General features: G+C 51.1%; 111 protein-coding genes and 5 pseudogenes (2 of these 116 cut by a window edge). 59 read left to right on the top strand and 57 right to left on the bottom strand.

The annotated features are described in order from the left end of the window. Both AC5JPW_RS25870 and ydfZ read left to right on the top strand, forming a co-directional pair. Positions 1–316, top strand: the 3' portion of a protein-coding gene (locus tag AC5JPW_RS25870; protein WP_494244383.1) for a GntR family transcriptional regulator. The gene continues 371 nt to the left of window position 1, outside the view; the window shows 316 of its 687 coding nt (coding positions 372–687); its start codon lies beyond the left edge, outside the window; the stop codon is at positions 314–316. A 174-nt stretch (positions 317–490) separates the two neighbouring features. Then, entirely contained in the window at positions 491–694 is a 204-nt protein-coding gene (gene ydfZ / locus AC5JPW_RS25865; protein WP_494244381.1) for a putative selenium delivery protein YdfZ, read from the top strand. Positions 695–729: 35 nt separating this feature from the next. Here ydfZ and AC5JPW_RS25860 read toward each other — a convergent pair whose 3' ends face one another. From AC5JPW_RS25860 to AC5JPW_RS25840, 5 genes are all read right to left on the bottom strand, one after another. Next, a complete protein-coding gene (locus tag AC5JPW_RS25860) occupies positions 730–2193 on the bottom strand; it encodes a mannitol dehydrogenase family protein (protein ID WP_494244379.1) in 1464 nt (487 codons plus the stop codon). 174 nt (positions 2194–2367) lie between these two features. Further along, complete coding sequence (locus tag AC5JPW_RS25855) at positions 2368–3744, bottom strand: MFS transporter (protein ID WP_494244377.1); 1377 nt, start codon at positions 3742–3744, stop codon at positions 2368–2370. Between the two features lie 57 nt (positions 3745–3801). Beyond that, positions 3802–4818 carry a Zn-dependent oxidoreductase gene (locus AC5JPW_RS25850; protein ID WP_494244375.1) on the bottom strand — a complete coding sequence of 339 codons (1017 nt, stop codon included), beginning with the start codon at positions 4816–4818 and terminating at the stop codon, positions 3802–3804. Between the two features lie 14 nt (positions 4819–4832). Beyond that, a complete protein-coding gene (gene rspA, locus AC5JPW_RS25845) occupies positions 4833–6047 on the bottom strand; it encodes a starvation-sensing protein RspA (RefSeq protein WP_494244374.1) in 1215 nt (404 codons plus the stop codon). Between the two features lie 112 nt (positions 6048–6159). Continuing rightward, positions 6160–6489 (bottom strand): YnfA family protein, encoded by a 330-nt coding sequence (locus AC5JPW_RS25840; RefSeq protein WP_494244373.1) that lies wholly within the window; start codon positions 6487–6489, stop codon positions 6160–6162. Between the two features lie 146 nt (positions 6490–6635). On the opposite strand from AC5JPW_RS25840, the gene AC5JPW_RS25835 reads away from it, so the two are divergent. Next, positions 6636–6977 carry a DUF1283 family protein gene (locus AC5JPW_RS25835; RefSeq protein WP_494244371.1) on the top strand — a complete coding sequence of 114 codons (342 nt, stop codon included), beginning with the start codon at positions 6636–6638 and terminating at the stop codon, positions 6975–6977. 64 nt (positions 6978–7041) lie between these two features. Beyond that, positions 7042–7602, top strand: a complete 561-nt coding sequence (gene speG, locus AC5JPW_RS25830) for a spermidine N1-acetyltransferase (RefSeq protein WP_494244370.1) — start codon at positions 7042–7044, stop codon at positions 7600–7602. Between the two features lie 17 nt (positions 7603–7619). Here speG and AC5JPW_RS25825 read toward each other — a convergent pair whose 3' ends face one another. Then, positions 7620–8318, bottom strand: a complete 699-nt coding sequence (locus AC5JPW_RS25825; RefSeq protein ID WP_494244368.1) for a YnfC family lipoprotein — start codon at positions 8316–8318, stop codon at positions 7620–7622. Between the two features lie 89 nt (positions 8319–8407). Next, positions 8408–9037 (bottom strand): LysE family translocator, encoded by a 630-nt coding sequence (locus AC5JPW_RS25820; RefSeq protein ID WP_494244453.1) that lies wholly within the window; start codon positions 9035–9037, stop codon positions 8408–8410. Between the two features lie 121 nt (positions 9038–9158). Here AC5JPW_RS25820 and AC5JPW_RS25815 point away from each other — a divergent pair, with 121 nt between their 5' ends. The 10 genes from AC5JPW_RS25815 (at position 9159) to osmV (ending at position 18880) form a co-directional block, all read left to right on the top strand. Further along, positions 9159–10049 carry a LysR substrate-binding domain-containing protein gene (locus AC5JPW_RS25815; RefSeq protein ID WP_494244366.1) on the top strand — a complete coding sequence of 297 codons (891 nt, stop codon included), beginning with the start codon at positions 9159–9161 and terminating at the stop codon, positions 10047–10049. A gap of 113 nt (positions 10050–10162) precedes the next feature. Further along, entirely contained in the window at positions 10163–10465 is a 303-nt protein-coding gene (locus AC5JPW_RS25810; protein WP_494244364.1) for a DUF1161 domain-containing protein, read from the top strand. A gap of 154 nt (positions 10466–10619) precedes the next feature. Beyond that, positions 10620–13058 (top strand): selenate/tellurate reductase subunit YnfE, encoded by a 2439-nt coding sequence (gene ynfE / locus AC5JPW_RS25805; RefSeq protein WP_494244362.1) that lies wholly within the window; start codon positions 10620–10622, stop codon positions 13056–13058. 10 nt (positions 13059–13068) lie between these two features. Then, the gene (locus tag AC5JPW_RS25800) at positions 13069–13686 is read left to right on the top strand and encodes a DMSO/selenate family reductase complex B subunit (protein ID WP_494244360.1); all 618 of its coding nucleotides are present in this window, start codon (positions 13069–13071) and stop codon (positions 13684–13686) included. 1 nt (position 13687) lies between these two features. After that, positions 13688–14545, top strand: a complete 858-nt coding sequence (locus AC5JPW_RS25795) for a dimethyl sulfoxide reductase anchor subunit family protein (RefSeq protein WP_494238985.1) — start codon at positions 13688–13690, stop codon at positions 14543–14545. Between the two features lie 18 nt (positions 14546–14563). Continuing rightward, a complete protein-coding gene (gene dmsD, locus AC5JPW_RS25790; RefSeq protein WP_494244358.1) occupies positions 14564–15178 on the top strand; it encodes a Tat proofreading chaperone DmsD in 615 nt (204 codons plus the stop codon). A gap of 262 nt (positions 15179–15440) precedes the next feature. Further along, positions 15441–16151, top strand: coding sequence for an osmoprotectant ABC transporter permease OsmY (gene osmY / locus AC5JPW_RS25785; protein ID WP_494244356.1), 711 nt, complete (start codon positions 15441–15443; stop codon positions 16149–16151). Between the two features lie 21 nt (positions 16152–16172). Further along, positions 16173–17075: an osmoprotectant ABC transporter substrate-binding protein OsmX gene (gene osmX, locus AC5JPW_RS25780; RefSeq protein ID WP_494244354.1), complete on the top strand. Its 903-nt coding sequence runs from the start codon at positions 16173–16175 to the stop codon at positions 17073–17075. 9 nt (positions 17076–17084) lie between these two features. Further along, positions 17085–17732, top strand: a complete 648-nt coding sequence (osmW, locus tag AC5JPW_RS25775; protein WP_494244352.1) for an osmoprotectant ABC transporter permease OsmW — start codon at positions 17085–17087, stop codon at positions 17730–17732. Further along, a complete protein-coding gene (gene osmV, locus AC5JPW_RS25770; RefSeq protein ID WP_494244351.1) occupies positions 17732–18880 on the top strand; it encodes an osmoprotectant ABC transporter ATP-binding protein OsmV in 1149 nt (382 codons plus the stop codon). Before osmW ends, osmV begins: the two co-directional genes overlap by 1 nt. Before the next feature lie 53 nt (positions 18881–18933). Here the strand turns inward: osmV and bioD are convergent, their stop codons facing one another. The 3 genes from bioD to AC5JPW_RS25755 all read right to left on the bottom strand — a co-directional run bounded on the left by bioD (position 18934) and on the right by AC5JPW_RS25755 (position 22002). Next, on the bottom strand, positions 18934–19629 hold the full coding sequence (gene bioD, locus AC5JPW_RS25765; RefSeq protein ID WP_494244349.1) for a dethiobiotin synthase: 696 nt from the start codon (positions 19627–19629) through the stop codon (positions 18934–18936). A gap of 125 nt (positions 19630–19754) precedes the next feature. After that, positions 19755–20975, bottom strand: a complete 1221-nt coding sequence (gene mlc / locus AC5JPW_RS25760; RefSeq protein ID WP_494244348.1) for a sugar metabolism global transcriptional regulator Mlc — start codon at positions 20973–20975, stop codon at positions 19755–19757. Between the two features lie 130 nt (positions 20976–21105). Further along, complete coding sequence (locus AC5JPW_RS25755) at positions 21106–22002, bottom strand: LysR family transcriptional regulator (protein ID WP_494244346.1); 897 nt, start codon at positions 22000–22002, stop codon at positions 21106–21108. A 108-nt stretch (positions 22003–22110) separates the two neighbouring features. On the opposite strand from AC5JPW_RS25755, the gene AC5JPW_RS25750 reads away from it, so the two are divergent. Continuing rightward, on the top strand, positions 22111–23361 hold the full coding sequence (locus tag AC5JPW_RS25750) for an MFS transporter (protein WP_494244344.1): 1251 nt from the start codon (positions 22111–22113) through the stop codon (positions 23359–23361). A 57-nt stretch (positions 23362–23418) separates the two neighbouring features. On the opposite strand, the gene AC5JPW_RS25745 is transcribed toward AC5JPW_RS25750, so the two are convergent. Next, positions 23419–23511 (bottom strand): KPN_01571 family protein, encoded by a 93-nt coding sequence (locus tag AC5JPW_RS25745; protein WP_494244342.1) that lies wholly within the window; start codon positions 23509–23511, stop codon positions 23419–23421. 224 nt (positions 23512–23735) lie between these two features. Between AC5JPW_RS25745 and AC5JPW_RS25740 the strand changes: the two genes are divergently transcribed. Continuing rightward, entirely contained in the window at positions 23736–24710 is a 975-nt protein-coding gene (locus AC5JPW_RS25740; RefSeq protein WP_494244340.1) for a UV damage endonuclease UvsE, read from the top strand. Positions 24711–24813: 103 nt separating this feature from the next. Next, complete coding sequence (locus AC5JPW_RS25735) at positions 24814–25332, top strand: phosphoribosyltransferase (protein ID WP_494244339.1); 519 nt, start codon at positions 24814–24816, stop codon at positions 25330–25332. 55 nt (positions 25333–25387) lie between these two features. Here AC5JPW_RS25735 and AC5JPW_RS25730 read toward each other — a convergent pair whose 3' ends face one another. After that, positions 25388–26395: a GlxA family transcriptional regulator gene (locus tag AC5JPW_RS25730; protein ID WP_494244451.1), complete on the bottom strand. Its 1008-nt coding sequence runs from the start codon at positions 26393–26395 to the stop codon at positions 25388–25390. 119 nt (positions 26396–26514) lie between these two features. Here AC5JPW_RS25730 and AC5JPW_RS25725 point away from each other — a divergent pair, with 119 nt between their 5' ends. The 5 genes from AC5JPW_RS25725 (at position 26515) to AC5JPW_RS25705 (ending at position 31929) form a co-directional block, all read left to right on the top strand. Then, entirely contained in the window at positions 26515–27300 is a 786-nt protein-coding gene (locus AC5JPW_RS25725) for an alpha/beta hydrolase (protein WP_494244337.1), read from the top strand. A 12-nt stretch (positions 27301–27312) separates the two neighbouring features. Then, positions 27313–27942, top strand: a complete 630-nt coding sequence (locus AC5JPW_RS25720; RefSeq protein ID WP_494244335.1) for an FMN-dependent NADH-azoreductase — start codon at positions 27313–27315, stop codon at positions 27940–27942. Between the two features lie 9 nt (positions 27943–27951). After that, the gene (locus AC5JPW_RS25715) at positions 27952–28260 is read left to right on the top strand and encodes a YciI family protein (protein ID WP_494244334.1); all 309 of its coding nucleotides are present in this window, start codon (positions 27952–27954) and stop codon (positions 28258–28260) included. 429 nt (positions 28261–28689) lie between these two features. Then, complete coding sequence (locus tag AC5JPW_RS25710) at positions 28690–30255, top strand: methyl-accepting chemotaxis protein (RefSeq protein WP_494244333.1); 1566 nt, start codon at positions 28690–28692, stop codon at positions 30253–30255. 186 nt (positions 30256–30441) lie between these two features. Next, on the top strand, positions 30442–31929 hold the full coding sequence (locus tag AC5JPW_RS25705; RefSeq protein WP_494244332.1) for a carboxypeptidase M32: 1488 nt from the start codon (positions 30442–30444) through the stop codon (positions 31927–31929). Between the two features lie 95 nt (positions 31930–32024). Here the strand turns inward: AC5JPW_RS25705 and AC5JPW_RS25700 are convergent, their stop codons facing one another. After that, complete coding sequence (locus AC5JPW_RS25700) at positions 32025–32627, bottom strand: helix-turn-helix domain-containing protein (protein WP_494244330.1); 603 nt, start codon at positions 32625–32627, stop codon at positions 32025–32027. A 43-nt stretch (positions 32628–32670) separates the two neighbouring features. Here AC5JPW_RS25700 and AC5JPW_RS25695 point away from each other — a divergent pair, with 43 nt between their 5' ends. From AC5JPW_RS25695 to AC5JPW_RS25680, 4 genes are all read left to right on the top strand, one after another. Beyond that, positions 32671–33366, top strand: a complete 696-nt coding sequence (locus AC5JPW_RS25695) for a B3/B4 domain-containing protein (protein ID WP_494244328.1) — start codon at positions 32671–32673, stop codon at positions 33364–33366. A gap of 138 nt (positions 33367–33504) precedes the next feature. After that, entirely contained in the window at positions 33505–33912 is a 408-nt protein-coding gene (gene asr / locus AC5JPW_RS25690) for an acid resistance repetitive basic protein Asr (RefSeq protein WP_494244327.1), read from the top strand. A 90-nt stretch (positions 33913–34002) separates the two neighbouring features. Next, positions 34003–34086, top strand: a complete 84-nt coding sequence (ydgU, locus tag AC5JPW_RS25685; protein ID WP_494244449.1) for a small membrane protein YdgU — start codon at positions 34003–34005, stop codon at positions 34084–34086. Positions 34087–34185: 99 nt separating this feature from the next. Beyond that, positions 34186–35004, top strand: coding sequence for a trypsin-like serine peptidase (locus AC5JPW_RS25680; RefSeq protein ID WP_494244325.1), 819 nt, complete (start codon positions 34186–34188; stop codon positions 35002–35004). A gap of 2 nt (positions 35005–35006) precedes the next feature. Here AC5JPW_RS25680 and AC5JPW_RS25675 read toward each other — a convergent pair whose 3' ends face one another. From AC5JPW_RS25675 to AC5JPW_RS25620, 12 genes are all read right to left on the bottom strand, one after another. Next, complete coding sequence (locus tag AC5JPW_RS25675) at positions 35007–37172, bottom strand: bifunctional diguanylate cyclase/phosphodiesterase (RefSeq protein ID WP_494244323.1); 2166 nt, start codon at positions 37170–37172, stop codon at positions 35007–35009. 108 nt (positions 37173–37280) lie between these two features. Further along, a complete protein-coding gene (mdtI, locus tag AC5JPW_RS25670) occupies positions 37281–37610 on the bottom strand; it encodes a multidrug/spermidine efflux SMR transporter subunit MdtI (protein WP_494244321.1) in 330 nt (109 codons plus the stop codon). Next, positions 37597–37959 carry a multidrug/spermidine efflux SMR transporter subunit MdtJ gene (gene mdtJ / locus AC5JPW_RS25665; protein WP_494244319.1) on the bottom strand — a complete coding sequence of 121 codons (363 nt, stop codon included), beginning with the start codon at positions 37957–37959 and terminating at the stop codon, positions 37597–37599. The genes mdtI and mdtJ overlap by 14 nt, the downstream gene beginning before the upstream one ends. Positions 37960–38052: 93 nt before the next feature. Beyond that, a complete protein-coding gene (locus AC5JPW_RS25660; protein ID WP_494244317.1) occupies positions 38053–38151 on the bottom strand; it encodes a protein YdgV in 99 nt (32 codons plus the stop codon). A 195-nt stretch (positions 38152–38346) separates the two neighbouring features. After that, positions 38347–39414, bottom strand: coding sequence for an AI-2E family transporter (locus tag AC5JPW_RS25655; RefSeq protein ID WP_494244315.1), 1068 nt, complete (start codon positions 39412–39414; stop codon positions 38347–38349). A 637-nt stretch (positions 39415–40051) separates the two neighbouring features. Further along, positions 40052–40813 carry an SDR family NAD(P)-dependent oxidoreductase gene (locus AC5JPW_RS25650; protein ID WP_494244313.1) on the bottom strand — a complete coding sequence of 254 codons (762 nt, stop codon included), beginning with the start codon at positions 40811–40813 and terminating at the stop codon, positions 40052–40054. Between the two features lie 3 nt (positions 40814–40816). Next, the gene (locus tag AC5JPW_RS25645; protein WP_494244312.1) at positions 40817–42604 is read right to left on the bottom strand and encodes an alkaline phosphatase family protein; all 1788 of its coding nucleotides are present in this window, start codon (positions 42602–42604) and stop codon (positions 40817–40819) included. A 14-nt stretch (positions 42605–42618) separates the two neighbouring features. After that, a complete protein-coding gene (locus AC5JPW_RS25640; protein ID WP_494244310.1) occupies positions 42619–43680 on the bottom strand; it encodes an ABC transporter ATP-binding protein in 1062 nt (353 codons plus the stop codon). 2 nt (positions 43681–43682) lie between these two features. Continuing rightward, on the bottom strand, positions 43683–44549 hold the full coding sequence (locus AC5JPW_RS25635; RefSeq protein ID WP_494244308.1) for a carbohydrate ABC transporter permease: 867 nt from the start codon (positions 44547–44549) through the stop codon (positions 43683–43685). Continuing rightward, complete coding sequence (locus AC5JPW_RS25630) at positions 44530–45432, bottom strand: carbohydrate ABC transporter permease (protein WP_494244306.1); 903 nt, start codon at positions 45430–45432, stop codon at positions 44530–44532. The genes AC5JPW_RS25635 and AC5JPW_RS25630 overlap by 20 nt, the downstream gene beginning before the upstream one ends. A gap of 10 nt (positions 45433–45442) precedes the next feature. Then, entirely contained in the window at positions 45443–46771 is a 1329-nt protein-coding gene (locus AC5JPW_RS25625) for an ABC transporter substrate-binding protein (protein WP_494244305.1), read from the bottom strand. Beyond that, positions 46758–47726, bottom strand: coding sequence for a TauD/TfdA dioxygenase family protein (locus AC5JPW_RS25620; RefSeq protein WP_494244304.1), 969 nt, complete (start codon positions 47724–47726; stop codon positions 46758–46760). The genes AC5JPW_RS25625 and AC5JPW_RS25620 overlap by 14 nt, the downstream gene beginning before the upstream one ends. Positions 47727–48250: 524 nt before the next feature. Here AC5JPW_RS25620 and AC5JPW_RS25615 point away from each other — a divergent pair. Continuing rightward, the gene (locus AC5JPW_RS25615; RefSeq protein WP_494244302.1) at positions 48251–48700 is read left to right on the top strand and encodes a hypothetical protein; all 450 of its coding nucleotides are present in this window, start codon (positions 48251–48253) and stop codon (positions 48698–48700) included. A 142-nt stretch (positions 48701–48842) separates the two neighbouring features. Here AC5JPW_RS25615 and AC5JPW_RS25610 read toward each other — a convergent pair whose 3' ends face one another. Continuing rightward, positions 48843–49004 carry a hypothetical protein gene (locus AC5JPW_RS25610; RefSeq protein WP_494244300.1) on the bottom strand — a complete coding sequence of 54 codons (162 nt, stop codon included), beginning with the start codon at positions 49002–49004 and terminating at the stop codon, positions 48843–48845. A 680-nt stretch (positions 49005–49684) separates the two neighbouring features. Here AC5JPW_RS25610 and AC5JPW_RS25605 point away from each other — a divergent pair. From AC5JPW_RS25605 to AC5JPW_RS25585, 5 genes and pseudogenes are all read left to right on the top strand, one after another. Next, positions 49685–51415 carry an anti-phage dCTP deaminase gene (locus AC5JPW_RS25605; RefSeq protein WP_494244298.1) on the top strand — a complete coding sequence of 577 codons (1731 nt, stop codon included), beginning with the start codon at positions 49685–49687 and terminating at the stop codon, positions 51413–51415. Between the two features lie 46 nt (positions 51416–51461). Next, positions 51462–51763: pseudogene (locus AC5JPW_RS25600) on the top strand (hypothetical protein); the annotation flags it as partial. Between the two features lie 499 nt (positions 51764–52262). After that, positions 52263–52715 carry a hypothetical protein gene (locus AC5JPW_RS25595; protein WP_494244296.1) on the top strand — a complete coding sequence of 151 codons (453 nt, stop codon included), beginning with the start codon at positions 52263–52265 and terminating at the stop codon, positions 52713–52715. A gap of 247 nt (positions 52716–52962) precedes the next feature. Then, positions 52963–54663 (top strand): ATP-dependent nuclease, encoded by a 1701-nt coding sequence (locus tag AC5JPW_RS25590; protein ID WP_494244295.1) that lies wholly within the window; start codon positions 52963–52965, stop codon positions 54661–54663. Continuing rightward, positions 54656–56290, top strand: coding sequence for a UvrD-helicase domain-containing protein (locus AC5JPW_RS25585; RefSeq protein ID WP_494244293.1), 1635 nt, complete (start codon positions 54656–54658; stop codon positions 56288–56290). Before AC5JPW_RS25590 ends, AC5JPW_RS25585 begins: the two co-directional genes overlap by 8 nt. Positions 56291–56439: 149 nt before the next feature. Here the strand turns inward: AC5JPW_RS25585 and AC5JPW_RS25580 are convergent, their stop codons facing one another. Continuing rightward, a complete protein-coding gene (locus tag AC5JPW_RS25580; RefSeq protein WP_494244292.1) occupies positions 56440–56892 on the bottom strand; it encodes a hypothetical protein in 453 nt (150 codons plus the stop codon). A 328-nt stretch (positions 56893–57220) separates the two neighbouring features. On the opposite strand from AC5JPW_RS25580, the gene AC5JPW_RS25575 reads away from it, so the two are divergent. Then, positions 57221–57571: a DUF1304 domain-containing protein gene (locus AC5JPW_RS25575; RefSeq protein ID WP_494244290.1), complete on the top strand. Its 351-nt coding sequence runs from the start codon at positions 57221–57223 to the stop codon at positions 57569–57571. A gap of 90 nt (positions 57572–57661) precedes the next feature. Here the strand turns inward: AC5JPW_RS25575 and AC5JPW_RS25570 are convergent, their stop codons facing one another. Both AC5JPW_RS25570 and AC5JPW_RS25565 read right to left on the bottom strand, forming a co-directional pair. After that, on the bottom strand, positions 57662–58684 hold the full coding sequence (locus tag AC5JPW_RS25570; protein WP_494244288.1) for a YiiG family protein: 1023 nt from the start codon (positions 58682–58684) through the stop codon (positions 57662–57664). A 79-nt stretch (positions 58685–58763) separates the two neighbouring features. Then, entirely contained in the window at positions 58764–60602 is a 1839-nt protein-coding gene (locus AC5JPW_RS25565) for a M48 family metallopeptidase (protein WP_494244287.1), read from the bottom strand. 521 nt (positions 60603–61123) lie between these two features. On the opposite strand from AC5JPW_RS25565, the gene AC5JPW_RS25560 reads away from it, so the two are divergent. Then, positions 61124–61759, top strand: coding sequence for a DcrB/PsbP domain-containing protein (locus tag AC5JPW_RS25560; RefSeq protein ID WP_494244286.1), 636 nt, complete (start codon positions 61124–61126; stop codon positions 61757–61759). Positions 61760–62063: 304 nt separating this feature from the next. Here the strand turns inward: AC5JPW_RS25560 and AC5JPW_RS25555 are convergent, their stop codons facing one another. Then, on the bottom strand, positions 62064–62315 hold the full coding sequence (locus AC5JPW_RS25555) for a hypothetical protein (protein WP_494244284.1): 252 nt from the start codon (positions 62313–62315) through the stop codon (positions 62064–62066). 353 nt (positions 62316–62668) lie between these two features. On the opposite strand from AC5JPW_RS25555, the gene AC5JPW_RS25550 reads away from it, so the two are divergent. Then, positions 62669–63292, top strand: a complete 624-nt coding sequence (locus AC5JPW_RS25550; RefSeq protein ID WP_494244282.1) for an NUDIX hydrolase — start codon at positions 62669–62671, stop codon at positions 63290–63292. A gap of 164 nt (positions 63293–63456) precedes the next feature. Here AC5JPW_RS25550 and AC5JPW_RS25545 read toward each other — a convergent pair whose 3' ends face one another. After that, a complete protein-coding gene (locus tag AC5JPW_RS25545; protein ID WP_494244280.1) occupies positions 63457–64002 on the bottom strand; it encodes a hypothetical protein in 546 nt (181 codons plus the stop codon). Positions 64003–64352: 350 nt separating this feature from the next. Between AC5JPW_RS25545 and AC5JPW_RS25540 the strand changes: the two genes are divergently transcribed. Further along, positions 64353–64976 (top strand): TetR/AcrR family transcriptional regulator, encoded by a 624-nt coding sequence (locus tag AC5JPW_RS25540; protein ID WP_494244278.1) that lies wholly within the window; start codon positions 64353–64355, stop codon positions 64974–64976. Between the two features lie 71 nt (positions 64977–65047). Here AC5JPW_RS25540 and AC5JPW_RS25535 read toward each other — a convergent pair whose 3' ends face one another. The 9 genes and pseudogenes from AC5JPW_RS25535 to AC5JPW_RS25495 all read right to left on the bottom strand — a co-directional run bounded on the left by AC5JPW_RS25535 (position 65048) and on the right by AC5JPW_RS25495 (position 74792). Beyond that, positions 65048–65653 (bottom strand): PqiC family protein, encoded by a 606-nt coding sequence (locus tag AC5JPW_RS25535; RefSeq protein ID WP_494244277.1) that lies wholly within the window; start codon positions 65651–65653, stop codon positions 65048–65050. Next, positions 65650–67286 (bottom strand): annotated as a pseudogene (locus AC5JPW_RS25530) (PqiB family protein). Before AC5JPW_RS25530 ends, AC5JPW_RS25535 begins: the two are co-directional and overlap by 4 nt. After that, positions 67283–67900 carry a paraquat-inducible protein A gene (locus tag AC5JPW_RS25525; RefSeq protein WP_494244448.1) on the bottom strand — a complete coding sequence of 206 codons (618 nt, stop codon included), beginning with the start codon at positions 67898–67900 and terminating at the stop codon, positions 67283–67285. Before AC5JPW_RS25525 ends, AC5JPW_RS25530 begins: the two are co-directional and overlap by 4 nt. After that, positions 67900–68523, bottom strand: coding sequence for a paraquat-inducible protein A (locus tag AC5JPW_RS25520; protein WP_494244276.1), 624 nt, complete (start codon positions 68521–68523; stop codon positions 67900–67902). Before AC5JPW_RS25520 ends, AC5JPW_RS25525 begins: the two co-directional genes overlap by 1 nt. Positions 68524–68608: 85 nt before the next feature. Then, positions 68609–69275 (bottom strand): annotated as a pseudogene (locus AC5JPW_RS25515) (DUF3313 domain-containing protein). A gap of 483 nt (positions 69276–69758) precedes the next feature. After that, complete coding sequence (locus AC5JPW_RS25510; protein WP_494244275.1) at positions 69759–69893, bottom strand: hypothetical protein; 135 nt, start codon at positions 69891–69893, stop codon at positions 69759–69761. After that, positions 69886–72997, bottom strand: a pseudogene (locus AC5JPW_RS25505) (efflux RND transporter permease subunit). The gene AC5JPW_RS25510 and the pseudogene AC5JPW_RS25505 overlap by 8 nt, the downstream one beginning before the upstream one ends. Then, positions 72994–74103: an efflux RND transporter periplasmic adaptor subunit gene (locus AC5JPW_RS25500; protein WP_494244274.1), complete on the bottom strand. Its 1110-nt coding sequence runs from the start codon at positions 74101–74103 to the stop codon at positions 72994–72996. The pseudogene AC5JPW_RS25505 and the gene AC5JPW_RS25500 overlap by 4 nt, the downstream one beginning before the upstream one ends. A 74-nt stretch (positions 74104–74177) precedes the next feature. After that, positions 74178–74792 (bottom strand): TetR/AcrR family transcriptional regulator, encoded by a 615-nt coding sequence (locus tag AC5JPW_RS25495; RefSeq protein WP_494244273.1) that lies wholly within the window; start codon positions 74790–74792, stop codon positions 74178–74180. A gap of 89 nt (positions 74793–74881) precedes the next feature. Here AC5JPW_RS25495 and AC5JPW_RS25490 point away from each other — a divergent pair, with 89 nt between their 5' ends. Continuing rightward, a complete protein-coding gene (locus tag AC5JPW_RS25490; protein ID WP_494244272.1) occupies positions 74882–76330 on the top strand; it encodes an efflux transporter outer membrane subunit in 1449 nt (482 codons plus the stop codon). Between the two features lie 24 nt (positions 76331–76354). Next, a complete protein-coding gene (locus AC5JPW_RS25485; RefSeq protein ID WP_494244271.1) occupies positions 76355–76858 on the top strand; it encodes an NAD(P)-binding domain-containing protein in 504 nt (167 codons plus the stop codon). A 273-nt stretch (positions 76859–77131) separates the two neighbouring features. Here the strand turns inward: AC5JPW_RS25485 and AC5JPW_RS25480 are convergent, their stop codons facing one another. Beyond that, complete coding sequence (locus tag AC5JPW_RS25480; RefSeq protein WP_494244269.1) at positions 77132–78124, bottom strand: threonine ammonia-lyase; 993 nt, start codon at positions 78122–78124, stop codon at positions 77132–77134. A gap of 51 nt (positions 78125–78175) precedes the next feature. Between AC5JPW_RS25480 and AC5JPW_RS25475 the strand changes: the two genes are divergently transcribed. From AC5JPW_RS25475 to AC5JPW_RS25460, 4 genes are all read left to right on the top strand, one after another. Beyond that, complete coding sequence (locus AC5JPW_RS25475) at positions 78176–78523, top strand: ArsR/SmtB family transcription factor (protein ID WP_494244268.1); 348 nt, start codon at positions 78176–78178, stop codon at positions 78521–78523. A gap of 143 nt (positions 78524–78666) precedes the next feature. Beyond that, positions 78667–79002, top strand: coding sequence for a nuclear transport factor 2 family protein (locus tag AC5JPW_RS25470; protein WP_494244267.1), 336 nt, complete (start codon positions 78667–78669; stop codon positions 79000–79002). 273 nt (positions 79003–79275) lie between these two features. After that, the gene (locus tag AC5JPW_RS25465; protein WP_494244266.1) at positions 79276–79746 is read left to right on the top strand and encodes a GNAT family N-acetyltransferase; all 471 of its coding nucleotides are present in this window, start codon (positions 79276–79278) and stop codon (positions 79744–79746) included. A gap of 384 nt (positions 79747–80130) precedes the next feature. Further along, positions 80131–81459, top strand: coding sequence for a glycoside hydrolase family 28 protein (locus AC5JPW_RS25460; protein WP_494244265.1), 1329 nt, complete (start codon positions 80131–80133; stop codon positions 81457–81459). 183 nt (positions 81460–81642) lie between these two features. Here the strand turns inward: AC5JPW_RS25460 and AC5JPW_RS25455 are convergent, their stop codons facing one another. Further along, on the bottom strand, positions 81643–81864 hold the full coding sequence (locus AC5JPW_RS25455) for a hypothetical protein (protein ID WP_494244264.1): 222 nt from the start codon (positions 81862–81864) through the stop codon (positions 81643–81645). 97 nt (positions 81865–81961) lie between these two features. Between AC5JPW_RS25455 and AC5JPW_RS25450 the strand changes: the two genes are divergently transcribed. The 3 genes from AC5JPW_RS25450 to AC5JPW_RS25440 all read left to right on the top strand — a co-directional run bounded on the left by AC5JPW_RS25450 (position 81962) and on the right by AC5JPW_RS25440 (position 84955). Then, positions 81962–82474: a GNAT family N-acetyltransferase gene (locus tag AC5JPW_RS25450; RefSeq protein WP_494244263.1), complete on the top strand. Its 513-nt coding sequence runs from the start codon at positions 81962–81964 to the stop codon at positions 82472–82474. 290 nt (positions 82475–82764) lie between these two features. After that, complete coding sequence (locus AC5JPW_RS25445; protein WP_494244261.1) at positions 82765–84288, top strand: AAA family ATPase; 1524 nt, start codon at positions 82765–82767, stop codon at positions 84286–84288. Further along, a complete protein-coding gene (locus AC5JPW_RS25440; RefSeq protein ID WP_494244259.1) occupies positions 84281–84955 on the top strand; it encodes an HNH endonuclease in 675 nt (224 codons plus the stop codon). The genes AC5JPW_RS25445 and AC5JPW_RS25440 overlap by 8 nt, the downstream gene beginning before the upstream one ends. Positions 84956–85291: 336 nt before the next feature. Here the strand turns inward: AC5JPW_RS25440 and AC5JPW_RS25435 are convergent, their stop codons facing one another. The 3 genes from AC5JPW_RS25435 to AC5JPW_RS25425 form a co-directional block, all read right to left on the bottom strand. After that, positions 85292–87325 carry an ATP-binding protein gene (locus AC5JPW_RS25435; protein ID WP_494244257.1) on the bottom strand — a complete coding sequence of 678 codons (2034 nt, stop codon included), beginning with the start codon at positions 87323–87325 and terminating at the stop codon, positions 85292–85294. Continuing rightward, positions 87322–88740 carry an SIR2 family protein gene (locus AC5JPW_RS25430; RefSeq protein WP_494244255.1) on the bottom strand — a complete coding sequence of 473 codons (1419 nt, stop codon included), beginning with the start codon at positions 88738–88740 and terminating at the stop codon, positions 87322–87324. Before AC5JPW_RS25430 ends, AC5JPW_RS25435 begins: the two co-directional genes overlap by 4 nt. A gap of 493 nt (positions 88741–89233) precedes the next feature. Next, positions 89234–90028 (bottom strand): AraC family transcriptional regulator, encoded by a 795-nt coding sequence (locus tag AC5JPW_RS25425; protein WP_494244253.1) that lies wholly within the window; start codon positions 90026–90028, stop codon positions 89234–89236. A gap of 209 nt (positions 90029–90237) precedes the next feature. On the opposite strand from AC5JPW_RS25425, the gene AC5JPW_RS25420 reads away from it, so the two are divergent. The 3 genes from AC5JPW_RS25420 to AC5JPW_RS25410 are packed head-to-tail and all read left to right on the top strand — an operon-like array spanning position 90238 to position 93208. Further along, positions 90238–92136: an FUSC family protein gene (locus tag AC5JPW_RS25420; RefSeq protein WP_494244446.1), complete on the top strand. Its 1899-nt coding sequence runs from the start codon at positions 90238–90240 to the stop codon at positions 92134–92136. Next, the gene (locus tag AC5JPW_RS25415) at positions 92133–92348 is read left to right on the top strand and encodes a DUF1656 domain-containing protein (RefSeq protein WP_494244251.1); all 216 of its coding nucleotides are present in this window, start codon (positions 92133–92135) and stop codon (positions 92346–92348) included. The genes AC5JPW_RS25420 and AC5JPW_RS25415 overlap by 4 nt, the downstream gene beginning before the upstream one ends. Next, entirely contained in the window at positions 92345–93208 is an 864-nt protein-coding gene (locus AC5JPW_RS25410; RefSeq protein WP_494244249.1) for an HlyD family secretion protein, read from the top strand. Before AC5JPW_RS25415 ends, AC5JPW_RS25410 begins: the two co-directional genes overlap by 4 nt. 107 nt (positions 93209–93315) lie before the next feature. On the opposite strand, the gene AC5JPW_RS25405 is transcribed toward AC5JPW_RS25410, so the two are convergent. Beyond that, positions 93316–93627: a putative quinol monooxygenase gene (locus AC5JPW_RS25405; RefSeq protein WP_494244247.1), complete on the bottom strand. Its 312-nt coding sequence runs from the start codon at positions 93625–93627 to the stop codon at positions 93316–93318. A 178-nt stretch (positions 93628–93805) separates the two neighbouring features. Here AC5JPW_RS25405 and AC5JPW_RS25400 point away from each other — a divergent pair, with 178 nt between their 5' ends. Together AC5JPW_RS25400 and AC5JPW_RS25395 are read left to right on the top strand one after the other, a co-directional pair. Then, positions 93806–94243: a GNAT family N-acetyltransferase gene (locus AC5JPW_RS25400; RefSeq protein ID WP_494244245.1), complete on the top strand. Its 438-nt coding sequence runs from the start codon at positions 93806–93808 to the stop codon at positions 94241–94243. 134 nt (positions 94244–94377) lie between these two features. After that, entirely contained in the window at positions 94378–94602 is a 225-nt protein-coding gene (locus AC5JPW_RS25395; protein ID WP_494244243.1) for a hypothetical protein, read from the top strand. Positions 94603–94674: 72 nt separating this feature from the next. Here the strand turns inward: AC5JPW_RS25395 and AC5JPW_RS25390 are convergent, their stop codons facing one another. Together AC5JPW_RS25390 and AC5JPW_RS25385 are read right to left on the bottom strand one after the other, a co-directional pair. Continuing rightward, on the bottom strand, positions 94675–95592 hold the full coding sequence (locus AC5JPW_RS25390) for a hypothetical protein (RefSeq protein ID WP_494244241.1): 918 nt from the start codon (positions 95590–95592) through the stop codon (positions 94675–94677). A 140-nt stretch (positions 95593–95732) separates the two neighbouring features. Further along, positions 95733–96623, bottom strand: a complete 891-nt coding sequence (locus AC5JPW_RS25385) for a LysR family transcriptional regulator (RefSeq protein ID WP_494244239.1) — start codon at positions 96621–96623, stop codon at positions 95733–95735. 261 nt (positions 96624–96884) lie between these two features. Between AC5JPW_RS25385 and AC5JPW_RS25380 the strand changes: the two are divergent. Further along, positions 96885–97943: pseudogene (locus tag AC5JPW_RS25380) on the top strand (alpha/beta hydrolase). A gap of 78 nt (positions 97944–98021) precedes the next feature. Then, positions 98022–99212, top strand: coding sequence for an MFS transporter (locus tag AC5JPW_RS25375; protein WP_494244237.1), 1191 nt, complete (start codon positions 98022–98024; stop codon positions 99210–99212). 136 nt (positions 99213–99348) lie between these two features. On the opposite strand, the gene AC5JPW_RS25370 is transcribed toward AC5JPW_RS25375, so the two are convergent. Continuing rightward, complete coding sequence (locus tag AC5JPW_RS25370) at positions 99349–100284, bottom strand: LysR family transcriptional regulator (RefSeq protein ID WP_494244236.1); 936 nt, start codon at positions 100282–100284, stop codon at positions 99349–99351. 95 nt (positions 100285–100379) lie between these two features. Between AC5JPW_RS25370 and AC5JPW_RS25365 the strand changes: the two genes are divergently transcribed. Next, positions 100380–100895, top strand: coding sequence for a DMT family transporter (locus tag AC5JPW_RS25365; RefSeq protein WP_494244234.1), 516 nt, complete (start codon positions 100380–100382; stop codon positions 100893–100895). Positions 100896–101098: 203 nt separating this feature from the next. On the opposite strand, the gene AC5JPW_RS25360 is transcribed toward AC5JPW_RS25365, so the two are convergent. After that, the gene (locus tag AC5JPW_RS25360) at positions 101099–101482 is read right to left on the bottom strand and encodes a winged helix-turn-helix transcriptional regulator (protein WP_494244232.1); all 384 of its coding nucleotides are present in this window, start codon (positions 101480–101482) and stop codon (positions 101099–101101) included. 112 nt (positions 101483–101594) lie between these two features. On the opposite strand from AC5JPW_RS25360, the gene AC5JPW_RS25355 reads away from it, so the two are divergent. Continuing rightward, positions 101595–102644, top strand: a complete 1050-nt coding sequence (locus AC5JPW_RS25355; RefSeq protein WP_494244231.1) for an NAD(P)-dependent alcohol dehydrogenase — start codon at positions 101595–101597, stop codon at positions 102642–102644. 235 nt (positions 102645–102879) lie between these two features. Continuing rightward, the gene (locus tag AC5JPW_RS25350; RefSeq protein ID WP_494244229.1) at positions 102880–103500 is read left to right on the top strand and encodes a histidine phosphatase family protein; all 621 of its coding nucleotides are present in this window, start codon (positions 102880–102882) and stop codon (positions 103498–103500) included. Positions 103501–103731: 231 nt separating this feature from the next. Here the strand turns inward: AC5JPW_RS25350 and AC5JPW_RS25345 are convergent, their stop codons facing one another. Beyond that, complete coding sequence (locus tag AC5JPW_RS25345; protein WP_494244227.1) at positions 103732–104178, bottom strand: VOC family protein; 447 nt, start codon at positions 104176–104178, stop codon at positions 103732–103734. Between the two features lie 361 nt (positions 104179–104539). On the opposite strand from AC5JPW_RS25345, the gene arsC reads away from it, so the two are divergent. Then, positions 104540–104965 (top strand): glutaredoxin-dependent arsenate reductase, encoded by a 426-nt coding sequence (gene arsC, locus AC5JPW_RS25340; protein ID WP_494244225.1) that lies wholly within the window; start codon positions 104540–104542, stop codon positions 104963–104965. Positions 104966–105124: 159 nt separating this feature from the next. Here the strand turns inward: arsC and AC5JPW_RS25335 are convergent, their stop codons facing one another. Then, complete coding sequence (locus AC5JPW_RS25335; protein ID WP_494244224.1) at positions 105125–105445, bottom strand: FlxA-like family protein; 321 nt, start codon at positions 105443–105445, stop codon at positions 105125–105127. 691 nt (positions 105446–106136) lie between these two features. On the opposite strand from AC5JPW_RS25335, the gene AC5JPW_RS25330 reads away from it, so the two are divergent. After that, on the top strand, positions 106137–106796 hold the full coding sequence (locus AC5JPW_RS25330) for a DUF1345 domain-containing protein (RefSeq protein ID WP_494244222.1): 660 nt from the start codon (positions 106137–106139) through the stop codon (positions 106794–106796). Positions 106797–106967: 171 nt separating this feature from the next. Further along, a complete protein-coding gene (locus AC5JPW_RS25325; RefSeq protein WP_494244220.1) occupies positions 106968–107438 on the top strand; it encodes a GNAT family N-acetyltransferase in 471 nt (156 codons plus the stop codon). A gap of 39 nt (positions 107439–107477) precedes the next feature. On the opposite strand, the gene AC5JPW_RS25320 is transcribed toward AC5JPW_RS25325, so the two are convergent. Genes AC5JPW_RS25320 through AC5JPW_RS25310 form a run of 3 tightly spaced genes read right to left on the bottom strand, consistent with a single transcriptional unit; the run spans position 107478 to position 111635 of the window. After that, positions 107478–108665, bottom strand: coding sequence for an MFS transporter (locus AC5JPW_RS25320; RefSeq protein ID WP_494244219.1), 1188 nt, complete (start codon positions 108663–108665; stop codon positions 107478–107480). Then, positions 108625–109665, bottom strand: a complete 1041-nt coding sequence (locus tag AC5JPW_RS25315; protein WP_494244217.1) for a methyltransferase domain-containing protein — start codon at positions 109663–109665, stop codon at positions 108625–108627. The genes AC5JPW_RS25320 and AC5JPW_RS25315 overlap by 41 nt, the downstream gene beginning before the upstream one ends. Beyond that, entirely contained in the window at positions 109662–111635 is a 1974-nt protein-coding gene (locus AC5JPW_RS25310; RefSeq protein ID WP_494244215.1) for a TonB-dependent receptor, read from the bottom strand. Before AC5JPW_RS25310 ends, AC5JPW_RS25315 begins: the two co-directional genes overlap by 4 nt. Positions 111636–111756: 121 nt before the next feature. On the opposite strand from AC5JPW_RS25310, the gene AC5JPW_RS25305 reads away from it, so the two are divergent. After that, positions 111757–112689 carry a helix-turn-helix domain-containing protein gene (locus tag AC5JPW_RS25305; RefSeq protein WP_494244213.1) on the top strand — a complete coding sequence of 311 codons (933 nt, stop codon included), beginning with the start codon at positions 111757–111759 and terminating at the stop codon, positions 112687–112689. A 137-nt stretch (positions 112690–112826) separates the two neighbouring features. Here the strand turns inward: AC5JPW_RS25305 and AC5JPW_RS25300 are convergent, their stop codons facing one another. Further along, entirely contained in the window at positions 112827–114116 is a 1290-nt protein-coding gene (locus AC5JPW_RS25300; RefSeq protein ID WP_494244211.1) for an efflux RND transporter periplasmic adaptor subunit, read from the bottom strand. After that, on the bottom strand, positions 114109–115343 hold the 3' portion of the coding sequence (locus tag AC5JPW_RS25295; RefSeq protein ID WP_494244209.1) for a TolC family protein. Its footprint extends 238 nt past the window's final position; 1235 of the gene's 1473 nt are visible here — the last part of the coding sequence; the start codon falls outside the window, past its right edge; the stop codon is at positions 114109–114111. Before AC5JPW_RS25295 ends, AC5JPW_RS25300 begins: the two co-directional genes overlap by 8 nt.

Genomic DNA, 115343 nt, shown 5'->3' with positions numbered 1-115343 from the left:
TGAGCGTAAACAACTTGATGACTTCTTCCAGCTTGACGATGAGTTTCACCAGAAACTGGCGTTAATTGCCGATTGCCAGCTCGCCTGGGACACCATCGAGAACATCAAAGCCACCATTGACCGTGTGCGCTACATGAGTCTCGACCACGTTTCACCACCGGAAATGTTGCTGCGCCAGCACAACGATATCTTCGTGGCGCTGGAGAAACGCGATGCGGATGCCGTAGAGAAAGCGATGACACAGCATTTGCAGGAAATCAGCGCTTCCGTGAAACTGATCAGCCAGGAAAATCGCGACTGGTTCAGCGAAGACTGACCCCTTTTTGCTCCTCTCCTTATTTGCAACGTCGTGCTGTTTTAACCCACTAAAAAGTGTGACGTTGATCAAAAACAAAAAATCATCTCAGCAAAAGCGTATTTATAAGGGCGTTCGCTTCGGGGACGCCTTCTGCCCCGGCATGTTTTGCGGATGATAAAAGGAGAAACCACCATGATGACTTATGATCGTAACCGTAATGCTATTACCACCGGCACCCGCGTCATGATTAATGGCACTGGCCGTACCGGCAAAATTGTTGCTATACACGCAAATGGCCTGAATGCAGGTCAGGTACGTCGCAGCAAAACGGTGGAAGTAGAAGGTTGTGAAGGCCAATTCGAACCCGTTGAACTGATTCGCCTCGGCCTGCACTAATGGTGAGAATGCCGCCAGATGGCGGCATTCATGACTCAGAACTTCGCGATGTACTGGGCAACCGTGGCTTTCGCCCCGTTGGCCAGCAAAGCCTGATAGGCAGCAAGCACCTGTTGAGCAAAAGTCGCATCCAGCGGCAATTCGGTACCAAAAATCGCCTCAATCCCCAACAGCGCTTTCACGCGTGCTTCGCCTTCTGCACTGCTGTTGACCGCTTGCTGAATGACAGCGAGCAGTGGATCGCTCACTTCAATTGCCTGTCCCTGTTCATCCACACCACCGACATAGCGCATCCAGCCTGCAATTCCCAGAGCCAGCAAATCAAATTCGTGATTGTGGACCAGATGCCAGCGCACGGAATCCAGCATGCGCTGTGGCAGTTTCTGGCTCCCGTCCATGGCAATCTGCCAGGTACGGTGGCGCAACGCCGTATTGCTGTAGCGAGCAATCAGCAAGTCCGCATAGTGAGCCAGATCGACGCCCTTCACTTTCAGGGTCGGAGCCTGTTCAGCCAGCATCAACGTGTGTGCGGCACGGCGATAATTGTCATCTTCCATGCACTCATTGATGTGCTGATATCCGGCAAGGTAGCCCAGATACGCGAGGAAAGAGTGGCTGCCGTTTAGCATACGCAGTTTCATCTCTTCGAACGGCACCACGTCTGCCACCAGCTCCGCACCGGCTTTTTCCCACTCCGGGCGACCGGCAACAAAGTTGTCTTCAATAACCCACTGACGGAACGGTTCACAGGCTACGCCAGCCGGGTCAAGTACGCCGGTAATCTGTTCGATTTTGTCCAGCGTATCCGCTGTCACGGCAGGCACAATACGGTCAACCATGGTTGACGGGAAGGTCACGTTTGCTTCGATCCAGTCAGCCAGTTCCGCGTTAACGGCGCGGGCAAAGGCACAAATGACATTACGCGTCACATGACCGTTTTCCGGCATGTTGTCGCAGGACATCACGGTGAACGGTGCAAGACCGGCGGCTTTTCGGCGCGCTAACGCTTCAACAATCACGCCAGCAGCCGATTTCGGCTGATGTGGGTTTTGCAGATCCGCTGCAATGAACGGCGTGTCGAGTACAAGTTGGCCAGTCGCCGGTGAGTGACCGTAACCTTTTTCGGTGATGGTCAGGGAAACAATCGCCACCTGCGGTTCACACATCGCTGCCAGCACCGTTTCCAGGCCATCAACCTGCGCATGCAGCGCGCGTGTTGCCACGCCCACCACGCGAGCGGTCCACGCATCCGCAGACATTTCTGCCACGGTGTAGAGGTTATCCTGCGCTTTCAGATCGGCGATTTGTTGTTCACCGCCAATCAGGTTGACCTCGCAGTAACCCCAGTCACTACCGTGTTCTGAAGCCAGAATATCGGCATACACGGACTGGTGCGCACGGTGAAATGCGCCAAAACCTAAATGGACAATGCGGGGAACCAGTTTGCTACGATCATAAGAGGGTAACGTGGCTTTCGCCGTTAACAGTCTGTTTTCCATGGAGAGACTCTTCTTATTAAATGAAACAGTGGTTCATTAGATTAATGACTGCCGCAAACCAGACTATGATTTGCGACAGCTTTTGCTGACTACACTAACTAGAATGGTAACTAAATGTTGCGTAATTCGCCCCTCAACGTGGATAGTCTTTCCACTTTGTTTTAGGGTCAGGAATTAGACAAAGTTACGTGAAGCAGAGGTGGAAACGGCGGGTTGTGGCTCAGCCGCATCTTCCAGTAGGTTCAAATCACGATCGCGCACTTCTGGCATCAGCAGTGCTGAGAGCAGGCCAATAACAGAGTAGCTAATCAGCATCACGACGATTGGCCACCATGACCCTGTCATGTTACAGAAGATACCGGCAAGGACAGGACCAAAGCCAACTGCCACCAGACCACCCGCTTCTTTCGAAATCGCCATACGGGTAAAGCGGTTACGCGAGCCAAACATCTCTGCCATGGTGATGTTTTCCAGTGCAAACAGCCCCAGTACCGCAAAGTTATGAATCACGATGATTGACAGCATGATGACACCCGGGCTGTAGCTCTTGTCGACGATAATCGACAGCATCGGGTACGCCAGAATGATGGCAGAGATGCACATGATGATGTACGGAATACGGCGACCAATCTTATCGGACAGCCAACCCAGGAACGGGATCGTCAGGAAGCCAATCACGGAGCTGATCATCAGCGCATCCGTTGGAATGCGTTTTTCAAACAGCAATGTCTGAACCAGGTAGCCTGCCAGGAAGGTCTGAATAAGACCCGAGTTGCCCGCCTGACCAAAACGCAGACCCGTTGCCAGCCAGAATGACTTGCTGGTGAACATCGCACCAAGACCTGCTTTTTCAGGTTGCGCTTTCGCCGGAGCATTCCCGCTTTCGTTAACCTGCTCGAACACCGGGCTCTCTTTCAGGTTCATACGCAGCCAGATAGCGAAGATCATCACCACGACGCTTGCCAGGAATGGCACACGCCAGCCCCACGCAATCAGCTCTTCACGGCTCAGTGCAAAGAACATCACCGCCCAGATAGCTGTCGCACTCAGGGTGCCGCAGTTGGTTCCCATCGCCACCAGCGAAGAGATGATCCCGCGCTTACCTTTCGGTGCATATTCAGCCAGCATAGTACCGGCACCGGAGATCTCGGCCCCCGCCCCCAGCCCTTGAACGATACGCAACGTCACCAACAGCACCGGTGCAAAAATACCGATCTGCGCATAGGTTGGCAGCACACCGATCAGGGTGGTACAGATGCCCATCATCGTAATCGTGATAAACAACACCTTCTTACGGCCAATTCTGTCACCCATTCTGCCGAAGAAGAAGGCACCGATAATACGGGCAATATAGCCCGCGCCGTAGGTCCCCATCGCGAGGATTAACGCCATCGCGGCGGATTGTTCAGGGAAGAAAATCTCATGGAAGACCAGCGCTGCCCCAAGGGAGTAGAGCTGGAAGTCCATAAACTCCAGCGCCGTACCCAACCAGCCGGATACGGCGGCCTTAACCAGATCAGAGGTCGTTCTTTCAGGTTTTACTTGCGTCATAATGGCTATCTCAAAAAGAGTAAGATGCGTACCGCGTAACCGCATTTTTCATTGTAATTAATTGAACGTCAGCAAGACCTTGCAGCACTTCCGCTGATCTTTTTCGAACAGTTCAATCGCGTCTGCGACATGTTGATAGTCAAATTTATGCGTCACTAACTTCGTCGGATCGATAAGGCCACGCTCCAGCCAGTCGATCACAACAGGAAACTTATTCGCGTTGAGTCGCGAGGAGAAAATTGAAAGTTCTTTTCCGGTGATTCCCTGCTGCACTATCTGACACGGGTCACTGGAGAAGCCCATGATGGCAATACGTGCTGCCGGAGAAGCCAGGGTAATTGCTTCCTGCAAAATAGACGGATGACAGGCCGCATCGACGATAATCGTCGGCTTGATGCCCTTCTCTTCCAGCACGGATTGCAGCGTCTGGTTGCTGTTGTTGATGACCCAATCAGCACCGCTACGCTCCGCCATCGCCAGGCGTTCGTCGATACGATCCGCCACGATGACTTGCTTCACCTTATAAACACCTTTCAGTGCCTGCAGTGTGACCAGCCCCATCGGACCCGCACCGAAAATCAACGCGATGTCGTTTTCCGTTGGGTTGACCTGACCGGTAACGTTGGCCGCGATGGTGAACGGCTCCACCATGACGGCATTTTCATCAGGAATAGAGGCCGGAATGACAAACGCATTACGCTCCGGGACGACGGCGTACTGGCTGAAGCCGCCATCACGGTGTACACCCAACACGACCAGTGAGGTGCAGACATTGGGTTTGCCGATGGAGCATGGATAGCAGTGGCCGCAACTGATTACCGGGTCAACAGAGACACGCTGGCCCAGACGCTCAGCGGAGACACCTTCTCCGACAGCATCAATCAGGCCATAAAACTCATGGCCAATAACGCGTGGGTATTTTGCAAACGGGTTATGCCCGCGGTAAATGTGGCTGTCTGAACCACAAATCCCGGCCAGTTGTACCTTCACACGCACTTCTCCGGTTGCCGGTTCAGGCAATGCACGTTCTTCAATCACTAGCTGATTCGGTTGTTGTATAACGACGCTTTTCATTATCTTCACCTCTGTTACCAGTTCCACAACGTGCCATCTTCCAGGCGAGCGACCGGCAGATATGCGGGGTCGTAGGGGTATTTTGCTGCCAGTTTTTCGTCAAACTCGATGCCCAACCCAGGCTTGTCACCCGGGTGCATATAGCCGTTATCAAAGCTCCAGCTGTGCGGGAAGACGTCAAGCATCTGCTCGGAGTAGCCCATGTATTCCTGTACACCAAAGTTTGGCACCCACAGGTCAAAATGCAGGGCCGCAGCGTGGCAAATTGGTGACAGGTCAGACGGACCGTGAGAGCCGGTACGCACCTGGTAGAGCGATGCAAAATCCGCAATACGGCGCATGCCGGTAATGCCGCCCGCGTGGGTGATGGTGGTGCGGATGTAGTCGATAAGCTGTTCTTCGATAAGCTGTTTGCAGTCCCAGATGCTATTGAAGACTTCGCCAACGGCGATTGGCGTAACGGTGTGCTGGCGAATCAGACGGAAGCACTCCTGATTCTCTGCCGGGGTCGGATCTTCCATCCAGAACAGACGGTAATCTTCGATGCTCTTACCAAAGCGCGCGGCTTCAATAGGCGTCAGACGGTGGTGCATATCGTGCAGCATATGTTCGTTGAAGCCGAACTGGTTACGTACCGCATCAAACAGTTTTGGCGTGAAGTCGAGGTATTTTTCAGTAGACCACAGCTGCTCTTCCGGCCACTGACCTTTGGTCGCAGGTTCGTATGCCAGGCCTTTGCCTTTTGACATCCCATAAGTGGTTTTCATGCCCGGTACGCCACACTGCACGCGAATGGCTTTAAAGCCCAGCTCTTTATGACGCGCATAATCTTCCAGCACATCATCAATGGTATGACCGGTGGTGTGGCAGTAAACCATCACCCCTTCGCGGGATGCGCCACCGAGCAACTGGTACAACGGCATGTTGGCGGCTTTGGCTTTGATGTCCCAGAGCGCCATATCGACAGCTGAGATGGCGGACATGGTGACCGGTCCACGACGCCAGTAAGCACCTTTATAGAAGAACTGCCAGATGTCCTCGATGCGATGCGCATCGCGACCAATCAGCTGCGGGCAGAGGTGATCTTTCAGATAGGACGCCACGGACAGCTCACGTCCGTTCAGGGTGGCGTCACCCAGGCCGACAATGCCATCATCGGTAGTGATTTTTAATGTGACAAAGTTACGACCCGGACAGGTCACAAAAACTTCGGCCCCTACGATCTTCATACGTTCATTCCTCACATCATGTGTCTTGATGCAGAGAATTTACGCAACAGCACTACTACCATACAAGTATGATGATCGAAAAAGATGCTTTCGATCACAAAAAATTAACGGTTCATCCGGTACGCCCCCAACCTGCAACAATGATTAACATACCGCACAGGGCAATGGCGGCCCCCAGCCAGTCATACAGGCTGAGCTTGACGCCATCGACTACGCGCAACCACAAGAGCGCGGTACAGACATAGACACCACCGTATGCCGCATAGACGCGGCCGCTGGCGGCAGGATGCAGCGTCAACAGCCAGACAAAGAGCGCCAGCGCAACGGCGGCAGGGATAAGCAGTAACGGTGTAGCACCCCGTTTAAGCCACAGCCAGGGTAAGAAACAGCCGATGATTTCACACAGGGCCGTGAGGAAAAAAAGGACGGTTGTTTTTAGCATTACAATTGTTTTTCATTAAGCACAGGTTGAACTATCTTAACGGATAATCCACTAATATTGGGACTTCCCGGCGGCTACCCTCGCCAGGGTCAATCAAGTACAATCGCTGCAAGGACGTTGTGTCACACTCAATGAAGGAAATCACCATGAATATTACACTGAGCAAACGCCTGTGCCTGACGGCAATGCTGACGCTGGGTGCGATGATGTATACCGCCAGTGCCTCCGCGAAAACGGATAAATTAATTATTGAATCCGGCGATAGCGCCCAGTCTCGCCAGCAGGCAGCAATGGAAAAAGAGCAGTGGGACGACACCCGTTCACTGCGCCACAAAGTGAATAAACGCGTGGAAAAGGAGTGGGATAAAACTGACGTTGCTTTCGATGCGCAGGATAACTGCCATAAGAGTGCGAACGTCAACGCCTACTGGGAATCCAACACCATGCGTTGCCTCGACCGCCGTACTGGTCGTCAGATTACACCTTAAGTTCTTGCCTGTCTGGGCGTCACCTGGCGCCCTGCTTTTTCGTTGTCCCCAAAAGGATTTCCCCATGACTGATACCTCACAGGTCAAACTCCGTCCGCTTGAGCGCGAGGATTTGCGCTTCGTCCACCAGCTTGATAACAACGCCAGCGTCATGCGTTACTGGTTTGAAGAGCCCTACGAGGCGTTTGTTGAACTCTCCGACCTCTACGACAAACATATTCACGATCAGAGTGAACGTCGGTTCGTCATTGAATGTGGCAACGAGAAAGCGGGTCTGGTTGAACTGGTGGAGATTAACCATGTACACCGGCGGGCAGAGTTCCAGATCATCATTTCACCGGAATATCAGGGAAAAGGTCTGGCTTCAAAAGCAGCCAGACTGGCGATGGATTACGGCTTTATGGTGCTTAATCTTTATAAGCTGTATCTGATTGTTGATAAAGAAAATGAGAAGGCAATCCATATTTACCGCAAGCTGGGCTTTATGGTGGAAGGCGAGCTGATTCATGAGTTCTTTATTAACGGCGAATACCGTAACACGATTCGAATGTGTATTTTCCAGCAACAATACCTGGCAGAACATAAACCGGCGGGCAGTACGCTACTAAAACCCACCGCGCAGTAACGCGGTGGGCAAGTGCATCAATAATATTCGATAGTATTTTTGATGCTGAATTTGTGTTCGACGGTCGGCGTCACGCTCTCATCCACGATAACCAAGTGACAGGCAACCGGGTTATCGTGTTTGTCGTAGTCGCAGGTCTGTTTAACGTTAGTCAGCGGTTTATCATTCAACACACTCACCGCCGTGTAATCCAGTTTTTTGCGAACATCCCGTGAAGGGGTGGAATTCACCGACAAATGCGCCTCTTTCGACGTGGTGGATTTACCCAACGGGTAACCTTCGCTGTCGTAACGGTAGGTCACTTCAACGTCTTTGCCCCGCGCGACGGAAATAAAGCCACGATCGTCCGTGTCCCACGTTAGCCCGGCACTGGGGTATTCCGCCAACTGACATTTCCCCTGCAGACGCAGACGCTTTTCCTGCGTCTCAGCATCGAGGTAATAGTTGGCGTTCAGCACCAGCTCCACGCCGGTATTGTTCTCCACATCGTGCAGCTCCAGCGTGTCAAAACAACCCTCTTTTGAGAGCGTCCCGCTGACACGTTTAGAGACTTCGCCCTTTTCATTAAGCAACGTCTGGCTGAAGTCTTTTACAGGGCCACGCAGCGGATCAAAATCAAATTCATTGGAAAAACTGGCCATCTCCGGCGTAAAGGATACGGGTCCCTTTTTGTCATCACATCCCGCGACAAGCGCGGCCAGTGCGATGAGTATCATTTTTTTATTCAACAGGTTCACCTAAGTTCGCATTGCGTTACGCTTATATTAGCAAAACCTTTAACAACTCTGGCAATGACAATTTTATTTCATTCGAAAAGAAGTGCCCTTGCCCCGTCCAGATTCCAGAAAATGCCCCCCGCTGCAATCATCAGTAAAATCAGTGCGGAACCCGCGGTAAAACGACGACTCTGCGCAACAGGCAGAAAACGTTTTACGGCCAGGATGTAGCCGGACATCACCACAAAATCAAACAGGATCCAGACCAGCGAGAGTGTGACAATGCTGGTGGTGAAGTCACGGCTGACGCTAATAAACTGCGGGAAAAAAGAGACAAAAAACAGGATGTCTTTCGGATTGGCTACGCCGGTGATGAAACCGCGTCTGAATCCGCCCAAGGTCACCGGGGCCGTTTGTGCAACGGTCGCAGCCTGACGCAAATGGAATAACGTCTGCAGCGCACCCCAACCGATAAACAACGAACCCGCAATCCCCAGTAAGGATAAATACCCTGCATTCATTGTGACAACGCCACTCAACATCATCACAGCGATAGCAATCAGTACCAGTGAAGCAAGGTTAGTACCGAGCGTCGTCAGAAAAGCTCTGCGGTAACCCGATACCGCAGCTGTGCCTGTCACCAGCATCACCACCGGTCCAGGCGTTATCAGCAGGGTTAAGACAGAAAGTACGTAGACACTCAAGAGCGCAACATTCAGGGTTTGCATAGGATCCTCCACAACGGTAATAGTGCGCAGAGTATGAAAAAAAGTCCCTTCGCTGAAAAACGAGTTAAACTGTCATTCATTGTGATTAAAACTCAATCTGAGCTTTACAGGAATGCAAGAGAACCTCCCCCATTTATATGCATTACGGGCTTTTTCCGTCGCGGCACAGCACAACTCCTTTAGCCAGGCCGCCCTAATACTCAATGTTACCCCCGGTGCCGTAAGTCGTCATATCCGCACACTTGAAGCCTGGTTTGGTTGTCAGCTTTTTGTACGTAATGGCCCTAAAGTGAACCTGACCGACGCAGGTAGCATGTTGGCGGGCGATCTACAGCAAGGTTTTTCTCAACTTGAGGCCGCTTGCCAGCAGCTGCGGAGCCATAATCAGCAACTTCGTCTGAAAGCCCCATCAACGCTTACCATGCGCTGGTTGCTCGATGTGATGGCGGGGTTTCGCGAGCAGCACACCACGCCTGAAATCAATATTTCCAGCGTCTGGATGGATATCGACAATGTGGATTTCACCAGGGAGCCGTTTGATTGCGCCATCCTGCTCGGTAGCGGCCAGTTCGGACCAGGTACACGCTGTCTGCATCTGTTTGATGAATGGCTGGTGCCGATTTGCGCTCCAGGGCTGCTTGCAAAAGCCCAGGACGACCTGGCGTCCTGCGAGCTCATTCACCCCTCTCGCGATCGACGCGACTGGCGACGCTGGCTTGCGGGAACAGGCTTACATCCGACACTCAGTCTCGCTGGCGGTAAAGTCTTCGATACGCTGGAGCAAGGCATGATGGCGGCGATGGGGGGGCACGGTGTGGCGATTGGCGATCTGTTATTAAGTCAGGCCGCACGTGAGCAACAGTTGTTGGTCATGCCCTTCCCTGAAACGATTAAAACAGGTGACGGTTATTACCTTGTCTGGCCGGTTGACTCAAAGAGGCAAAATAATATCGACAAACTCGCCCAGTTCTTATGTCTAAACGCCCCTCGTTGTATAAGTTAATATATAACGAAGCAACATTAACGAAGCGGCAAATGTTATTAATCTGAGATTTACCTCTACCTTACACATCACCTGCTACGCTTTTGACAGGTAAACGAAATAAGGAGATACCAATGAGATACTCACTCTGGTTTGGTGCCATTTTATTCACAATGTCAGCCTCAGCGCTTGCCGCGCCCGATTCATGTGAACGAGTAAAAAGTGATATACAACAGAAGATTATCAACAATGGCGTGCCCGAATCAGGCTTCACGCTGACCATTGACCCCAACGATCAAAACAGTGCATCTGATGCACAGGTAGTGGGACATTGCGCTAACGATGCGTGGAAAATTCTCTACACACGCAACGGAAATAATCAAAATCAGTCCAGTGAAATAGCCCAACCGGATAACAGCCAACCCGCATCACAATAATCTCATCTCCTTCTTAAAATAATGGGGATTACCCTTCTTATTGATCCCCATTAATATTTCTCTACTCCTAATTAAGTAGCATAAAGCCATAATTAGCCAGGCATTAGTCCCGGCACGTTATTACTTTTTGATATGACTTATAGTGGAGTGAGCTATGTCCAACGATGAACATACAGCTGGCATCAGCCGGCGAACGCTCGTCAAAAGTACCGCGCTGGGTTCTCTTGCGCTGGCAGCAAGCAGTTTTTCTCTTCCCTTTGGCATGCGTACGGCGGCGGCGTCCGTGCAAAATGCAATGCGTCCTGCTGATGATAAAGTAGTCTGGGGTGCCTGCTCCGTTAACTGCGGTAGCCGTTGTGCGCTAAGGTTCCATGTGAGTGATGACACCGTGACCTGGGTCGAAACGGATAACACCGGCGAGGACATCTATGGCAATCATCAGGTACGCGCCTGTCTGCGTGGTCGCTCCATTCGCCGTCGCATCAACCACCCGGACCGTCTTAACTATCCTATGAAGCGCGTCGGCAAACGCGGCGAAGGAAAGTTTGAACGCATCACCTGGGATGAAGCCCTCGATACCCTGGCCACCAGTCTGAAAAATACGGTGGCCAAATACGGTAATGAAGCGGTCTATATTAACTACTCTTCCGGTATTGTCGGCGGTAATATCACCCGCTCCTCACCGTCTGCGTCCATTATTGCGCGCCTGATGAGCCTTTACGGAGGCTTCCTCGGTCAGTATGGGACCTATAGCACCGCGCAAATTGCTTATGCCATGCCGTATACCTACGGTTCCAACGACGGTAACAGCACCTCCGATATAGAAAACACAAAACTGGTAGTGATGTTTGGTAATAACCCGGCAGAAACCCGCATGAGTGGCGGCGGCATCACTTACTTTCTTGAACAGGCACGTGAACGCTCTAATGCACGCATGATAGTCATCGACCCACGTTATACCGATACCGCAGCCGGGCGTGAAGATGAGTGGATCCCTATTCGTCCAGGTACGGACGCCGCACTGGTTGCCGGACTTGCCTGGGTACTGATTAACGAAAATCTGGTCGATCAGGCATTTCTCGACAATTACTGCGTAGGTTATGACGAGAAAACGCTGCCTGCGGATGCCCCGGCTAATGGCCATTACAAAGCCTATATTCTTGGTCAGGGCGATGATGGTATTGCTAAAACGCCGCAGTGGGCTTCTGCAATCACCGGTATTCCGGTCGATCGTATCATTAAACTGGCCCGTGAAATCGGCACCGCCAAACCAGCCTATATCTGCCAGGGCTGGGGTCCGCAACGCCAGGCCAACGGCGAGCAGGCGTCCCGTGCCATCGCTATGTTACCTATTCTAACGGGCAACGTTGGGATCAATGGCGGCAACAGTGGTGCGCGTGAATCGACTTACACCATCACCATTGAACGTATGCCGATACCGGAGAACCCGGTCAAAACCAAAATCTCCTGCTTTACCTGGACGGACGCCATTGTTCGTGGCCCTGAAATGACCGCTCTGCGCGATGGTGTGCAAGGGAAAGATAAGCTCGATGTGCCCATCAAGTTCTTGTGGAATTATGCGGGCAACACCATCACCAATCAGCATGGGGATATCAACCGCACCCACGACATTCTGCAGGACGAATCGAAGTGCGAAATGATTGTGGTCATTGAGAACTTTATGACCTCGTCGGCAAAATACGCTGATATCCTGCTGCCGGATCTCATGACCGTCGAGCAGGAAGACATTATTCCAAACGATTACGCCGGAAACATGGGCTACCTGATTTTCCTGCAACCCATCACCTCGCCGAAATTTGAACGCAAACCGATTTACTGGATAACCAGCGAAATCGCTCGCCGACTCGGGCCGGATATCTACCAGAAATTCACTGAAGGCCGCACCCAGGAAGAGTGGTTGCAGTATCTCTACGCCAAAATGCTGACCAAAGATCCACAATTACCCGCCTACGATGAACTCAAAAAGATGGGCATTTACAAGCGAAAAGACCCCAACGGGCACTTTGTTGCTTATAAGAAATTCCGCGATGACCCGGCGGCTAACCCGCTCAAAACACCGTCTGGCAAAATCGAAATCTACTCCAGCCGCCTGGCGAAAATTGCCAGCACCTGGGAGCTGCAAAAAGACGAAGTGATCAGTGCCCTGCCGGTCTATGCCTCCACCTTTGAAGGATGGGATGACCCGGCGCGCAGTACATTCCCACTACAGATGTATGGCTTCCACTACAAATCCCGCACTCACTCCAGCTACGGCAACATCGATGTGCTCGAAGCGGCCTGTCGCCAGGAAGTGTGGCTCAACCCGATTGATGCGAAAAAGCGTGGCATCGTAGATGGCGATATGGTGCGCGTGTTTAACGGCCGCGGTGAAGTACGCATTGCCGCTAAAGTCACGCCCCGCATCATGCCCGGCGTCAGCGCAATGGGCCAGGGGGCCTGGCACGATGCCAATATGACCGGCGATCGCATCGACCATGGTGGCTGCATGAACACGCTGACCACGCAACGCCCTTCGCCACTGGCAAAAGGCAACCCTCAGCACACCAATCTGGTTGAAATTGAGAAGGTTTAAGGAGTAGCCGATGACCACCCAATACGGATTTTTTATTGATTCCGCCCGCTGTACCGGCTGCAAAACCTGTGAGCTGGCCTGTAAAGATTACAAAGACTTAACCCCGGACGTCAGCTTTCGACGCATTTATGAATACGCAGGCGGAGACTGGCAGGAAGACAACGGCATCTGGCACCAGAATGTCTTTGCCTACTATCTGTCGATTGCCTGCAACCACTGCGAAGACCCGGCCTGCACCAAAGTCTGCCCCAGCGGCGCGATGCACAAACGCGAAGACGGCTTTGTGGTGGTGAACGAAGATATCTGCATCGGCTGCCGCTACTGTCACATGGCCTGCCCGTACGGTGCGCCACAGTACAATGCGCAAAAAGGCCACATGACCAAATGCGATGGCTGCTACAGCCGCGTCGCTGAGGGTCACAAACCCATCTGCGTCGAGTCCTGCCCACTGCGCGCGCTGGATTTCGGTCCGATTGACGAACTGCGTAAAAAACACGGAGAGCTGGCGGCCGTTGCGCCGCTTCCGGCTGCACGTTTCACCAAGCCGTGCATTGTGATTAAACCTAACGCCAACAGCCGCCCAACCGGGGATACCACCGGCTATCTGGCAAACCCGCGGGAGGTGTGAGATGGGTAACGGATGGCATGAATGGCCGCTGGTGTTGTTTACGGTGCTCGGGCAGTGCGTGGCGGGCGGGTTAATCGTGATGGGGCTGGCCTGGCTGGCGGCAAAAGATGACGCCGACAGCCAGCAGCGCATCACCCGCAGCATGTTCTTTCTTTGGGTGCTGATGGGCATCGGGTTTATCGCGTCGATGCTGCACCTGGGGTCCCCGATGCGCGCCTTCAACTCCCTGAACCGGGTGGGCGCTTCGGCGTTGAGTAATGAAATCGCCGCTGGTTCAGTCTTCTTCGCCGTGGGCGGTTTCTGGTGGCTGGTAACTCAGCTGGGCAAAATGCCGGCTACGCTGGGCAAACTCTGGCTGATGGTGAGCATGGTGCTGGGCGTGGTGTTTGTCTGGGCGATGACCCGGGTGTACCAGATTGACACGGTTCCGACCTGGCACTCGGCTTACACCACCGTCGGTTTCTTCCTGACGATGTTGCTCGGTGGTCCGCTGCTGGCGGCGCTGCTGCTGCGCGTTGCAAAAACGCCGTTTAACGGTGCGACCTTTGCCTCACTGAGCGTCGCCGCACTGCTGGCAAGCCTGGCGCTGGTCATGCTGCAGGCGATGAGCCTCAGCGCGGTACACAGTTCGGTGGTGCAGGCGAACGCACTGGTGCCGGATTACGGCAGTTTACAGGTCTGGCGAATGGTGCTGCTGGTCGCGGGCCTGGGCTGCTGGATTTGCCCACTGGCAATGCGCAAATCACCGCGCGTAACCAGCCTGCTTGCCGGTGTAACACTGGTGGTGGCCGGCGAACTGATTGGCCGTGGTCTGTTTTACGGATTGCATATGACGGTCGGCATGGCGGTCGCCGGTTAATTTACGCAAGGAGTGTGTATGTCAGAATCCTTATACCGCGATGATTTTGCCTTCAGCGCCAGGATCCTCGGTGCTCTGTTTTCTTTCCCCCCGGACAGCGAACAGGTCAAACCGATTGTTGATGCCTTTATCACGGGTGAATGGCAATTCCAGTGGCCGCTGGCGCAAGAGGTCTTAGCTCCTCTGGCCGAAGGCTTTATAACACCTTCTGACGAGTCGCTTGAAGCCGCCTGGCAACGGCTATTTATCGGGCCGTGGGCACTGCCTGCGCCGCCATGGGGATCGGTCTGGCTGGATAAAGAGAGCGTGTTGTTTGGCGACTCAACTCTGGCTTTACGCCAGTGGATGCGGGAAAACCAGATAGCCTGGGAAGCAAATCAGAACGTGCCGGAAGACCACTTTGGCACCTTATTGATGCTGGCCGCCTGGCTTGCCGAGAGCCGGAATACTGCCACCTGTGACGAGTTGCTGGCCTGGCACCTGCTGCCCTGGTCTGGCCGTTTTCTGGACGTCTTTATCCAGGAAGCGCAGCATCCGTTCTGGCAGTCGCTTGGTAAACTGGCACAGAAAACGCTGGTTGACTGGCAGGCCCGACTGGTAATGCCGGTGGCGCTTAAACCTCTCTATCGCTGAATTTATTCGGTATTCTAAAACGAGCATAGGTGACAACGTCACTTATGCCCGTTGCTTTTAAGACAATTCTTTACTTACCCCGCAAGCCGTTATGCCCACTGGCATCCGACAAATCATCAGCAAAATCCGCATCTTAAAAGATATCCCTAAAACTGGAATCCTTCCCAGGTGCTTGCTATAGCAAAAGGACCCTGCCGCACATGGCATAACAACACGCAACGGGTCGTTGCAATAACGCATGCACACAGGGAGACACACTGCAATGCACACTTCCGCACTCTCACGCGCCATACTTTTTGTCGCGGCTATCGCTGCCGTGCTGGCGCTTCTGGTCTGGGGTATTGGTCTCGAAACGATCAAAGCCCGTCAGGTTGATTTGGTCTATCTCGGGCAACAGCACCTGATTCTGGTGTTCAGCTCGATGTTCTTTGCCCTGCTCATCGGCATCCCCAGCGGGATTGCCTTAAGCCGCCCTGCTGCACGGGGCGTGGCTGAATACGTCATGCAAATCTTCAACGTGGGCAACACACTTCCACCGCTGGCAGTGCTGGCGCTGGCGATGGTGGTCATTGGCATTGGTGACACCCCGGCGATCATTGCCCTATTCCTTGCCTCACTGCTCCCCATCGTGCGTAACACCTACGCCGGTTTGTGTTCGGTTCCGGCATCAATGCTGGAAGCAGCGAACGGCATCGGGATGACCAAATGGCAGCGTCTGTATCAGGTGGAATTACCGAACGCGCTGCCGGTCATCCTCTCCGGTGTGCGCATCGCAACCGCCATCAACGTGGGTACTGCCCCACTGGCGTTCCTGATTGGTGCCAGCAGCTATGGTGAGCTGATCTTCCCGGGTATCTACCTTAATGACTTCCCAACCCTGATTCTGGGGGCCGCTGCCACCGCACTGTTTGCACTGATTCTGGACACCTTGCTGGCTGCGCTGGGTCGCTACCTGAGCCCGCACACCGCCTGAAAACAATAAAAAGGATACGTTATGACGCTATTTTCCCGCCTGTTGGGTGTACTGAGTGCCGCACTGGTCTTTACCGCCAGCGCGCAGGCCGCTCCACTAATTTTGGCGACGAAGAGTTTTACTGAGCAGCATATTTTGTCGGCTCTCACCGTGCAGTACCTGCAAAAGAAGGGCTTTCAGGTGCAGCCACAAACCAACATTGCGACGGTAATTTCCCGTAACGCGATGATCAACAAACAGATTGATATGACCTGGGAGTACACCGGCACATCCCTCATCATCTTTAACCATATCAAAGAGCGCATGACGCCGGAACAGTCTTACGAAACGGTAAAACGCCTGGATGCGAAGCACGGTCTGGTCTGGCTGAAACCGGCTGACATGAATAACACCTATGCGTTTGCGATGCAGCGTAAACGCGCGGAAGAAGAGCACATCAATACCATGTCGGACATGGTGGCGAAGATTGAACACATCCGCAAAACCGACCCGAAACACAACTGGCTACTGGGATTGGATCTGGAGTTCGCCGGGCGTAGCGACGGCATGAAACCCTTCCAGCAGGCCTATAATCTTGAGCTGGACAGACCGCAGATTCGCCAGATGGACCCAGGCCTTGTCTATAACGCCGTGCGTGATGGCTTTGTTGATGCCGGGCTGATCTACACCACTGATGGACGCATTAAAGGGTTCGACCTGAAGGTGCTCGAAGATGACAAGGGATTTTTCCCAAGTTACGCCGTCACGCCGGTGGTGCGCAAAGACACGCTGGAGGCCAATCCAGGTCTGGAGGAAGCGCTAAATACCCTCTCCAGCCAGCTTAACAATGACGTCATCATTAACCTCAACGCAAAAGTCGATATCGACCATCAAACGCCGCAGCAGGTGGCGCGAGATTTTCTGCGCGACAAGAAACTGCTGTAAGGAGAATTCATGGATACGATTCACTACATGATCGACAACTGGGGTTATCTGGCGACCCTGACGTTCCAGCATCTTTGGCTGGTGCTGCTCGCCGTAGGACTGGCGATCGTGATTGGTGTGCCACTGGGCATTCTGATTGTGCGTCACAAATGGCTAGCGACACCGGTTCTGGGGCTGGCAACGCTGGTGCTGACCATTCCGTCTATTGCGCTGTTCGGCCTGATGATCCCGCTGTTTTCACTGGTCGGCCAGGGTATTGGCGCTTTGCCCGCCATCACCGCCGTATTCCTTTACTCACTGCTGCCGATTGTGCGCAACACCCACACCGCCCTCGACAGCCTACCCCCCGGCCTGCGTGAAGCAGGACGCGGCATCGGTATGACTTTCTGGCAGCGCCTGCGCTGGGTGGAGATCCCGATGGCGCTGCCGGTGATTTTCGGCGGGATTCGTACCGCCGTAGTGATGAATATTGGCGTCATGGCCATTGCCGCCGTGATTGGCGCAGGCGGCCTGGGGCTGCTGTTACTGAACGGCATCGGCGGAAGTGACATTCGTATGTTGATTGCTGGTGCGTTGATGATTTGTTTGCTGGCCATCGTACTTGACTGGTTACTGCACCGTTTACAGGTGGTTCTGACACCGAAGGGGATTCGATAATGATTAAACTGGAAAATCTGACCAAACAATTTAACCAAAAAAACGGCCAGACAATGAAAGCCGTCGATAACGTCAATCTTAACGTGCCGGAAGGCGAAATGTGTGTGCTGTTGGGGCCATCAGGCTGCGGCAAAACCACCACGCTTAAGATGATCAACCGGCTGATCATGCCCAGCAGCGGTAAGATCCTGATTAACGATCAAGACACCAGCGAAATGGACATTGTCACCCTGCGTCGCAACATTGGTTATGTCATTCAGCAAATTGGCCTGTTTCCGAATATGACCATCGAAGAAAACATCACCGTCGTGCCACGCATGCTGGGCTGGGATAAAGCCAAATGCAAATCACGCGCCGAAGAACTTATGGACATGGTGGCGATGGATTCGAAGAAGTTTCTCCACCGTTACCCGCGTGAAATGTCCGGCGGGCAGCAGCAGCGTATAGGTGTGATTCGTGCGCTGGCGGCGGATCCGCCGGTACTGCTGATGGATGAACCTTTCGGTGCGGTCGACCCGATTAACCGTGAAGTTATCCAGAACCAGTTCCTGGAGATGCAGCGGACGCTGAAAAAGACCGTGATGCTGGTGAGCCATGATATCGATGAAGCGCTGAAACTGGGCGATCGCATCGCGGTGTTCCGACAGGGTCGTATTGTGCAGTGCGCCAGCCCGGATGAGTTATTAGCCAAACCGGCTAACGAATTTGTCGGCTCGTTTGTGGGTCAGGACCGCACGCTTAAACGCCTGTTGCTGGTATCTGCGGGCGATGTGACCGACAAGCAACCAACGATCACTGTGCGTGAATCCACCTCCGCCGCAGAAGCCTTCACCCTGATGGATGACAATGACATCCGCGCCATCACCGTCGTCGATGGCGAAGGGAAACCATTGGGCTTTGTGAAGCGTCGCGAAGCACGCAACGCGCAGAGCAGTTGTGCGGAACTTCTGCATCCGTTCCGTATCACCGGCAAAGCCGAAGATAACCTGCGTATTGTGCTGTCACGATTGTACGAAAGTAACACCAGTTGGATGCCCATTGTGGACGAAGGCGGACGTTACAACGGGGAGATTTCGCAGGACTATATTGCCGAATACTTAAGCTCTGGCCGAACCCGCCGGGTGCTTAATATTCATAGTGATGTGTGATAACGCGTGACGGGTATTCCCCTCCTCCCAAAAGGGTGAGGGGAAACAACCAATTACGCCAGAATCCGCTCCGCAACCAGCATCCCTTTCGCCATCGTCAGATTGATATACTGAGATAAGTCACGCTGTTCAGCGCGCGGAAGATACGGCAGTTCGCCCACCAGCGGTGCTGGCAGTTTGCGGCTCAGAACATTGATGATTTCGGCATAGTGCGCAAGACCCGGATTTATGCGGTTTGCGACCCAGCCAATCAGCGGCAGCCCATCGCTGGCAATCGCCTGAGCCGTTAACAGGGCGTGGTTGATACAACCCTCCTGAATGCCGACCACCATCACTACCGCCATTTGCTCCTGCACCACCCACTCAGAAAGCGGACGCAGATCGTTCATCAGGCTACGCCAGCCGCCGGTACCTTCGACCACCACATGGTCAACCCGATCGCATAAGTGCGCCAGGCCGTTGGACAGCAGGGTGTAGTTTATAGGAAAACTATGCGCGACACTGCTTTCATCTTCGCTCAGCGCAATAGGATTGACTGCGGAATACGGTAACTCTATGGAAGAAACGCTCTGCAGAACCATGGCATCTTTATTACGCAGGCCTTCAGGTGTCTCTTTACTCCCTTTAGCGACGGGTTTGTAACCCGCGACGGTCCTACCGCTGGCCGCCAGCGCCTGAAGCAGCGCGCGGGACACCACTGTCTTGCCGACAGAGGTATCTGTCCCTGTGACAAAGAAACGCTTAAGCATCGCTAACCCCACCGTTTTGCTACGAAAATATAAATCAGGAAAATAATTCAGTGGGGAAAGTCTACGTTAGCCGTAGATTGCTCAGCTTGAGATAGCGCAATTTTTAGTACAACAGTGAAAAAATGTTAACCCTGTAACAAACGGATAAGGAGTGAGCCGTTATACATCGCGTCTTTGACCAGCGCAGCTCCCGCCATAGTGCCCTGGTTGGTGAATTGCGTGCTTTCCACGGCGATATGCTTACTGTAAGCCGGGAGCGCCTGCTGGCGGATACAGTCTGCAATGGCGGGAAAGAGGATGTCTGCAGCTTTGCTCAGCGGCGAACCGATAAGGATTTTTTGTGGGTTGAATAAATTCACCATAATGGCGAGGATACGTCCGACATTCGCCCCCACACCGGCGATAATATCTTTTGCCAGCAGATCGCCCCGCTGGGCGGCATCACATAAGGATTCAACCGTCAGCGGCTGTTGATGCAACATCGAACTCATCGACTGGCTCATGCGCAGCTGTGCCAGCTCCAGCACGCTTTCCACGCTCGCAATCGTTTCCAGGCAACCGTGGTTGCCACAGTAGCAGCGCTTACCGTAAGGATCGACCTGCGTATGCCCAATTTCCACCAAGCTGCTGCTACCGGCATGGAGCAGTCGCCCATCAGTAATGACACCCGCACCCACGTTATGATCGATAACCACCTGAATCACATCGCGGGCACCACGTGAGGCGCCGAACAAGGCTTCTGCCATCGTCCAGGCGCTGATGTCATGCTGGACGTAAACCGGCACACCGGTGTGCTTTTCCAGCGCTTCACCCAGCGGCATGTCTTTCACGTCTTCATAAAACGGCATACGGTGCACAATGCCATTTTCAGTATCAATAATACCGGGCAGCGTGATGGCGATGGCCGTCAGACGTTCCAGCTTCTGGGTGTGGCGAGTAAAGAACGTATCAATATGGTCAATAATACGCGCCAACAAAGGAGTCTCATCGGAGAGCGGCAGTTCGCGCTTCTCCTCCACCACCAGCTTGCTGCTGAGATCGCGCAGGGAGAGATAAATCTCCCCCCGGCTGATACGTAAAGAGAGATAGTGCCAGGCTTCAGTCTCCACCATCAGCCCGACAGCCGGGCGTCCGCGGCTTCCAGGCTCCTGGATTTCGGTCTCCTGAACCAGGTGTGCTTCGAGCATTTCGCGCACAATCTTGGTAATACTGGCAGGCGCAAGTTGGGCCAGCCGTGAAAGATCGATACGCGATACCGGGCCAAGCTGATCAATAAGGCGGTACACCGCCCCCGCGTTGGTCTGCTTAATTTGATCAATATGACCAGGCTGACTATCAGCAACCACCTAAGACTCCCTTTATTTTTGAGCTCGAAATAAACTTTTCGATATGGTGAAGCACTTCAATACTCGCCGTCAAATATTTACGTAGCCTTGTGATTTACAGCACATTTTACAGGGTCAATCTGCGCATTTTTTACCCATTCACCGCCGCAATGAGTTTTTGTTTGAAACGCCGTGCCGCTGTTCCCTGTTCGCGGTGTTTTGCCCACACCAGCCACATTTCTGAAATCGCATCGTCTTCAATAATCGGAACCCAGCGAATTTCATTCAGTTGCACACGACGAAAAGACGCGGGCAGAATCGATACACCCAACCCGGCGGCCACCAGTCCGACAATGGTCATCGCTTCCCCCACCTCCTGGGTGATGGTTGGCGTCAGGTTATAGCGTCGCAACAGCCCCAGAATATCGTCATACAGCCCGGTGCCGACGTGCGGATCGAAAAAGACAAACGGCTCGCGCGCCAGCTCCACCAGCGACACGCCAGGCTTAGTCGCCAGAGGGTGATCGCGATGAATCATCGCCAGCAGAGGTTCACGCAGTATCACTTCCCAGGCCAGTGTGTCCGGCAGCAAGGTGTTACGCATTAACCCCAGTTCCAGTCCACCGTCATTGAGCGGTGCTATCTGTTCACGGGTGTTGATTTCCCGTGTCTGGATATGCACATCCGGGTATAACTGGCGAAAAGAAGAAAGGGTATCGGAAACGGCTTTGATAAAAGGCGCAGAGGAGGTAAAACCGATACGCAGCTCCCCTGTCTCTCCCTGGTGCAAGCGGACCGCACGAGCGGCAGCATCGTCCACCTGACTTAAAATCTGCCGACTGTCGGCCAGAAACTGCCTTCCGGCAGGCGTTAGCATCACGCTGCGGTTGGTACGGGCGAGCAATCTGGCTCCAATTTGCTGTTCGAGGATTTGAATTTGCTGACTTAACGGGGGCTGAGAAATATTCAGTCGTGCTGCTGCATGGCCAAAATGTAGCTCTTCAGCGACCGCAATAAAATAGCGCAAATGGCGGAGTTCAATATTCATATCTTAAACATATCAATTGAGACTATTAATATATTAGACAGAATATTTTGCCTTTCATACCCTTATTGTTATCCCCGTCTTATCGGGATACCCATTTAAGGACTTAAAGTGAGCCGTACATCAACCGTCGATACCCTCCCTGTCAGTGGTGCCGACGACACCGCCCCAGCATTACCGACCCAATACATTAAACGTGGTACTCCCCAATTCATGCGCGTCACCCTGGCGCTTTTCTCGGCCGGACTGGCAACCTTTGCCCTGCTCTACTGCGTACAGCCTATTCTGCCAGTGCTGTCGCAGGAATTTGGCGTCTCACCGGCCAACAGCAGTATTTCCCTGTCGATTTCCACCGCCATGCTGGCAATTGGTCTGCTCTTCACCGGTCCGCTTTCGGATGCCATCGGGCGCAAAAAAGTGATGGTGACAGCCCTGCTGCTGGCGTCCTGTTGTACGCTGCTGTCAACCATGATGACCAGTTGGCACGGCATACTGGTGATGCGTGCATTGTTAGGACTTTCACTGAGCGGGGTTGCGGCCGTCGGCATGACCTACTTAAGTGAAGAGATCCACCCAAGCTTCGTGGCCTTCTCCATGGGTCTCTATATCAGCGGAAACTCGATTGGTGGGATGAGCGGGCGACTGCTCAGCGGTGTCTTCACCGACTTCTTTAACTGGCGCATTGCCCTGGCGGTCATTGGCTGTTTCGCCCTTGCCTCGGCGTTGATGTTCTGGCGTATTCTTCCTGAATCACGCCATTTCCGCCCTTCTTCTCTTCGCCCACGCACGCTGATGATTAACTTCCGCCTGCACTGGCGGGATCGCGGTTTGCCGCTGCTGTTCCTCGAAGGTTTCCTTTTGATGGGATCGTTTGTCACCCTGTTCAACTACATCGGTTATCGCCTGATGGCGTCACCGTGGATGCTCTCCCAGGCCGTCGTGGGATTGCTGTCGGTGGCCTATCTGACCGGGACCTGGAGCTCACCGAAAGCCGGTGCCATGACGGCAAAATATGGGCGTGGTCCGGTGATGCTCGGTTCGATTGCCATTATGCTTACCGGTCTGTTACTGACGCTAATTCCCTCTTTGTGGGTCATCTTCGCAGGTATGCTGCTGTTCACTGCCGGGTTCTTCGCTTCACACTCGGTCGCCAGCAGCTGGATTGGCCCACGCGCACGCCGCGCCAAAGGTCAGGCGTCATCGCTGTATCTGTTCAGCTATTATCTCGGTTCGAGTATTGCGGGTACCCTGGGGGGCGTGTTCTGGCATAACTATGGCTGGAACGGTGTCGGCGGGTTTATTGCGCTGATGCTGGTGTTAGCACTTTTCGTGGGCAGTCATCTCCACCGCCGTTTGCGTTAAACGGTGTCAACGTGAGCCCCGTTACGGCGGGGTTGTTGTTGCTCCGGGCCTGACCGACTAGAACATCACGATTATCGAAGATGCACCAATCAACTCTCTGACTGCATCAAGCGCCATCAAAGCAAACATTACCCAGACAAATGGATTCATACATTACGCTGCGTGGTTGATTTGCGTTCTGAAGCTAAGACTTATTTATTATGGTTTGCAGAATCACTCTTCGCTATGAAGCCACACTAAATTGCGGGGATTATTGTTATTCTTCATAACAACGCTTCCAACCATTGAAGAAATCAATGCAGTAAGGATGTCTCAGCCTCCGTAGCCATCGCCAGCAACTGCTACACTCACTGGCGAAGAATAACGGGGGATACATGAAATTAGGCTTTGCATGTAAGTTTCTGGATGCGCAATTTAAACAACCTTTTCCTTTTAAATCGACAACCCGTACGCGCTTTCTTAGCCTCAATAGTGATGCAAGATCAACACTGTTGCAGACGCTGTCGATAACCAACCTGACGAACCTTCATCTCACTTTAGAGCAACTGACCACTCAACCACCCGCGCTGCGGATGATGCGTATCGGCAGTGATTTGCTGCCACTGTACACCGTGCCGGAAGCCACACCAGTGTATCAGGAATTGATGCTCGAGCTTGCTCCGCTTTTTGCCCGTTGCGGCGAGCTGGCACGCGCGCACAACATTCGACTGTCCTTCCATCCCGGTCAGTATTCCGTGCTGGCGTCTGACAACCCGCAGGTGGTGGAGCGTGCACTGGAAGATCTGGAGTATCACGCAACCTGTGCCCTGCTCATGGGATATGGTCGCTCGTTTCAGGACTTCAAAATCAACATTCATATGAATGGCAAAGCGGGATTCAGCGGGTTTAAGGACGCTTTTGACAGACTCACTCCCGAAGCAAGACTGATGCTGACGGTCGAGAATGATGAAATGTCCTGCTCGCTGGATGATGTTTTGCAGGCGCAATCCCTCTGCCCGATCGTGCTCGATATTCACCATCACTGGGTAAAAGAGAATGCGTTTATTCGGCCAGACGACCCACGGATTGCCTGCATAGTCGAATCCTGGCGCGGCGTGCGCCCGGTCATGCACTACTCAATCTCCCAGGAAGGGCTCATCCCGGTACAGGGTTTTCCGGATCAGAATGCATTGGGCGTGCCGAAAACCAAACTTCGGGCGCACTCTGACTTTTACTTTAATTCCACGCTTAATGACTGGGCGCTCTCTTTTACAGAATTCGACATCATGTGCGAAGTTAAAATGAAAAATATCGCCCGCGATGCGCTCTGGCACCATGCCCAGGCAAAAGCAGACCATGCTCATTTGTGATGAGTAATGTTAATTTATGATTATTTACCGTTGAACAGGATTGCCTTAATGCTCGATTATGATACTTTTGCGTCTCCTATGAGCCAATATTTCAGGAAACGGCATGAACAGAAAACCTGTCGGCGATATCATTCTCTCCACCGAAGCGATCGCCAGCGGCGTCAGCAAGGTTGCTACAGCAATCAATCACGATTTTACCGAAGCGGTGGTGATCACTGTCGTTCCGGGCGGCACACTCTTTACGGCAGACCTGACCCGACAGCTGAATTTTCCTATCCGGATGGATTACATCTCCTGCCCACACACGCCCGGCGACAGGCATAATCAGTCAGACATCGTCTACCACCACAACATCGATATCCACAATAAGCACGTCATCATCATCGATGATGCGATTGAATCCGGTGGCACAATGAAGCGCCTGGTTGAGTTTATTTCGCAGAATTATTCTCCGGCCTCGGTCTCCGTTGCCGTGCTGTTCGTCAAACCCGGTCGGGTGACCATTCCAGTGAAACAGTATTACGCGCTGGAAATGGAAAATGACGACCTGCTGATTGGCTACGGCATGCCGTGGGAAGGGAAATATCGCAATCTGCCTTTCGTTGCGCGACTGATAAAATAACAGTTGGCCCCTTTTAATTTTATGAAGTATTAAAAGGGGCCAACAAATATCATCCTTATTTTTCTCCTCCAGCACGGTTCCTGAGCCACTCTTTATAATTACCCGGTGACATTCCCATGATGGTGTTAAAAGCACGCCTGAACGCAGTCTCATCACTGTAACCGCACGCGTTCGCGACGTGATAAATCGTGATGCCGGGTTTTTCCAGCATCAATGTTGCAGTTTCAATACGCACACGGGTAATAAACGTTTTAGGGCTTTCATGAACAAGCTCAACCATTTTGCGATTGAGCGTTCGGGTTGTCATGTTTAGCGCTGCGGCGAGTTGTTCAACGGTTATCGACGGGTTCTGATAACGCACCAGATCTTCCGCTTTGATGAGCAAAGGGTGTCGGGAGTGACGAAAACCTGCTGGCGCATAGAGTTGTTGGGAGAGCGGTTGGCTGTCGGCCACGGCCATATCCGCCGTAAGTCTGGCGGTTTGCGGACCCACTCGCTCGCGCACTATATGGAGCACCAGATCAACCCAGGAAAGTGGCCCTCCGGTAGTCATCACATTATTATCTTCCACGAGTACCCTCCCCCATATCGGTTTTGCCCGCGGATAGCGTTCTGTGAAGGTGTGGTAGAGCCACCAGGTCGTGGCGCACTTTCGTCCATCCAGTAAACCTGCCTCAGCCAACACAAATCCGCCTGCACAGGCACCTGCAACGCAGGTTCCGTGTGACGCGTGCGCTTTGACCCATGCTGCGGCATCAGCAAGCGCTCCCCTGGCGACAGGAAACTTCTCCTCATCCAGGCGCATGCCGCTGGCGATGATCAGATCAAACGTCTCATTGTCCAGGAACGCTCCGTCACACTCGATACGCCTGCCCTGCGCATCAGGAACCGACTGACCATCATGACTTATCACCTGAACGTTAAAGAAAGGTTCAGACAGCATGCTTGTACCACTCTCGTCCGGGTTTTGCGCAATCACCTGGTTTGCCAGCCAGAACATATCTGACAATCCCGCGATGGCAGATTTCATACTCCCTGGCATAGCCAGCAGGGCAATGCGCATCATCTGTTCCTCCGTCATCATATTGTCCGATTTTGCATGATATACGTCATTAAAGACACTTCATACATCACACCGTCCTTCATACACTGCACAGCATCTCGCTTACAAAAGGTTATTCGATGCGCAATCTCTTTCATCACATGAAGCGAGCAGGCTTTTTGCTCTCCTGCTTGTCCGCGGCCGCTACCTTCAACCTGCATGCGCAGGTACTGCAACTGAAAAATATCGTTCTGGTGCACGGTGCGTTTGCCGATGGTTCAAGCTGGGCTGCCGTCACCGAGCGCCTGCAGTCAAAGGGCTACCACGTCACTGCTGTGCAAAACCCCCTGAGCTCACTCAATGACGACATCACAGCAACCCAACGCGTTCTTGAACGACAACAGGGTGATGTTCTGCTGGTCGGTCATTCATGGGCAGGGGCCGTGATTACGGAGGCCGGAAACACACCAAAAGTGAAGGGGCTGGTCTATCTTTCGGCGCTTGTGCCCGACAACGGGGAATCCGTGGCCGACCTGCTGCAGCGGCTTAACGCTCCCATGGAGGGCATGGCAGCAGATAAAAATGGGCTTATCTGGCTCGATGATGCGCAGGCCTTTCACCATGTGATGGCCAACGATCTGCCAGCATCACAAGCCCGGGTGTGGGCAGCAGCCCAACAACCTATCGCCGCACTGGCTTTCACACAAAAAGTCAGACATGCGGCATGGCATGACAAACCCGCCTGGTATCTGCTTACCGAGAACGACAACGCACTAAAACCGGCAACACAGGTGCGGATTGCAACGGAGATGGGCGCAAGGCTCTCACGCCTTCCCTCCAGTCATATGTCGATGCTCTCGCATCCCGATGACGTCGCTGCACTTATTGACAAGGCGGCACGCAGCATCAACACATCAAACCACTAAGGTACAACTGTGATGAAAATCCTCCATATAGACTCAAGCATTGCTCAGGAACGTTCCGTTACTCGTCAGCTGTCTCACGAAGTGGTAAGGCAAATGACGCAGACAGGTCGATATGAAAGTGTTGTGTATCGGGATGTTGTTAAAGATGAAATTCGGCACTTAACCGGCAATATTGCCGCCGGGTTCAGACCCGTTCCGGATGGGGCGTCGGCGGGAGAGGATCTGACACGTGAGCACCAGCTTTCTGACAAGCTAGTCGAAGAATTTCTGGCAAGCGACACCCTTATCATTGGTGCCCCAATGTATAACTTTTCTGTGTCGAGCCAGCTCAAAGCCTGGCTCGACAGGCTCGCGCAGCCGGGAAAAACCTTTCGGTACACGGCACAGGGACCGGTAGGCCTTGCTGGTGGCAAAACGATCATTGTTGTCTCTGCAAGAGGCGGTTTTTACGCCAATACGCCGCTCGTTGAGATGGATTTTCAGGAGCGCTACCTGCGCAACTTCTTCGCGTTTCTCGGCATTACTCACGTGGAATTTATTCGGGCGGAAGGCATCTCGAAAGGAGAAGAGGTCAAACAGCGCGAAATTGCAAGCGCCCTCGCCTCCATCCCACATATTCTCAATGATATTTACCCGTCGTAGGAGTTTATTATGCTGCATGCTGTTACTTTATATTATCTGTGCCCAGAGGAAACATTATCCACACAACTTGATGGGCATAAACAATGGCTCATTAATGGCTTTAATGCGGGGACGATCATTTTTGCAGGGCCGTTAGGTAGCGGAACCGGTGGTTATATCCTTTTTAACAGTGAGGATGTTGACAGCGTAACTAACTGGCTGGAGGAAGATCCCTTCGTAATACATAAAATGGTAAGCGTGAATGTGCTGACGATTCTTCCGGCTCTTCGCGCCACTGCGTTTCCAGCGCAATGGGCAGAGCACGCAAAAGCATTTTGACACACATTTCGTGATACCGTCCTGAAGTCAGTCCGGCTTCAGGACTGCCGATATCCGATACTCCGTTAGTATTAAATCGCCAGCCTATTTTTTCCAACCGAATGCGCTCAGTGACAATTCTCACTATTTTTTTTGAATTTAAGTAAAACACTTATCATGATGAGAATTTAAAGAGTAACCAGCTTAATAAAAGTAAATCAGTCATCTTGAATCATCTAAGCATTAATCAAGCAAAAAAATTGGTCAGAGAAGACATTATTTTGTGGGATCGATCAATATATTACAATTGATAGCCAAAACCTATCACAATTGAAATTAATTAAGTTTCCAACGATCAATCACTAATTGTTTACGCTCTCCTGCCGATACCAGATCAGTCGACAGATGCTATGCGCAGACAGTAATGATTCACTTTACTAAGGAATGGAAATGAAAAACAAAATTAACGATAAGGTTTCTGGATTAAGCATACGAAAAAAACTAATGATATCCTTTGGGATAATATTAGCGTTAATGTTAGTGATGTCTGCCAACTCTTTCTATCGCCTCAACGAAGCCAGGGATAAAATTTCTAAAATAGTGACAGAGGACTATCCTACCACCGCGATGGGTAATAACCTGATACGCGATGCCAACGCCTCTTCTATCGATCTTCTGAATATTTTGGTTGAAACCAGACCCGAAGAAATAGCCAGACTCAGGCAACAGATTGAAGGCAGAACAAGTAGAATCAATGCGTTATATGCAACAATAAATGAATCTGCGTCCGATGCTCAATCTCAAGCACTGCTCAGCAAAATAATAGCATTACGCCAGACATATATTCAGTCCCGAGGAAATGTACTCACAAAATTAGAATCCTCCCCTCAATCTGCCATTACTGAATATGTCTCAACCACCAAACCTGCAGAAGGAAAATATACCGAAGCAATAGATGCATTCATCGAATTACAACGTGATGAAATGCAAACATCCTATACTGACTTCTTGAGTGACTTCAGCGCAAGCCGACTGGTCATGTCAGGTCTTTTCGTACTCTGTCTGGTGATCGGTATAGTTCTGTCAATTATCATTTCTGGCGCCATTGTTTCCCCCCTCAATCAGGCCGTCGAAGCAGCAAGCCGTATCGCTAATGGCGACCTCGGTGTCGATATTAAAATAACCTCGCGAGATGAAACGGGCCTTCTTGCCCGCGCCATTCATAACATGCAAGAAGAGTTAAGAAGGATCGTAACGGATATTCGTTCTGGCGCAGAAAACATAGCCACTGGTGCAACGCAAATTATGTCAGGAACTCGTGATTTATCCGCCCGGACAGAGGAGCAAGCCAGTTCTATCGAAGAAACCGCCGCCTCCATGGAGCAAATAACCGCGACGGTAAAAAATACCAGCGACAATACCATCAATGCCGTACAACTTTCTGAAATGGCCAGTACTACCGCCAAAAATAACGGCAAACTGATGGCTTCGTTGACGCATGAAATTCAGAATATCAGTGGTTCGGCGGAGAAAATGTCGGACATTATCAACCTTATTGATTCCATTGCTTTCCAGACCAATATTCTCGCCTTAAATGCCGCCGTAGAAGCTGCACGAGCAGGAGAACATGGTCGTGGATTTGCGGTTGTGGCACAGGAAGTCCGTAATCTGGCACAAAAAACCACAACGTCTTCAAAAGATATTCGTGCGTTAATTCTCAATGCCAATGAACAAACCGTACGCGGACTTGCCATGGTGAAAGAAGTGAATAACCAAATGGATCAGATGGTCACTAACGTTGATAGCGTCACCCATATTTTAAAAGAGATTGAACAGGCCAGTAATGAACAGAGCGATGGTATTCAGCAAATCCATATTGCCATCGGCCAGATTGATACAACAACCCAGCAGAATGCGGCCCTCGTCGAAGAGTCGGTAGCGGCCTCATCCATGCTCAACGATCAAGCCAGCTCAATGAATCAGCTGGTCAGTGTGTTTCGTTTATCCGCCGTCTGATCGCTTAAAAAATCACGCATCCTGTGCCGACCGCCTGATACCCGCTTCCCTGAAGCGGGTATCAGGTGACACGGCCTGCCACCTTCCCGAGTCCCAGCGCCAGAGAGAAAGGGGGAATCACTCCAGTTTTTTGCTATCCTCCCTGACACGCAATTTCATTCACGCAACTCACGGAAGCTGGTACGCATGAAAAAAAATGAAAATTATGAATCCCTTACCCGCACATTCAGTCGTCTAAGTAAATTCTCCCACCTCTCCGCCATCGCCGGATGGGACATGTTCGCCATGATGCCCCCAGGCGGTAGCACCGCACGTGGTGAAGCCCTTGCCGAACTCGGCGTGTTACAACATCAGATCCTGACCGATAAGCGCGTCGGCGAGTGGCTGCACAATGCCCTGTCAGAAGATCTCAACGATGTGGAACAAGCCAATCTGCGCGAAATGACCCGCCATTATCAGCAGGCCGCGTTGCTGCCAGAAAGCCTGGTCGAAGCCAAATCACTGGCAGGAAGCAAGTGCGAGCACGCCTGGCGTAGCCAGCGTCCGGCGAATGACTGGGTAGGTTTTAGTGCCAACCTGAAAGAGGTGGTCAAGCTGAGCCGCCAGGAAGCGCATATTCGTGCAGAGGCCAAAGGCTGCTCACCTTATGACGCGCTGCTGGATATTTTCGAACCGGACATGACCAGCGCCAAGCTGGATGTGCTGTTTGCTGACCTGAAATCCTGGCTGCCGGATCTGCTGGCAAACGTGGTTGAGAAACAGTCTCGCGAGACGTTGATTGCCCCGCAGGGTCCCTTCCCGACCGCCACGCAGCGTGAGTTAGGGCTGGAGGCGATGACGCTGTTGGGCTTTGATTTTAACGCCGGACGACTGGACGTCAGTGCCCACCCGTTCTGCGGCGGTGTACCGGAAGATGTCCGCATCACCACCCGCTACGACGAAAACGAACTGCTCAGCGCCCTGTTTGGCGTGGTCCACGAAACCGGGCATGCCCGTTACGAGCAAAACCTGCCGCGCCAGTGGCTGGGTCAGCCGGTTTCGCATGCGCGTTCTACGGCGATTCACGAATCCCAGAGCCTCTTTTTTGAGATGCAGCTTGGGCGCAGCGATGCGTTCCTGAAACAGCTTCTGCCTGCCATTGTGCAGCGTTTTGGCGCGCAACCGGCGTTCGAAGAGAGCAACTTTATTGCCTGGAACCAGCGCGTGAAGCCGGGCTTTATCCGGGTGGATGCCGATGAAGTGAGTTACCCGGCACACGTGATTTTACGCTACGAGATTGAACGCGCGTTGATTGACGGCGATATCGACGTGGACGACATCCCGGGTCTGTGGAATGAGAAGATGCAAGCCTGGCTGGGCTTATCCACCGAGGGTAACTACCAGAACGGCTGTATGCAAGATATTCACTGGACCGACGGTGGCTTTGGTTACTTCCCGTCTTACACCCTGGGTGCGATGTACGCCGCACAGTTGTTCAATGCCGCCCGCACCGCCCTGCCGGGGCTGGATAACGCCGTCGCCAACGGAGATTTCTCCGCGCTGTTTGACTGGCTGCGTCAGAACATCTGGCAGCACGGCAGCCGCTTCTCTACCGCACAACTGATTGAGCAAGCCACCGGCGAAGCCCTGAACAGCCGCTACTTCCGTGATCATTTGACGAAGCGTTATTTGTAAGAGTACCCGGAGCCGCTCAGGCGGCTCGCTTTACTCCCTCGCCCCTTTTGGGGAGAGGGCCGGGGTGAGGAGAACACCCGCACCACTGCCCACCACTATTGCCCCCGCTCGCTCACCGTCATCACAAACACCACCTCACTTTCCCCGGCATTGCTGTAGCCGTGTGGCGCATCGGTCTTTGCCACCGCCGAACTGCCAGCCACAATCTGCCAGGCATCCTCATTCACCGTCAGCGTCAACACACCGGACATCACATACAAAAGCTCCGTCGTCCCCTCGGGATGACCGGGCGACGTAAACGTCTCCCCCGGCATCAACCGCCACTCCCACAGTTCCAGCATATCCGGGCCACTGGACCCCGCGAGCAACCGTGCGCTCCCGCCTTTGTCCCCTTGCCACAGTTCAGGAATCGCCTCGGCAGCAATCAGGTGAACCGGAGGCGCGCTGGCCACGTTGACAAAATCCGCCACCGAAACCCCCATCGCCGCCGCCAGACGGCACAACAGCGCAATACTCGGGTTCGCCCGACACCCTTCGATGTCCACCAGCATCCCTTTGCTGATCCCGGCACGGCGCGAAAGCTCATCCAGCGAGATTTTTTTCAGTTTACGGTAGAGCTTAATGCGCGCAGAAACCGCTTCATTAACGCTCTCCACGTCAGCGCCCGTCACGGTCGGTATATTGACTTTTTTGGTCATCGGTCGATATCATGAATTAAATTGGTCATTATAGGATTATCCCGTGTCTGCACTCTCACCGTCAATCAGCCCAGAGATTTATCACCTTGCCCCAGGATTTCGTGCGTTAAGCATTCAGGTTAAGGCAGCACCCATTACCCACGCGTCCGTGGGCGAAATAGCGCTTAAAGATGCCTGCACTGCGGTGCTGGCGGGCGAACCGCACTGGGCGCAGGCGCATCTCGATGCCTGGGCTGAGACTTTTAAAGCCTTCGGTGCGAAACCTAAACGCACGCCCTGTTCTGCCGAAGCCTTACGAAAACGGGTGCTGCGCGACGGGACAATGGCTGCGCTGGATCCGGTCGTCGACCTCTACAATGCCGTGAGTCTGCGTTATGCCATTCCGGTGGGAGGTGAAAACAGCGCGGCCTACCAGGGCTCGCCCCGGCTGGTCATCGCAGAAGGCACCGAAGCCTTCGACACGCTAAAAGAAGGTATGTCCACCGTGGAACATCCTGAGGCAGGTGAAGTGGTCTGGCGCGATGACGCCGGAGTGACCTGTCGGCGCTGGAACTGGCGTCAGGGTGTGCGCACACGCCTGAGTGCATCCGACGCAGACATGTGGTTTATTCTCGAAAGCCTGCCCGCCATGCCGCTCGATGAACTGTTTGCCGCCGGTTCCATGCTGACCGATGGCCTGCAAGCCATGATGCCGGGCGTCTCCTTCGACACGGCCTTATTGTGTGCAGAATCAGCGTAAAAGCCCCATTCCTCGCTTTGTACAATACGTTACACGCCGATACCAATGACTCACGGAAGCAATGTGTTTACAGGGATATAGTATTTTCAACGGCCCCGCAGTGGGGTTGAATGAAAAACCAAATTCGAGGATATCAGAATGAAAAAAGTATTAGCTCTGGTTGTTGCCGCTGCTATGGGTCTGTCTTCTGTTGCTTTCGCTGCTGATGCTGCTACCACTACGGCTGCTCCTGCTGCGACCACAACAACCACTACCGCTGCACCGGCTGCTAAAGCGCCAGTGAAAAAAGTTCACAAACATAAGAAAGCCGCAGTACAGAAAGCTCAGGCTGCTAAAGTGAAAAAACACCACAAAAAAGCTGCTGCTAAACCAGCTGTAGAGCAGAAGGCTCAGGCGGCTAAAACCACTAAGCACCACAAAAAACACGTGAAACACGCTGCTAAACCGGCTGTTGAACAGAAAGCTCAGGCGGCTAAAACCACCAAGCATCACAAAAAACACGTGAAACACACTGCAACTCAGCCGGCTGCACAGCCAGCTGCATAAGTGACCGCGTAGTACCTGCCTGTTGTTGAGGTAGAGTCTGACACCGGCGCTGAACCTTAGGGTGAAGCGCCGTTTTTCTCTGGAGGGCCTATGATGCGACGTTACCGTTTTGAGTTCATTCTGTCATTGCTGATCATCTGTGCGCTCATCGCCTTCCAGTTCTATCTTTCCTGATGTAGCACGCTGATTTTACTCCCACTTTCCTGCCGTCCCGTCTATAGTTAAGAACCAGGGTTTACTTTAAAAAAACATAATTACCCACCAGAGTGAGATATGCGAAAAACCGCTGTGCTATTACTGGGATCGATTTTTCTTTTCTCCGCTAACGGTCATGCTGATGATGGCAACGAAGACGCTATTAGTGCCCGGGATGTGAAAACCCTCTTTTTTGGGCAGGACGACAGGGTTCCTGTCTCTGCCCCTACGCGCTCCCCGTGGGACGCCATCGGACAACTGGAAACCGCGAGCGGTAATCTGTGTACCGCCACGCTGATCTCACCCCACCTGGCGCTGACTGCCGGGCACTGTCTTTTAACGCCGCCGCACGGCAAACCCGACAAAGCAGTAGCCCTGCGTTTTGTGTCGCAAAAAGGGAGCTGGCGTTATGAAATTCACGGCATTGAAGGCCGCGTGGATGCCTCTTTGGGTAAACGGCTGAAACCCGACGGTGACGGCTGGATTGTCCCTGCTTCTGCAGCATCCTGGGATTTTGGTCTGATTATTTTGCGTAATCCACCTTCCGGCATCACACCGCTGCCGATATTTGTGGGAGACAAAGATGCGCTGACCGAAGCCCTGAAAGTGGCACAACGCAAAGTGACGCAGTCGGGTTATCCGCTCGATCATCTGGAAACCTTGTACACCCACCACGACTGTCTGGTGACAGCTTGGGCGCAAAACAGTGTGCTCTCACACCAGTGCGACACGTTACCGGGCGACAGCGGTTCACCGTTAATGCTGAAAACGCCGGAAGGCTGGCAATTGATTGCGGTTCAGAGCTCGGCTCCGGCAGCAAAAGATCGCTGGCGCGCCGACAACCGTGCCATCTCGGTGACCGGTTTTCGTGACAAACTCGAAGCGCTGGCGAAATAATCTCACCCCTGCAGCTGCTGGTGGCGCATCTCCAGGATGTGTTCCAGCGGCATTGGCTCACTGAAGAAATATCCCTGAAGCTGGTCACATCCGGCAAGGCGTAGCAGCTTCACTTGTTTTTCATTTTCCACCCCTTCAGCCACCACTAACATTCCCAGAGCGCTCGCGATGCGGATCGTCCCGCTCACCAGTGCAGATGCCTGTTCATCGTCATCCACCAGCCCGGCCAGTGATTTGTCGATTTTGATGGTTTCAAAGTGGAAGCGGCGCAGGTAGCCAATGCTCGAATAACCGGTACCGAAATCATCCAGCGCGACCGCCGTACCCAGCGCTTTCAGGTTGGTAACGGCAGAGTGTGCACGCTCCGGATTTTCCAGCACATAGGTTTCGGTGACCTCCAGTTGCAGGCGGGCTGCCGGAAAACGGGTACTGTCAAGCGCACTGGCGACTTTGTCTTCAAACTCCGGATCGCGGAACTGCGCCGGGGAAATATTCACGGAGAGTTTGAGGTCGCTGAAAGGCTCCAGGTCGCTACAGGCACGGCGCAATACAAACTGCCCCAGCGCGTAAATCAGCCCACTGGTTTCGGCAATGGAAATAAATTCGTCGGGCTTCAGTTCCCCGCCAGGGCGGCGCGGCCAGCGTACCAGTGCTTCAACGCCAATCATCGCCAGGCTCCGGGCATCGACAATCGGCTGATACCAGACGTCGAACTCATCGCAGTCCAGACCACTACGAATGTCGTTCTCGATCATCAACTGCCGCTCACGCGCACTGTTCAGTTCGGCATCATAGTGAGTCACACGCCCCTTACCGGTACTTTTGGAATGGTACATAGCAATATCGGCACGACGGAACAGCTCTGAACTCGAGCTGGTCAGCAGGGTACCGCTCGCAATGCCGATGCTGGCGCCAATATGAATCGTCCGTTTGCTCACCTTAAGCGGGGCATTAAGGGCTTCCAGCGCTTTAGCCGCAAAATCGTCCGCCTTCTCTTCCGCCCAGGGGCCGCTGATGGTCATGGCAAACTCATCCCCGCCCATGCGGACCAGAGTGCCATCGGTGGGGACTTTTTCCTGCAATATCTGTGCAACGGTGACAATCAAACGGTCGCCGACGTCGTGTCCGTATATGTCGTTTACATCCTTAAAGCCATCAAGATCGATAAACACCACGCTGATGCGATTGGTGTCGCCCATCGCGCTTAAGTGGTCCAGCTTCTCAATTAATGCGCGACGGTTAGGTAATCGACTGAGCCAGTCGGTAAACGCAATCCGACGGGCAATTTTCTCCCCTTTTGCCAGTTTGTAGAGCCCGGCGCTGCTCAGCACGATAAACAGCAAAATCAGCCCCGAGGCTAACATGGCAATCTGGCGAATATTATCCGCTGCGGCGTTGGCCGCTTCTACACCAGGCAGGCGGGGATTCCAGTTCAGCCAACCCAGCACTTCCCCCGCCGAACTTTCAAGCGGTACGCTGGAGAGATCCGGTTTTTCAGGCGTGAAGGCCAGACCGGTTATCTGGAAGGTATCGCCTAAGTCAGTCAGGATTTGTCTGTTGAGATGGCGGGTGATAACCAGATAGCGACGCATCACTCCTATCCCTTGTAACTGACCAATCATGGGGCGAATAATGCTGATACCAACAAAGGCGACTCCGTCCCGCGTGCGGGTGATCCCAGCGTAAATCTCATTTTTTGTCTCCAGCCCGGTGGCATTATTTCGAATCAGCGCCTGCAGGCCGTTACCAAAAAAATCGAGCGACTGCTCATTAAAGGGATGGCTGCGAAATGATCCCCACAGCACCTTAAAGTTTTCATCCAGCACAAAGGTGCCGTCATACAGATTGTTGATTTTGAATCCGGCACCCCAGGTATTGTAGAGCCACTGGGTGTCCAGTTGGGGGCGATACACTTCACGCACCGCGTCATCCCAGACGGCATTATCCACCACCAGCGACTTTACCCGGTTTACCGAGGTCTGAATCGCCCCTTGTACTGATAAGGCCGTGCGGTGTTCGTCAATTTCATTGGCTTTGGTACTAATTAGATGCAAAGAGAGATACAACAGGGCAACGATAGAAATAATCAGTCCGATGCCCGCCATAAAAACCATGACGAACAGCGTTTTTGCGCGAGGAATATTACGCCAGCTAAACGGGTTCAACATTCACACCTCAAATCCTGGGCGGAAAAAAAGCATACGTTTTTGTTGGGGTTAGCTTAAGCGTAATACAGGAGAGAAAATTCGCTGCCCCTAATTCAGGCAGCGATCACATCACGCGAGCTTAATCAAAATCATGCCGAGGATTAACAGAATAACCCCTGCCCACCCCTTTTTATTCAACCGCTGACCAAACAGGATCCAGCCTGCGGCAAGGGTTGCGGCGATACCGAAACCGCCCCAGAGAGCGTAAGCGACTGACAAATCGATACCTTTTACAGCCTGTGACAGCGCACTAAATGCGGCCAGCACCGCCACCAGGGAGCCAAAACCATAGAGTTTATGGCGAAAACCAGCAGAAAATTTCAGTAAGATATTGGCGATAATTTCAAGAATAATCGCCAGCGCCAGCCAGGCGGCGTGAATCCATTCAAACTGTTGCATCGGCTCGCTCCTTTTTTGCCGCGTTTACACTGCGGGTGCCGGATTTAATCAGCACAATCCCGCAGACCAGCGTTGCCAGCCCGGCCACTTTTGTTGTTGTTAGCGTCTCACCAAAAAGGGTGACGCTGAAAAGGGTAATCAGCAGGATGCCAATCCCTTCCCACAGCGCATACGCCACGCCAAGAGCAATCTTTTTAACGGCAAAGGAAAGTAAAATATAGGAGACGGCGATCATCACCAGCATCAAAATAAACCCCGCGTTGCCGCCGGATTCGGTTGCCCATTTCATCGACAATGTGCCGGTAATTTCAGCCACAATGGCCAGTGCTAATAATATCCAGTAAAACATGGTTCTTCTCCTGCTCGAGAATAAATACAGCAAGACTTACCCGCGTGGGGAAGCCAAAAAATAAAAAGTAAAAATCAGGCAGAAAGCAGGAGACTACAGCGCGTTGCGCCAGTGTTGTTCACCGCACAGCAGGCAGGTAATGGAGAGTTGGAGGGAACGACCAGAAATATACGACCTGAACAGATTATCCATAAAATTACAATTTCCGCGCCTTGCTTCTCATCGTGGCGGAACGATTGTCCTCAGTAGTCAAACACGGCTCATTTTTACCATGCGTGCGATTTTACTCATATGCGATTTGCAATTCTTTACGCCAAAAACAAGCGCTTAGTCAGTTATTATGACTGGCCCCCTGCTTCACCAGAGGGCCATTAAGAATAAATCTGATTACTCTCCGGCTTTTTCTGCCATCGCCCTTTCTTCCGCCAGTAAATTCCAGGAAGAGATAAACAGGCCGGCAATCATGGGTCCCAGTACAAATCCGTTAATACCGAAAAATTGTAGCCCACCAAGCGTGGTGAGCAGGATTAAATAATCCGGCATGCGGGTGTCTTTCCCCACCAGTAACGGGCGCAGAATATTATCGGCCAGCCCAACTACAATCACGAAATAAAGCGTCAGCGCAATCGCCGTTCCCGTCTCACCCGTCGAGAAGAGAAAAATCACCGCTGGCACCCAGATGATGGCCGTGCCCACCGCCGGGATCAGCGACATAAAGGCCATCAGCGCCGCCCACAACAGGCTGCCGTTAAAGCCCGCAAACCAGAAGGCTGTGCCCCCCAGTCCGCCCTGTACAATCGCCACCACCAGGGTCCCTTTCACCGTCGCCCGAGAGACGCCGGCGAATTTATGGAACAGGCGACGTTTAATTTTATCTGTCAGTGGGATTGCGACAAATATTTTGCGTACCAGCTTTGAACCGTCTTTAAGTAAAAAGAACAGCAGGTAGACCATCATACAAAAGCCGATCGTCAGGCCGAGGGTATTCTTGCCGATAATCACTGCACTGCCCGCCAGATATCGCCCGGCCCCCAATGCCGCACCCGAGATTTTTTCGCGGATGGTGCTGACCGAATCAAAGTCGTTATCACGCAAATAACTTTTTGCCCAGTCTGGTAAATAACTGATGCCATCGCTTAATAATTGCGGCAGATCGGTGGTGTTACTTTGCAGGCGCTGATAGAGCGCATTTAATTCAACGATAAGTGATGAAATCACCACCATCAAGGGAATAAAGACAATCACGCAGATCAGTGCGACGGTGAGTAATGATGCCACGCCATCACGCCCACGGAGTAATACGCTCAGTTTAATGCGTAGCGGGTAAAAAATAAGCGCCAGGATTACCGCCCAAATTATGGCCGAATAATAAGGTTGAATCAGGGTGAAAAACCCTACGCTGACCAGTAGCAACAATACAATAAAAAAGAAATTATTCACTTTCAACGTCGTCATATTCGCCATCCATTGGTTAATCTGTTGATAAGTGTAGTGCGTATCTTATTGATTGTAAAAAGTATGCCTTCCCCCTCTCCCTCAAGGGAGAGGGTGCCGTCCGTGCCTGAATGAAGCTCGCTTTTCTCCCTCGCCCCTTTGGGGTGAGGGGAAACAGGCCGCACAATTCCACATGCTTTCCAGCAGCAAATTCATGTTTTCTGAAATGCAGTCACTCGCAGCGAGGGTTTTCTGGTCCGGCTGAAAATCGATGAGGCGTTGACGGCTGACCGGGGCCGTCCACATGGATGTGGACGGAGGGGATGGCCTGCAGGGACGCAGGCTCGGTCCCCGACCCGACAGTCAGACGGCATAAGACGAATGCACCGCGTCAGCGGCGATTTTCCCGGCCGGGAGCCTGGGTTGCAAGGGAGGCGGCGGCGAGCCTCCCTTGCACGTTCACGTGTGGAGGCGCTTCATGGGAGCATTGACACCGTAAGGTGAACGGAACAATACCGCTGAGCCACATATTCCCCCTCACCCTAACCCTAACCCTAACCCTAACCCTAACCCTAACCCTAACCCTAACCCTAACCCTAACCCTAACCCTCAGGGTGAGGGAACCGAGCGTGTAATCCCGCCTACAGTGACCGAACATCTACACCAACCTGATCCCCGCATCGACAAAAAACTGCGACCCCGTGGATCCACGGGCATCATCGGATGCCACAAACAGCGCCATCGCTGCCACATCGCGCCCTTCCAGCACAATATCCAGCGACTGCATCGCCGCAATCTCCTTGTCGGATTCCGGCGTACGCCACAGCGCATGCTGACGTGGCGTCGAAATCGCCCCCGGCACAATACAGTTCACCCGGATACCTGACGGCCCGAGTTCCCGCGCCAGCGTCTGGGTCAGCCCCACCACTGCCGCTTTCGATGTGGTGTAGCCCGCCATGCCGGGGCGACCTTTCATAAACGAGGTGGAACTGGTGAGGATGATCGCGCCGCCGTGACGTTCTTTCATCAGCGTCGCCACTGCCTGGCTAGCGAAGAACTGATGATCGAGATTCACCGCCAGACTCTCGCGCCAGCCCTCAGGCTCAATCGTCAGCGTGTCGGTGCGGTCATCACGGGCAGCGTTATTGATCAGCACATCAATGCCCCCTTCCTGCGAGGCAATCTCCGCAATAACTGCCCGCAGCGCAGCGATGTCGCGCAAATCCACGGTGTGAAAATGGCTCCCTGTCTCCTGCGCCACCGCAGATCCCGCCTGGGTATCGATATCGACAAAATGCACCCGGCTTGCCTGCTGGCTAAAGGCCCGCACCAGATCCGCGCCAATACCGCTCGCCCCGCCGGTAATCAGCACCACTTTGCCCTGCAAACTCCCGTAACGGGTATAACAATGATCGGTCATCTCTTACTCTCCGGACGCAAGCAACGCCTGCATTATAGTGCCGTCGAGGGTATCGCGTTTTACATCCAGCAGGTAAGCAATGGTGGCTCCGGCATCGGCCATGCGGTACGGGCCATACTTGTGGCGGTCGTGGTAATAGCCCTTGCGGATCCCCGCGCCCCAGGCCAGCAGCACCCCGTAATTAGAGGTGTGCGCCGTCTCCGCCGTTGGTTTTTGCGGACCGTGATTGGCTCCCGACGTAACCACCGGGCAGATGTCCTCCCCGGTGATGCTGGTTCCCCACACAAAACCGCTGTCGTAAGTAAAGAGCACATCGCCCGCCTCCTCGCCCCAGTAGCCCGCGCTGGCGGCGTCTTCTTTGCGCAGCGCCCAGGCCACGGCGTGACGCGTGTTGCCGTTATGGCTGATTGACCAGTTCCGCAGCAGGTGCAGCACCTTGTCCTGCACGCGACCATACTCCGCCTGCGGCACAATGCCGTGTGGCTCACGCCCCGCAAGGTTGATGTAGATTTCCAGCCCACCACGCTGATCCTTCAGCCAGACCTGGCTTTGATTGACCACCGGCAGCCCGGCTGCATCCAGCATAACCAGCCCGTGTTTTGCCAGATAGCGGTTCACGTCACACATAAAATGGTTCGGCACTGCCCCGTGATCGGAGGCCAGCAGCAGCGTGGTGTCGCTGTCCACACTATCAAGAATGCGCCCGATGGAGCGGTCCAGCACCTGGTAACACGCGCGGATCACCGCCTCATAGCGCGGGGCCTGTTCTGGGTCATAAAACGGTGAACTCGGGTCATATTGCCCAAGACACAGGTGGTGCGACTCATCAATCAGATGGTGCACCGCCGCCCACAACGCAAAGCCATGTTGATGGGTTAAGCGCACCGCACTTTCTGCCAGCCACAGCGACTGGTTTTCTGCATCCTGCAACGTCGAGGAAAGATACGCCTCATCCGGGGAGGCTTTTACCGCCCACTGGCTGTAAAACGGCCCGAGTTCATCGATAAGCGTCTTAGCCAGCTTTTCGTCAGAGGCAATGCGCTTTGGGTAAGTGACTTCGCTCTGAATCAGTTCAATATGCGGCGCCAGACTTGCCAGCCAGAAACGGACTTGCCCCCCTTCAGCAGCGCTACCGAGCGGCAGCCAGTCGCTCCACTGCCCCTGTTGCAGGGTGATGGATTCACCCGCTGCGCTCAGCGTCAGTGTCTCAACGTTAAGTGACAACGTCACGCCATCAGCATGCGCGGACTGGATTTTCAACCGGTAATCGCCCTGTTCACCTTCCACCAGCGGCTGCCACAGCCCTTTGTCGTGATAGGCCAGCGGCGATGAGGGTGGCCAGCCGAGCGTCTGCTGGCGCGTTTTCGGCGGCGCGTCGAAACGCACAGGGTCGGTGGTAAATATTGCAGGCGTGGCAAAGGTGTACGGACAGGGTTCCGCCGCCGACCAGTACGGCGACAGGGTGAAATGCGGTTCCGGTGAGGCCACGCTTTCCGGGAAGTGCACCAGGGCGGCTCGCAGCCCCTTCTCTTCAAGGCGATTTAACAACGCCTGCGTGCGTTCATAATCCGTGGGTTGCGCCTGCCCGCGCCAGGCGGTGCCCGGTGCCTGACCGGCAATAAAACTCGCCCAGTTCACATCGCCCCAGGCGGAGATATACGGCAGCAGCTCGGTCGCCGCCCCTTCGTTCAGCATCCGGCTGATGTGCAGCAACGCGCCCTCAGCGGCAAATTTCTGAATCAGCGGCATCATGAGTCCATCGACGCCAAACACAATCACTTTCCTGCTCATTCCATTCCTCAGTATTAATTCAGTCGTGCGCCGCTGTCGGCATCAAACAGGTGGGCATGGCGGACATCCGGGGCAATTTTAAGGGTTTCGCCCGGCTGGGTGGTCACGCGCTGGTGGAACAGCGTGGTCACCTTTTTCTGCCCGATGTTGAGCAAAATCTGGGTTTCCGACCCGGTCGGCTCCACCACGTTAACCTGCGCATCAATAGCGGAGCCCGGCGTCAGCACAAAGTGCTGCGGGCGCACGCCATAGAGCACCCGTTGCCCGACATCCAGCCCGGTGTGTTGTGCCACCGGCAGCGCAATGCCGTCATCGGTGAGCACCACGCCCTGCCTCTCCACTCGCCCGCTGAACAGGTTCATCGACGGCGAGCCAATAAAACTGGCGACAAAGGCGTTCGCCGGGCGGTCGTACAGCTCCAGCGGCGTGCCGACCTGCTCAATGTGCCCGTCGCGCAGCACCACGATGCGGTCGGCCATGGTCATGGCCTCGATCTGGTCGTGGGTGACGTAAATCATGGTGGTATTGAGCCGCTGGTGCAGCGCTTTGATTTCGGTGCGCAGTTCCACGCGCAGTTTGGCATCGAGGTTGGAGAGCGGTTCGTCGAACAGGAACAGGCGCGGATGGCGCAAGATCGCCCTGCCCATCGCCACGCGCTGGCGCTGCCCGCCGGAAAGCTGCGACGGTTTGCGCGCCAGCAGCGGCGTCAGCCCTAAGGTTTCTGCCGCCTGCTGCACCTGTTTGTCGATTTTCTCTTTCGCCACCCGCTGCATTTTGAGCGAGAAGCCGAGGTTCTCCGCCACCGTCATGTGCGGGTAGAGGGCGTAGTTCTGAAAGACCATCGCCATATTGCGATCCTGCGGTGAGAGATCGTTAATCACCTCGCCGTCGAGCACCAGTTCGCCGCCGTCGATGCTCTCCAGCCCAGCAATCATACGCAGCAGGGTGGATTTTCCGCAGCCGGACGGCCCCACCAGCGCAATAAACTCGCCGTGGTGAATGGTCAAATCGAGACCGGGAATGATGGTCTGCCCGTTAAAGGTCTTTGCGATGTTGCTTAATGTCAGGGTTGCCATGATTAATCCTTAAGTCCACCGGCGGTCAGGCCGTGTACCAGATAGCGGCGCACCAGCAGCGTAAAAGCCACTACCGGGAGCATCACCAGGGTGCCGCTGGCGGCGATTTTGCTCCACTCCCACCCTTCGTATTGCAGGAAGTTCACAATGGCGACCGGGGCCGTGATGGCGTTGGTGCGGGTGAGGATGAGCGCGTAGAAAAAGTCGTTCCACGAGAAGATGAAACAAAGAATGGCGGTCGCCGCGAGGCCGGGTTTCACCAGCGGTAACGACACGCGCCAGAAGCTGCCCCACAGCGAGCAACCGTCCATCCACGCCGCCTCTTCCAGCGCCACCGGCACGGCAGAGAAGAAGGTCTGCATCAGCCAGATAACTATCGCCAGGTTAAAGGTGAGATAGACAATTGCCAGACCGATTATCGTGTCCTGCAGGCCGAGCCAGCGAAAGGCGAGGAAGAACGGAATGGTAAAGGCGATGGGCGGTGCCATGCGGGTGACGAGGATCCACAGCGCCACGTAGCGACGGGCGCGAAAGCGCCAGCGGGTCAGCACCCAGGCAGCGGGCACGCCCAGCAGCAGCGAGAAGACCGTCGAAATCACGCTAACCATCAGGCTGTTGCCAAACGGCTGCAAAAAATTCCCGGCGATCAACTGGCGGTAGGCTTCCAGCGTCGGCGTAAAGAACAGCGTCAGTTCGAAGGCGTCCATCGACGGGCGCAACGACATAATCACCATCCACAAGAACGGGGCGAGGAACAGTATGAGCACCAGTAATGCCGCCAGCGTGCGCTTGCCTTTGAAGCGCCAGGTCTTACGCCGCACGGGGGCATACGCTGCCACCCTGCGTTCGTCAGTTTGTTGCACTGTCATCGTTCCACCCCGCACGGCCAATCAGCCAGCTTAAAATGAACACCCCGACCAGGATCACGACCGCAATGGCGCTGCCGTATCCCCACCAGGAGAAGTTGAAGGCCTGGATGAAGCCGTAATAGTTGGTGACTTCGGTGACCGACCCCGGCCCGCCGTCCGTGAGGATGTAGATCAGCGGAAAGGCTTTGAAGCTGTCGATCAGGCGAAAGAGGATGCACACCGCCAGCACCGGTTTAAGGTGCGGGAAGACGATGTAGCGGAAAATGTTAAACGACGATGCGCCGTCCAGACTCGCCGCTTCCCGCGGTTCGTTGGGCACCATTTGCAGCGCCGCCAGCACCATCAGCATGGTGAAAGGAAACCACTGCCAGACGTCCGCCACCACAATCGCCCACAGCGCTGTATCCGGGTTGGCAATCAGCGAATTGAGCGGAATATCAAAGCGCTCCAGCACCTGATGCAGCGGGCTGATGTCCGGCGTGTAGATGATTTTCCAGATCAGCGCGACGATGATCGGCGGCAGCACCATCGGGATCAGCAGCAGCGTGCGCACCCCGTTGAGCAGCCGCGACGGACCGTTCAGCAGCAGCGCCAGCAGCAGGCCAATCAGCACCTGGAACACCACGCTCACCACCGACAGCTTCACCTGAGTGACCAGCGAGTTGAGGAAGCGGTCGTCATGCAGCAACTGCTGGTAGTTCACCAGCGGGTTGCTGAAGGTGAAGGTTGCCGCCGGGTTGGTGAGGCTGAACGGCGTGAGGCTGGTTATCAGCAGTGCCGCCGCCGGGACCAGGGTTAGCAGCGTCAGCACGGCGAGCGACGGCGATAACCCCAGCAGCCAGGCGGTGCGCTGGCGGTGTCGCCAGCTTTTAGGTTGTGCCATCACATCCACCTTAAATTTTCGCGCCTGCGCGTTTCAGATCCGCAATCGTCCCGGCCTGCGCTTGCGCCATCGCCTCTTTCGCAGAAAGCTGCCCGGAGGCAATCAGCGCAATGGCCTTATTCAGTTGCTGATCCACCTGCGGATAGAACTCAACGGTGCGGTACTTCATGTAACCGCCCTTGCCTGCCTGGTCGATGGCATCAATGGACAACTGCGCCAGATCGACACCGTTGATAACCTGCTTACTGCGAAACACCTGCGAGTCGATGTCCGTGCGCCGCGTCGGCGAACCGTATCCGGCGGCCAGCGCTCGGGCGGTCATCTGTTTCGAAAGCGACCACTGAATAAAGGCCCAGGCTGCCTCTTTGTTTTTCGAACCGGCCGGAATTCCCAGCGCATGGGTTGCCATGCCAGGGAATGCCCCTTTCGGCCCGCTGACCATCGGCCCGAAGTGCGCCGTTTTCAGGGTGCGCGAGGTCTGCGCATTGCCAAGCTGCGCCAGATAGGTCTGGCTGGCATCGGAGAAGTTCACCTTGCCCTGTTTCAGCGCCTGCAACGACTGGTCTGCGGTATAGGTGATGCCACCGTTCGGGCCGAAATCGCGGATCAGGCGAGCAAAATAGTCCGCCGCCTGCACCGCTTCCGGGGTGTCGAGCGTTGGGAAGAGATCGTCCGGCGGCGTGCGGAACACGTTGCCGCCGAAGGCCTGCAGATAGGGAATAAAGGTCCAGCCATAGTGGTTGTCGGTTACATACCCGGCCACGCGCTCTTTCTTGTTCACCGCCTGCAACACCTTCACCAGGTCATCAGTGGTTTTCGGGAACTCCAGCCCGGCCTGCTGGATGAGGTCAAAGCGTGACGACCCCGCCAGCATGGCTTCCACCACGTAGGGAATGCCGTACAGCTTGCCGTCGCGCCCGGTTTCTGCCGCCAGGGTGGCGGGCAAAAAGTCCTGCAATCCCCAGTCGGCCGGGGTCAGGTTCGGATTGGTGATGTACTCATCGAGTGGCGTCAGCCAGCCTGCGTTGATCCAGCGACTGGTGTAGATAAAGGTGACGTTGACCACGTCATAGGCCGACCCGCGCGTCGACAGTTCGAGGTCAGCGCGCTGGTTGTAGACCGGGAACGCGGGGGTATCGAGCTGCACCTTTGCCCCGGTCAGCGCTTCAAACTCCGGCAGCCACTGGCGAATCAACTGCGGCCAGGCGGTGCTGAAGGTGGAGACGTTAAGCGTGACGCCGTCGTACTTGCGCGCCACGTTTGCGCCACGCGCGATGGCCGGGATCATGCTGTAGACCCCGAACGCCGCCATGGCTTTGAGTAAATCACGACGCTGCATAGTTCACTTCCCTGTCCTGGTTTTCAGTGCCGGAGCCGTTGGCGGCATCCTGCGGGCGGGCCACGGTGCGGCTGCGGCTGCCGTCAATGGCGACGGCCTGCTCACCTTCGATGGTGACGCGGCGCACGAGGCGCGGCTGGTCGCCGTAGTCGTTGACGGCGTAATGCTGGGTGCTGCGGTTATCCCATATCACCACGTCGTCCTGCTGCCAGTTCCAGCGCACGGTATTTTCGAGGCGGATAATGCGGTTTTGCAGTAATTCAAAAAGCTGAGCTGATTCGCGGCTGCTGAAGCCAACGATTTTTTTCACGAAGTGGCCGAGTAATAACGCCCGCTCGCCCGTGACCGGGTGAACATGCACCACCGGGTGTTCGGCTTCCCACACGGATGAGACGAAGACTTTTTGATGGTGATTAAGACGATGTTCTTCGGTGACAATACGTTCTGCCCCGTAGTCGTAGTTATTACTGTGAACCGCACGCAGCGAACCGACGAATTGTTTTAAGGATTCCGGCAGTTGTTCGTAGGCTAATACGGTATTGGCCCAGACGGTGTCGCCGCCATATTCCGGGATGGTGACGCCGCGCAGAATGGATATTTTCGGGAAGGCATCCACAAAGGTGACGTCGGTGTGCCAGGAGTCCGCCCTGCCACCACCTTTTGAGGCATCCAGTTCGAACAGTTTGGTGCCCGCAGGCGCTGGCACCGTGGGGTGCGCCACGATTTTGCCCAGACGCGCACCAAAGGCCTGATGGGCCTCATCCGTTAAATGACTCTGTTTGCGGAAGAATAAAACCTTATATTTTACGAGTGCATTTTCTATTTGCTGAATATGGTTATCATCGAGTTCCGCCGAGAGCGAAATATTGCGCACTTCTGCGCCGATGTTGCCCGCGACGGGGCGAATATCCAGTAAATCCGTATTGAGACGGGCAATGTTGCCTGATGCGGTCATGGTTGTTTTCCTTCAAAATTGTCCGGAAAACCACTCTAGTAATAAATCTGACGCGAATAAAAAGACTATTTGGTAATAAATATATTAAGCACTTTTGACTAAGCTAAGTTGAAAATTGGGATTACAAAGCAACGTGGTGGAATATGTTGTATTAGTAGCGCGATTAAGGCAATTGGTTTTTGATCGCGGTCAGATTATGGGGGGATTGTGTTGCGGGGGGATTAAATCGATTTACTGATTAGCGCGTATTTTAGTGCAGCGGATATATTAACCCGTCGCACAAGGTTATTAATGAATTTCGAATACGTTATATTTTTCGGGTATATAAATTAACGTTGTTTGCCGGGAAATGTAAAAGTGAAAGGTTGTTGCTTTGTGATTTTGCGAGCCTGCTTCCGGGAATGCGGCTTGTCACTCCATTGATATCATTGTATCTTTTCGCCGCGCCTGTAAAATCAGGCGCCGGGATTGGAACCCTGGACAAATCTTATCGGTGACATTAACTCTTACTCAAGGTTGCCAATATGATGACTGTTTCTTCAACCCATAGTTTATTAACCCTGCCCTTTAACCACGCCACCGATTTCACCGAACTGGCCGACAACTGCGAACGCTTTGTCGAAGTGCTGGTCGAGTCTGACGATCCCGCTGAAAAGCTCGCCCTTTGTGGTCGTCTGTCCGCTTGCCTCTCTATATTGAAACAGACGCTGTATGAACCTGTGCCAGAGCACCTGCGCGATTATTTGACGATTGATTCGTGGCCGACTCGCTTGCCGGAGTTTAACCCCGAGAGCGATGCGCTCTGCCGCTATTGCGAAGAACTCGCGCAGTTAACAATGCAAAACTCGCTGACCGATCAACAACGGAGAGTGTTTGAGGATCTGCTGTTTGAGCTGGTGGGGTATTTTAGCGACAGGTTGAAAGCACCGAGATGGATGAGGACGCCGGAGGGTGTGGTGGAGATTGAGGGGTAAATAGTTCAGGTAATTTGTCTACCCTATCGATGTAAGAACCAGGGGGATGATTTAGGTAGGCCGGGTAAGCGAAGCGCCACCCGGCATTTTTGCAGATTTGGTGAAGTCTGTTTCACCGGTTTGATACATGTTCATTTTTTATTTACGTTCTGTGCTCGCTTAAAAGCCTTTGGGCTTCCTCCAGTGAAATTCCATGCCCACATTCTATTTCGCGTTTGGCTACAAGTACCATTTGCAGTAAGGCGTCGACCTGATTTTCCATTTCGTCTTGTCTAGCTGGTAATTCTGGTGTTGATTCGCTCATGATTTCCCTTTCAATGATGACGGTAAGATACGTTCTGGGGCGATTTTAAAGCATATTATCCAGGCAGTACCAAGTGAAGTGATGTAACTATAAGTTTGCCTCGCTTACCAATTTGAACAATTAGATTATATGAACCAGACCAAGGTCGTTTGCTGAGACGTTTAGTTATTGATTCGATCAACTCGACTACGGGAGTTTAACCCCGAGAGTGATGCGCTCTGCTGCTATTGCGAAGAACTTGCGCAGTTAACAATGCAGAACTCGCTGACTGAATAGCAACGAAGAGTGTTTGAGGATCTGCTGTTTGAACTGGTGGGATATTTTAGCGACAGGCTGAAATCACCGGGATGGATGCGAACGATGGAGGGCGTGGTGGAGCTCAAGGGGGGAGATTGGGGTTTGCGAAATTGTAAGATGACAGATTTGGCCCTCTCATGGGGTCACGAGAGAGTTGCATCGACTTGATTAACTCACAGTCAGAAGTGGACCTAACGAATACCACGGCTCGAAAGTGCAGACATTGAAATCCTATGGTCTTCTTAAGGGATGCTTACGGCCAAGCATTCTCTACTTTTTATCTAGTAATTCACTTGAAAAAAATGTATTTTTGAGATAATTCTTAATTACTGGAAATGTAATCACATCAAAGACAATGTGTTATAACATACTGGATAAAGATAATGGCGGAACAAAAATTTATAAGTGAGCTTTTTCTCGAAAATAATCAATTTATTCTTGTCGGATTAACTGGAAGAACTGGTTCAGGCTGTACCACGACAGCAAACATATTGGAAAGCAAGGATATATCCTTCCCTGAGTTGAGTAGTTTAAACAATTTCTACGATGGGTTAGACACGAGACGTTATTCTATAGTCAAAAAATTCGCTGAAGAACATTGGGAAAATTTTTACTCTATAAAAGTTAGCGATCTAATTTCAATTTACTTGCTTCTTTTGCCCACAACAAAATTAATTAATTTCATACATTCTTGCGGAATAAAAACCTCCAACAAATCCATTTCACACTTGGTGAAAAATGGTGTTTTATCAAAAAGCTTATTAAAAATAAAATATATCAACATAATAAAACAACTATTAGATCATCAATCTGAGATTGATTTTTCTGATCAAAAAATTAAAAATTCATTCATTAGAATATTACAATTAGTTCGTAAGCTTACAAGAGATCTTAAATCTGAATTAAATGACATAGAGTCTGGATTATATGTGACAGTATATCAATCAGCCGGTAAGTCGATTAGAAGGATTGGTAAAGTTGACGCTGAATATGAAAGTAAAGGTTTTATACCAAGTTCCGTTTTTCATTTGCCAGAAACAATAAACAGAGTTATTAAAGTTATAAGAAAAGTAAAGAATGAACGAGCATATATAGTTATCGATGCCATAAGAAATCCTTACGAGGCCAAGTTTTTTAAAGATCGTTATGCAGCATTTCATTTAGTTTCGATCAATGCACCGGATGAGCACAGAACAAGATACTTACAAAAGTTGCATAAATTCTCACCCGAGCAAATTTCAAGAATTGATGATGAAGAATCTGGAAAAGGCGAAAGCGAATATAAGCACCTAACAAATCCAAATGTAAAAAAATGCATAGAGATTTCTGACATTCATTTATTCAACCCCAAAAATGAATATGATAACAATAATGTATTGAAAGCACAAATTGCATGGTATATTGCATTAATGCAGCATCCTGGATTAATTTCACCTACTTCTATGGAAAGAGTGATGCAAGTTGCCTATACAGTTAAGCTAAACTCCGGATGCATTTCAAGGCAGGTAGGGGCTGTAGTTACAGATAATGATAATTCAATAAAATCGGTTGGTTGGAATGATGTAGCTAAAGGACAAGTCCCATGCGCCATGAGGTCAATTGATGGATTAATGAATGACTTCCACTCAGAAACATATAGTCATTATGAAAGGAACAATGAAAAATTCAGACTGAAAGCTAAAGAGTTTTATGAAAGTTATAATCCATTGGCACATAACTCACACTCTTTCAAGGGAAGATATATCTCTTATTGCTTCAAAGATATTCATAATAGTATAAATAATGAAAGCAACCAAGTCCACACCCGCGCTTTGCATGCAGAAGAGAACGCATTTTTACAATTAGCAAAGTATGGCGGTTCAGGTATTATTGGCGGAAAACTATACACGACTGCTAGCCCATGTGAGTTGTGTGCTAAAAAAGCATATCAACTAGGAATTTCAGAAGTCATTTTTATAGATCCGTATCCTGGGATCACGCAAGATCACATTATTAATATTGGTAATATGCCTCCTAAGCTAATACAGTTTAGAGGTGCCATTGGTAAGGCATACCATCGACTCTATGAACAGGTCATTCCTATAAAAGACGAGTTAGATTACATGCTAAGATAACTCCGAACATATTCGAGATGACCTATAAATTTATCATGGCCATCTCGAAAAATATCATGAGGATTTCACATGGCATGTGTTGGTTCAGATCATTATCTTCGTATGCAAGGCTGAAGGGAAAGAATCAGAACAAAACTTCGCCCTTTCACTAATTGAGCTAAATTTCGATGGAAACCCTTCGGTCTTATTTATTGGCCTGATTCATGGTTTCAGGATCCTGAAATGCGACGTGTCGATCTTTCCAGCGAAGAAATAGCCGGGTATTTGATGGCTCGCTCACGGAGGTTGTTAACAGACGCCCCTGAGATAGAACTCAAATATCCAATTCCCATAACCGATGAAGAGTAGTCACTACATCAAGCACTGACTTTTTGCTCAGGGAGCTTAGACCTTGAGCAATTTCCCTCCACACTCTAGCTCCTTCAGGAGCTTTATCGATTCTCCATTGGATCAGTTTGCTTATTCTATCTGGTTTGTGTGCTGAAGGCTGAGGCTGAGGCTGCGTTAGACAACACTATTTTGAAGTTAAATTCCCCTGCGCGTGACTCATTACACCTTCACTTAATATTCAATATTTGTTGCTTTCGTTTGCTGGCGTAAAATTTTTGCACGCTGATTCACCACGTTTTTGAAAAGCAATGGTCTCAACGTAGATTTATGCCGTCACGTTAAATGTAAATTGAGATGTGCTGTTGCTTTTTGGTTTTGCGAGCCTGCTTCCAATAATGCGGCTTGTCACTCCATTGATATCATTGTATCTTTTCGCCGCACCTTCAAAATCAGGCGCCAGGATTAGCCTCCTGAAAAACCTTAGTGGCGACATTAACTCTTACTCAAGGTTGCCAATATGATGACTGCTTCTTCTACCTATAGTTTATTAACCCTGCCCTTTAACCACGCCACCGATTTCACCGAACTGGCCGACAACTGCGAACGCTTTGTTGAAGTGCTGGTCGAGTCTGACGATCCCGCAGAAAAGTTTGCCCTTTGCGGTCGCCTGTCTGCTTGCCTCTCAATATTGAAACAAACACTGTATGAACCTGTGCCGGAGCATCTGCGCGATTATTTGACGATAGATTCATTCCTCACCCGCTTACCAGAGTTCAACCCCGAGAGCGATGCACTCTGCCGTTACTGTGAAGAACTCACTCAACTGACGATGCAAAATTTCCTGACCGCTCCGCAGAGACGAGTGTTTGAGGATCTACTGTTTGAACTGGTGGGCTATTTTAGTGACAGGTTGAAAGCACCAAGATGGATGAGGACGGCAGAGGGTTTGGTGGAGATTGAGGGGCAATAGGTTACCATCTCGTAAGCGGCGAAAAGGTCTGACAGTTTCCTTATAAAATGGCTTTCTTTAACTTGCAAAATCGTGTTGGCCATAGTTAACCACTTTGGCCAACACTTATTCGGGATTAATAATTTCACTTAAAAGATCCCATAACATTAAACTACTAGATCTAGCGCAAGGAAGAAGGCAATTTTATTTGCAAATTCCATATGGTGATCCATTATTCTCAATACCCCCCGATTAAGAGGAGTTTGCATTGGAAATATCATCTTTGTCTCTTAAAGGTTTTAGAAACTTTAAAGATGCGCTAATAAACTTCAACTCCAACACGCTCGTTATCGGTTCAAACGATGTTGGAAAAAGCAACATGCTACATTCCCTGCGAATGTTGTTAGATAAGAGTTTATCGGAAGCTGAGATTGAACCAAATGAGCTTGATTTTCACCTCGATCAAAACTCTTCTAGTGAGTCGTTTGAAATCACAATACACTTTAGCAAGATAAATGAAGACGCAGTCATTTCAATTTTAAAAGGTTACATTAGTGACTCGGGTGAAACTTTTATCAAGTACATTGCACAAAGAAATGATCTTAGTTATAAAATATTAATAGGCGACTCAATCGATACACTTCATGAAATTCCATCAAGGTATTATTTAAAATATATCAATCTAAAATACATACAATCACAAAGAGATTTGGATAAATTTATAAAGAAAGAAAAAAAACAGCTTTTGAAATTATCACAATTATCTCTAACTACTCAAGAAAGACAAGAAGATGATGATTTACTTAAAGAAATCAGTGATGATCTAGACGATATAAATGACAAAATCTCACAATTAACATATGTAGATAGGGCGACAAAGGATGTTAATGAAGAATTAAAAAAGCTTGCATATCATTATGATAAATACTCAGTTCAATTAGATACAGGCACAATCGGCATCAATGATTTTATCGATAATCTTCAACTTGGCGCGAACACAAATGGTTCCAATGTTATGCTTGGAGGTGATGGAAGAAATAATCAAATTCTATTGGCCTTATGGAAGGCGAAGAGTACTAAAGATCACGACATTGAAAACGAGGTTGTTTTTTATGTCATTGAAGAACCTGAAGCTCATTTGCACCCTCATCAACAAAGAAAACTTGCTGATTATTTAATCTCTAAATTACCTGGTCAAGTTATTATATCCTCCCACTCGCCACAAATTGCAGTTAATTTCAAACCTGAGTCAATAATCAGACTGGTAAAAAAACAGGCGGGCACAATTGCAGCAAGTAATGGATGTTCTCAGCTAATTTCAGATGACTGGCAAGAAATGAGCTATCGAATGAGCATTATTCCTGCTGAATCTTTTTTCTCAAGCGGCGTTTTCTTAGTCGAAGGACCTTCAGAAATTCTGTTTTATCATGCTTTATCTGATGCTATATCTATCGACTTGGACTTTCATAATATATCAATTTTATCTGTAGATGGGATTTCTTTCAAAATCTATTCTGAAATTCTTAACTCTTTAGATATCCCTTGGGTTATGCGAACCGATAATGATGTATCAAAGTTGCAAGGAGGGAACAAGTGGCATTTTGCAGGAATTAATCGATGCTTGAGTTTAGCTGGTAAAAATAAATTCAGACACAGTAACAAGAAAATCACCGCACAAGATACTATTATTAGTGGCGATTGGCAGACTGTTTCAGATACGGTAAATAAACATGGCATATACTTATCAAAAATTGATCTAGAAACAGATCTACTTGAAGAACTCAGTGTTCCGATCCTTAGCGCGCTTAATAAATTCGATCAAAATAGTGCAATAGCCTATTTGCAAAAGAAAAAAGCGGTACGAATGTGCTTATTACTAAAACAGATCAAAAGTAACCTTATCACACTTAATTCTGGAAACCTTGTTAAGCCTCTGGTTCATCTAATTAAAATGATCGAGAATGTTTGATATGAAAAAATTCATTCCTACGCCGGAACAAACGGCATCAATAAATTACAATCACAGCATGGTTGTAACAGCGTGCCCTGGAAGTGGTAAAACAACTGTAATTAAAGAAAAAATACGAAACATCACTAAAAACTTGTCAGATCACAAAGGCGTAATCGCAATAACATTTACTAAGAAGGCAAGCTTAGAATTAGAGCAACGATGCAAAATCGAAGCACATGATACTAAGAGCAGTTTTTTCGGGACTATAGATAGCTTTTGCTTGAACGAAATTATTCTTCCATTTCTAAGTAAAATATGGGGGCACCATACCTCCGCACTTAAGGTTATAAAAAAATTACAACCTCCTTATTCTACATATATAACAAATGATTCTTTAGACAACCCGTCATTATTTAACATAAATAACGACAATGGTTTTAAGAGGTTATATTCTGAAGGTATTTTGTGGATGAGTTCTTTCTCCGCTCTTGCATTGAAAATATTGAACGAATCATCTTCATCTAGAAAATACCTTAAAGCAAGGTATACGCACATATTCGTAGATGAATATCAAGATGTATCAAACACACAACATGAATTGTTTTTACAAATAAATAGTCTAGGCTTAATTTCAGTTGCTGTTGGTGACATATGGCAATCCATCTACGAATTTAGAGGGGGGAACTCAACCCTTTTGAAGGATCTAATAAAAGATAAATCCACATTCAAACACTTCGAAATAAATTTAAACCACCGGTGCCACCCTTCTATTAGTAACTATGCAGCTAAATTACTAGATAAAAACCACAAATTACTTCCGGCACGCAACATCCGTGTTTTCAGGAAAAGAATGAGTGGAAATCTGCAAGACATTGCTAGTGTGGTTTCTACGTGGATAAGACAATGGGTTGAACAAAAAAAATGGGGGTTAGAAACTTATAATCAAATTGTTTTATTAGGGCGTAAAGAAAAATCTTTAGAACTTTTATGCTCGGGCCTCGATGTAGATTTTAGATTTTTCATTGAAACCCCACTTGATAGATTAGAAACAGAGTGTTCTGAATTATATAAATATCTTTTAGCATATCGATGCGGAGCAATAAATACTGCTCAAGAACTGATTGACAAAGCGTTTGATGACATTGTTGTAAAAGACAATAAAAAAAATTTATTCCGTAAGCAAATTAAATCTCTAAGAAACGATTCAACTAATGATGAATTAATAGAAAAATTTCACTTGCTAGCCATTACTTCAGGTTTAAAATTTAATGGTGATGATGATAAAGCACTTATTGAAACATTATCTAACGATCTTTTTATAAAGCAATATAAAGCATTAGATCACAGCGAAGTACATGTAATGACTTTGCACAAAGCCAAGGGACTTGAATTCAAGGTCGTTGTGCACATTGATTTAGACGAATGGTCTTTCCCATTCCGCTTAATAAATGAAAATGATCGTTACTCGCCTATATATCCCAATCTTCAACAAGAACTCAACCTTCACTATGTGGGAATAACTAGAGCTGAAGAATGTTGCATCCTCATTAACTCAGAATATAGACAAAACTCGTTAGGTAAATTTAAAAAATCCGAACAATCGTTTTTCTTTACTTTGCCGCAACTTGAAGGACTGTATCGTTAGGTTTTAAATAGATGAAGAATGCTCTTCATCTATTTAACATAATAAATAATCAGACACCAAGATATCTAACACAGTTAAATAAATCGACAGCCCCAACTTTAATATCAAATCAAATCAAATCAAATCAAATCAAATCAAATCCTAGTTAATCACTCATCGTCCTTCATAATCCTTGATAATAAAAACAACACCGCAATACATAATATCAATATAAAAATCACACCAGCAACTTCAATCGTCCATTGCTCAGGATCAATTTTTGATAAAATTAGCAATACTGCAGATGCTATACCAAGCATCACTGGTTCAATTGCTTCATCGGGGCCATGTGTCACAAGCATATATGCTAATTGAATGCCACTCGAAAGCGCCAATGCAGAGGCAACATAAACTAATGTTTTTATGTGTAGAAGTTGTATGCAAATACCTTTACTTAGAATCCCAATATCTGGATTTAAAGTTTGAAAAAACTCCGCACATCCTTTTAGCGTAAGAAGTAATGTCAAACTAATAAATATTAGATACTGGATCACATAGCTGACATTCTTAGCAAAACGTTCGCTCCCTTCTCGTGTAAAAAAATCATTAGCATCTATCTTCACGGTTAACTCCTTTATAATAAAAATCCTTTAAAGAAAATTTAACAATTGCAGCTAATAGCAACCTTTTATTCTCTAAATGATTTATTATAGAAATCATTGAATGTAAACATTGCTATACTTAAACCAAAATCAGAAACTATCAATACTTTTTTCGAATTCCGTCCGCCACAAATATACTAGCAGTCGTAAGTATTTTTAAATAGTTATATTATCATTATCGTTTCCTCAAAGAGTAGAAGAGATCTTAATTGCTCATCCCCACATTCTGTTCCAGAAAATTATCTATACTCCATTCATTCAACATAAACCAACCCAAAAGGCCCACCACGTGCTCGCCAACATCCTCACTACCCTTGTTGCCATCATCCATATCTACATCCTCGTCCTGGAAATGTTTTTGTGGGACACGAAAACGGGTCGTAAAGCCTTTAATCTTACCCCCGAATTTGCACGAGAAACGCGCGTGCTGGCGGCGAATCAGGGGCTGTATAACGGTTTTCTGGCGGCGGGTTTGCTGTGGGGGTTGTGGCTGGATGAAGGCGGTGTTCAGGTGTGCGTCTTTTTCTTAGCGTGCGTGCTGGTGGCTGGCGTGTTTGGTGCGGTAACGGCGAGTCGCAAGATTTTGTATGTTCAGGCGCTTCCGGCACTGGTGGCGCTAGTTGCGCTGCTGCTCAGGTAACAATGGGACCGGCATCCTCTCCTGCCCCATCTTTTCGAAATCATTCTCCCCTGTCACCTGCGCACGCAAGCGCCAGGGGAGCCGTGTGATTTACAGACTGTTACTGGCCTGTACCAGTTCGTTATAGGATTTTAAAACCTTCATTGGCGAACCAGAGACCATCCAGCCGCTGCCGCCGTCCATCATCATCTTATCGCCACGGCTGTAGGGCGTTTTGTCACGGATACGGCGCATCAGATCCTTGCTGTCTTTCAGGAAGGTCTCGGCGCGGCTCAGAACAATCGACCAGCCGATCGGCTTATCTTGCTCTTTAGCGGTAGACGTTGTGGCTTCTGCCACCAGCGCGCCATAGGCATCAATCGCTTTGGTGACGTTACTGATGTCCGGCGATTCTTCGTCAAACAGCATGGTCAGTTGCTTGCCCTGGGTGACTAATGCCAGTCGATAGTAAGCGAGATGCCGTCCCTCGGTTTTCTCGATCTCGGCAAGCTGCGCGGCGTTAAGGGCGCTCGATTCCTTCTCCAGTTCCACACCGTACACGTCGCTGGCGTTCATAAACGCTTTAAACGCCTTCATCAGCGGTTGATGCATCTCCTTGCCCTTCGCAAAGGCATCATCTTTGTAGTCTTCCTGGCTGTAATACTGATTTGCTTGCGAGACCAGCGGCGTCAGCGTCGTCAACTCAGCAAGATATTTTGCCCCCGCGTCATCCAGCGCGGGTAAGGCAGGCTTGGCCTTCGCGGCCTGGTTGATGGCTTTGGTACATTTTTCCACTTTATAGGCCTGGATCTGGCCGAGGGTGTTGACCTTACGCTCTTTACCCGTCGGCCCCGTTGCCACGTTATCAATCCAGCTCACATACCGCTCTGCACTGTCGCGCACGCTGCCATCGGCGGTGTTGAAGCATTCGATGTAGAGGTTCACCTTGGCGGTGAGCAGCGCGGTCGGGTCTTCTACCACCGGTGTTGCACTTGGCGCCGCAGCCGGTTTGGCACCAGGTGCCGCAGCCGGTGTTTCTTTAGGGGCGTTGTTGTTGTCGCAGGCGGCCAGCGGCAAACACAGTACGACTGCCACCATTGCAGGTATCACATTTCTGGTCGCTTTTTTAAACACGGTTATTCCTTGTGGGGGTCAATACGTAAAACGGCTGTGGCTCAACCCTGGCAATAACGGCGCAGGGTTGAGCCACCGGTCAGGCTTCTTGTTGTGGGGTCAGCGTCTCTGGCTGTTGGGGTAGCGCCCGCACTGTCTGATGACGATGCCAGTACCAGGCCAGGGTTCCCTTGAAGTGCTCAATCTCTTTCTTGAGGCCCGGCAGTGGGATTTTGCTGCGTTTTTTGCCGTGGGCGTTCGGCTGCACATGCTGGATATGCAACGTATCGCGGCCAAAGTTTCGCAGCACATTGATGTTTTTAACGTTATCCCAGTCCAGCAGTTCCGCCGTTTTCGGCAACACGAAGCCCTGCCAGGTGATTTCGATTTGTGAGCCGTCTTTCAGCGTAAAGGGAACATTCGGGAAGTATTTAAGAACCAGCGCGGTCTCTGCTTCTCCCGTGGGCTGGTAGCGCCAGGCCAGGCTCTCTTCATGATTAGACGAGAAATCACGTTCGTATTTCTGCCAGAGCTGCTGTTCAATGTTGTCGGCAACCGGCATCAAATCAGCCCAACTCTGCGCAGGAATTTCCGCTGCCGTCGCAGCAAAGGCACTTTCCTCGACGGTGTAACCCACGTTGCGCATTCTCTCTGTCAACGGCGGGTGTGAGTCAAAGGGATGCGGCACATTCTGTTCACGCATGGCGCTCACAAAACCGGGTGACGTCACATGCGCAGGCAGACCGGCAGCGATAGCTTTACTGATCCCCAGTTCACTCTCGTGCAGGGTGTTGTTTTCAAACAGATTGCGCTCAACTTCATAACGATAATTGGCATAGGCGGAAATTTTGATCAGCGATTCAATGATCGCCGCCGGAGAGACAAGCGCAGAGGCATTGCGATCGGCCACGAACTCACGTTCACGGCTGTTGCGCTGCCAGGCCAGTTCGAACAGCATGCGGTACAGATACAGCGGGTAGTAGACAATGAGCGTGGCGACATTCTCGCTCATCTGTGCGGTGTAAAGATCGAAACGGTGCAGCTTCGGCCCCAGTAACGCGCCGGACGCCGTGTCCCCTTCATGCAGGTGCGTCAGCTCATGCACCATCACGCCATCCGCCTGGTCGAGCGTCAACTGACGCAGCAGCGGAATACTCACGTAGAGTTTTCGGCCCGCGAGCAGTTGGTCATTCACGCGCAGCGGAGCTTCGGTGACGTAGAAGTTGGTGTCGATACCGGCAATAACGTGATCCGGCGGGGTGGTGCCAACTTTCGCTGCCAGCGCATCAACGCGTGACCAGAGCGCAGGCGCGGCGTCACGGCTCACCACTTCGCCTTCGATATTCTCTTCAGGTGGCAGCTTTTTGAAGATGCCTTTGATGATGTAGTAGATACCGCCCAGCACCATCAGCCCCACGATGATGACCAATTTCGGATAGTAGGTCTGCGTGAAGAACGCGGTTCCCCAGAAGGAGAGCCAGACCAGCATGCCCCCCTGCACAATGACTTCCAGTGAACCCGCTAACATCAGGAACGGACGGGCCAGCGTCAGGCTTAAGTACTGGCTGCGGCGATCTTTAAAGGCCAGTGCGCTGAATAACGCGATCATCAGCAGAACAAAGAAACCCGCCACCAGCGTCCAGATGGCGATTTTGTCCATCAGGTAGAACTGCGAGAGTTCAGAACCTGGTGCGCAGACGGCGTTTTTATAGGTGAGCAGGTCATCGGCAACCGGGCCGCAAACGCTCGAAGGCGGATTCTGTTGCAGAAACTCAGCGAGTTTATCGGCATCCTGATGTTGTTTTTGTGCATCCTCAATAAAGAATTGGGTGTATTCCTGATTAAGTGATTTATTCCCGTATTCAGCAAAACCTAATGTGATTGCGGGTATGAGAAACAGGGTTAACAGAAGCCAGAAGACTACTTTGGTATAACCCATTTTCAATTCCGTTATGCTTTTCAACGTTATTAACTCATCCAATGTGTGTAATGGGGAAAACAGCTTTCGCGAAGTTTGCCAAAAGGCGCTTACTGTAAAATTTAAAGAGGTCTGCACACTCTCGCTAAGCTTACACTATCTTACAAACAGTCGACGAATTGTAAACCTACCTTTGTTAGTAATAGAAATAAGAAAATCGCTTTTAACGGAAATTTCATTTTGAGAGGTGGTAATAGAGTTGCGCATTAATTCACACCACCAAACCAGACCCCACATAACCATATGAAATAAATATCATTTTACAAACCTGGATGTCATGGTAATACACCTGCTGAATTATGAATTTTGCAATAAAAAACACGGGTAACGGAATTCATGAATTCACTCCGCCCACACAACCAATGCGCAATAGGATAATTCGCATTTTACCTTGTCGTTATATTTAACCCACAATAAAAATAAGGCACCGGATTTATTCTTATAGCCATTATTTGTGTGGTTTTTAATGAGAGGATGCCGCCTTGCTGAATCTTTATTTAGCCTCTACTCTATTTCCCCTGCGTTTTAAAAAATGGAATTCACAACATGAGGAGTTCGCTATGAAGTTAAAGAATATATCCACTCTGTCAGCCGCAATATTCTTTACCGCAGCGCTGGGTTGCACGGTTAATGTGGCATCCGCCGCCGAGGCACAGCCGACGGCAAAAACAGCCACCACGACTGAATCAATCTCTCTTCTGGATGGAAAACAACAATTCAAATTGCAGGGCTATGAAGGTCAGCCAGTTCCTGGCGGCGCGCCTGGCACCATGTACGTGAATAAGCAGCAAAAACGTGTGCTTATTATTGGTGAGGAAGAGATCCCATTGGCTGCCCGTGGGGCGAGTGAAGATGATTTTCTCACCGGACTGAAGTCAATCAAGGATCAGCAGAAGCAGTCTTCCCCTTCTTATAAAGTGGTCAGTGAAAAAACCGAGAATGTGAAGGGGCTGAAGGTGCATCACATCGAAGCGACTAATAAAATGGACGGTACGGATGTGTATCAGGCCACCCTGATTGCGGTCGCCAATAAGAAATTCACTATTATTCAGGTCATTTCAAACCAGAAAGATAAGCCGGGGCATGTTGCAGCGGTGAATAACATTCTGGGGAAATAATTTGTAAGGTGTTTGGTTGGGGTGAGGAGTCGTCAGTTCCCCTCACCCTAACCCTCTCCCACTGGGAGAGGGAATTGATCGAGCAAACTGAGGAACCTCCCTCCTCCCTTTTTAATTCCTTAATGGTAATGGTGCGGTTTTTGATTTACTGGGGCCCCCACGCTGCAGGGCTCTGGTGAAAACAATACTGGCCCCCATCAAATGCACCGTTAGCGGAAGAACTGGTGGCCAGCATAGAGATTGCTACGTTAGAGAGGCCAACCACAGGCACTGCTCTACTGAAAATCCTCGCCAATTAGGTATTTTAAAAGAAGAAGAAAACGCCTGTTTTACAGTCAATTGCAAGATTAACTTGTGAGTATAATTTTTCTAAAACAATGCTTGAGGGAACTGCGTTGATTCGTTCGCCAATCATTAGCCTGCACTGAAGAAGCTCATCTGAACCCGCTATGTTTTCATCCTCATAGTCGTCTATATTTTTATCCAACTGGTTGTTAAGCATTTCAATAATCCCTGAATCCCATAATTCATTGTAATCATGCTCTTCAACAATCACCTCGACGAGGTCCCCCTTCTGACATTGATCATAATTCAGGCGATTCATCGCTTCAGGGGTCACGGGGACAGTTATGCATTTCATCTAATTTTCTCCCATCAAGATCCAGGTGAGCTCTTTTCATTCCTAAAGCCAATGCGACAGTCCGTTCTATCTTCAATCCGTTATTCATCATTATCTGAAAGTGGGCTAACGATAGCGCATAAACGCGCGGTGATATAACACCAAAAATGAGCGTTTTAGCGAAATACGGCTGCGTTTTCCTCTCCCCACTCCCATTTTAATCCCTTGATTTTACTGCTACGGTTGTTGGCTTGACCTCGAACCCACGCAGCCAGACACAGGTGAAAACAATGCCGGATGCACTCAAAGAGACCGATATCAACACCGTCGCTCAGAAACTTAACGCGCTTGCCCAGACCGGGCTGACCTATTCCAAAGATGTGTTCGATCAGGAGCGGTATGAAACCCTGCGTCAAATCGCTGAGGATCTGCTTCGCGCCCGTTTTGACATTGATTCTGAAACCTTAAACCACGTCTCCGAATCCGGTTACGCCACGCCAAAAACCGACGTTCGCGCCTTTATCATTCGCGACGGCAAACTGCTGATGGTCAAAGAGTCTGACGATGGCAAATGGAGTTTACCCGGCGGCTGGGCCGATGTGGGCGATACCCCGTCTGCTGCCGTCTGTCGCGAGGTGATTGAAGAGACCGGGTTGGAAGTAAAAGTCACCAAACTGCTGGGCGTGTGGGACCGCAATCTGCACGGTCATCCCCCACTGCCCTGGCACGTTTATAAACTCATCTTCCTGTGTGAAGAGATCGGCGGCAGCCTGGCGATCAGCCACGAATCCACCGATATCGGATTTTTCGCCATTAACGACCTGCCGGAACTGTCGTTAACGCGCATCGTGCCCGAAGAGCTGGAGGTCAGCATGGAGATTGCGACCTCCGATCGCCCGACCTATTACGACTGATTCACGCCAGTGATTGTTGCAATAAACCGGGCCTGATAACGCGAATGGGACAACTCGCCGATCGTAACGAGGGTTTTCGACCGAAGAAAACACCCCCAATATTACGCTGTTCGGGGCCCTTATTTATCTGACAGAGGATGGGTGAGAAACCTTTACTCACCCTCTCAGTAAATTGCCAACGAGGTATTAATCATTTCGACCATCTTATTGACATCACGCGTGGAATAATAATATGCCTGACGGTCAAATAAATAATTCTCCAGGGCCCATCGATTCGCGGTAGAAAGATCAACAAATGCAGGCGAACCATCAATAAAATAGTTAAATTCGATATCAGCATCTTTTATAGCCGCATCGTTGTTGTATTTTATCCTCATTGATTCTTGCTCTGAGCGTGGTAACGCAGACCATTGTTGAAATTTAAGGAACGGCTGCATTTTTGTGTTGTAACTATCTTTGCTTACCCAGTCGGTATCGCCGACCCAGTGCCAGCCCTGGCCTTCGTCCTTCACAAATCCGGCACTCTTGTCATAGGCGACAGCAAAAATCAGTGCGGAACCACTTCGATTGGTAAAGTAATGTTTATCCTGGTTGTATATCTTCCCGATGAATTCAGTACTATAAAGTTTATTAGGTTTTAAAAGTGAATTACAGCCTGAAAGGCCAAACACACATAATAAAATAAATCCTACCTTCATCCATTTATTCATTATTATCGTCCACTTGGAAAAGTTATTCCTTCTGGCTAGTTGTTATTTTCACCCACGTAATGTTAATTATATGTTTATTCTCCACAAGTTTTATAACATCAGTATTTATCGGCAAAAATAAAAACTTCTTTAGCAGTTCTGAAAAGTACTTTCTCGATTCTACATTCATTATCTCGCTCCCTACCTCAAAGATTGTGGGGCAAATTATCGAAGTGGAGAGTGCCCAGAAGCACATTGTTTAGACGAGATCTCCGTCCACCCGTTCAATCCGCAACCGTGGCATAATGGCATGTGTACCGTACGGTGTAGTTATGTTTATTTTTCACTTCTCTATCAGTTAAGGACTCAACATGAAGGTACTGACGCAAGCGCGTCGCGATGCGATAGTGACCGCCGCCGCTGAGGTGTTTCTGGAGATTGGTTACGAGCGTGCCTCGATGGATGAAGTGGCCAGACGCGCAGGCGGATCCAAGGCCACGCTCTATAAATACTTCGCCTCAAAAGAGACGCTGTTTGAAACCGTGGTGCGCAATTACAGCGCCCGCTTTCTCACCGAAGCGGCCAACGGGCTCACACTGCCGGAAAACCAACACCTCTCTCTGGAACAAAAGCTCACCCGCTTTGGCGAGGATATGCTGCGGGTCGTGACCTGCGACAATCAGGCGTTGCAGATCTACCGCGTGGTGATGGGCGAAGCCGGGCATTCCGATATCGGGCAGTTGTTTCTGGAGTCCGGCATCCGCCAGAGTATGGAAGCATTAGCCGTGGAAATGAGCGCGGCGATGGAACGGGGTGAACTGGCACCGGCAAATCCGATGCTGCGCGCTATCCAGTTTACGACCCTGATCAAAGCGGAAACTGAGGCCCTGTTTTTCCTGCGCGAGATCCCCGACTTCTCAGAGGAAAGAGTGAGCGAGATGGTCGCCAATGGCCTGCAACTGTTTCTGAGTGGTGCCGTTAACAAGTCTGAATAGACATTATGTCCCAGCAGCCATAAGAAAACCGGGTCGTCGCTGCGAACCCGGTTTTTTTATGCTGCCCCCGCTCAGTTACCGCGACATCCCACCGCACCCGTCGCCACCCACGCCTTCGCGGTCTGCCCTATCTGGCCTGCCAGACTCGCCAGCACCTGCTGCCAGGCGGTAAACATCAGCGCAGGATCGCCTGCCAGCGGTTGTGTCAGGTGACTTTTGCACACCAGCCGCCGTGTTTTACCTCCCTGTTGAACGAACAAACTCCAGTCAGCATCCAGACTGACGGCCTTGCCGGGCCAGCTGTCGAAACGGCGAACCTGCATCAGCACCCGCACCACCGGTTTACGGTTATCCCGCGCCAGCCCTGCCACATCCACGGTGTTGAGCTGTTGCGTCATCCTTAGAGAGAGCGCCGTTTGTAGCTCGTCGCCGAGTGGGCTTAGCCAGCGATCGTTGTTCAGCACCACCATGCGACTGTCGCTCTGGCGAACCACCACCTGTTGGGTATCCAGCTGTGCCGGCACGCCAACGGGCAACAGGTCAATCACAAAATCGGGCGGCGAAACAGTATGGGAAACGGAGTCCGTACTGACCAGCGTGTGGTAACGCACCTGCGGAGAGGTGCACCCTGCCAGTAGGCTGGTAACACTGATGATCAATACCAGAACGGCTTTCATGGCTGCTCTCCTTGCTTGAGTGAACGCACATCATTCAACGTTGCATCCGCGGCGCGGCCATGGATTAACGCTTCGGGGTGGTTGTCCAGTTGGTTTGTCAGGCTGCGCACGGACCGCAGCGTGCGCGTTGCCTCCTGGAGAGACTGCAGGAGGGCCATCATCAGCGGGGAATCTTCCGCCAACAGGTTTTGCGCATCCTGGGTGGTTTGCTGGGTTTGTTGCATCAGGCGGTTGGCGGCGGGCAGCGACTGAGTGTTGACCGTGCGCAGCGTTTTATTCAGTTCCAGCAGGGTGCGGTTCATGTTGTTGCCAATTTCATCAAGCGGCATTTTGTTGATTTTGCGGGCAATCCCCGTGAGCTGATCCTGCAGGATGGTCAGTCCACCGTTCACCGTAGGCAGTTCAACCGGACGCTTCGTCACATCGACGTTCACTTTGGGGGCATCCGGGATGAAATCGAGCGAGATGTAAAGTTGCCCGGTTAGCAGGTTGCTGGATGTGGCCTGCGCCCGCAGCCCGTGGGCGATCATCTCACGGGTGAAAATGGCGGTATTCAGGTCAATGTCGCCCGTAGGTTTGGGCAATTTTTCGAGCACGTTGCCCATTCGCGAAGGGTAAACGTCGATACCCACCACAACCGGAAAGCGGTATCCCTCGGGGTTATAGTCGAGATCAATGGTGGCGACACGCCCAATGCGCACGCTGGAAAACTCCACTGGCGCACCCACGTTCAGGCCGTGCAAGGTGTGCTCAAAACGCAACTGAAAGCGCACCGGCGGGCCATCCGCTGGGGCCATCGCGGTCTCCTCGTCCGGTGCCAGGGTGTAACGAGATGGCCTGGTGAGCACGCCGTGAGTCGCCCCTTCCGGCGTAGAGAACGCAATCCCCCCAGCCATGATGGCGGCAACAGTCTGGGTTTTAAGCTGAAAACCGTCGCTGCCGACGGAAAGATCCACGCCGCTCACGTTCCAGAATCGCGAATCCGCGGTGACCAGGCGATCATAAGGTGCATCAATAAAGACGTTAAGATCGATGCCCCTGCCGTCTTTGCGTAACTGGTATGAGGTTAACCGCCCGACCGGAATGCGGCGATAGTAAACCGGCGAGTTGATATCCAGCGACCCAAGGTCGTCGGCCTCCAGCATAAACTGGCTGCCCGCCATGTCGTTGACGATGGCCGGGGGCGTCTCCATGCCGGTGAACCGGTACTGGCTTTCATCCGACTTCCCTCTGTCCACGCCGATGTACGCCCCGGACAGCAGCGTATCGATGCCGCTGACGCCGCTCATCCCCGACGCGCGGCCTGACCACCCAGAATCGGGTGTCGGCTGCGCGCCAGGTTCTGCGCACTTCTGCCGAGCGTGACCCGCACCAGCACCTGCGTGTTATCGGGACTGAGGGTGATCTCCTTCACCAGCCCGACGGTGACATCTTTGTATTTCACGGCGGTTTTCCCGGCTTCGAGCCCGGCGGCGCTGCGAAACGCGATGACCACCTCCGGCCCGACGGACAGGCGTGCCTGAAAAACCATCGTGACCGCAATCACCAGTGCAACAACCGGGAGCAACCAGATAACGGCATTGCGCCAGCGCCCGTGACGAAAAAGAGGAGTGCCCGAAACAGGACGCATCATTGGTTTTCTTCCCATAGTGTTTTTGGTTCAAAACTCAGCGCACAGAGCATGCTCAGCATGACCACGAGGCCGAAGAACAAAATCCCGGCCCGTGGTTCCGCCTCACTGAGTGCATGAAAGCGGAGCAGGCCGCACACCGCAGCGACCACCACCACATCCAGCATCGACCAGCAGCCAATCCACTCCGTCATTCGGTAAAGCCGCGCCCGTTCGCGCCTGGCCCAGCGGCTCTTGCGGGCCGTTGAGAACAGCAGCACGCCCAGTGAGAGAAACTTCAGGCACGGCACCACCACGCTGGCAATAAAGATGACTGCCGCGATGCCCCACGACCCGCTGCGCCAGAAAGCCACCACACCAGAGAGAATGGTGCTGTCACTTCGATTACCGAGCAGCGTGGTGGACATCACCGGAAACAGATTGGCAGGTACATAGAGGATCATCGCGGTGAACAGCAACGCCCAGCTCAGGTGGGGTCGACGAGGCGAGTGCTGGGGCAACCGCGTGTGGCAGCGGGGGCATTTTCCACGCACGCCGTGCGCGTCTTCATCGGCACATACCAGGCCACATAACGGGCAGCGGCAGAGCTGCATCTGGCGAGCAGTCGGCGCATTAATCACCACGGTCTGTCTCCTCGACCGAAAGCAAGTCCCACAACGGGCGTAAATCGTGACTGTTGATGAAGACAACCAGCACGCAGGAGACGGCCAGCGCCCAACCGCCCGGCCCTACGGAGACGTCTGAGCAGCGAGGAGAGTTTGATCCCCGCCACGAGAAAACCCAGCACGCCCACTTCAACCATGCTCCAGGGATGCAGCCATTTAAGCGCCTTCATGCTGAAGATAAACGCCGGTGCTGCGCGCCCAAAATGGGCAAAACTCAGCAGCCAGGCCGTGAGGGTTATCTGCAAGAAAGGCGCCACCACCAGCAGAAAAACGGTACAGAGGGCCATGATGGGGTTGCCATCGTCAGCCGCCAGCGCCCACGCCGCAGTCCACAGCGTGATGTCATTCGCCATGCCGTGAAATCCCACGGACATCACCGGAAAGAGACAGGCAAGAAATAAGGTGATGGCCGCCGTCAACATCAGAGGCAGCACATGCCCAGGCACCCGACGGCGACCACGCCATAACACGGCGTAACAGCGCTGGCAGAGGGCAACGTCACCCCGCGCACAGGGCAATGTCTGGTAAACACTGTCGCAGTGCGGGCAGATGGTCAGATGCGGGAATGTCTTCATAACTCCGGGTCGCCACGAGGTAATGCACGAGGAAAATCACAGCCGGATCCGGTAAAGGCTCCGGCTGTAAATAAGGAATCAGCGGCTATCTGAGCATTTCCGCCAGATCTTCCGCCCCTTTTTCAATGCCCACTTCAGCGGCGCTCAGCGAGCCAATGCTGGCAGAAATGTTCATGGCGTTCGGGTACTGGTGAGCAACATAAGCCTTGAGCAGTTCGTGACTGTTGGCGTCATAAATTTCAACGGCGTAATCCACCGAGCCGCTCATCAGCCCCCTGCCGCCCCGCACCGATTGCACAATGTTGTAGGGGCCCCCCGCCAGATCGAACTTGGTGAACGTGCCCACCACCTGCGGTGTGGTGTCCGCCCCCGTCAGCGTGAGCTTCAGGCGCAAGCGTGTGAGCCGCTGGCGCTGCTGACCGTCTTTAAAGCGCGTGCTTAATGCTTTGCTGAACTTCGTCCTGCATGTGCGTTGCCAGCGCCTGGCGGTCGGCCTGCGCCATGTCGTCAAACTGCCCGTCGTTGCCCTGGTATACCTTCACCGGGTCAATGATAATGCTGTCGTACTTGTTCCAGTCGACCTGCGGCGAGTAACGCCACGGCATGCGATCGGCATTATCATCCGTGTTTGCCGAAAGCTTTGCCGCCGAGTCAATACCGCTATAACGTACGGGCGGCGTGCTGGAACACCCCGCCAGGAGCAATGCAACACCCATAACCGCCAGCCCGCTAACCTGCCTTAATGTCTTCATGTATCCATCCTTTCGTAGTGGTTTAGGGCCGCACGCACTGACATGCCCTCAGCAAAAATCATCACATTCACACGCATGTGAACTGTACGGTTTAGTTTTGATCGTATTACTAAAAGCTGTCAACGTAATTGTTCGATGAAACTATTCAGTTCTGAAATAGATAGGGATGAGCGAGGACGCTGCAACAGGGTACTAACGGACGTCTTGGTTAGACGATAATCGGCCTTCCCTGCGCATTTCGTGCAAGGTGAGTGTTAATAGCAGAGAATGGCGACTGGTTTTTCATCAGGGCAAACCCGCAAAACGGTTTTCCGGTGTGTTGCGTTCATCGGCTGAACTCATAACCTTCGCGGACAGCACAAGCATCAGATATCTCGACGCGCATGATCCACTTGGGTAGCGGTACATTCCAGGATGCCCTGACCGGAAAAGTCATGCCAGTTGCCCATGCGGCGCAACTGGCATATTTACTGACATGAGTGCTTACAGTGAGAGCATGATTCTCAAGTGGCTAACGGTACCAAACACCTGACACCCTCTGGCATTAAAGGCCTGAGCTGTCGTCAAGCCGATACCGGATGAAACGCCGGTAAGGAGAACGACTTTATGTTCAGACATTTTTTAGTCCTTCAGAGGTGGGATTGTTTTCCGTTGCCGAGGGTGAATCTGGGCTCTTTATCCGGAACCAAATCGCATACATGGCAGGCAGGAAGACCAGCGTAATGATGGTTCCGCCCAATGTACCGCCAATCAGGGTGTAGGCCAGGGTTCCCCAGAACACCGAATGCGTTAACGGGATAAAGGCCAGAATGGCCGCCATCGCCGTGAGTAGCACGGGCCTGGAGCGCTGTACCGTTGCCTCAATGACCGCATGAAAGGGTTCCAGCCCTTCCTGTTCATTATGGTGAATCTGCCCGATAAGAATCAGCGTGTTACGCATCAAAATCCCTGACAACGCAATCAGCCCCACGAGGGCATTAATGCCAAAGGGCTGATTGAAGAGCAGCAAGGTTGGCACCACCCCTACCAGGCCCAGGGGCGCAGTCATAAAGACCATGACCATCGCAGACATCGAACGCACCTGGAGAATGATGATCAGCAATGTCATGGCTATCATGATCGGGAATAACGGTAACATTGCTTTAGTGGCTTTCCCTGACTCCTCAATAGAGCCCGCCTGTTCAATACGGTATCCATCGGGAAGCGTTGCGATGACAGGCTGCAGTTGCTTCATAATCGCAGTCGAAACATCCGGCGGCTGAAGGGTTTCGGCGATATCACCTCGCACGGTAATGGTTGGCATACGGTCACGACGACGCAGCAGAGGATCTTCCATACGCACTTCTACCTCGCCGACCTGCGATAACGGAATACGCTGCCCTGCGGAGCCGACCAGAGTGAAGCCCGCTATTTTCGCAGGGTCAAGCCGGATATCCCCGGCAGCACGCCCCATAACCTGCACCGAACGAATATCTTCTCGCACAGCGGTGATCGGGATGCCCGAAAGCAGGAACTGAAGCTGTTGCGCCACTGTATTTGACGTCAACCCCACCGCCTGCAGGCGATCCTGATTCAGGGTGAAATGCAGTGTCGGCACCCGTGAGCCCCAGTCCGTGTTGACCGTTCTCATCAGCGAACTGGACTGCATCAGCGTTTTCACTTTGTCCGCGATGTCACGTAATACGATCGGGTCCGGCCCCGTCACACGGAAGGCAACCGGATAAGGTGAATACGGGCCAAACACCAGTTGGGTCACGCGAACACGCGCCTCAGGAGTCAGTCCGTCAGCCGCAGCCTGGCGAAGACGGAACTTGAGCGCCTCACGGGCTTCCTGGCTGTCAGTCAGGACAACAATTTTTGCAAAAGAGGGGTCAGGCATTTCCGGCGCCATCGCCAGATAAAAGCGTGGCGATCCCTGCCCGATATAGGCGGTCACGATTTTTGCTTCTTTCTGGCGCTTCAACCAGTCCTCAATTTTCGTCACGGCGGCGCTGGTTTGTTCAATAGAGGTGCCATACGGCATCTGCACTTCCACGAGAACCTCAGGGCGGTCAGACGTCGGGAAAAATTGTTTTTTCACCAGCGCCATGCCGAGAACGGCGATGACAAAAACTGCGATGACAGAACCTGCAACCAGCCATTTTCCTGCGATTACTCGCCTCAGCAACTGACGAAAACGGTTGTAGCGTCGGGTGTTGTAGATAGCATCATGCCCCCCTTCAACCGTTTTGATATCTGGTAGCATTTTCACCCCAAGGTAAGGGGTAAATACCACTGCAACCACCCAGGAAGCAATCAATGCAATACCCACGATCCAGAACATATTGCTGGTGTATTCACCCGCCGTGGATTGCGCAAAACCGTTGGGCATAAAACCAACGGCAGTGACCAATGTACCGGCCAGCATGGGCGCAGCGGTGTGACTCCAGGCATAGGCTGAGGCTTTGATACGGTCGTAGCCCTCCTCCATTTTCACCACCATCATTTCAATGGCAATGATGGCATCATCGACCAATAAACCGAGTGCGAGGATAAGCGAGCCCAGGGTAATACGGTCGAAGTTTTTACCTGACGCCTCCATGACCACAAAGACGACAGCCAGCGTCAGTGGCACAGCAGCGGCGACCACCACACCCACACGCCAGCCCATACTGAGAAAACAAACCACCATCACGACCAGCAACGCCACAAAAAACTTGATCATGAACTCGTCTACGGCGGAGCTGATGTTCACTGACTGATCGGTGACTTTTGTGAAAGCCATGCCGAGTGGCATGTCCGTATTGATGCTGGCAGCTTCCTTATCCAGTGCTTTACCCAGCGCCAGACCGTTCCAGCCCTCACGCATCACGATGCCCAGCAGAAGTGCAGGTTCACCCTGGTTACGCACCATAAAGGTCGCCGGATCTTCGTAACCGCGCTCCACCGTCGCCACATCAGAAAGCTTCAGCGTCCTTCCCTGCGCCACAATGGGCGTTTCCCGAATTTTCTCCAGTTTGTCAAACGCCCCGTCCAGACGGATAAAAACCTGCGGCCCACGGGTGTCTATTGAACCGGCAGGTGTCAGCACGTTCTGGTTGTTCAGTGCAGCAAAGATATCCTGCGCAGAAACCCCCAGGGTTGCCAGACGGTCATGGGAAAATGAGACAAATATCCGTTCGGCCTGTTCGCCGATAATATTGACCTTTTTCACCCCGGGAACATGCAATAAGCGCTGGCGTAATGACTCGGCATCGCGCACCAGTAGCCGCTGCGGTTCTCCTTTTGCCTTCAGCGCAAAAAGCGCAAACAGTGACATCCGAGAACTCATCGTTGACCATCGGTCCCGTTACCCCAGCAGGCAGATTTTTGGCCTCATCGCTGAGCTTTTTGCGTGCCTGATAGAATTCCTCCTGGACTTCTGAGGGGGGAGTACTGTCCAGCAATGAGAGCATGGTAAACGCCAGTCCGGGGCGCGTGTATGTCTCGGTACGGTCATACCACTTGAGTTCCTGGAGACGTTTTTCCAGCGGTTCGGCCACCTGGTCCTGCATTTCCTGAGCGGTTGCTCCGGGCCAGGCGGAAATGATGGTCATCTGCTTGACCGTAAAAGGCGGGTCCTCTGCGCGCCCCAGTTCAAGGAATGAGAGAATACCGGCAACGGTGATCAACAAGATAAGAAACAACGTAACTGAACGCTCACGCACGGCAAGCGCGGAAAGATTGAAACGTCCGCGACTCATGGACGACTCCCGGCGACACGGTCATCGCTCTGCTTCGACAGCCGTACTGTCTCACCGTCATGCAGCAGATGAGCGCCCAGAGCCACAATCTGTTCGCCGGGTTTAAGGCTGCCAGCCACGCTTGCCGCATCATCTCCGAAGCTAACGACCTGCACGGGTCGCCATGTCACCCTGGCGGGGTTGCCTGAAATGCTCCAGACCCCCGGCCCCTTACCGGCGTCAAAAACGGCGCCTAAAGGCACCTGCAGCAACGGCTGCAATGCTCTGCTTTGCGCAATATGGATGGTAACAGTGGCCCCCAGGGGGGCACCTGACAATGGACCTTCGAGCACGTATCTTGCCTCGAACGTACGTGTCAGAGGATCGGCAGCATCAGAAAGCAGCCGTAATTTCGCGGAAACAGGTTGCTCATCGTTGCCGTACAGAGAGGCCTGTGCCGTGCTTCCAACGACCGGGCGTAGCGTCTCAGGCAACTGGACGACGGCTTCGCGCTGCCCTGCTCTTGCAAGCCTGATAACCGGTTGTCCGGCGCTGACGACCTGACCCGGTTCGGCAAGCGTATCCATCACCACGCCGTCGGCATCGGCCACCAGGACCGCATAGCTCATGGCGTTTTGCGCCACATTCGCCTGCGCCTGAGCGGCACTGAGATCTGCCCTAGCCGTGTCGGCGGCGGCTTTAATCTGATCGTATGCCGATGCAGACACAGCACCTGCGGTGACCAGACCACGATAACGAGACTCGTCATCCGCTGTCTGGCGGGCACGCGCTTTTGCTGCTGCGACAACCTGCTGCTGAGCCTGAGCCTGCAGGCTCAGATCAATCGGGTCCAGCCGCATTAACGGCTGACCACGTTTCACGGCCTGACCAGTATCAACGAGACGTTCCAGGATTTTGCCTTGAACCCTGAAACCAAGGTCACTCTGAGTTCGCGCAACAACCACCCCCGTGAAGGCACGGGAGAAGTCGGTTGCGTTGATCGCCACTGCAGACCTTACCAGCGGTGGCAGGCTACGTGGGTCACTGTTATCGGAAGCATCACCGCAGGCCACAAGTGCAAACGGCAACAGGCAAACAGCAAAGGTGACAGGTTTAATCCCAGGCATGGGTTCCCTTAATAATTAAAAAATACAGGAACCCATATTTAAACTAGTGACCAAAATTGTCAATAGTCACAACCTCACGGCGACAAACTTCTCAGGATAAGTGATGACAGCAGCACTGCCGCTGACTGGGCGGTTTCCAGATTATATTGCAGTTGAACCGGGCTGATATAAGGCCGCATGACCATAAAGATCGCCTCCGCGGCCTCGTCCAGTGGGGTTTTTCTTTCGAATTCCCCGGTCTGGCGCCCTTCAAGAATGATCTGTTCAATGAGCTGTCGAAGGTGCTGCTCATGAGCTTGCGCTGAGGGCCATTTGTCACGCACCGCAACCGCAGCGATGTCGTGCAACTTACGATCATGAAAAAATAAATCGCAGCCGGATTCTGACAATGCCCTGAATAACCGCCTTATTTTTTCTGAGGCAGTTGGCGCATTCGCAATTTCTGCGTTGACAATGTCCCTTATGATCGCCAGTCGGTTAGAGCAGATTACTTCGCCGATAGCCTGTTTGGAGTCGAAAAACTTATAGATATAAGCCTTTGAAAAACCGATTGCTTTGGCGAGATCCGAGACAGTCGTTTTTTCGTAGCCAAAGTGGCCGAAATGCTCTGTGGCCGCTTCAACGACCTGCTCCCGGACGCTGTGGTCGGAAGGTCCCCGGGAAGGGTTTTCATTCATCTGTTTAGTCATTTTTCCAGCTTAGTCCAATAAGACCCGATTGACAACGAGTGACCATTTGGTAATGTGGTCACAACTCAAATTCAGATCAAAGGTTCTCCATGTTTCCCCTACGTACTCTTACACTGCTTGTGAGTACTTGCATCCTGGCGGGCTGTACCGTCGGACCGGACTATCATCGCCCTTCGGCTCCACTTGCGGAGCGTTTTCAGGCTCAATCGATCTTACAGCAGCACAATACATCCGGCCCCGCCACTTTCTCAATCTGGTGGGAGAGCTTCGGCGACCCTCTGTTAAGTCGGTTCGTGTCAGACGCACTCGCGCAAAACCTCGACCTGGCCCAGGCTTCCGCCAGGATGGCACAAACCCGTGCCGGGCTCGGAGCCGCAACGGCCGCACTACTTCCCTCTGGAAATACTAGCGTGCAAGCCGCCCGTGCTTATCAGTCGGTCGAAACACCGTTGGGTCAGGTACTTAGTTCAACGCCGGATTATAATCGTTACGGCAATGCTTATGAAACCGATCTCAATGTCGGCTGGGAGATAGACCTGTTTGGCGGCCTGAGGCGAGGCCGTCAGGTTGCCCTCGCCGATTACCAGGCCTCAGAGGCCAGTGTTGCGGCAACACGTCTTGCGATTGCGGCACAGACCGCAGATATTTATATCACCCTGCGCGGATTGCAGACCCGCCTTGATATCGCGAATAAACAGGTCATCACGCAACAGCAGCTGCTGGAAAAAATTCAACATTTATACCGCAATGGGCTGGCTCCTCAATATCAAGTCCGCCAGGCTGAAGGCACGCTGGCACAGGTGCAGGCAGCAGTGCCTGATTTGAAGAGCGGACTCGATGCCGCCATGAATGCGCTGGACGTGATGCTCGGCACGCCACCCGGGAGCCACAGAGCTCAGCTCTCTTCACCGGGAGCTATTCCTCATACACCCGACATCACCATAATGAATACGCCTGCGGACCTGCTTCGCCGCAGACCCGATATTATCGTGGCCGAGCGCCATCTGGCTGCAGCGAGCGCTCGTATCGGCGTGGCTGTCAGTGAGTATTATCCAAAATTTTCACTCGGTGCGCTGGTTGGCAGTGCAACGGTAGTGTCAGGCGACCATCTTTTCACTGCCGGTGCCAGCCAGTCGTCAGGTGTGCTGGGGTTACGCTGGCGGATCTTTGATTTTGGACGTATCAATGCGCAAATAGAGCAGGCAAAAGGACAGGAAGCAGAAGCACTCGCGGCTTATCGTCTGTCAGTCTTACGCGCAACGGAAGACGTTGAAAACGCCTTCTCTGCACTGGTCAATCGCCAGACGCAGGCAGCCACACTGACCAGTGGTGAAACTGCCCTCGCCAGTGCCCGACAATCGTCCTTCATCGCCTTTCAGCAGGGAACAGCCAGCCTGATTGACGTGCTGCACAACGATGAAACGCTTTTGCAAACTTCCGATGCCAGAGCCCAGGCGCAGACAGAATCAGCCCGCGCAGCAGTGGCGACATTCAGGGCGCTGGGCGGTGGCTGGCAATCTTCATTACCTGGCCAATGACAATTAAACCCGGGTGGTTATGTTATGACGCGAATTGGCATTCTTGGAATAAATGATCTGACTGAAACCTTTCTGTCTGAGCTATTCCGCCTTGACCCTCACGCTTATGTTTTTCTTTCATCCGAGGATCATGATCGCGCGAACCTGCTGGCGAGGAAGTTTCCGTGCTGGATTCAGGATGATGTTCAGGAGGTTATTAACGAAGCAGATACCGTCATTATTACGACAGGATCATCTTGCTCTGAAAACCCGCAGGAAAGACTCGAGTACCGAAAATCACAGTTAATCTTTTTTTTGGAAGCATGGCCATCAATAAACAGCCAGGTGATTTCCCCCCAAACAGATAAAAAAATAAACTTTACAACCAGACATATAGCGCTGGCTAACATTTCACCATTCATTCATCTCACAGAAGTACAGATTGATGATTATCTTTTTATTCTTAAAGTCCTGTTGGTTGCAATGAAACCAGTGCATACGCTTGATGTCAATTTCAGGTCATCGTCTGAATCAGCACGACTAAGATAATCACAACGAAGCTATGATCACAAAAGATTGAGACGGGGGACGATAACATCCCCCTTTATTTACTGAAAACAGGATATCCACTGCTGAACAATCAAGGTTCATTTTTCCATGAATCACTGGTCTGTAGGGGAAGCGTATTTTTTCAGGCAACATTATTACCCTGGACGCACCTGAAAGCGATGACTTCAGTGTTTAATCCACATAATAAGAACGCGTTCTAATAATATCTGTGCTGCCTGTGATTAATCGTAAATATGCTCCCGCTCCATTTCCTTATCTTATTGCCTCATTGACCAATGAGAGATAGCGGGATCCCGATATGTTCCTACCGCTGACCACGCAGACAGTTTTACGACCACTCAGATCTTTTGCATAACGTAGTGCTCCCGCAACGGCAGGAACACCGGAAGGCTCGGTAACATGACAATACAGATTCAGCATTAGCTGCATCGCTTCTTTAATTTCAGTTTCTGAGACGAGAAGGACACGATCAACGCGATCACGTATAAGTGGCCATGTCATCGCTTCGGGCTCTATGTATCCACTGATGCCTTCGGCTATTGACGGAGAAATTTCCACTGGGATCGTCTCGCCAGCCTCTTTCCAGCATGCAAACGTTGGACTTGCTTCACTTTGTACTGCCCACACTTCAGCATCCGGGTTTATGGCTTTGATTGCCGTCGCAATACCTGAGGCAAGGCCGCCGCCGCCAATGTTCACGAGAATAACTTCAGCGTCTGCCCAATCGTCCATTATTTCCAGACCGACGGTGCCGCCCCCTGCAATCATCTGCTGATTATTGTAAGCAGAGACGAATGTCGCACCTGACTCTTGCGCTGCGGCAATAGCGGCCAGCCGCGCGTCTTCAATATTTTCAAAAAATGTTACCTGGGCACCATAACTTTTCATCGCCGAGACCTTCATCGGGTCTGCTGAATGCGGCAAGAATATGGAAACGGGTATGCCTGCTACATTCCCTGCATAAGCAAGCCCTAATCCATGATTTCCTGCTGTGGGCGCAATGACGCCGATGCTGCGCTGTTCCGCATCGAGACTGGCAAGAACGTTTGCGGCTCCTCTCAGCTTAAAGCTACCGGTATGCTGGAGATTTTCCATCTTGAGCCTGACCTCTGTTCCGACAAGAGCCGATAGCGCGTGTGAATGCTCAAGTGGGGTCCGGCATACCGTTGCCTTAATTCGCCGGGAAGCAGCATAAATATCCTTCAGAGTGACACTGCCCATTGGCCTTTGTGTGTCGTTTGTCATAATATTCCCCTTATGTTATATAAGAAAATGACTATATAGGATTTTAACTATATGAACAACTCGAAGGTATTGGTAGCCGATATTTTCCGCGCACTGGGTAATGAACACCGGCTCGTTATCGTTGAATGGCTATCCGATCCAAGGTCGCATTTTCCAGAGCAGCAGGATGGCGATTTGGTCAAGGATGGTGTGTGTGTAGGGTTTATCACCGAAAAGATTGGTCTGAGTCAGCCCACAGTGACGGGCCATCTACAATATCTTTCAAAAGCAGGAATTGTGACCTCAAAACGTATCAAGAACTGGGTGTTTTACAAACTGGATCGCCAACAAATGGATGAAGCAACGGCAATATTGGCTGGGTTTGCAAAACAGGTAACACAGCTTAATGAGTCGTCCTAATTGAGTGTGAGAGAGAGTAAATCTGGCAGTCTCGAACGACGTTTAGCGTCTTATTGAGATTGAGTTTTGGCTTGTGCGCATCATTGTGTTGTGATTTTATATTCTTAATAAATGCATAATTATACAAATGGAGAGAGGTTCACATGTCGGTAGAGTCCCCCGTTAAGGCACAGTTTGAAGCGTATAATGCTCATGACATTGAAGCGTTCATGTCTTGTTTTTCAAATGAGTTTAAAGGTTATCGGATGCCAACCGAAAGCCCTTCTACCGTAGGGAAAGAATCACTACGTGAATTCTACGTTAACAATCGCTTTAACAATCCAGAACTAAAAGCTGAGCTAATTTCCAGAATAGTTCTGGGCAATAAAGTTTTCGATCACGAATTGATATACGGATTGTCTCCTGAGCCTCTGGAGACTGTGGCTGTTTTTGAAGTTAAAGATGATCTCATTTCAACAGCATGGTTTTATTTGCCGTAATTAAACGTTGATCAAATATCAATAAGCCCCAGCTTAAGACACATTCTACGCTGGGGATAAGCGCGAGACTAAAGGCCTGCTCTTCGCTGTTCGCCGACCTGATAACTTTACCACCAGTCCGTTTCGCGTTAGCAGCAGGTGTTGCTATTAACTCAGTGCAAATATTCATGCTTATGTAACGAGAAATCATCATTTCCGCCGGATTTATTGTATTGAATATTCAAGCAAACAGGCGTTATAAAGAACGTTGAATCGTTAATTATCAGGTTAAAAATGCAGATCAAAAACCTTATGGATCATCCTGATTATCTCAGTGAAACTACTGACTTATTATTCAGCGAATGGTCTCATCTGCCTTCGTGGGCTGACTCGCAGAAAATACGTACACGTCTTGTCGAGCGAAATACTACCAATAACCGGCAGTTCACCTTGGTCGCTGTAGGTGCAGAGAATAATGTCATTGCTGCCGGTAGCCTCATCTGTTACGAGCTTAAAGATAATCCCGCTCGCGTTTACTGGCTGGGTGAAGTCATTACGCATTCAACACATCGAGGCCATGGGATAGGATCTGCGCTGATAAAACACATTGTGGAATTAGCCGTTCAGCAAGATATTGCTGAACTATGGCTTTATACGCCTGACAAACAGTCTTTATACCGAAGTTTAGGATGGATAGATCAAGAACAACGCATTGTTGCTGGTGAATCCGTAACGGTAATGGTTTTGAACTTGTCCTCCGGTTGACCAAATTGTGCCAGAAGCGAACATTTTTCTGTTTATACAGATATCCGGTTCTGTACGGACGGGAATGGTACCTGGAGACACAATAGGTCGTCGTCATATATTACCCATACAAGAATTATCCGATAATAAAGATAATTGATATTAGTCAATAGCTTATTATTCGCTGCCTCACATTTTTTGACGGTCGGGCGCATTATGATTCTGAATCTTCATGGTGTTCAGTGGAACAAAGCGTCACGTTAGTGGATTTCGCGACTCCCAGCAAAATTGCTTTGACAGACAATTTTGCTTGTTCCAGCTGTCACCTGCGGAGCAAAGCTACTGAGCGGTCCGTCAACCCGCACCTTGAATTTTCGAATGTATGACTAATGACGATGAGGCCTTATGAACAAATCTCTGCTGGCATTGATCTGCTGTGGCGCCGTTTCATCTTTTATCGCACAGGCTGCGCCAACATCCTGCGTTCCTGAAACTTTTGGCGGTAAAGGCGATGCCAGAACCCTGAACACTCATGCCATCCAACAGGCAATTCAACAATGTAACGAACGCGGCGGCGGTACAGTAAGGCTCTCCCCGGGCGTATGGCTCAGCGGCCCATTGCAGCTGAAAAGCAACATCACACTCCAGATTGATAAAGGCGCAACACTGAAAGCGAGCAACCAGGAAGGCAAGTTTGTGCAGGCCTTTATTGGCCACCCTGCACGGGCCAACGAAGCCTTTATTTTTGCCAGCGATGTGCAGAATGTCGCGATAACGGGCGGGGGTACGCTGGATGGTGATGGAGAAAAGACCTGGTGGCCGGAGGCGCTGAAAATCCGTGCTGAAGTACGTAGTGGTAACACCAAAGCCTTTACGGATCGTTTCCCTGGCATTCCACTGGCAAACGGCGCGCCTCGCCCGTGGTTTGTTGAGTTTAATAATGTTACTGGCGGTAAGATAGAACAACTGCATCTGACGAATTCGCCGATGTGGAACATTGTTATCCGCAATAGCGCAGATATTGACGTGCATGAGGTCACGATTAATAACCCGACGACCTCGCCGAATACTGACGGCATGGATATTGTCTCGTCGCGTAATGTGACGGTCTCGAAGATGGATATCCACACGGGGGATGACAACATTGCCATCAAATCGGGTCTGGTCCCGGGAACCGCTTCACCCTCGAAAGATATTGTCGTGCGTGACTCGATCATGCGTGATGGTCACGGCATCTCGATTGGCAGTGAAACCGCTAATGGCATTGGTCGCGTGACGGTCAGTCATGTCACCTTTATCAATACCGAAAACGGCGTGCGAATTAAATCCGCACGGGATCGTGGAAACACCATCGGCCCACTGGTCGCCGATCATCTGACGATGACGAATGTCGCAACACCGATTCTGGTGACCAACAGCTACAGCGGTCAGTCCGGAGCCAAAGGCAACACGCTCATTTCCGCGCTGGATGATGCGCAAGTGACCGCGACAACGCCTAAAATCAGCGGCGTTAATATTTCGAACCTCACCGCCACAAACGCAGATCACGCCATGATCTTTAGTGGTTTGCCGGAATCTGCCGTGCAAAATGTCTCACTTAACCACATTGATATTGATGCAAAATATGGCGTGCAGGCACGCTATGTGAACGGGAAAGGAGAAGCTGTACGGATCAAAACCCAGCAGGGTCCCGTGCTGGAGCAAGGCCCGCAAGCGGCGCTTAAATTTAACTGACAGCTAGCCCGGAGTGTGGTGTGCCTCCGGGTATTTTTCGCTCATTCCAGACATTCAGCCCCGTGAGATTGTCTGCTCTTCGCTCAAAGTTGCCCCTCAGCGCCACGCCAGGCGCGGAGTAAACACATCCGTGTAAGTGCACAATTTCCATGTGCCACTAAAGCAACGTGTTCCCATCAACATTCAGTCAGCTTTATACCCCTGCCACTCGCGCCAGACATTCTCAGGATCAATATCGCGGTAGCCACGCTCTCTGATTATATCCTCGGCTGCTTCGGCCGGGAGGCGGATGGCTGTAGCGCCATCGCGGATGGACTCAACCTCATCGCGGGTCAATTCCCTTCCCATGTCCTGTTCCTTATCAATCAGGATGACGATCAACGCAGGGATAAATACAATCTTCATACTGATAAGCCTCTGAAATATTCGTATGCCACTGTATCACTGACAGTTTTGATATAGTTCAGTAATCGTTAGTTTATTACTAGGACGGGAATCATTCATGAAATTACAAATCCGTGAAGCCACACCGGTCGATGCGATGTTGCTTAATACACTGGGCTACCGCATCTACCGCGCACACTTTGAACATCTGTGGGAGTCAGAGTCTGAACTGGAAGCTTTTTTAGCAAGCGAATATTCTCTGGAAGAGCTGGAACAGAGTCTGAAAGAGCAAGCGGTCTGTTGGTATGTAGCAGAGACCGATAGGCCAATTGGTTTTGCGAAAGTGACCTATGAAAGCAGAATCCCCAATACGAATATGTCAGGGATGCTGCTTAACAAACTCTATCTTGAGCCTGCTGACACCCGTAAAGGTTACGGTCAGGTCATGTTTGACACCGTCAAAGAGCTGGCCCGGGACATGGGGAAAGGCTTTGTATGGCTGGAGGTTCTTGAACAGAACGAACGCGCCTGTAATTTCTACCGCAAACAGGGCATGACCTTAATTAAAAGCGACTATTTCAAAACAGCTTCACAGCAGAGCGTCATCAGGATCATGGGCATTGCTTTCTAGCGGGTGACCGGCCGCTCCGTGCCAAAAGCGGAATTTTCGCGCCTATTAAGAGATGACCAAATTCAGTTTGTCACTAGAGGGGATATACTGCAAAGTAATGATGTCACCTATGTTTCGGTAGCCAAATTCACTATGCCAGAACAATCGGCTCTGAACTTGCCAATAAAATCCAAGGTATCCACAACATACGGATTGCTGAGGTGACGATGCTTAGTGCAGCTCAGTACCTAGCTCACGAGGCTGAACCGGGAAACTAATATAATTAATTAAGTTCAATGTTAAGGATTAAAATGTTTAGAATAAATTCAATCATGAACGACAGTCGAGACAAGGTTAGAGTCCATGACTTTAGTGAAGACTCACATAACAATTATTACACAATTCTCACTGGTGATAACGCAAGCGGAAAATCTAGTTTATTAAGTAAGGCTATAAATTTCTTTCTGTTTAGTAATGTAAATAACAACGATCGCAACCCCGCAGTTGAACTTGAATGTTTGTCAGAGAGGAATCCTAGCAAAATCATTGCCATATGCAACTCAAAGTTTGATAGATTCACATCCAATAAAATCCTGAATGATAAATTAAATAATAAAGAAGCGACTCAAATTACAATGAGTTACATTCACCCAGAGGTAAGTGACAATACTAGGAGAGGGATATCTGGCATTGTTGACCAATGCATTAAAAATTCATTACGTCATAAAAAAACAAGAGATTTGCAAGACGCTAATAGAGTGAAAGAAGCATTTATGATGTTTGGGTTGCAATCAGATTTGCACCTTAAGTGTACTTTGAACACACAAAACATAAAGTATGTCTTGTCTATGTTAAACAGTCTGGTTAATGGGGGTGTGATACTGTCCGACGAAGGTATTATGCATACCAAAAAAATTAATTATTTAAAAAACGAAGAGTTAAAAAATAGAAACTTCAAGTTGGACAAATCGATTGAAATTATATTAAAAGAAAATAAATACAAAGATCATTTTGATGGATTATACGACACATTGCTAATGTTAGATGCTGGGAAATTTACACAGGGAAATTTTAGTAGTATATATTTTTCTGTTGCAGAAGGAACGATTAGCACGGAAGCCAAATATCTATTTGATGATTTAAATGAAGTTGAAATAATTAATATTTTATTTGTGTTGGATTTGATTAATGTTTCTGATATTCAGGTCATGCATCTTAACTCAAAAAAAGAAGTCAACATAGTTTCACTGAGCTCTGGGCAAAGAACATTATTCGGCAATGCAATTGTATTAAGTGGATATGTAGAAAAAAACTGCATGATATGTATTGACGAACCAGAGAATAGTTTACATCCTGAATGGCAACTTAATTTTATGCGTTTCATATCTCTTTTATGTCCCGACACTCTTGAAGCTCATATACTTATTTCGACGCATTCACCTCAAATTATTTCTGGCATGCAGTTTGATAATGGCTGTGTGCTGTCTCTAGAAAATAGAGATAATCTTGATTCGATAATAAGAAAAGAAAACAAATATGAAGAAGGTGGGTTTTATGAACTACAGCCTTTGAAAGCCTATAGAGAGCAGTCTGCTGGAAAACAACTTACAGGTGTTTTTAAAAGCCCAGGGTATAAAAATGACTTCATCATAAAAAAATTACTCTTAATACTGTCTAAGATATCAAAAAAAATCGCTCTTACAAAAGGTGACAATGAATTCATGGACGAAATCAGCATACTTATTGATAAAAAGAGAATACCGGAAGGAGATCCTGTACAACTGATACTCAAGCAGATCATTAGCTTTGAATATGTTAGGAAATCTGATGATTAATAGACCTATTGTATACAGCGCAACAGCTCAAGAATTTGTAGATACATTCAACGGAAACGCCTCGCATTGGGATGGTACCTGCGCAGTGCGTAAAGCCTTCCGAAAAGAAGTTAGAGATTATCATCGCGATGAACAAGAGTTCATATGTCCCTACTGTGGAAGATTAAGGGAAGAATTTCATGGTGGGCAATGGGATATTGATCATATTATTCCTAAGTCTTCTTACCCACAATACCTTTACACCCCAAGAAATCTTGCTGTTACGTGCAAAGACTGTAATACGCATAAATCCAAAAAAATCCCGCTACTAATTCCACTAGACAGCGGAGCACCCTACCCTGAGAATACTGAGTCTTACAAAATAATACATCCGCATTTTGACTCTTACAATGATCATATTACGCTAAGAAAAGATAAAAAAGGTCGATCATATCATGAAGTAATTACAGATAAAGGCCGCGAAACTTTCCGTATGTGCAATTTGATTCGGTTCAGCGAAGTGATTTGTGGCACCTCTGAGTTTGTTCCTGAGTTGGGAACTGAAATTGGTATCACTAATAGCTTTAGTGAGTCAGTTCAAGTGTGGTTGGCGGATTATGACGATCTAAATCCTGTCGATGCGGAAATTGCCTTACAGGCTCTGATGCAAAAGATAAGCCTTCGTTGACACCTAGTTAATTGGAAATATAATAGACAGTGTAGTGAAAAGTAGTAATGGGCGTATTAAGCTAATTTTATTTAGCTACTTAGGGAGAGAAATGCTCCCGCTTTTTAATATACGGTAAAGTTAGTGACACTTCCATCTAGCAGTAAGAAAGCCGCAAACTTCCGCTTTTTGCTCATAAGGGACTACCATACTCAAATCTCCCACATTTCAGGAGATTTGAGTATGAAAACTTCACCATGGAGACTTACCGTTAGATTGAAACTACTAACCTAAACTGTCATGTCAGATATGAGTCACTACTTATAACACTACTACAAATTAGTTAAGTTCAGTTAATTAACTTTGCCAATCATCAGCTATTGGTTGCCAATTAACTTCGCGAGGCTCTTCTGTAGTGTTAGACCACACATCCCAAAAATCAGGATCGTCAGATTGTGGTCTTTGTTTTTCAGTAAGCTCTTTCATTCTAACTAAAACCGGAAGTTCAGAAGCCCATCCTAGTAGAATGGCATGCCGAGATGGTAGCGATGGCAACTCCCTCAACAACCCCCTCATGTTATCGGGAACAAGTCTAAGGACTTGCTCTTGATCTCTATCATTACTAATTCTGTGCAACAAAAAAGTATTACATTGAGATAACACAGTCGGAGATAGCTCTGAGGGGCGTTGGGAAGAAACCACAAGACCTAACCCAAATTTCCTGCCTTCACGTGCGATCTTTTCAAACACTTTGCAGCATACGTCGGAGACTGACTGACCCTCACTATCTTCTTTGTAGCGTTTAATAAATGTATGCGCTTCTTCTGCAACCATAACTGTTGGTAGTGGTTTTCCCTTAAGCCTTCGATAACGTTGTAATGCTTCAAAAGTTACTCTGGAAATTACAGCAGTTACCAAATGTATTATTTCATTAGGGACTAGCGATAAATCGATAACAGTTATGGAACCTTGTCCATCTTTACCGAGAAAAGTGTCTAACCAATTAGTTAAACTGATAGGCTGTTCCGAATCATTTGTTACTGCACTTATACGGGTGTCACCTAGCATTGTTCGAATGCGAGTCAAAAGGAATTCAACGAATTGCTCTGTGCCTGTTTCTTGAGCTAGAGCTTCGAGGTATGCGACAAAATCATCCCCTTTAAAACGAATAGGCGCATCTTCACTTTTTGGAAGAAGTTCTTGTTCATCGCCTCCAAGCGTTTCATATGCATTTTTCAATTCATTAATCAACTGATCAGTATCTGAAACTTCAGGTTTTTCAGGCCATTGAATTCCTATACGAGAGGAAAGATACACATTCATCGTGTTTATTAGATTACCGAAAGGTTTGTTATCGATTTTGTCGTTTAATGTGGAGAGGCTATTATTCCAAGACGTTAAACTTTCAGCGAAACCTTTGGCATGGCCGCCATTCACATATATCTGGCCCTGGCTTGACAATTGCCTTATGGATACGAGGAGGATTCCGCAGAAGTGTTTCGCTTGGATTGTCACATCATCTTCTGATAAAACATCATTTCTCATCGCCCTCAAAGCTCGGCGTAGTAAAGGAAGTTGAACTTTTGAACTCGCTTGAGTGAAAGCACCCCACTCAGAGCTATTCCATAACCATGACGGAACTTTAAGATCTATCTCTCCAGCACCAGTGTTAGCTTCTACACGTAATAGCTTCCCCTTGTATTTTGATTCTGGACCGAATGCCCTACTGTATTCTCCATTTGGATCAAGTATTATGAACCGCGCATTTGGAGTTTGTCCCTGTTGTAAAACAGCATCTAAAGACCATTGAATTAACCCCGCAACCGAGCATGATTTACCACTACCTGTATTGCCCAAAACAGCTATATGTCGCCCAAAAAGCCTATCAGGGTCCACTTTTATTTCCGCATTGTTAGCTAGAGGGCTCTCCCCTATTTTTACTCTTCTATTGTCACCTGATTCGATTATCGATTTTAATTGCCGGTCAGTAGGCAGGAGCACGGAGTCACCAACCGAAGGAAAAGCATCTGTTCCTCTTGTGAACTTGTAATCTTCGTTTTTTCTATCGACTCTCAAAGTACCAACGGGATTGATACTGAGCTTTTTAAGTGGAAAAGGAAGATCTATCAAGCCAAAATCTTGTAAGCCTCTTCTTTTGGGGTATGGAGAGTGTTCTACGGCAATCCACTCAACCTGTCCAACGAGAAATCCATCATCGCTACTGATCAGTACATAACTATTTATTCGAGGAAAATTGCGAGGGGAACCGCCTTGAAGTGACACTGAATCAGGGGAGTCAATCTCTAAAGAAACTCTAATTTCATTAGGTGATACAAATCCAACAGTGCCAATTCTTAATTGTTCTAATCTTTCTATTGGTAAGTAACTCATTGTGATACCTCGGAACCAGTTGAATTACCTAATTCTTTGGACTGGATAAATCCTCTTTGCTTAAGCAATTCAGTCATTTTTATTGATGCTTTATCAATAGCTGGTTTAGGTAAATAGTTATCAACTAAAGTCTTGAGGTCTCCTAAATGGTTTCCCATTAATAGGGTGATCTGTGCTTTTCTTCCACTCTTACTAATAAAATTTATGATTCTTCCAAGCGGATCTCCGAAGGCCATTATGACTACATGAGTCGAAGGCACTGTAAGCATGTCTTCAATTACCCTGTTGATATGCTCATCACCAAAGCTATAGCCATAGGTGACTAATGTGCTATTTGGACGGCTAGTTGCTGCGGCTAGATCTCGAAATAGCTCAACATAAGGGTACTCGGCAGTTTCTCTATCTTTTACTGAGTTAGGGTAAATCATAAGTTGTTCAAAGCTGTTGCTTTGATGGCCTTCAGCTTCTAAAAAAGGTTCAACAGAACGTGCTCCAAAAGGTAAACCAAAGCGCCTAATCGCGTTATTTTGTTCATGCCAATCAAGGGAGCCATGAAGCTTAGTAAAACGCGCTACGCCTTCTAAATATCTTGGTTCGCCACGAATTCCTGGAGGATTATAGTGATAATCAACCTCCAATCTTGAAGATCGAAACACTGGAGCGATACTTCCTACAAAGCGATCTATAAGTCTCAAACCAGCAAGCTCAGCACCTACTTCGATAATGCGGTCATAGTTTGTTGTAAAAATATGCAGCCTATCGCGAGTAGCGGTCCTACTTGCAAAGCTCATCAAGAAGCTAACTAGATAGTTGAAAGTTTCCTCTTTACGCTTTGGTTCAGCAGTTTTAATCAAGTATTCTCCGGCACTCACAGATCTTGAAAACTCACCTAGGCAGCGAGAAAGCTCTCCTTTGAGCATTTCTAAATCCGCTTTTAGATTTCTATAAGCAGCATGAGGAGCTGGAGGATTTTCAGGTTGAGGGGTATTCAACACAGTCAGAATTTCAAGTCCTTTAATAAGTTCATTAATAGCTCTAATTTGATCCTCTATATTTCCGTTATCGCGACCTGCAGCTTTGGCAGCCTGAGTAGAAAATGCATCTATTTCACTTTTACATACGGCTAGATCGCTGATCCAACCCATTCCGGCTGGAGGTGAATCTGTAGCCGATATTTGAATAGACGTGCTTAAACCCGCACCTATCAATAAATTTAAATGTTCGGATTGGAATAGAGCGGTTAGCCAAGGCTCGATATTTTGGCGTAATCTCTCTATTGATATTTCTGCTCCCTGTTCTCCCCATGCACTGTTTGCCGATAGGATGAAAGGATGAGAATCAGCCTGCTCGCTAGAGTTTGGTAATAGCTCAATAATTTCGGGTACACTGCCAACCTTAATTTGCTGAGTATTCATAAATACACTTCTTTTATTTGTATAAAAAATATAGGTTTGTAGGCAAAAACGAGAGCCACTAGTGTAACCGTCAATAAACTATTGGCTTTGAACCTTACGCCTCACAAGCCTCCAAGAACCTTAGAGGATCATCGATACAACCCTAAGGTACTCAATGCTTTTTCTAACTTAGCATGGCTAAGTTGCAACCGGATAGCACATAAATTCTTGGGATTCTACGTAGGAGGAAGAGGAAAGCGGTTCGAGTCCTCAACAGAACTGTTTTTACTGGTTTGGCAGTCTCGAGGTCAGGTGTCAGCACCAGCACTAGCCTCGCTTCTCTCATATTCTAAAGAGATGACTTGCTCTTCATTGATTAGTACACCCTGACGTTAGGAATCGCTCCATTACCAATGTGAGAACTTCCGCTTCTCGCTCAAAGCAGACATTCAACTCAGTAAGCTTGCCCGCCTCTTGCCCACGCGTAAATCAAGAGCCGCACACTGTATCAAGTCTATGAATCCGCCGTTTTGCGAACAGCAAAATAGTGCGCTGGCGTACTGCCCATGGTTTTTCTGAACATGGTGATAAACGCGTTAACCGACTCATACCCCAGGTTTGCTGCCACGTTTTGTACCGACACCCCGCTTGCCAGCTCCCGCAGGGCAATAATCAAGTGCAATTGCTGACGCCAGCGACCGAAGGTCAGACCGGTTTCACGCAGCATTAAGCGCGCTAACGAGCGCTCGCTGAGTGCCAGTCGCTTTGCCCAGACTTTGAATGTGCTCCGATCTTCCGGGTTGCTGACCAGCGCATCGGCCATAGTGCGAATTTTAGGGTTCGCAGAAACCGGCAGGCTCAATTTCTGCTGCGGCATGCTCACGAGTTCATCGAGCGTCACTCTGGTCAACCTGCCAACATGACTCTGCGGTGCGTAATCAGCGCCCTCATTCGTTAAGCGATCCACTAACTCTTTAATCAGCGGTGAAATGGCCAGCGTGCAGCATTTTTCCGGCAGTGCGGCAGCGCCGGGTTCAATAAAAAGATAGTTAAGGTGCGCATTCCAGGTTGCTTTGGCGCTGTGGGGGACGCCGCCGGGGATCCACACCGCGCAATCGGGTGGAACAATCCAGATATCGTTTTCCGCACGACAAATTACCGCCCCATACAGGGCAATAATCAACTGCCCTTTGCGATGCGTATGAACCGGCACTTCGGCTGCGTAGTCGATGAAATCGATATGGCGAGCGACTGCCGGGCTCGGCGTGCTGTCGGGATCAAACATCGTATTGGCAAGTCGGGATGTCATGTTATTGGCAACATTTAGGTATTTTTTGACAGAATAGAGTATTTAGTGACATGTGCAAACCGGGAATAATTCCCGGCATGAACAAAATGACTCCTCATTCGATGCCTATTTGGCATTCGATGCGTCGCTGGTCAGGTCGCATCATGACTCCCACGCTATTAAGCGATGCCCACGCCCTGCTCTATTCCGTCAGGAGTTTTGCCGCTGCGATGCTCGCCTATTACATCGCCCTGTCGATTGGCCTTGAACGGCCCTCCTGGGCCATCATCACTGTCTATATCGTTTCGCAAACGTCGGTAGGGGCTTCACTGAGCAGAAGTCTCTATCGTCTGGCCGGTACGGTGGCTGGCGCGGGGGCAACGGTACTGATCCTGCCCACGTTTGTGAATATGCCCATTTTATGCAGCGTGATGCTGACAGGCTGGATCACGTTCTGCCTTTGGTTATCCCTGCTTGAACGTACTCCACGCGCCTATGCCTTTGTGCTGGCCGGTTACACCGCAAGCCTGATTGGCTTTCCCGCCGTATCCGACCCAGGCTCGGTGTTTAACATTGCTATCATCCGGGTGCAGGAGATAACGATCGGCATCGTCTGCGCCGCGCTGATTCACAGGTATATTCTGCCCAGTCGCATATCGGGCCTGTTCAACAGCAAATTGACGCAGACGCTACACGCGGCGCGACAGCATGTAGCCGATACCCTGGCGGGCAAGTCTGATGCGGTTTCAGCCCCCTTGCACCTCGCGCTGGCACTGCAATTCCTGCAAGGCATCAGCCACCACATCCCGTATGATTTTGCCCTTTCGGTTCCGGCCCGACAGGCCAGAAAAGTACTCCATGACAGGATGGCGCGATTAGTCATCGTAAACGGTGAATTACGCGATCGCTTGCAGGTAATAGCGGATATGCCCGCCGACATGCAGACGCTACTGGATGAGGTTCAGGCCTGGCTAACCTGCGACGATGCCGGGAAACGCAAGGACACCGCAAGTGCCCTACAAAAACGCAGCGCCCGGTTAGCGCAGGAGTATGGGGAGCAAGCACTGACCTTTGAGGATGCGCTGAGGGTGAACGTCTTAGGCTACCTGGCGGAGTTGATTAGCCTTATTCACCAGTGTGAGCGCCTTTCGCAGGCTATATTTCACGCGAAACCCGCGCCCATACGCGAGGAAGATAGCGCGGCGAAAGGGTATGTTTTTCATCGCGATCCTCTGAGTGCAGTCCGCACGGCACTGGGCGCGTTTGTCATCATCCTGAGCGGCTGTCTGATATGGATTGACTCAGCATGGCCAGATGGCGGTACGGCGGTCTCCATTCTTGGGGTTTGTTGCACGCTGTTTGGCAGTTTCGACACGCCCGCCCCCCATATTGTGAAATACATTATCGGCTCCTTCTGGGGCGTATTGATAAGTCTCATCTATAGTTTTGCCCTGCTTCCTCAGCTCAACGATTTTCCCGTGCTGGTTGCCGTGCTTGCTCCAGTCTATCTGCTTGCCGGGTCACTCCAGGCACGGCCGACCACCACGTTTATGGCGATGGGAATAACGTTGACGCTGCCCGTATTGTGCGAGTTGGGAGCGCACTACAGCGGCAACTTCGCCGATGCGGCTAACACCGCCATCGCGCTATTTTTCGCGACCGGTTTTGCGGTCTTTAGCATGAGCCTGCTGCAAACCGTGCAAGCCGACGCAGCGATAAACCGCCTGCTGAAACTATGCCAGCATGATATCCGCCGGAGCGTGAACGGCGTGTTTAAAGGCGATGAAACACACTGGACCAATCTGATGATTGATCGGGCCGCCCTGCTGCTGCCACGTATGCCGCGTAGTGGGCTGTCATCTGCTCGGGCACTTGCTCACCTGATGCACTTTATGCGCGTTGGCCTCAGTGTGAGGCATCTTCGCCGCTGCGATGTGCCCTCAGGCAGCGGGATCAACGCCATCCTTTATGAGCTAACCCGCTCTACGGAGACAGAAGCCTTACGTGAGCGCATCGCTACGATAACCGATCTCTGCTTGCCCGCCACTGATGAACCATCACGCCAGTTAGTCGACAAACTGGTTGATCTGCACTGCGCGTTACGAACTCAGGACGAGGAACACAAATGATAAATGACATCAATATTGGGGGTGTTTTTATCCCCGGCCTGCTGATAACTGCGCTCATCGCGCTGATCTGTACGCTGTTACTCATACCAATTTTCTCTTTCAGCAGGCTTTACCGCCGTTTGCCCTTTCGCCCGTTGATTGATTTTTCAACCTTTATCATTAGTTTTTTCCTGCTTTTGCAGGGTCTGACCACTCTGGGGTTATTTGCATGAAATCTTTACTCTCTTTGCTGGGTCGCTATGCGCTGACGTTAAGTGCCGTGGCAGTGGCAACACTCATGGCTTTTATTTTCTGGAAACAGAATACACAGACCCCCTGGACACGCGACGGGCGGGTTCGTGCGGATGTGGTGCAGATTGCACCGGATGTTTCCGGGCCGGTGAGCCGCGTTACGGTCCGCGATAACCAGTGGGTTAACCGTGGCGATGTTCTCTATGCCATCGATCCACACTGGCTGAAGCTGGCCGTACTGAGTGCACAGGCTGACGTCGAGGCAAAACGTCATGAGATGCTGATGCGCCAGGATGCGGCCAGGCGACGGGCGCTGATCAAAGGGGTGATTTCCAGTGAGGACATCCAGCAAACAGCCAGTGCGGCAAGCATCGCGGCGGCCAATTATCAGGGCGCTCTGACCGCGCTGGAACTGGCGCAGCTTAATTTAACGCATGCCACCGTGCGCTCACCGGTGGATGGCTATGTCACGCATCTCCGTCTTCGCCCCGGTGACTATGCCACTGCGGGAGAGACAAAAGTCGCCATTGTCGATGCGCACAGTTTCTGGGTGGTGGGCTATTTTGAAGAGACTAAACTGCGTCATATCCGCGTCGGGAAAACCGCGCAGATTTCGCTGATGGGTTTTGATCCGCTGATCACAGGCCACGTGGAGAGTATCGGGCGGGGGATTGGTGACAGTAACGATGAGACAGGCGGGCTTGGGCTGCCGGATGTCAATCCCACTTTTAGCTGGGTTCGGCTCGCTCAACGCGTACCGGTGCGCATCCAGTTAGATACCTTGCCTGCAGGCATTGAGTTAGTCGCCGGATTATCCGCCAGCGTGTCCATCAGGCCTTAACAGGTATTCACAGCCGTTACCTTAAGCGAATTGAGGTAACGGGCTATTTGATCCAGCTACGAACGTTGCCTTAGTGCCGTTTGTTAATCAAAACGCCGCTCATCAACTTATGTGATTGAAGCACTCAGCGGATCCACTTTCGCATTCATCAGGATGAATTGTGCCGCTTTACTCGCATGCTGATTGATTAAAGGCACCAGCCGTCTGAAGTGCTCGCTGTTGCAATGTGCATCGAGCGCGGCCCTGTCTGGCCACTCTTCAATAAAGATAAAATGCCCCGGATCTTTTTCATCCCGGTACAGATCATAAGCAATACAGAGAGGCTCTTTCTTCGTTGCCGCCACGAGCTCGTGGTAGAGAGGAAGAACGATGTCAACACTCTCAGGTTTGATGAAATCTTCAGCGATCACCTTTAGCATGCAAGTTCCTTAATGAAGTACGGTGTACGCGTTTTTCGCGTTTATGACCACCCTGACAGTCTGATCAGTACCAGAAATGGACGTTTATGATGCTGTGTAACCATAAACGATAAAACGCTGGAAATTGCAATCAATAACTGTATATTTAAACAGTTGTTTGATTTGAGGGGTGTATGAAATGAATGGCTCAGTTGAAGAAATAGAATTGGTGGTCTGCGCAAATCCTAACGCGGAACAATTACTCCCTATTGAAGAAGGTCTGAATAGCTTCAACGACTTAATGACAGGAATGAGCGATCGCCAGCCGCTATCCGTATTAATAAAATCAAATAAAAATGGTGAAGTGCTGGGAGGCATGCAAGGCCGTTCTTCATTAGGTCTGCTGTTTATTGACCTTTTCTATCTTCCACCCGCGATACGCAGATTGGGGGTGGGGACCGAGATCCTTCGCTGCTTTGAGGATGAAGGCAGAAAACGAGGCTGCTCTGCTGCATTCTTGTACACAATTAGTTTTCAGGCTCCTGATTTCTACAAAAAACACGGCTGGGAAGAATTTGGACGTATTGACTGCAAACCCGAAGGAACAAGCCGTATATTTATGAAGAAATCCTTATAAAAACCTGCGCTTCGCTTATCGTGCACATGACGGCTTCCTTATTGGTTGTTCCGTACCTCTACATAAAACAGTGGTGATGCGAAAGTTGTTCATTTATTATGCCTGTAACAACGTGCAGGACAGAATAACTCTTTATGGATAATCTTTTCCTTCAAAAAATCATCATTATATTTATTCTTATCCTGTGGGTAATAAATGAATTCAGGACTAAGAAAAAAAAGCGATCTGATCCCGCTATTGAAGCAGCCGATGCGAGAGAACGCCATGAATGGCGCTATCTCAGATTGGGCGGCCGGGTAATCAGAATGGCAGTGACAGTGTATATTTTTGTTCAGCTAATTCAGTTTTTACTGAAATAGCTGGCACTGTCAGATACGACTGAATATCCTTGGATTCCTGAAGCGGACGTTGCGAAGTCCGCCCTGTATTCATTACTGGTCTCCGGGGCATGTGTTCTCGTTTTGGAAAAAACGCAAAAACTGAACGGTTTGCTGATTCATGGTTTCAATAGCCGCCAGATGTTCAGGTTTTTTCCACTTAATGCCGATGATGTGCAGCAAGTCCCGGTAGAAAATATTGAGTTTTCCCCAAGGGTAAAGAATCGATAACCCGTTATCCATCTGTTCCATCCACCTGCGGCAATGCAGATTTAATTGAACGGTGTACGCGAATACGTCGTTATACTGTTTCTCGATTTCCGGTTTTAGTGTCAGCAGTTTTTCATGCTCTTGCTTAACAAGTACTTCCTGATCCTGAAAAGCGCGAGCTTTGGTCCAGGCACCTTTCGCCGCGAAATAGATAATCGGTGCCGCGACAATACTGCCCAGTACCAACATACCGCCGCTCATTCCTGCTCCACCCGCAGCAAGCGCCCCACCACCAAACCAGGCAAGTGTCGCGTTAGTCGCTGCAACACCGGATAACGTGCCGATGGCAGTACCTGTAGACGCGGTGCCAATGGCTGAAACAAGCGCCCAGGCACCCAATGCCATTGAGCCCCCGACAATCCCGCCAAATCCTACGCTGAGTACGCCAGAATATTGTTGATTGAATCGCTCAATACTTTGCGTTGCCTGAATTGTTGGCCGTGACTGTTTATCAAAAGTGTGAGGCGTGGTTTCCAGTACTTGTTCAATGCGATCCAGTCTGGCTTTTACGGTTTTTAATGTGTCACCCAATTCGCTAAGGCGATTATCGATCTTTGCTTTTATTTGCGTGACTTCGTCATGCGTTATTTTGTAGGAGGCATGCGTGGATTCGAAACTTGCTTTCGCATGTTCTAACTCCAGCGAACCACCGAGCGTGACAATAGCATTCGCGGTGCGAAGCCCTGCTTTAAGTAATCCCATTTTTTGCCTTGTCTGGTTAAGCCTGGACTGCCTTTATTGGACGTCAATTCTTATCAAAGTTATTGCATTGGCAATACAGTATTAACGTACGCAGTGATTACCAGGGTGCACTAAGATTACCGCGTTAAAGGAAGACTGCTCTACCCCTCAATTTTCAGGGTATCAATCACAATTCGTAGCGCAGGCGACACATTACGATGTGGGTAATAAAGGAACAGACCCTCCATTTTCAGGCTGTAACGCTGTAATACCCTGATAAGCGTACCGCGCTCTAAATCATCCGCCACCAGCTCGACGGGAACATAGGCCAGTCCGAGCCCCAGACGCGCTGCTTCAGCTTCCATGTAACTATCAGATAAGGCCCACTGCCCCTGAGGTCGGTGGGTGATTTTTTTATCGTCCTGAACAAGTTCCCACTGGTACACACTGCCATCGGCCAACTGATAAGCAATGCAGGGGTGTATAACTAAGTCGGCGGGCGTTTGCGGAAAACCGTAGCGGCGAAAATGCTCCGGGGTGGCGACAATCGCCATCTCCATATCCGGGGTGATGCGTGCCGCGACCATACCACTCGCCACCTCAGGCCCCAGGCGGACACCCGCATCAAACCGCTCTTCAATGATGTCGACAAACCTGCTCTCATTCATGAGTTCAAGCCGGATATCCGGGTAGCGCTGTTTAAATACCGCGAGTTTTGGCAGAAGACATTTATCAATAGCATGCTGACTGGCATTGATGCGCACCGTGCCGGATGGCGTCTCCCGATAGTGCGCCAGCGTGGCCAGCCCAAGATCTAAAGCATCAAACCCGGACTCCGTCTTCTGGTAGAGCAACTCCCCCGCCTGTGTCAGTGACAGCTTGCGCGTAGTACGCACTAAAAGCTGTACACCCAATCGCTCTTCGAGTTCACGAACAGAACGACTGACGCCTGATTGAGCCAGCCCGAGCCGTTGAGCCGCCGCGGTAAAGCTCCCTTCCCGCACCACCTGCATGAACAGATAAAGCTCATTATAGTTCTCCCGTCTCGCCATCAACCTGCCCTCTTGATTACTGCCATTTCACACTTAATTCATAACAATATGGTATCAATCTTAGCAGTTATGACCCGCTAATCAGCACTAATTCTGCTAACTATAATGGCCTTCTTGAAACAAATCACCGCAGCGTTGTCTGGATGAAACCTGTATCAACATGATGTTTTTAGGGGGATTTTCATGACTACTTTCAGCCGAAAACTGACCGCCACGATACCTGCAATGCTGTTATGCGCATCATTAAGTGGAGTAACAACAATGAGCTTTGCCGACACGACGAATCCAAACGCCCCTGTATCGATGGTGAAAACATGGGATAAGACCTTCGCCAAAAGCACAAAGGTTGAACACCGTAAGGTCTCTTTCCAGAACCGTTATGGCATCACTCTGGTGGGCGATCTCTACCTGCCAAAAGATCGGGGTGACCGTAAGCTTGCGGCGATTGCCGTTAGTGGCCCTTTTGGCGCGGTTAAAGAGCAGTCCAGCGGGCTGTATGCGCAGACCATGGCAGAACAAGGATTTGTCACGCTGGCCTTTGATCCCTCTTACACAGGTGAAAGTGGCGGCGCGCCACGCAACGTTGCGTCTCCGGATATCAACACAGAAGATTTCAGCGCGGCGGTGGATTTCTTAGGACTGCAAAAAGAGGTCGACCGCAACCGTATCGGCATACTGGGTATTTGTGGTTGGGGGGGCATGGCGCTGAATGCCGCATCCATGGATACCCGCGTTAAAGCCGTCGCCACCAGTGTGATGTACGACATGAGCCGGGCAATGGGACATGGCGTGGGTGATGGCAAAGATCGCTATTCCACCGCCGATCGTCATGCGGTATTGCAGTACCTCAACGAACAGCGCTGGAAAGATGCAGAGAGCGGAACGTTTGCTCATGGTGCGCATGACATCAATGTGGATCAGAACGGTAAAGTGAGTGCAGGTGAACGTATTCTTCCGGAGGCATTACCGGCAAATCCGCATCCGGTACTGAAATAGTTCTTTGATTACTACCGCATGCCGCGAGGTTTCCACCCCCGTTCCGTAAACTCCACAGGAGCCTGGACAGCAACGATGCCGCTATCGTTTATGAATATGCCGCTGCTGAGCTATGCAAATGAAATCACCATCCCTACGCTCATCGTGACCGGTGAAAATGCCCATTCGCGTTATTTTGCCGAAGATGCTTATAAAGCCGTGGGCAGTAAGCACAAAGAACTGGTTATTGTCCCGGGCGCAAACCATGTGGACTTGTACGACAATGTCGCCGGAAAAATCCCGTTTGCGCAGTTTGAACAGTTCTTCAAAACAAGCCTGAAATAACGCCTTTGCAATTCCAATGATGAAAAGCCACCTGTCTGCGGCGGGTGGCTAAGATCCTGACCTTCATGAAACCGGAATATGTCCACATTAAGCCAAACAACATCACCGAAGAATCAACCTGCATACTGGAGCGGCATTTTTGCGATGACCCTGTGCGTTTTCGTGCTGATTGCATCGGAATTTATGCCTGTTAGCCTGCTCACGCCTCTGGCCCGGGATCTCGCGGTCACTGAAGGGCTCGCGGGCCAGGGCATCGCCATCTCCGGTGCGCTGGCGGTGCTGACCAGTCTGACTCTTTCGCACATTGCCGGGAATATTAATCGTAAATATCTCATGCTGGCGATGACGGCACTGATGGCGGTGTCGGGAATCATTATTGCCTCTGCGGGCAGCTATCTGGTGTATATGGCAGGACGCGCCATGATTGGTGTTGCGATCGGCGGGTTCTGGTCAATGTCCGCGGCAACGGCTATTCGTCTTGTACCAGCCCACCACGTGCCTCGTGCACTGGCCATTTTTAACGGCGGCAATGCACTGGCAGCGGTCATCGCGGCCCCCCTTGGCAGCTACCTTGGTGCCACTATCGGATGGCGTGGCGCATTTATGTGTCTGGTGCCAATTGCAGTCGTGGCGTTCATCTGGCAATGGGTTAGCCTGCCTGACATGAAAAGCACTAAAAACCGTCCTTCCCCTCCCTCAGTGCGCCAACTGCTCAGACGCCCTGCTGTTTCTGTTGGCATGCTTGCCTGCGGCTTATTCTTTATGGGGCAGTTTGCGTTGTTCACTTATGTGCGCCCGTTTCTGGAGACAGTGACAGAAGTTAGTGCCCCCGGCTTATCACTGATTTTACTCGCCGTTGGCGCTGCGGGATTTGTCGGAACGTTGATTGTTCCTGCGTTTCTCAACACCAGACTCTACCCAACGTTGACTATCATCCCATTACTGATGGCTGTCATTGCCGGAGTCTTAATCGTGGTCGGGCATAACGTCTGGATTGTTGCACTGCTATTTGGCGTCTGGGGCATGCTTGCGACCGCTGCACCAACAGGGTGGTGGACGTGGCTAGCCCGTTCACTTGCGGAAGATGCGGAGACGGGTGGTGGAATGATGGTCGCCGTGATTCAGCTTTCTATTGCCCTGGGCTCAACGGCGGGCGGCATTGTGTTTGACCACCTTGGCTGGCAGAGCGCTTTCGCAATGAGTGGTGTGTTGCTCCTGAGCGCGGTCGTTCTGACGTTTCTCACCTCGCAGAAAATACGCGTGCACTGAATAGCCGGTGAATCCTACCGAAGTAAGTCCCTTAGAGGGTGAATTAAAATCAGATCTGGGTTGACGCGGTTTTTAAAACATTCCCTTACGGTTTATCAGTTTCAGCATATGACATAGCGCCATGTACGTTGTGGGGTCAGAATCCGGTTCCCAATGGTTCAGCCCGCCTGAATGGCTGACAGCAGGCCTTAATAGCGCACCGCAGCCAGTAATGTGCGGGATCGGCGTTTTTCCTGACGTGCCAGGCTTGCTCAAAGTTAAAGCCGGGGATCGGCAGGGGCGGTTCAAACCGACAAATAGCTTCATGAACATGTTCAGAGGCGACCGTGCGGCTGGCAATAGTCAACACCAGGTCCGTTCCCACCAACAGGTTTACGGCTGCACTCCAGTGTGGAAGTGCAACGCATACGCGGCGAGTCAGACCTCTGGCGATCAAGGCTTTTTCGATTTCATCAACAGCATCAGGTTTCGCCCCAAGCTGCACATGGGGTTTTGCCAGCCACGTATCGAGCGTCAGCTTTCCGTTCGCGGGCAGAGAGCGTTTGTCTGCAAGACAAATAAACGTCTCGGGAAAAAGTGTCTCCGTCTGAAGCTCTTCCCCTGCCCGTAGAAAAACGCCGAGCGCCAGATCCACTTCGCCCTCCTCCAGTTGTGCCTGCATCATGTCCCGGCTGACCTGGTTGATGGCCAGATCCAGCCCCGGCGCCTTTTCGCGAAGATGTACAACCAGTGGTGGCAAAACTATCCTGGCGGCGTAATCCGACATCGCAATCCTGAAGCGCCGTTTTGCCGTCGAGGGGTCAAACTCCTCGGGTGCCAATAAATTATTGAGGCCAAGCAGTGACACCTCCAGCAGCGGCAGTAGCGTATGTGCCCTGGCTGAAAGCGTCATTTTGCCGTTCTTGCGAATCAACAAAGGATCATGAAAGTGTTCCCGCAACAGCGCAAGAGAGTGACTCACCGCCGGCTGGCTGCGATGGAGCCTGAGTGACGCCCGCGTGACGTGTTTTTCACTGAGTAACGCATGCAGCGTCAGGAGCAGGTTTAGGTCTATTTTCCGCAGATCATCCATGTGATGCATACCCTACATGTTAATTACCGATTTCAATAAATATAAATGATAGTGAAAGATACCTCTATTGCATCAGCTTATTCGTGAGGTTTCGTATGTTTATTAAAGCGTTAGTCATATCCCTTGTCCCGACCGCCCTTGCCTTTCTCGCAGGCACATTGCTCCCTTTTCAGGTATCGAGTAATGCTGCTGTAGGCAAAGCTCTGGGTCACCCGCTCTGGGGAGCGCTCGTTTCACTGGCTGTCAGTACACTGGTACTGGTGCCGCTGTTGTTGGCTTTCAATGTCCCGTCACCCCGCTTGAATACGGCACTTGCAGGACCATGGTGGCTGTGGATTGGTGGGGTATGTGGTGCGGTATATGTTCTCAGCGCTACCGCTTTAACACCAAAGCTTGGTGCAGCGGGTTTTATTGTTCTGGTCGTGGCCGGACAGATGATTGCATCAATATTTGTCGATCGGTTTGGTTTGATGGGGCTTACGCCCCGCCCTGTTACGCTCGGCCGGTTTGCAGGGGTGATGTGCATTGTCGTCGGAGCGATTCTGGTTCAGTACGCCGGAAACGGCAGTGGAGAGACAAAACCGGTTGCCACTTCTGCTGGCAGAAGATGAAGCTATCAGAATTCTGGCTGCGGGTGCTTTTCCTGACGGTATAAAAAACCCATTCAGCACTGACATCACCGCCTTTAACAATTTGCGTGATCTGGGCCGGACGCGGCCATTGGAGCAGAATCGACAGGATCGGGCACCGTTTATCTGGGTGTAATGCGCAACGTGGCTAAAGATATTGCTGAAATGACCGTGTTGTAAAACAGCTAGTTGGACGCAGTCTGATAACAGGCTTCCATTTCATCCAGCACCGGCTCATTTTCTAACCCCCACTGATACATTTGCTCAATGGGTTCGGCAAAAGTCCTGCCAAGCGGGGTCAGGCGGTAATCGACTTTTGGCGGGATCACGTCATACACATGGCGGGCAATCAATCCTCGCATCTCCAGCTCTTTTAAGGTCTGGAACAGCATCTTCTTAGAAATCCCCTGCAAACTACGTTGGAGCTCACCCGTGCGTGCGCGCTCACCCGGCCAGTGATACAACGCATGCAGCACCATCGAGCTCCATTTCACGGAAAAAAGTTCCATCAGGCGACGCGGCGGCGAATCCGCATAGAAAAAGAGTTTACCCTCAACCCAGGCAGGCATTGTTCTGTCCTCTGTTTATGGTCACCAAATGGTGACTACTATCAATATGGAATCCTGTTGACTATAGTCTCCCGCCCCGAGTTAGCCAAAACCAGCACATTCGTGAGGTACGATGAAAATCAATGCATTAGTCGCACATGACGCGGCACACCCCTTAACATCCGGCCAGGTTTCGCTGCGCACGTTACAAAAGCAGGATGTCAAAATTGAGATCCTCTATTGCGGCGTGTGCCACTCCGATCTCCATATGGCGCGTAATGAATGGGCCGTTAGCCAATATCCGCTGGTGCCAGGGCATGAGATTGTCGGGCGAGTCGTGGCAGTTGGGCACGAGGCTACCCGGTTTGAACCCGGTGATATCGTCGGTGTGGGCGTGATGGTCGACTCATGCCGCGAGTGCCATTTCTGCAAACAGCACGAAGAACAGTACTGCGAAGCGGGGTTTACGGCGACCTACAATGGTATTGATAAATATACCGGCGACCGCACCCGGGGCGGCTATGCGCAGAGCGTGATTGTCGATCAGCATTTTGTTGTTTCTGTGCCGAAAAACCTGCCGCTTGCCGGTGTTGCTCCGCTGCTGTGTGCGGGCGTGACGGTATGGTCGCCACTGCGCCATTTCAACGTCAATGCAGGTGATCGTGTGGGTGTTGTGGGTCTGGGGGGATTAGGCCATATGGCCGTAAAACTGGCCAGTGCCATGGGGGCAGAGGTGACGCTGTTTACGACCTCTCCGGAGAAGGGCAAAGATGCCCGTCGACTGGGGGCAAAACAGGTGGTGGTATCGCGCGATGCCGCGCAAATGGCAGCCTGCCAGACCTCGCTCGATTTTATTATTGACTGCGTAGCCGCACCGCATGACCTCAATCCTTATCTGGCAACGCTGAAAACCAATGGTCGACTGGTGCTGGTAGGTATTCCGGACCAACCACACGACTCTCCGAATGTTACGCCAATGGTGTTTCGACGCCTGAGCATCAGCGGTTCGTCGATTGGCAGCATTCAGGAAACTCAGGAGATGTTGAACTTCTGCGGCGAGCACAATATTACCGCCGATATTGAAATGATCCGTGGCGAGGATATTGAGGCAGCCTTTGCCCGTATGCTTAAGGGCGACGTGAAGTATCGTTTTGTCATTGATATGCAGGCAACGAGCTGGTAGTAAAATAACAGGCTCAAAACCTTTCCGGGCGGCCATTCCAGGCCGCTCTGTGCCAAAAGCGGAAGTTAACTACAGATAAAATTCAGTGCTTCACACCCCGAGCCGCTGCGTAACGGCAATAAGCTACACTTGTTCAGCTTTTCCAAACAGGAAAGCCTTCCTCTGCTTCAGCTACGTGTGTTTGACATCGCGCAGTTGGGGCATTTTGATCAACAACGAGCATGGCCCTCTAACGATGAAATTGATACTTGTTCGACACGCAGAAACAGAGTGGAATTTGGAAGGAATTATTCAGGGGCACAGCGATAGCTCCTTAACCTGTCGGGGTTTGCGTGAAACATCAGTCCTACTGGCAGCGTTGAGTGCAAGTGAGTATCAAGTAGAGCATGTTTACGCTTCTTCGCTTGGACGTGCCTGGCAAATGGGGCTAAGCCTGGCTGAATACTTTCGCTGTTCACTGACGGCTGAACCGGCCCTTAAAGAGCAGGCCTTTGGTCAGTTTGAAGGTATGCCCTTAGAACTGCTCAGACAAAAACATCCGCACGATGCAAATGCGTTATTCAGGCTTGATGCAGAGTATTGTCCACCTGGTGGTGAGTCACTGGCGCATGCTTCTCAGCGAGTTGTACGTTTTTTACAAGACCTGGAAGATACCTCATCACATCAACAAACAATATGTATTGTGTCTCACGGGCATGTCAGTCAGGGCACTCTGGCAATTCTTAAAGAAGGGACTGTCAATAGTTTCCCTCGTTATGCTCACCCCAACGCGAGTTATTCTGTTATCGACCTGATTAATGGAAAATGTATCGGCCTGAAGTGGGGGATTGCTACACATTTACGTCACCTGAATTAGTAGCTACCGTTCAATCATTGAAAGCCCATCCTGCCAGAGCCATCATGATTTAAGCACAACGTCAGCTCCTCGCTCATAGCTGACTTCAGCGTCACGTTCTTGTCTGCTCTGTGCCAGAAGCGGAAGTTGGAGTGCCAGAGGCTCTCTATAAGTTGATGGTTCTTTTTTTAGGGATACTTACAGTACCCCTTTGTATTTGTTGCAATATTTCTTGTTTAACGGAAGATTTGTTTACAGTTTCTGCGCTATGTCCCAGATGAAACCAAATGGATCTTTCACGCGAGCTTTTAAATCTCCCCAGAACATTTCGGTGGGTTCAATCAGAACCGTCGCGCCAGCTTCAACCATCTCTTTTACCAGAGTGGCCGCATCATCAACGTACATATAAAATATAAAGGGAACCGGCACTCCAGAAGTCATTGGACTGTTCAGATCCGAATCCCACCCTTCTTTGTTTAGGGTAAAGTTGGTACCACGATAGCGGATACGAGCAAACAACATCTCCCCACTTTCCCCTTCAAGTTCCGCAATCGCCACCATCTTCATGGCGCCGGTATAAAAACCAACGGCAGCGTTTACATCAGGGACATTGAGTGCAGTTGTCAACCATGTCAGTCCCATGCCTTCCCAGGGATGGGTACGATCTTCTACGTTATTGAACCAGTCCAGCTTACTCATTTCATTTTTCTCCCAGAAAACAGTACATTTCGTATAACGTTCCGATGGTCACTTACGGTACGTTATTATACAGATGCAGACAAAATAGACTGTATGTATTTCCAGTAAAAAGCACGCCATGCACAATGTTCAGCCTTCTTCCTTTTAAGGCGAAAATATGTCGCACGGGATATGCCTGTTATTTTGTTACGACGCCAGGTGAATCATTCTGCCTGGGTAAATTCAGGGCCCCATCCTTTGCAGGATGGGGATTCCGCCCAAACCTGACACACTGGCAGCCGTTCGCCCTTCACTGGTTCGACCCAGAATATGTTCGCGCCCGGCGTGGCGGCTCTCTGTCACTTTGTAATGAGATACTGATATGAGCAACATTACCATCTACCACAACCCTGCCTGTGGTACTTCACGCAACACGCTGGAGATGATCCGTAACAGCGGTAACGAACCGACCATTATTTACTATCTCGACACGCCACCGACCCGGGATGAGCTGATTAAACTTATTTCAGATATGGGGATTACGGTACGCGAGCTGCTACGTAAGAACGTTGAACCTTACGGACAACTGGGTCTTGATGAAGAGAAATTTAATGATGAGCAGTTGATTGATTTTATGCTTCAACATCCGATCCTGATTAATCGACCGGTAGTAGTGACACCGCTTGGCACGCGTCTTTGTCGCCCTTCAGAAAGGGTGCTGGATATTCTACCGGAATGCCAAAAAGCAGCCTTTACCAAAGAGGATGGTGAGAAGGTCATTGACGAAACGGGGAAGCGGGTTAAGTAATCTTTCCCGTTCATATTATCGGGCGCCCATTTTTACTCTATGCGGCGTCCACTCCTCGCTCACAGCGGACATCATACTTCTGAGGCTGCCCGCTTCGCGCTGTGATTTCAACCGATGGAGACAAAACCATCGCTAAGTAAGGTCACAACCAAAAACGCTTCAGACATGAATATCAATAGTATTAAGGGTGTTTTTATCTTCTTTTTTATCGGTCTGGGCTGGAGTGTCTTTATCTTTTTTCTCCGCCTGCTTCCTTAATAATTGTTCCAGTTCGGCTCTCAGACTTTCAATTTGCTTCTGAATTAATGCGGCCTTTTCTTTCTTCTGTTGTGGCGTCATTCCCTCTTCTGAGGCTATTTTCCCAAGTTTTGCTGTCAGTACCTGTATTTGCCTTGAAATTTTGGCAACTTGTGAGGAAGCGTCTGAAGACGAATTACTTGAAACACTGATGGGACTGTTGGTTTGGATTGAGATGGTCATATGCGTCCTCCTGGCTAAAGAGTTATATCGGTATTAAATGCAATAAATTTAATATTATTTTGCTTTTATTAATTTTTTTAAAGTGACCGTATTCCAGGTCAGTTAAGACTTACCTCCACTCCTCGCTCTGATCGGGGGCATAATCTCACTTCAGAGTTATTTCCCTCGCGCCAAATTTCATACCTGTAACTTCTTACCTTAACCTTCCAAACGGGTGACCTCTGCAGATCCGACATTGCCGTTTTTCGGGTCTCTGCTTGAAAATGAAAGAAACCGCCTTCTCGACGGCGGGTCTTTCAGCCTGACGGTGGAATACGGCATCCGGATCCCCGGTGAGGAGGATCAGCTCTGTGCCAGAAGCGGACACGCTGTTCCTCCTTGGGGGCACTGGCTTCGCTCACTCTTTATCTGGCGTGACTTCCTATACCAGCCACTGCAGTGATGAACCCGTGTAATTTCCAGACCGTCTGTAGTGAATGCTCATATTGGGTAATCTGCATATTTAAATCTGCCCTAATCGTTGCTTACCGCTCAACGCTGCCGGTCAGTTACTTCGCGCTATTGACTGCCTGTCGCAACAGGGCACCCCACAATAAACATCATCAGCCACGATACTACGTAGCCGGACGCTCAAACCCGCATCTTGCGGTCTACAGTTAATCTATCGTCCCTTTGCTAAACCACTCACATCATGACCTTTTCTTTCAGAACTTACTTTCGCGCGCGTCTGCGCTTACTGATTGCTATTCTGGCCGGGCTAACCTGCTTTTTCGTCCTTCCCCCCGAGCTGGGCTATCTGCAACGGTTGCTGATTGGCTGGAATGTGCTGGCATGGCTGTATCTGTTCTTTATGTGGTTTCGTATGTTACGAACTAAGGTGCAGGATATTCCACATATTGCCAGAATGCAGGATGAGAGTGCGGGGCTGGTGCTGGGCATGGTGATTCTCGGCTGTTTGGTCAGCATCCTGGCGATCCTGATTGAGCTGACCTCGCTCAAGCACCTCTCCGGAACACCGCGCGTGCTGCATCTGCTGCTGACCGGTGCCACGCTAACGGTTTCCTGGGCCTTGCTGCCCACCTCCTTTGCCATGCATTACGCTCATCACCATTACCTGCACCGTAGTAAAGACGTCACGCCGATGATCTTTGCGGAAAAACCGGAGGAACCGGGTTACTGGGACTTTCTCTATTTTTCCTTCACCATCGCCGTCGCATCACAAACCGCCGATGTGGCGACCGGTACCACCGACATGCGACAAATTGCGTTGCTCCAGTCAGTGATTTCTTTTGTGTTCAATCTGGCGATTCTGGGGCTGTCGGTGAACGTCGGTGCCGGACTACTGAGTTAAACTCAGCAGAATCTTTGCTCGTCGCCCGCTGCTGGCTAAATACAGCATAACGGCAACTCACCGGGAGGCCGATATCATCATCCGACAGTGTCCCGTCAAAAGAAGCCGCTATTGAACCAACGCGCTTTTATGATAAATCTGTCCAACTGATACAAACAAAACGGACAAAAAATGGAAATCAGACGTGCTGTACCAGGAGAGGCTGAGGAGTGCTGGAATATCAGGAATCTTTCAATTCGGGATGGGTGTAAACACAGCTATAGCGCCAGGGTGATCGAAGCCTGGACGCCTGACGTTATGCCTGAAAATTACCGAATGGTCATAACGGAAAACCCTTTCTTCGTTGTTAACATGCCTGAGGCAGGACTCGTTGCAACGGGATATCTGGATCTTTCATCGCACAGCGTCGAAGCTATTTTTACAATGCCGGATTATGCCGGGAAAGGTTTGGCCAGCCTGATCATTGAAACAATTAAAAGTGAGGCACGTAAACGCGGGCTGAAAAAATTAACGCTGTCCTCAACGCCAAATGCGCAAACCTTTTATGAAAAGCATGGCTTTATACTTATCAGAGAAAATACATACCCATCAAAACTTGCCAGGGCAGAACTTCGCTGCCTGGATATGTCCATCGAACTTTAATAACGCGGCCCGCAGGCCGCGTTCCATCATCGTCTGGCGTTACGGCTGTGCCAGCCTGGCGGCGATAGCTCTGCGTTGCCGCCAGGCATACCACGCCACCACCAGCGTACAGAGTGACAACGTCGTCAGCATCACGCCGCTGCCAAAACGGTCCAGCAGCAATCCACTGAACAGCGGCACGCTCAGGCGCGAAAGGGTAAACAGGCTGGCCTGGATGCCGTAATCCACCGCCCTGTTGTCTTCCCGGCTGAACGCCATCATCAGCATAAACATCAGCGCGGATAACCCGCCAATGGCAGCAGCCATCAGAGTTGAGATAACCAGCAGGAGGGTGGCGGAGAGCCTCAACGACACACCAGCCGCCAGCAGCAACAGCGAGAGTGCGGCAAACAACAGCCAGCCCGGTAGCGCCACGCTGGCATTGTGCCGGTTAAGCCAGCGTGCGCCGATCATACTGACCACGGCCCCGGTGACGCTCCCGCCGACTCCCACCCACATAATGACCTGCTGCACCGGCATACCGGCGTCCAGCAGCAGCGGTTTAAGCCATAGCCAGCCGCTGCCAAGGAACGGGAACGCCAACAGGCACAATGGATACCAGCCCTTTCCTCCCGGCTGATGGAAAAAACCCACGACCTCAATGCGTTGATGTTCCCCTGCGGGCGGTTCTGGCAGCAATCTCAGCAATACGGCGCAGAGAAGTGCCGCCCCGCTCATCAGAATGCAAGGCAGTGCCCAACCAAAGTGTTGCCAGAGAAGCAGCATGACACCGCTGCCGCCCACCGCCCCGGTGAACAATGCGACGGCGCGCACGCTGCCTGCACGCACCTGCTCATTTTTATGAAAGAGCGCAATGGCTAACGCGTTGACCGGAACATCGCACCAGGCCAACAGCAGGCTGCTACCCAGCAACAGGGCAAACAGCAGGCTTTTATTCTGCTGTAGTCCGACCTGACTTAGCAGCGCGAACAGAATCGCCAGCCCCAGCCAGAGCAGGCATCCCCAGCTTTTATAGCGCTGACGAAACACTCTGCTCCGTTCTACCGGCAGTGCCAGCCACAGTTTCATTACCGCCGGAAGCCCCGCCAACTGGAACAGGCCCAGTTCCTGACCGCTCCAGCCCTGCTGATGCAGGATCATCGGCAGGCCGAGCATCAGCCAGGTGGCGGGTAGTGTCAGGCTGACGTTAAACCAGAAAAACATGAACTGGAGCAACGCCCGGTTCATAACCCGTCTCCGCGAAAGGCGCAGTGAACATGAAGGGGGCCATTGGAAAGGCGTGTTCCCCGCGATCCTCAACGTGAAAGCCTGCCTCTGCCAGCATCTGCGCCATCTGGTCATGGTGGAAAACATGCTTACCGCGCATTAATAGCGGCAGGAAGAAAGGCAGAACCTGGCTGACCTGCTGCGGGTCGTGGCTCAGCCGCGCATGGGCGCTGATCAACACCCCACCCGGCTTCAACCGCCGGTACAATTGCACCAGCGTCTGCACCGGGTCGGCAACGAAGTGCAGGAAAGAGGAGCACCAGATAATGTCGAAACCGTCGTCTTCAACCAGTTCACTGACCGCACTGAAACGATCGCTTACCCCGGCGGCATGAAGATGCCCCTGCGCCACCTCAGCGGTAAGCGGCAGATCCTGCACCACGCCCGTCAATTGTGGAAAGCGCTGCGCCAGGGCCACGCTGACCAGTCCAGGTCCACCGCCCATATCCAGCATTCTCGCCGGGCGGGTAAACTGCTCAACTGTCGCTGCGATTTTACAGGCGGTCTCAGCCGTCAGCGCCCGCTGTTCCTGGGCGATTTGCCCCCTGGCAGCGGCGGCCCAGGTGGCATCATGCGGCAGTTGCTCACTGTACTGCGGCAGAGGCTGGTTAAGCATGTCGGTAAGCTGCTCGCCGAACCCGCGCAACGCCTGCAAACGGTAGCGCCACGCATCGCCCCTGTACTGCTCACCACTCTGGCAAAGATAAGGGCGCACGGCAGAGGCGCTATTGTAATGAAGTGATTCGCCTTCCTGCTGGCGATCCAGCAACCGGAAGCTCCACAACAGCTCCAGCAAATGCGCGGTCGGGTCGGCATGCCAGCCAAGTTGCTCCGCCAGCTTTTCGGTACTGAGCGGTGTCTCTAACACATCGAACAGATGATGTTGCAGCGCCAGTTGCAGGCAGTCAGCCAGCACACTTTCTGCCGCCAGACGGTCAATCAGGGTGATGGGAAACGTCATAGTTTGTAGCTCACTTTGAGGCCAAATTCACGGGGTGGGCTGTAAATGCGCACGCTGCCATTCAGGTAGCCCACGGCGTCATACTGTTTATTGGTCAGGTTATCGACGAACAGCGAGACGTCGATATCGCGCCACTGGTATCCGAGGGTGATATCCCCCACGCCGTAGCCTGCCTGGCGATACTGATTGCCCGCATCGAGAAAGCTCTGGCTGACACCGTGCCACTGCAACAGGCCATAGGCACCGCTGGCATGGTCATAACGCAGCCCCAGGCTGGCGGTCGCGTCCGGGGCGAAGGTGTTGTGATTACCTGAATAGTCGTTGCTGCCATCCTGATAGCTTTCGAAGCGGGTATGGTTCAGGCCAAGCGATCCCTGTAGGCGCAGTTCAGGCAGCAGGTTGTAATCGGCTTCCAGTTCCCAGCCCGTTGAACGGGCTTTTGCCGCGTTGTTGATATAGACCACGCCCGCCTGCACGACCTGCTGCACCTGCATGTCGTCGATATCCATCAGGTAAACCGAACTGCTGTAGCGCAGGCGGCGATCGTCGGACAGGCCTTTGATTCCCAGCTCCCAGGAATGCACTTTTTCCGGGTTATAGCGCAGATAGTCGGTGGCAGGAGAAAACAGGTTATAGCCCCCTGCCCGATAGCCTTGGCTATAGCTTGCATAGGTTTGCAGGCCGGGGTGCCATTGATACTGCACGGAGACTTTCGGCGAGACGTTGTGCCAGCTGGCACTGCGCTTATCCTCACCGGTCGGTGATATCTCAATCTCGCTTCGCTCGATGCGACCGCCCAGAGTTACGCTCCACGGGCCGCCCAGCATCTGCGTCCATTCCCCGAACAGCGCCTGCGTGTTGCCGCGTTGCGTGTTACGCATTTCGCTGGTCATCAGCGGCAGTTTTTGCACAAAACGGAAGTCGTTGTTGTCATGATCAAAATACAAACCGGTCAGCCAGCGGTGGTTATCGCCTTCTCCCTGCAGACGAAACTCCTGAGACAGAGTGGTGAGTTTATTATCGCGCTGCATGTGCAGCGTATCCGGCAGCCTGAAATCCGTGTCCTGCCGGATACGGTCGAGGATCTCAGTCCGGGCGCTGATCGAACGAAATTGCCAGCCGTTCGCCAGTTGATGACGGTAATCCAGCGAGACAACGCTCGCCTGGGAGTGATTCCAGGAGTCGGTGCCGCTGCTGACTTTTCTGTCGGCGCTGGCGGCGGGTCCCCATTGGGAGCCGCCGTCATGGTAGCGCTGCTGGCTGTAGCGCAAACGGACGTCGTCGGTATCGCTGGGTGTCCAGCGCAATACCATGCGCGCGTTGTTACGCTCGCGATCGTCAGCCTTGCCCCCCGTCACCGTATTATCAACATAGCCGTTTTGCGATTTCCATTCGCCCGCGACGGCGGCATAAAGCCTGTCTTCCACCAGCGGCGTACTGAAGCTACCGCGCAGTTGCTGACGCTCGCGGCTACCGGCGATGGCTGAGAGATCAACACGCTGGGTATTATCGGGCGTACGGGTGACAACATTGATCACCCCAACTTCGGCATTACGACCGTACAGCGATGACTGTGGCCCGCGCAGGATCTCAACACGTTCGACGTCGAGAAAGTTGTTATCAAACCCCTGCCCGGCCAGCAACGGCACACCGTCCTCACTCAACAATACCGCTGAATTAAACCCACTGCCGCTGCCGGTGACACCGCGCACCACCGCCAGATTGGTTCCCGCCTGCCCCCAGGGTTGAAACGACATGCCCGGCGTCATCGCAGCCAGTTGGCTGACCTCATCCACGCGATTCGCTTCGAGTTCCTCACCGTATAAAACAGAAAGCGAGGCCGGAACCTGCACCGCAGGAAGTTCGGTTTTGGTCGCAGTGACCACAATCTGATTTTCGTTCTGCATGTCAGCGGCAGTTGCCGCCATGCCAGGAGCCGCTAACAGCAGGCCCCACCAGGGTCTTGTCATTCTCATCCTCATCGAGTGTCCATAGCGCCAGTTCAGCGACTATGGTATCTATATATGAGAATGGTTATTATCCTCGTTTGTATGCGGGGCGTTGGTTTTCGTCTGCGAAACGGTGACGGTGATGATTCAGGCTTTTCAGGGAACACAGAGCTATCGGCTGACGGCTGAGGATGCAGAGAAACAGGGCAATATGCGCGTGCTGCCTGCGACGGTGGGGCTCTGTCATTCCCGTTTCAGCGCGGTGGCCGATGGCTTTACCGTTGCCTGCTCCGACTATCAGCCGATCAGGCCATTGATTGAAGAGACCTGTAACCCGCACGATTGCCCGATGCTGGTGTTTACTTTTGGCCTGGCCGGGCGCTCCTCTTTCCACGGGTGCGACGGCAGCGAGACCGTTTTTAGCGCAGGCCAACTTACCATCACCAGCTTTCACGGTAGCCAGGGCGAGCGCCGCTACCAGGCGGGTGAACAGGTGGGCCAGTTGCGCCTTCTGCTCAATGCCGACTGCACCACCCGCTACCTTGGGCAGGCGGTCAGCAATCCACTCTTTGCCACCGGCCAGGTGATCAATCATGCCTTTACCCCTTACAGCAGAGCCACAACACTGCTGCTGGAGCGACTCCAACAGCAGAGAGATGACGCACTGATGCTGCAAATTCATGCGCTGAATCTGCTAGCCCAACATCGACATCTGTTAGACGAGGCGCGGGAACGACCGCTGCATCCCCGGGACGATATGCAACTGGAGCAGGCCCGCGACTGGATGCTGGCACATCTCGACGAGCCCTTCTCGTTAAGTACGCTGGCTATGGCGGTGGGACTGAGCGATTACAAACTGAAGCAGGGTTTTAGTCAGCGCTTCAATACCACACCCGGTCAAATGCTATTGCAGATGCGTATGGAAAAGGCCCACCAGTTGCTGGAACAGGGTTATCAGGTGGCGCAGGCTGGCTGGCAAGTGGGTTATCGCCATGCCAATAACTTCAGCGTGGCATTTCAGCGCTATTTTGGTCGTCAGCCCAGTGCCGTAGTCGGGGTGCCCAGACTAAAATAGTTCTCCCTCTTTCGGCCCTGAGCACTGCGTTAATACAGACGACATTCAGAATTTAAAACACATCGCATAGCTATGTTTTTCCAGCAACCCGACAAGGTCTTCAGGACTTAATTGGCTGAAACCGCTCTCTTCATCTTTTAATGAATGCTGACGGCTGCCTGGCTCTGCGCATGCTTATCGACGCGGACATCACCCGCTTCTATGCCGTTGATTTCCACACCCTGCGCCACGGCCTGCCCAATGCGAACCTCCACTTTACGAGGTACTGTATTCGCCGAAGCCCGCCAGAGCACCCAACGAGAGCCCGTTTGTGGGTCAAGGTGTAATGCCTGCGCAGGAACTGCAAAACCCTGTTCATTACGGTAGGTGATCACAGCCAGACGAGCACTCATCCCCAGACGGATATCGTGTTGCAGGTCAGCCAACGGCGTATCCACAGAGACGATGACATCATAGTAAGCACCCTGACTCTCGTTCGCGCTGTTTTGGATGCCAATTTCACGGATTTGACCACTAAGCACTCTGCCGGCAAAACCTTCACCGGTGATCTCAACCGGCATACCTTCTTTTAACTGGTGTAAGTCAGCTTCCTCAACACGAGTGACGACCTGCATCGTATCCAGCCCCATCACCGTCAACAACGGGGCTCCCGCACTGACCGACAGCCCCGGTTGTACTGTAACGGGTTTACCGCTCTCGGCAGAGAGAGGACGCACGATGAAACCGGAAAATGGCGCTCGAACCGTTTTCTTTTCTACCTGTTCCAGCAACGTCGTATAACGTGCCTGCGCGTTTGCCAGTTCCATATCAGCAATTTGGCTATCCTCTCCTTTACCTCTCGCTTCTACCATGCGCAATTCGTCCTGAGCAGCATCCAGCTCTTGCTGCTGTGTCCGCATCTGCTGCTCCAGTGTGTCGACCTCCATGCGTGCGACAATACCACGCTTAAACAGCGCATTGGTGTCGCGTAAGCTGGCCTGCGTATTGTTCAGCGTCGCGAGCGCAGCCTGCATCACCCGCTTAGCACGTGAGACATCCGGGCTGCGACTCCAGTTGCGAAACAGCGCCACCTCTTTTTGCGCTTTGAGCAGTTCCGCTTGTGCCTGGCGGAGTTGGATCGTGACCAGGTTGGGGTCAAGTACCAGCAATATTTGTCCGCGCTCAACACGTTGTCCTTCATGCACGGCTATCTCGCGAATAACGCCTTCAAAAGGCGCAGAGAGCGTTTGCTGCTGCGCGGCCTGGATCCGTCCCACCAGCCCTAATTGATTTTCCAGCTGTTGTGGCGTAACCGGCAGCCACATCCCCTGCTCTGCGGGAGCGTCAGATTCATGCGGCGCAACCCACCACACGCAAAGGCAAACAACGGGCAGCAGAAGCGCCACCAGCAAAAGCAGACGATACTTTGCGGAAGGTAATTTAATCATTCAGTGAGATATCCCAACTTTGCAGTGTGGTTCCCAGCGTTTGGTCGAGTTCGGCCTGCGCATTCAAATAACTTATCAGGGCGTTGAGCCTGGCGTTCTCAGCGTTACGGAGATCGTTTTCAAAGCTCAGCACCTGGAAGTTGCTGGAGCGGCCAGCGTTCAGTTTTTCACGTTCTATTTCCAACTTGCGACGAGATAAATCCCGGGCTCGCTGGGCTATCTCAAACTGCCGCCAGCGAGTGCCAATATCACGCACCGCGTTGGTGACATCACGATCGAGCTGCTGATGAGCTTCGGCGAGTTGGATGTGCTGATTCTCCACACTGACCTGTGCTTGCACCTCAGCTTGCCTGGTTGACATATCACCCAGCGGGATTTCCACCTGCACGCCAACATAATTATCCCATGTGCGGGCGCTATCTCCCCGGCCAATGCGGTTACGCTGCTGCGTTGCACCGCTCACCAGCGATACATCCCACAAGCGGTTATTTTTCGCTACCGCAAGATTAATAGCCATCTGTTGGCCAACCAGCAACTGTGCCAGATAAGCGGGCTGTGACGCCTCTGCCTGGGCCAGTGCACGATCCGCAAGTACATCGACAGGCTTCGCCTGTAACGCTTCGGTGGCCACAATCGGCGCATGCAGATCCAAGGCCAACAGTTGCAGTAACGCCAATCGCGACATGTCCACCCGGTTACGAGCCTCTTCAGTCGTCAGCTCCTGAGAGGCCACTTCGGCTTCGGTCTGGACAATTTCGAACTCCGCCATTCGACCGGCTGCGATCATCGCCCGGTTCACTTCTAACAGTTGGCGAGACCGGGCCAGTGACTCCTGGGTGATTTTTAACTGCTCCTGCGCAAGCAGCAGGTCACGATATGAGGTAATAATCTGTGTGATAGTCTGCGAAACGGTGGACTTCAGATTCATGCGATTAATCTGCTCAGTCATCTGCGCAAGGCGTACTGGCGCAGTCGCAATATCTTTACCCGCGCCGCGCAGTAGCGGCTGAATAACGGAAAAGTTCGCGCCATCGTTGTGCGATAAACCAGCCTGGTTGGCATCAGTGTGCTGATAAGTCCAGCCGAGACTGACTCGCGTGCCATACGGGGTCAGTAGTGTGGACGTCGGCGTCAGGTTTCCCTGTCGGGATCTATCATCCTGGTTACGTGCAGAGAGATAATTACCGGACAGCACCAGTTTCGGTGTGAAGCGATCTTCCGCCACAC

The organism is Phytobacter sp. (assembly GCF_059074235.1).
This window is presented reverse-complemented; position numbering and strand designations above follow the sequence as displayed.

Excerpts from the sequence above, each read along its gene's own strand:
- ydfZ (WP_494244381.1), top strand. The coding sequence starts at position 491 with ATGATGACTTATGATCGTAACCGTAATGCTATTACCACCGGCACCCGC.
- AC5JPW_RS25860 (WP_494244379.1), bottom strand. The coding sequence starts at position 2,193 with ATGGAAAACAGACTGTTAACGGCGAAAGCCACGTTACCCTCTTATGAT.
- AC5JPW_RS25855 (WP_494244377.1), bottom strand. The coding sequence starts at position 3,744 with ATGACGCAAGTAAAACCTGAAAGAACGACCTCTGATCTGGTTAAGGCC.
- AC5JPW_RS25850 (WP_494244375.1), bottom strand. The coding sequence starts at position 4,818 with ATGAAAAGCGTCGTTATACAACAACCGAATCAGCTAGTGATTGAAGAA.
- rspA (WP_494244374.1), bottom strand. The coding sequence starts at position 6,047 with ATGAAGATCGTAGGGGCCGAAGTTTTTGTGACCTGTCCGGGTCGTAAC.
- AC5JPW_RS25840 (WP_494244373.1), bottom strand. The coding sequence starts at position 6,489 with ATGCTAAAAACAACCGTCCTTTTTTTCCTCACGGCCCTGTGTGAAATC.
- AC5JPW_RS25835 (WP_494244371.1), top strand. The coding sequence starts at position 6,636 with ATGAATATTACACTGAGCAAACGCCTGTGCCTGACGGCAATGCTGACG.
- speG (WP_494244370.1), top strand. The coding sequence starts at position 7,042 with ATGACTGATACCTCACAGGTCAAACTCCGTCCGCTTGAGCGCGAGGAT.
- AC5JPW_RS25825 (WP_494244368.1), bottom strand. The coding sequence starts at position 8,318 with ATGATACTCATCGCACTGGCCGCGCTTGTCGCGGGATGTGATGACAAA.
- AC5JPW_RS25815 (WP_494244366.1), top strand. The coding sequence starts at position 9,159 with ATGCAAGAGAACCTCCCCCATTTATATGCATTACGGGCTTTTTCCGTC.
- AC5JPW_RS25810 (WP_494244364.1), top strand. The coding sequence starts at position 10,163 with ATGAGATACTCACTCTGGTTTGGTGCCATTTTATTCACAATGTCAGCC.
- ynfE (WP_494244362.1), top strand. The coding sequence starts at position 10,620 with ATGTCCAACGATGAACATACAGCTGGCATCAGCCGGCGAACGCTCGTC.
- AC5JPW_RS25800 (WP_494244360.1), top strand. The coding sequence starts at position 13,069 with ATGACCACCCAATACGGATTTTTTATTGATTCCGCCCGCTGTACCGGC.
- AC5JPW_RS25795 (WP_494238985.1), top strand. The coding sequence starts at position 13,688 with ATGGGTAACGGATGGCATGAATGGCCGCTGGTGTTGTTTACGGTGCTC.
- dmsD (WP_494244358.1), top strand. The coding sequence starts at position 14,564 with ATGTCAGAATCCTTATACCGCGATGATTTTGCCTTCAGCGCCAGGATC.
- osmY (WP_494244356.1), top strand. The coding sequence starts at position 15,441 with ATGCACACTTCCGCACTCTCACGCGCCATACTTTTTGTCGCGGCTATC.
- osmX (WP_494244354.1), top strand. The coding sequence starts at position 16,173 with ATGACGCTATTTTCCCGCCTGTTGGGTGTACTGAGTGCCGCACTGGTC.
- osmW (WP_494244352.1), top strand. The coding sequence starts at position 17,085 with ATGGATACGATTCACTACATGATCGACAACTGGGGTTATCTGGCGACC.
- osmV (WP_494244351.1), top strand. The coding sequence starts at position 17,732 with ATGATTAAACTGGAAAATCTGACCAAACAATTTAACCAAAAAAACGGC.
- bioD (WP_494244349.1), bottom strand. The coding sequence starts at position 19,629 with ATGCTTAAGCGTTTCTTTGTCACAGGGACAGATACCTCTGTCGGCAAG.
- AC5JPW_RS25755 (WP_494244346.1), bottom strand. The coding sequence starts at position 22,002 with ATGAATATTGAACTCCGCCATTTGCGCTATTTTATTGCGGTCGCTGAA.
- AC5JPW_RS25745 (WP_494244342.1), bottom strand. The coding sequence starts at position 23,511 with ATGAATCCATTTGTCTGGGTAATGTTTGCTTTGATGGCGCTTGATGCA.
- AC5JPW_RS25740 (WP_494244340.1), top strand. The coding sequence starts at position 23,736 with ATGAAATTAGGCTTTGCATGTAAGTTTCTGGATGCGCAATTTAAACAA.
- AC5JPW_RS25735 (WP_494244339.1), top strand. The coding sequence starts at position 24,814 with ATGAACAGAAAACCTGTCGGCGATATCATTCTCTCCACCGAAGCGATC.
- AC5JPW_RS25730 (WP_494244451.1), bottom strand. The coding sequence starts at position 26,395 with ATGCGCATTGCCCTGCTGGCTATGCCAGGGAGTATGAAATCTGCCATC.
- AC5JPW_RS25725 (WP_494244337.1), top strand. The coding sequence starts at position 26,515 with ATGCGCAATCTCTTTCATCACATGAAGCGAGCAGGCTTTTTGCTCTCC.
- AC5JPW_RS25720 (WP_494244335.1), top strand. The coding sequence starts at position 27,313 with ATGAAAATCCTCCATATAGACTCAAGCATTGCTCAGGAACGTTCCGTT.
- AC5JPW_RS25715 (WP_494244334.1), top strand. The coding sequence starts at position 27,952 with ATGCTGCATGCTGTTACTTTATATTATCTGTGCCCAGAGGAAACATTA.
- AC5JPW_RS25710 (WP_494244333.1), top strand. The coding sequence starts at position 28,690 with ATGAAAAACAAAATTAACGATAAGGTTTCTGGATTAAGCATACGAAAA.
- AC5JPW_RS25705 (WP_494244332.1), top strand. The coding sequence starts at position 30,442 with ATGAAAAAAAATGAAAATTATGAATCCCTTACCCGCACATTCAGTCGT.
- AC5JPW_RS25700 (WP_494244330.1), bottom strand. The coding sequence starts at position 32,627 with ATGACCAAAAAAGTCAATATACCGACCGTGACGGGCGCTGACGTGGAG.
- asr (WP_494244327.1), top strand. The coding sequence starts at position 33,505 with ATGAAAAAAGTATTAGCTCTGGTTGTTGCCGCTGCTATGGGTCTGTCT.
- ydgU (WP_494244449.1), top strand. The coding sequence starts at position 34,003 with ATGATGCGACGTTACCGTTTTGAGTTCATTCTGTCATTGCTGATCATC.
- AC5JPW_RS25680 (WP_494244325.1), top strand. The coding sequence starts at position 34,186 with ATGCGAAAAACCGCTGTGCTATTACTGGGATCGATTTTTCTTTTCTCC.
- AC5JPW_RS25675 (WP_494244323.1), bottom strand. The coding sequence starts at position 37,172 with ATGTTGAACCCGTTTAGCTGGCGTAATATTCCTCGCGCAAAAACGCTG.
- mdtI (WP_494244321.1), bottom strand. The coding sequence starts at position 37,610 with ATGCAACAGTTTGAATGGATTCACGCCGCCTGGCTGGCGCTGGCGATT.
- mdtJ (WP_494244319.1), bottom strand. The coding sequence starts at position 37,959 with ATGTTTTACTGGATATTATTAGCACTGGCCATTGTGGCTGAAATTACC.
- AC5JPW_RS25660 (WP_494244317.1), bottom strand. The coding sequence starts at position 38,151 with ATGGATAATCTGTTCAGGTCGTATATTTCTGGTCGTTCCCTCCAACTC.
- AC5JPW_RS25655 (WP_494244315.1), bottom strand. The coding sequence starts at position 39,414 with ATGACGACGTTGAAAGTGAATAATTTCTTTTTTATTGTATTGTTGCTA.
- AC5JPW_RS25650 (WP_494244313.1), bottom strand. The coding sequence starts at position 40,813 with ATGACCGATCATTGTTATACCCGTTACGGGAGTTTGCAGGGCAAAGTG.
- AC5JPW_RS25645 (WP_494244312.1), bottom strand. The coding sequence starts at position 42,604 with ATGAGCAGGAAAGTGATTGTGTTTGGCGTCGATGGACTCATGATGCCG.
- AC5JPW_RS25640 (WP_494244310.1), bottom strand. The coding sequence starts at position 43,680 with ATGGCAACCCTGACATTAAGCAACATCGCAAAGACCTTTAACGGGCAG.
- AC5JPW_RS25635 (WP_494244308.1), bottom strand. The coding sequence starts at position 44,549 with ATGACAGTGCAACAAACTGACGAACGCAGGGTGGCAGCGTATGCCCCC.
- AC5JPW_RS25630 (WP_494244306.1), bottom strand. The coding sequence starts at position 45,432 with ATGGCACAACCTAAAAGCTGGCGACACCGCCAGCGCACCGCCTGGCTG.
- AC5JPW_RS25625 (WP_494244305.1), bottom strand. The coding sequence starts at position 46,771 with ATGCAGCGTCGTGATTTACTCAAAGCCATGGCGGCGTTCGGGGTCTAC.
- AC5JPW_RS25620 (WP_494244304.1), bottom strand. The coding sequence starts at position 47,726 with ATGACCGCATCAGGCAACATTGCCCGTCTCAATACGGATTTACTGGAT.
- AC5JPW_RS25615 (WP_494244302.1), top strand. The coding sequence starts at position 48,251 with ATGATGACTGTTTCTTCAACCCATAGTTTATTAACCCTGCCCTTTAAC.
- AC5JPW_RS25610 (WP_494244300.1), bottom strand. The coding sequence starts at position 49,004 with ATGAGCGAATCAACACCAGAATTACCAGCTAGACAAGACGAAATGGAA.
- AC5JPW_RS25605 (WP_494244298.1), top strand. The coding sequence starts at position 49,685 with ATGGCGGAACAAAAATTTATAAGTGAGCTTTTTCTCGAAAATAATCAA.
- AC5JPW_RS25595 (WP_494244296.1), top strand. The coding sequence starts at position 52,263 with ATGATGACTGCTTCTTCTACCTATAGTTTATTAACCCTGCCCTTTAAC.
- AC5JPW_RS25585 (WP_494244293.1), top strand. The coding sequence starts at position 54,656 with ATGTTTGATATGAAAAAATTCATTCCTACGCCGGAACAAACGGCATCA.
- AC5JPW_RS25565 (WP_494244287.1), bottom strand. The coding sequence starts at position 60,602 with ATGGGTTATACCAAAGTAGTCTTCTGGCTTCTGTTAACCCTGTTTCTC.
- AC5JPW_RS25550 (WP_494244282.1), top strand. The coding sequence starts at position 62,669 with ATGCCGGATGCACTCAAAGAGACCGATATCAACACCGTCGCTCAGAAA.
- AC5JPW_RS25545 (WP_494244280.1), bottom strand. The coding sequence starts at position 64,002 with ATGAATAAATGGATGAAGGTAGGATTTATTTTATTATGTGTGTTTGGC.
- AC5JPW_RS25540 (WP_494244278.1), top strand. The coding sequence starts at position 64,353 with ATGAAGGTACTGACGCAAGCGCGTCGCGATGCGATAGTGACCGCCGCC.
- AC5JPW_RS25535 (WP_494244277.1), bottom strand. The coding sequence starts at position 65,653 with ATGAAAGCCGTTCTGGTATTGATCATCAGTGTTACCAGCCTACTGGCA.
- AC5JPW_RS25520 (WP_494244276.1), bottom strand. The coding sequence starts at position 68,523 with ATGAAGACATTCCCGCATCTGACCATCTGCCCGCACTGCGACAGTGTT.
- AC5JPW_RS25510 (WP_494244275.1), bottom strand. The coding sequence starts at position 69,893 with ATGTCTGAACATAAAGTCGTTCTCCTTACCGGCGTTTCATCCGGTATC.
- AC5JPW_RS25500 (WP_494244274.1), bottom strand. The coding sequence starts at position 74,103 with ATGCCTGGGATTAAACCTGTCACCTTTGCTGTTTGCCTGTTGCCGTTT.
- AC5JPW_RS25495 (WP_494244273.1), bottom strand. The coding sequence starts at position 74,792 with ATGACTAAACAGATGAATGAAAACCCTTCCCGGGGACCTTCCGACCAC.
- AC5JPW_RS25490 (WP_494244272.1), top strand. The coding sequence starts at position 74,882 with ATGTTTCCCCTACGTACTCTTACACTGCTTGTGAGTACTTGCATCCTG.
- AC5JPW_RS25485 (WP_494244271.1), top strand. The coding sequence starts at position 76,355 with ATGACGCGAATTGGCATTCTTGGAATAAATGATCTGACTGAAACCTTT.
- AC5JPW_RS25480 (WP_494244269.1), bottom strand. The coding sequence starts at position 78,124 with ATGACAAACGACACACAAAGGCCAATGGGCAGTGTCACTCTGAAGGAT.
- AC5JPW_RS25475 (WP_494244268.1), top strand. The coding sequence starts at position 78,176 with ATGAACAACTCGAAGGTATTGGTAGCCGATATTTTCCGCGCACTGGGT.
- AC5JPW_RS25470 (WP_494244267.1), top strand. The coding sequence starts at position 78,667 with ATGTCGGTAGAGTCCCCCGTTAAGGCACAGTTTGAAGCGTATAATGCT.
- AC5JPW_RS25465 (WP_494244266.1), top strand. The coding sequence starts at position 79,276 with ATGCAGATCAAAAACCTTATGGATCATCCTGATTATCTCAGTGAAACT.
- AC5JPW_RS25460 (WP_494244265.1), top strand. The coding sequence starts at position 80,131 with ATGAACAAATCTCTGCTGGCATTGATCTGCTGTGGCGCCGTTTCATCT.
- AC5JPW_RS25455 (WP_494244264.1), bottom strand. The coding sequence starts at position 81,864 with ATGAAGATTGTATTTATCCCTGCGTTGATCGTCATCCTGATTGATAAG.
- AC5JPW_RS25450 (WP_494244263.1), top strand. The coding sequence starts at position 81,962 with ATGAAATTACAAATCCGTGAAGCCACACCGGTCGATGCGATGTTGCTT.
- AC5JPW_RS25445 (WP_494244261.1), top strand. The coding sequence starts at position 82,765 with ATGTTTAGAATAAATTCAATCATGAACGACAGTCGAGACAAGGTTAGA.
- AC5JPW_RS25440 (WP_494244259.1), top strand. The coding sequence starts at position 84,281 with ATGATTAATAGACCTATTGTATACAGCGCAACAGCTCAAGAATTTGTA.
- AC5JPW_RS25435 (WP_494244257.1), bottom strand. The coding sequence starts at position 87,325 with ATGAGTTACTTACCAATAGAAAGATTAGAACAATTAAGAATTGGCACT.
- AC5JPW_RS25430 (WP_494244255.1), bottom strand. The coding sequence starts at position 88,740 with ATGAATACTCAGCAAATTAAGGTTGGCAGTGTACCCGAAATTATTGAG.
- AC5JPW_RS25425 (WP_494244253.1), bottom strand. The coding sequence starts at position 90,028 with ATGACATCCCGACTTGCCAATACGATGTTTGATCCCGACAGCACGCCG.
- AC5JPW_RS25420 (WP_494244446.1), top strand. The coding sequence starts at position 90,238 with ATGCTCGCCTATTACATCGCCCTGTCGATTGGCCTTGAACGGCCCTCC.
- AC5JPW_RS25415 (WP_494244251.1), top strand. The coding sequence starts at position 92,133 with ATGATAAATGACATCAATATTGGGGGTGTTTTTATCCCCGGCCTGCTG.
- AC5JPW_RS25410 (WP_494244249.1), top strand. The coding sequence starts at position 92,345 with ATGAAATCTTTACTCTCTTTGCTGGGTCGCTATGCGCTGACGTTAAGT.
- AC5JPW_RS25405 (WP_494244247.1), bottom strand. The coding sequence starts at position 93,627 with ATGCTAAAGGTGATCGCTGAAGATTTCATCAAACCTGAGAGTGTTGAC.
- AC5JPW_RS25400 (WP_494244245.1), top strand. The coding sequence starts at position 93,806 with ATGAATGGCTCAGTTGAAGAAATAGAATTGGTGGTCTGCGCAAATCCT.
- AC5JPW_RS25395 (WP_494244243.1), top strand. The coding sequence starts at position 94,378 with ATGGATAATCTTTTCCTTCAAAAAATCATCATTATATTTATTCTTATC.
- AC5JPW_RS25390 (WP_494244241.1), bottom strand. The coding sequence starts at position 95,592 with ATGGGATTACTTAAAGCAGGGCTTCGCACCGCGAATGCTATTGTCACG.
- AC5JPW_RS25385 (WP_494244239.1), bottom strand. The coding sequence starts at position 96,623 with ATGGCGAGACGGGAGAACTATAATGAGCTTTATCTGTTCATGCAGGTG.
- AC5JPW_RS25375 (WP_494244237.1), top strand. The coding sequence starts at position 98,022 with ATGTCCACATTAAGCCAAACAACATCACCGAAGAATCAACCTGCATAC.
- AC5JPW_RS25370 (WP_494244236.1), bottom strand. The coding sequence starts at position 100,284 with ATGGATGATCTGCGGAAAATAGACCTAAACCTGCTCCTGACGCTGCAT.
- AC5JPW_RS25365 (WP_494244234.1), top strand. The coding sequence starts at position 100,380 with ATGTTTATTAAAGCGTTAGTCATATCCCTTGTCCCGACCGCCCTTGCC.
- AC5JPW_RS25360 (WP_494244232.1), bottom strand. The coding sequence starts at position 101,482 with ATGCCTGCCTGGGTTGAGGGTAAACTCTTTTTCTATGCGGATTCGCCG.
- AC5JPW_RS25355 (WP_494244231.1), top strand. The coding sequence starts at position 101,595 with ATGAAAATCAATGCATTAGTCGCACATGACGCGGCACACCCCTTAACA.
- AC5JPW_RS25350 (WP_494244229.1), top strand. The coding sequence starts at position 102,880 with ATGAAATTGATACTTGTTCGACACGCAGAAACAGAGTGGAATTTGGAA.
- AC5JPW_RS25345 (WP_494244227.1), bottom strand. The coding sequence starts at position 104,178 with ATGAGTAAGCTGGACTGGTTCAATAACGTAGAAGATCGTACCCATCCC.
- arsC (WP_494244225.1), top strand. The coding sequence starts at position 104,540 with ATGAGCAACATTACCATCTACCACAACCCTGCCTGTGGTACTTCACGC.
- AC5JPW_RS25335 (WP_494244224.1), bottom strand. The coding sequence starts at position 105,445 with ATGACCATCTCAATCCAAACCAACAGTCCCATCAGTGTTTCAAGTAAT.
- AC5JPW_RS25330 (WP_494244222.1), top strand. The coding sequence starts at position 106,137 with ATGACCTTTTCTTTCAGAACTTACTTTCGCGCGCGTCTGCGCTTACTG.
- AC5JPW_RS25325 (WP_494244220.1), top strand. The coding sequence starts at position 106,968 with ATGGAAATCAGACGTGCTGTACCAGGAGAGGCTGAGGAGTGCTGGAAT.
- AC5JPW_RS25320 (WP_494244219.1), bottom strand. The coding sequence starts at position 108,665 with ATGAACCGGGCGTTGCTCCAGTTCATGTTTTTCTGGTTTAACGTCAGC.
- AC5JPW_RS25315 (WP_494244217.1), bottom strand. The coding sequence starts at position 109,665 with ATGACGTTTCCCATCACCCTGATTGACCGTCTGGCGGCAGAAAGTGTG.
- AC5JPW_RS25310 (WP_494244215.1), bottom strand. The coding sequence starts at position 111,635 with ATGACAAGACCCTGGTGGGGCCTGCTGTTAGCGGCTCCTGGCATGGCG.
- AC5JPW_RS25305 (WP_494244213.1), top strand. The coding sequence starts at position 111,757 with ATGATTCAGGCTTTTCAGGGAACACAGAGCTATCGGCTGACGGCTGAG.
- AC5JPW_RS25300 (WP_494244211.1), bottom strand. The coding sequence starts at position 114,116 with ATGATTAAATTACCTTCCGCAAAGTATCGTCTGCTTTTGCTGGTGGCG.